The sequence below is a fragment of the Paenibacillus sp. J31P316 genome (assembly GCF_056269105.1).
Genome location: NZ_JBWDNI010000004.1, coordinates 287858 through 403200, shown reverse-complemented (window position 1 = coordinate 403200; position 115343 = coordinate 287858). Strand labels below are relative to the sequence as shown.

At 56.0% G+C, this 115343-nt stretch carries 103 protein-coding genes and 2 pseudogenes (1 of these 105 cut by a window edge); 18 read left to right on the top strand and 87 right to left on the bottom strand.

The genetic code is table 11. The features are described 5' to 3' along the window. Position 1: 1 nt before the first annotated feature. The 9 genes and pseudogenes from AC0YNU_RS17205 to AC0YNU_RS17165 all read right to left on the bottom strand — a co-directional run. Positions 2 to 391, bottom strand: coding sequence for a hypothetical protein (locus AC0YNU_RS17205; RefSeq protein ID WP_475758687.1), 390 nt, complete (start codon positions 389 to 391; stop codon positions 2 to 4). A gap of 554 nt (positions 392 to 945) precedes the next feature. Continuing rightward, positions 946 to 1437, bottom strand: coding sequence for an imm11 family protein (locus tag AC0YNU_RS17200; RefSeq protein WP_475758685.1), 492 nt, complete (start codon positions 1435 to 1437; stop codon positions 946 to 948). 181 nt (positions 1438 to 1618) lie between these two features. Further along, a pseudogene (locus AC0YNU_RS17195) lies at positions 1619 to 2152 on the bottom strand (suppressor of fused domain protein). Positions 2153 to 2441: 289 nt separating this feature from the next. Beyond that, a complete protein-coding gene (locus AC0YNU_RS17190) occupies positions 2442 to 2855 on the bottom strand; it encodes a hypothetical protein (protein ID WP_475758683.1) in 414 nt (137 codons plus the stop codon). A gap of 516 nt (positions 2856 to 3371) precedes the next feature. Beyond that, positions 3372 to 4238, bottom strand: a complete 867-nt coding sequence (locus AC0YNU_RS17185) for an SDR family oxidoreductase (protein WP_475758681.1) — start codon at positions 4236 to 4238, stop codon at positions 3372 to 3374. A gap of 30 nt (positions 4239 to 4268) precedes the next feature. Further along, positions 4269 to 5234, bottom strand: a complete 966-nt coding sequence (locus AC0YNU_RS17180; protein ID WP_475758679.1) for an oxidoreductase — start codon at positions 5232 to 5234, stop codon at positions 4269 to 4271. Positions 5235 to 5671: 437 nt separating this feature from the next. Beyond that, positions 5672 to 5839, bottom strand: coding sequence for an alpha/beta fold hydrolase (locus AC0YNU_RS17175; RefSeq protein WP_475758887.1), 168 nt, complete (start codon positions 5837 to 5839; stop codon positions 5672 to 5674). A 20-nt stretch (positions 5840 to 5859) separates the two neighbouring features. Continuing rightward, entirely contained in the window at positions 5860 to 6609 is a 750-nt protein-coding gene (locus tag AC0YNU_RS17170; RefSeq protein ID WP_475758878.1) for an alpha/beta fold hydrolase, read from the bottom strand. A 12-nt stretch (positions 6610 to 6621) separates the two neighbouring features. After that, positions 6622 to 6918 (bottom strand): annotated as a pseudogene (locus AC0YNU_RS17165) (transcriptional repressor); the annotation flags it as partial. A 654-nt stretch (positions 6919 to 7572) separates the two neighbouring features. Between AC0YNU_RS17165 and AC0YNU_RS17160 the strand changes: the two are divergent. Continuing rightward, the gene (locus AC0YNU_RS17160) at positions 7573 to 8565 is read left to right on the top strand and encodes a beta-ketoacyl-ACP synthase 3 (RefSeq protein WP_475758676.1); all 993 of its coding nucleotides are present in this window, start codon (positions 7573 to 7575) and stop codon (positions 8563 to 8565) included. A gap of 161 nt (positions 8566 to 8726) precedes the next feature. Here AC0YNU_RS17160 and AC0YNU_RS17155 read toward each other — a convergent pair whose 3' ends face one another. Continuing rightward, on the bottom strand, positions 8727 to 10856 hold the full coding sequence (locus AC0YNU_RS17155; protein ID WP_475758674.1) for an alpha-galactosidase: 2130 nt from the start codon (positions 10854 to 10856) through the stop codon (positions 8727 to 8729). Between the two features lie 237 nt (positions 10857 to 11093). Next, positions 11094 to 14264, bottom strand: coding sequence for a carbohydrate-binding protein (locus AC0YNU_RS17150; protein ID WP_475758672.1), 3171 nt, complete (start codon positions 14262 to 14264; stop codon positions 11094 to 11096). A gap of 404 nt (positions 14265 to 14668) precedes the next feature. On the opposite strand from AC0YNU_RS17150, the gene AC0YNU_RS17145 reads away from it, so the two are divergent. Next, entirely contained in the window at positions 14669 to 15583 is a 915-nt protein-coding gene (locus tag AC0YNU_RS17145; protein ID WP_475758670.1) for a J domain-containing protein, read from the top strand. 66 nt (positions 15584 to 15649) lie between these two features. Here AC0YNU_RS17145 and AC0YNU_RS17140 read toward each other — a convergent pair whose 3' ends face one another. Continuing rightward, on the bottom strand, positions 15650 to 16780 hold the full coding sequence (locus AC0YNU_RS17140; RefSeq protein ID WP_475758668.1) for a sn-glycerol-1-phosphate dehydrogenase: 1131 nt from the start codon (positions 16778 to 16780) through the stop codon (positions 15650 to 15652). Between the two features lie 150 nt (positions 16781 to 16930). Here AC0YNU_RS17140 and AC0YNU_RS17135 point away from each other — a divergent pair, with 150 nt between their 5' ends. Continuing rightward, complete coding sequence (locus AC0YNU_RS17135) at positions 16931 to 18013, top strand: glycosyltransferase family 4 protein (RefSeq protein WP_475758666.1); 1083 nt, start codon at positions 16931 to 16933, stop codon at positions 18011 to 18013. A 103-nt stretch (positions 18014 to 18116) separates the two neighbouring features. Further along, positions 18117 to 18833: a glycosyltransferase gene (locus AC0YNU_RS17130; protein WP_475758664.1), complete on the top strand. Its 717-nt coding sequence runs from the start codon at positions 18117 to 18119 to the stop codon at positions 18831 to 18833. Positions 18834 to 19057: 224 nt separating this feature from the next. Here AC0YNU_RS17130 and AC0YNU_RS17125 read toward each other — a convergent pair whose 3' ends face one another. The 15 genes from AC0YNU_RS17125 to AC0YNU_RS17055 form a co-directional block, all read right to left on the bottom strand. After that, positions 19058 to 19969 (bottom strand): hypothetical protein, encoded by a 912-nt coding sequence (locus AC0YNU_RS17125; RefSeq protein ID WP_475758662.1) that lies wholly within the window; start codon positions 19967 to 19969, stop codon positions 19058 to 19060. 132 nt (positions 19970 to 20101) lie between these two features. Next, positions 20102 to 20422 (bottom strand): hypothetical protein, encoded by a 321-nt coding sequence (locus tag AC0YNU_RS17120; RefSeq protein ID WP_475758660.1) that lies wholly within the window; start codon positions 20420 to 20422, stop codon positions 20102 to 20104. 363 nt (positions 20423 to 20785) lie between these two features. Continuing rightward, a complete protein-coding gene (locus AC0YNU_RS17115; protein WP_475758658.1) occupies positions 20786 to 21316 on the bottom strand; it encodes a GNAT family N-acetyltransferase in 531 nt (176 codons plus the stop codon). Between the two features lie 210 nt (positions 21317 to 21526). After that, positions 21527 to 21685, bottom strand: coding sequence for a hypothetical protein (locus AC0YNU_RS17110; protein WP_475758656.1), 159 nt, complete (start codon positions 21683 to 21685; stop codon positions 21527 to 21529). 195 nt (positions 21686 to 21880) lie between these two features. Next, positions 21881 to 22453: a DinB family protein gene (locus AC0YNU_RS17105; protein ID WP_475758654.1), complete on the bottom strand. Its 573-nt coding sequence runs from the start codon at positions 22451 to 22453 to the stop codon at positions 21881 to 21883. Between the two features lie 52 nt (positions 22454 to 22505). After that, a complete protein-coding gene (locus AC0YNU_RS17100; RefSeq protein WP_475758652.1) occupies positions 22506 to 22856 on the bottom strand; it encodes a VOC family protein in 351 nt (116 codons plus the stop codon). A gap of 30 nt (positions 22857 to 22886) precedes the next feature. Beyond that, the gene (locus AC0YNU_RS17095; protein ID WP_475758650.1) at positions 22887 to 23456 is read right to left on the bottom strand and encodes a histidine phosphatase family protein; all 570 of its coding nucleotides are present in this window, start codon (positions 23454 to 23456) and stop codon (positions 22887 to 22889) included. Positions 23457 to 23545: 89 nt separating this feature from the next. Beyond that, entirely contained in the window at positions 23546 to 24043 is a 498-nt protein-coding gene (locus AC0YNU_RS17090; protein WP_475758648.1) for a 2,4'-dihydroxyacetophenone dioxygenase family protein, read from the bottom strand. A 123-nt stretch (positions 24044 to 24166) separates the two neighbouring features. Beyond that, positions 24167 to 24958: a lipid II flippase Amj family protein gene (locus tag AC0YNU_RS17085; protein WP_475758645.1), complete on the bottom strand. Its 792-nt coding sequence runs from the start codon at positions 24956 to 24958 to the stop codon at positions 24167 to 24169. Between the two features lie 116 nt (positions 24959 to 25074). Beyond that, complete coding sequence (cysK, locus tag AC0YNU_RS17080) at positions 25075 to 26004, bottom strand: cysteine synthase A (protein WP_475758643.1); 930 nt, start codon at positions 26002 to 26004, stop codon at positions 25075 to 25077. Positions 26005 to 26138: 134 nt separating this feature from the next. Next, on the bottom strand, positions 26139 to 26723 hold the full coding sequence (locus AC0YNU_RS17075) for an HAD family hydrolase (protein WP_475758641.1): 585 nt from the start codon (positions 26721 to 26723) through the stop codon (positions 26139 to 26141). Continuing rightward, positions 26720 to 27262: a GNAT family N-acetyltransferase gene (locus tag AC0YNU_RS17070; RefSeq protein ID WP_475758639.1), complete on the bottom strand. Its 543-nt coding sequence runs from the start codon at positions 27260 to 27262 to the stop codon at positions 26720 to 26722. Before AC0YNU_RS17070 ends, AC0YNU_RS17075 begins: the two co-directional genes overlap by 4 nt. 18 nt (positions 27263 to 27280) lie before the next feature. Then, positions 27281 to 27841, bottom strand: coding sequence for a GNAT family N-acetyltransferase (locus tag AC0YNU_RS17065; protein WP_475758637.1), 561 nt, complete (start codon positions 27839 to 27841; stop codon positions 27281 to 27283). 42 nt (positions 27842 to 27883) lie between these two features. After that, entirely contained in the window at positions 27884 to 28903 is a 1020-nt protein-coding gene (locus AC0YNU_RS17060; RefSeq protein WP_475758635.1) for a serine hydrolase domain-containing protein, read from the bottom strand. Between the two features lie 79 nt (positions 28904 to 28982). Next, positions 28983 to 30146, bottom strand: coding sequence for a GIY-YIG nuclease family protein (locus tag AC0YNU_RS17055; RefSeq protein ID WP_475758877.1), 1164 nt, complete (start codon positions 30144 to 30146; stop codon positions 28983 to 28985). 178 nt (positions 30147 to 30324) lie between these two features. Between AC0YNU_RS17055 and AC0YNU_RS17050 the strand changes: the two genes are divergently transcribed. After that, on the top strand, positions 30325 to 30702 hold the full coding sequence (locus tag AC0YNU_RS17050) for a VOC family protein (RefSeq protein ID WP_475758632.1): 378 nt from the start codon (positions 30325 to 30327) through the stop codon (positions 30700 to 30702). A gap of 26 nt (positions 30703 to 30728) precedes the next feature. Continuing rightward, on the top strand, positions 30729 to 31193 hold the full coding sequence (locus tag AC0YNU_RS17045; protein WP_475758630.1) for a helix-hairpin-helix domain-containing protein: 465 nt from the start codon (positions 30729 to 30731) through the stop codon (positions 31191 to 31193). 136 nt (positions 31194 to 31329) lie between these two features. Here AC0YNU_RS17045 and AC0YNU_RS17040 read toward each other — a convergent pair whose 3' ends face one another. From AC0YNU_RS17040 to AC0YNU_RS17005, 8 genes are all read right to left on the bottom strand, one after another. Continuing rightward, positions 31330 to 32133, bottom strand: coding sequence for a glycosyltransferase (locus AC0YNU_RS17040; RefSeq protein ID WP_475758628.1), 804 nt, complete (start codon positions 32131 to 32133; stop codon positions 31330 to 31332). Positions 32134 to 32163: 30 nt separating this feature from the next. Continuing rightward, positions 32164 to 33105 (bottom strand): NAD-dependent epimerase/dehydratase family protein, encoded by a 942-nt coding sequence (locus AC0YNU_RS17035; protein ID WP_475758626.1) that lies wholly within the window; start codon positions 33103 to 33105, stop codon positions 32164 to 32166. Next, positions 33102 to 33935 carry a dTDP-4-dehydrorhamnose reductase family protein gene (locus AC0YNU_RS17030; RefSeq protein ID WP_475758623.1) on the bottom strand — a complete coding sequence of 278 codons (834 nt, stop codon included), beginning with the start codon at positions 33933 to 33935 and terminating at the stop codon, positions 33102 to 33104. The genes AC0YNU_RS17035 and AC0YNU_RS17030 overlap by 4 nt, the downstream gene beginning before the upstream one ends. Next, a complete protein-coding gene (locus AC0YNU_RS17025) occupies positions 33932 to 34915 on the bottom strand; it encodes a polysaccharide biosynthesis protein (RefSeq protein WP_475758621.1) in 984 nt (327 codons plus the stop codon). The genes AC0YNU_RS17030 and AC0YNU_RS17025 overlap by 4 nt, the downstream gene beginning before the upstream one ends. Continuing rightward, complete coding sequence (wecB, locus tag AC0YNU_RS17020) at positions 34905 to 36002, bottom strand: non-hydrolyzing UDP-N-acetylglucosamine 2-epimerase (protein WP_475758619.1); 1098 nt, start codon at positions 36000 to 36002, stop codon at positions 34905 to 34907. The genes AC0YNU_RS17025 and wecB overlap by 11 nt, the downstream gene beginning before the upstream one ends. 35 nt (positions 36003 to 36037) lie before the next feature. Further along, positions 36038 to 37573, bottom strand: coding sequence for a glycosyltransferase family 4 protein (locus AC0YNU_RS17015; RefSeq protein WP_475758617.1), 1536 nt, complete (start codon positions 37571 to 37573; stop codon positions 36038 to 36040). 186 nt (positions 37574 to 37759) lie between these two features. After that, complete coding sequence (locus tag AC0YNU_RS17010) at positions 37760 to 38911, bottom strand: CgeB family protein (RefSeq protein ID WP_475758615.1); 1152 nt, start codon at positions 38909 to 38911, stop codon at positions 37760 to 37762. 17 nt (positions 38912 to 38928) lie between these two features. Continuing rightward, complete coding sequence (locus AC0YNU_RS17005) at positions 38929 to 40233, bottom strand: CgeB family protein (RefSeq protein ID WP_475758613.1); 1305 nt, start codon at positions 40231 to 40233, stop codon at positions 38929 to 38931. A 585-nt stretch (positions 40234 to 40818) separates the two neighbouring features. On the opposite strand from AC0YNU_RS17005, the gene AC0YNU_RS17000 reads away from it, so the two are divergent. Next, positions 40819 to 41043 carry a cold-shock protein gene (locus tag AC0YNU_RS17000; protein WP_475758611.1) on the top strand — a complete coding sequence of 75 codons (225 nt, stop codon included), beginning with the start codon at positions 40819 to 40821 and terminating at the stop codon, positions 41041 to 41043. Positions 41044 to 41346: 303 nt separating this feature from the next. Here AC0YNU_RS17000 and AC0YNU_RS16995 read toward each other — a convergent pair whose 3' ends face one another. From AC0YNU_RS16995 to AC0YNU_RS16950, 10 genes are all read right to left on the bottom strand, one after another. Next, positions 41347 to 41619: a hypothetical protein gene (locus AC0YNU_RS16995; protein ID WP_475758609.1), complete on the bottom strand. Its 273-nt coding sequence runs from the start codon at positions 41617 to 41619 to the stop codon at positions 41347 to 41349. Beyond that, positions 41591 to 41938, bottom strand: coding sequence for a hypothetical protein (locus AC0YNU_RS16990; protein WP_475758607.1), 348 nt, complete (start codon positions 41936 to 41938; stop codon positions 41591 to 41593). Before AC0YNU_RS16990 ends, AC0YNU_RS16995 begins: the two co-directional genes overlap by 29 nt. Then, the gene (locus tag AC0YNU_RS16985) at positions 41938 to 42276 is read right to left on the bottom strand and encodes an alpha-helical endospore appendage domain-containing protein (protein WP_475758605.1); all 339 of its coding nucleotides are present in this window, start codon (positions 42274 to 42276) and stop codon (positions 41938 to 41940) included. The genes AC0YNU_RS16990 and AC0YNU_RS16985 overlap by 1 nt, the downstream gene beginning before the upstream one ends. A gap of 24 nt (positions 42277 to 42300) precedes the next feature. After that, positions 42301 to 42588, bottom strand: coding sequence for a nucleoside-diphosphate sugar epimerase (locus AC0YNU_RS16980; protein ID WP_475758603.1), 288 nt, complete (start codon positions 42586 to 42588; stop codon positions 42301 to 42303). Between the two features lie 237 nt (positions 42589 to 42825). Continuing rightward, on the bottom strand, positions 42826 to 44163 hold the full coding sequence (locus AC0YNU_RS16975; RefSeq protein WP_475758601.1) for a glycosyltransferase family 2 protein: 1338 nt from the start codon (positions 44161 to 44163) through the stop codon (positions 42826 to 42828). A 48-nt stretch (positions 44164 to 44211) separates the two neighbouring features. Continuing rightward, entirely contained in the window at positions 44212 to 45411 is a 1200-nt protein-coding gene (locus tag AC0YNU_RS16970; protein ID WP_475758599.1) for a GT-D fold domain-containing protein, read from the bottom strand. Further along, the gene (locus tag AC0YNU_RS16965) at positions 45408 to 46130 is read right to left on the bottom strand and encodes a sugar phosphate nucleotidyltransferase (protein WP_475758597.1); all 723 of its coding nucleotides are present in this window, start codon (positions 46128 to 46130) and stop codon (positions 45408 to 45410) included. The genes AC0YNU_RS16970 and AC0YNU_RS16965 overlap by 4 nt, the downstream gene beginning before the upstream one ends. 19 nt (positions 46131 to 46149) lie before the next feature. Further along, entirely contained in the window at positions 46150 to 46899 is a 750-nt protein-coding gene (locus AC0YNU_RS16960) for a glycosyltransferase family 2 protein (protein WP_475758595.1), read from the bottom strand. After that, positions 46896 to 47999, bottom strand: coding sequence for a hypothetical protein (locus AC0YNU_RS16955; RefSeq protein ID WP_475758593.1), 1104 nt, complete (start codon positions 47997 to 47999; stop codon positions 46896 to 46898). Before AC0YNU_RS16955 ends, AC0YNU_RS16960 begins: the two co-directional genes overlap by 4 nt. 4 nt (positions 48000 to 48003) lie before the next feature. Then, on the bottom strand, positions 48004 to 49344 hold the full coding sequence (locus AC0YNU_RS16950) for a glycosyltransferase family 2 protein (RefSeq protein ID WP_475758591.1): 1341 nt from the start codon (positions 49342 to 49344) through the stop codon (positions 48004 to 48006). Positions 49345 to 49517: 173 nt separating this feature from the next. Between AC0YNU_RS16950 and AC0YNU_RS16945 the strand changes: the two genes are divergently transcribed. Continuing rightward, complete coding sequence (locus AC0YNU_RS16945; protein WP_475758589.1) at positions 49518 to 49982, top strand: DL-endopeptidase inhibitor IseA family protein; 465 nt, start codon at positions 49518 to 49520, stop codon at positions 49980 to 49982. A gap of 340 nt (positions 49983 to 50322) precedes the next feature. Here the strand turns inward: AC0YNU_RS16945 and AC0YNU_RS16940 are convergent, their stop codons facing one another. From AC0YNU_RS16940 to AC0YNU_RS16920, 5 genes are all read right to left on the bottom strand, one after another. Beyond that, on the bottom strand, positions 50323 to 56457 hold the full coding sequence (locus tag AC0YNU_RS16940) for a WIAG-tail domain (RefSeq protein WP_475758587.1): 6135 nt from the start codon (positions 56455 to 56457) through the stop codon (positions 50323 to 50325). 173 nt (positions 56458 to 56630) lie between these two features. Continuing rightward, positions 56631 to 62894: a glycoside hydrolase family 78 protein gene (locus tag AC0YNU_RS16935; RefSeq protein ID WP_475758585.1), complete on the bottom strand. Its 6264-nt coding sequence runs from the start codon at positions 62892 to 62894 to the stop codon at positions 56631 to 56633. Between the two features lie 675 nt (positions 62895 to 63569). Further along, entirely contained in the window at positions 63570 to 64484 is a 915-nt protein-coding gene (locus AC0YNU_RS16930) for a copper amine oxidase N-terminal domain-containing protein (protein WP_475758583.1), read from the bottom strand. Between the two features lie 336 nt (positions 64485 to 64820). Further along, the gene (locus AC0YNU_RS16925; protein WP_475758581.1) at positions 64821 to 65972 is read right to left on the bottom strand and encodes a glycosyltransferase family 4 protein; all 1152 of its coding nucleotides are present in this window, start codon (positions 65970 to 65972) and stop codon (positions 64821 to 64823) included. Between the two features lie 108 nt (positions 65973 to 66080). Then, complete coding sequence (locus AC0YNU_RS16920) at positions 66081 to 66371, bottom strand: hypothetical protein (protein ID WP_475758579.1); 291 nt, start codon at positions 66369 to 66371, stop codon at positions 66081 to 66083. A 147-nt stretch (positions 66372 to 66518) separates the two neighbouring features. Here AC0YNU_RS16920 and asd point away from each other — a divergent pair, with 147 nt between their 5' ends. Beyond that, entirely contained in the window at positions 66519 to 67307 is a 789-nt protein-coding gene (gene asd / locus AC0YNU_RS16915; protein ID WP_475758577.1) for an archaetidylserine decarboxylase, read from the top strand. 143 nt (positions 67308 to 67450) lie between these two features. Here asd and AC0YNU_RS16910 read toward each other — a convergent pair whose 3' ends face one another. Together AC0YNU_RS16910 and pdxR are read right to left on the bottom strand one after the other, a co-directional pair. After that, positions 67451 to 67762, bottom strand: a complete 312-nt coding sequence (locus tag AC0YNU_RS16910; RefSeq protein WP_475758575.1) for a hypothetical protein — start codon at positions 67760 to 67762, stop codon at positions 67451 to 67453. Between the two features lie 249 nt (positions 67763 to 68011). Further along, positions 68012 to 69511, bottom strand: coding sequence for a MocR-like pyridoxine biosynthesis transcription factor PdxR (pdxR, locus tag AC0YNU_RS16905; protein ID WP_475758573.1), 1500 nt, complete (start codon positions 69509 to 69511; stop codon positions 68012 to 68014). Between the two features lie 131 nt (positions 69512 to 69642). On the opposite strand from pdxR, the gene AC0YNU_RS16900 reads away from it, so the two are divergent. Continuing rightward, positions 69643 to 70287, top strand: coding sequence for a pyridoxamine 5'-phosphate oxidase family protein (locus AC0YNU_RS16900; RefSeq protein WP_475758571.1), 645 nt, complete (start codon positions 69643 to 69645; stop codon positions 70285 to 70287). An 82-nt stretch (positions 70288 to 70369) separates the two neighbouring features. On the opposite strand, the gene AC0YNU_RS16895 is transcribed toward AC0YNU_RS16900, so the two are convergent. Together AC0YNU_RS16895 and AC0YNU_RS16890 are read right to left on the bottom strand one after the other, a co-directional pair. After that, positions 70370 to 71296: a glycoside hydrolase family 43 protein gene (locus AC0YNU_RS16895; RefSeq protein WP_475758569.1), complete on the bottom strand. Its 927-nt coding sequence runs from the start codon at positions 71294 to 71296 to the stop codon at positions 70370 to 70372. Positions 71297 to 71337: 41 nt separating this feature from the next. Continuing rightward, positions 71338 to 72123, bottom strand: a complete 786-nt coding sequence (locus tag AC0YNU_RS16890) for a helix-turn-helix domain-containing protein (protein ID WP_475758567.1) — start codon at positions 72121 to 72123, stop codon at positions 71338 to 71340. Between the two features lie 228 nt (positions 72124 to 72351). Between AC0YNU_RS16890 and AC0YNU_RS16885 the strand changes: the two genes are divergently transcribed. Then, the gene (locus tag AC0YNU_RS16885; protein ID WP_475758565.1) at positions 72352 to 73656 is read left to right on the top strand and encodes an aminotransferase class I/II-fold pyridoxal phosphate-dependent enzyme; all 1305 of its coding nucleotides are present in this window, start codon (positions 72352 to 72354) and stop codon (positions 73654 to 73656) included. A gap of 143 nt (positions 73657 to 73799) precedes the next feature. Here AC0YNU_RS16885 and AC0YNU_RS16880 read toward each other — a convergent pair whose 3' ends face one another. The 10 genes from AC0YNU_RS16880 to AC0YNU_RS16835 form a co-directional block, all read right to left on the bottom strand. Further along, complete coding sequence (locus tag AC0YNU_RS16880) at positions 73800 to 75023, bottom strand: acyltransferase (RefSeq protein ID WP_475758563.1); 1224 nt, start codon at positions 75021 to 75023, stop codon at positions 73800 to 73802. Between the two features lie 409 nt (positions 75024 to 75432). Beyond that, on the bottom strand, positions 75433 to 76764 hold the full coding sequence (locus AC0YNU_RS16875; protein WP_475758561.1) for an LLM class flavin-dependent oxidoreductase: 1332 nt from the start codon (positions 76762 to 76764) through the stop codon (positions 75433 to 75435). Between the two features lie 38 nt (positions 76765 to 76802). Next, on the bottom strand, positions 76803 to 77282 hold the full coding sequence (locus AC0YNU_RS16870; protein ID WP_475758559.1) for a DinB family protein: 480 nt from the start codon (positions 77280 to 77282) through the stop codon (positions 76803 to 76805). A gap of 62 nt (positions 77283 to 77344) precedes the next feature. Next, the gene (locus AC0YNU_RS16865; protein WP_475758557.1) at positions 77345 to 78511 is read right to left on the bottom strand and encodes an amidohydrolase; all 1167 of its coding nucleotides are present in this window, start codon (positions 78509 to 78511) and stop codon (positions 77345 to 77347) included. A gap of 18 nt (positions 78512 to 78529) precedes the next feature. Continuing rightward, entirely contained in the window at positions 78530 to 79645 is a 1116-nt protein-coding gene (locus tag AC0YNU_RS16860) for an LLM class flavin-dependent oxidoreductase (RefSeq protein WP_475758555.1), read from the bottom strand. 22 nt (positions 79646 to 79667) lie between these two features. Further along, positions 79668 to 80420: an amino acid ABC transporter ATP-binding protein gene (locus AC0YNU_RS16855; RefSeq protein WP_475758553.1), complete on the bottom strand. Its 753-nt coding sequence runs from the start codon at positions 80418 to 80420 to the stop codon at positions 79668 to 79670. Beyond that, positions 80417 to 81127, bottom strand: coding sequence for an amino acid ABC transporter permease (locus tag AC0YNU_RS16850; protein WP_475758551.1), 711 nt, complete (start codon positions 81125 to 81127; stop codon positions 80417 to 80419). The genes AC0YNU_RS16855 and AC0YNU_RS16850 overlap by 4 nt, the downstream gene beginning before the upstream one ends. A gap of 1 nt (position 81128) precedes the next feature. After that, the gene (locus tag AC0YNU_RS16845) at positions 81129 to 81917 is read right to left on the bottom strand and encodes an amino acid ABC transporter permease (protein ID WP_475758549.1); all 789 of its coding nucleotides are present in this window, start codon (positions 81915 to 81917) and stop codon (positions 81129 to 81131) included. Between the two features lie 21 nt (positions 81918 to 81938). Further along, positions 81939 to 82808, bottom strand: a complete 870-nt coding sequence (locus AC0YNU_RS16840) for a transporter substrate-binding domain-containing protein (RefSeq protein ID WP_475758547.1) — start codon at positions 82806 to 82808, stop codon at positions 81939 to 81941. 252 nt (positions 82809 to 83060) lie between these two features. Then, on the bottom strand, positions 83061 to 83939 hold the full coding sequence (locus AC0YNU_RS16835; RefSeq protein ID WP_475758545.1) for a LysR family transcriptional regulator: 879 nt from the start codon (positions 83937 to 83939) through the stop codon (positions 83061 to 83063). Between the two features lie 299 nt (positions 83940 to 84238). Here AC0YNU_RS16835 and AC0YNU_RS16830 point away from each other — a divergent pair, with 299 nt between their 5' ends. Continuing rightward, on the top strand, positions 84239 to 84760 hold the full coding sequence (locus tag AC0YNU_RS16830) for a GNAT family N-acetyltransferase (protein WP_475758543.1): 522 nt from the start codon (positions 84239 to 84241) through the stop codon (positions 84758 to 84760). 1317 nt (positions 84761 to 86077) lie between these two features. On the opposite strand, the gene AC0YNU_RS16825 is transcribed toward AC0YNU_RS16830, so the two are convergent. The 7 genes from AC0YNU_RS16825 to AC0YNU_RS16795 all read right to left on the bottom strand — a co-directional run bounded on the left by AC0YNU_RS16825 (position 86078) and on the right by AC0YNU_RS16795 (position 94169). Then, positions 86078 to 87322, bottom strand: a complete 1245-nt coding sequence (locus AC0YNU_RS16825; protein ID WP_475758541.1) for an ABC transporter permease — start codon at positions 87320 to 87322, stop codon at positions 86078 to 86080. After that, positions 87306 to 88076 carry an ABC transporter ATP-binding protein gene (locus tag AC0YNU_RS16820; RefSeq protein ID WP_475758539.1) on the bottom strand — a complete coding sequence of 257 codons (771 nt, stop codon included), beginning with the start codon at positions 88074 to 88076 and terminating at the stop codon, positions 87306 to 87308. The genes AC0YNU_RS16825 and AC0YNU_RS16820 overlap by 17 nt, the downstream gene beginning before the upstream one ends. 234 nt (positions 88077 to 88310) lie before the next feature. Continuing rightward, positions 88311 to 89561 carry an S-layer homology domain-containing protein gene (locus AC0YNU_RS16815; RefSeq protein WP_475758537.1) on the bottom strand — a complete coding sequence of 417 codons (1251 nt, stop codon included), beginning with the start codon at positions 89559 to 89561 and terminating at the stop codon, positions 88311 to 88313. 206 nt (positions 89562 to 89767) lie between these two features. After that, positions 89768 to 90835, bottom strand: coding sequence for a Gfo/Idh/MocA family protein (locus AC0YNU_RS16810; RefSeq protein ID WP_475758535.1), 1068 nt, complete (start codon positions 90833 to 90835; stop codon positions 89768 to 89770). Between the two features lie 455 nt (positions 90836 to 91290). Continuing rightward, the gene (locus AC0YNU_RS16805; RefSeq protein ID WP_475758533.1) at positions 91291 to 92811 is read right to left on the bottom strand and encodes a DEAD/DEAH box helicase; all 1521 of its coding nucleotides are present in this window, start codon (positions 92809 to 92811) and stop codon (positions 91291 to 91293) included. 15 nt (positions 92812 to 92826) lie between these two features. Next, positions 92827 to 93606, bottom strand: coding sequence for an SDR family NAD(P)-dependent oxidoreductase (locus AC0YNU_RS16800; RefSeq protein ID WP_475758531.1), 780 nt, complete (start codon positions 93604 to 93606; stop codon positions 92827 to 92829). Positions 93607 to 93707: 101 nt separating this feature from the next. Continuing rightward, positions 93708 to 94169 (bottom strand): chemotaxis protein CheX, encoded by a 462-nt coding sequence (locus tag AC0YNU_RS16795; protein ID WP_475758529.1) that lies wholly within the window; start codon positions 94167 to 94169, stop codon positions 93708 to 93710. A gap of 194 nt (positions 94170 to 94363) precedes the next feature. Here AC0YNU_RS16795 and AC0YNU_RS16790 point away from each other — a divergent pair, with 194 nt between their 5' ends. Then, complete coding sequence (locus AC0YNU_RS16790) at positions 94364 to 95383, top strand: zinc dependent phospholipase C family protein (RefSeq protein WP_475758527.1); 1020 nt, start codon at positions 94364 to 94366, stop codon at positions 95381 to 95383. 9 nt (positions 95384 to 95392) lie between these two features. Here AC0YNU_RS16790 and AC0YNU_RS16785 read toward each other — a convergent pair whose 3' ends face one another. Continuing rightward, positions 95393 to 96409 carry an HRDC domain-containing protein gene (locus tag AC0YNU_RS16785; RefSeq protein ID WP_475758525.1) on the bottom strand — a complete coding sequence of 339 codons (1017 nt, stop codon included), beginning with the start codon at positions 96407 to 96409 and terminating at the stop codon, positions 95393 to 95395. A 272-nt stretch (positions 96410 to 96681) separates the two neighbouring features. On the opposite strand from AC0YNU_RS16785, the gene AC0YNU_RS16780 reads away from it, so the two are divergent. Together AC0YNU_RS16780 and AC0YNU_RS16775 are read left to right on the top strand one after the other, a co-directional pair. After that, the gene (locus AC0YNU_RS16780; protein WP_475758523.1) at positions 96682 to 96978 is read left to right on the top strand and encodes a DUF3055 domain-containing protein; all 297 of its coding nucleotides are present in this window, start codon (positions 96682 to 96684) and stop codon (positions 96976 to 96978) included. Positions 96979 to 97043: 65 nt separating this feature from the next. Further along, positions 97044 to 97304, top strand: coding sequence for a hypothetical protein (locus tag AC0YNU_RS16775; protein ID WP_475758521.1), 261 nt, complete (start codon positions 97044 to 97046; stop codon positions 97302 to 97304). 142 nt (positions 97305 to 97446) lie between these two features. Here AC0YNU_RS16775 and AC0YNU_RS16770 read toward each other — a convergent pair whose 3' ends face one another. The 4 genes from AC0YNU_RS16770 to AC0YNU_RS16755 all read right to left on the bottom strand — a co-directional run bounded on the left by AC0YNU_RS16770 (position 97447) and on the right by AC0YNU_RS16755 (position 104116). Beyond that, positions 97447 to 98847 (bottom strand): phosphodiester glycosidase family protein, encoded by a 1401-nt coding sequence (locus tag AC0YNU_RS16770; protein ID WP_475758519.1) that lies wholly within the window; start codon positions 98845 to 98847, stop codon positions 97447 to 97449. Between the two features lie 127 nt (positions 98848 to 98974). Further along, on the bottom strand, positions 98975 to 101446 hold the full coding sequence (locus tag AC0YNU_RS16765; protein ID WP_475758517.1) for a glycoside hydrolase family 38 N-terminal domain-containing protein: 2472 nt from the start codon (positions 101444 to 101446) through the stop codon (positions 98975 to 98977). Positions 101447 to 101687: 241 nt separating this feature from the next. Beyond that, positions 101688 to 102548: a 5'-3' exonuclease gene (locus AC0YNU_RS16760; protein ID WP_475758515.1), complete on the bottom strand. Its 861-nt coding sequence runs from the start codon at positions 102546 to 102548 to the stop codon at positions 101688 to 101690. Between the two features lie 92 nt (positions 102549 to 102640). Then, positions 102641 to 104116: an alpha/beta fold hydrolase gene (locus tag AC0YNU_RS16755; RefSeq protein ID WP_475758513.1), complete on the bottom strand. Its 1476-nt coding sequence runs from the start codon at positions 104114 to 104116 to the stop codon at positions 102641 to 102643. Positions 104117 to 104366: 250 nt separating this feature from the next. Here AC0YNU_RS16755 and AC0YNU_RS16750 point away from each other — a divergent pair, with 250 nt between their 5' ends. From AC0YNU_RS16750 to AC0YNU_RS16740, 3 genes are all read left to right on the top strand, one after another. Then, entirely contained in the window at positions 104367 to 104639 is a 273-nt protein-coding gene (locus tag AC0YNU_RS16750; protein WP_475758511.1) for a hypothetical protein, read from the top strand. A 321-nt stretch (positions 104640 to 104960) separates the two neighbouring features. After that, positions 104961 to 105926 carry an aldo/keto reductase gene (locus AC0YNU_RS16745; RefSeq protein WP_475758509.1) on the top strand — a complete coding sequence of 322 codons (966 nt, stop codon included), beginning with the start codon at positions 104961 to 104963 and terminating at the stop codon, positions 105924 to 105926. Positions 105927 to 106020: 94 nt separating this feature from the next. Beyond that, complete coding sequence (locus tag AC0YNU_RS16740; RefSeq protein ID WP_475758507.1) at positions 106021 to 106758, top strand: creatininase family protein; 738 nt, start codon at positions 106021 to 106023, stop codon at positions 106756 to 106758. A gap of 130 nt (positions 106759 to 106888) precedes the next feature. On the opposite strand, the gene AC0YNU_RS16735 is transcribed toward AC0YNU_RS16740, so the two are convergent. The 11 genes from AC0YNU_RS16735 to AC0YNU_RS16685 all read right to left on the bottom strand — a co-directional run. Further along, complete coding sequence (locus tag AC0YNU_RS16735; RefSeq protein ID WP_475758504.1) at positions 106889 to 108094, bottom strand: aminotransferase class I/II-fold pyridoxal phosphate-dependent enzyme; 1206 nt, start codon at positions 108092 to 108094, stop codon at positions 106889 to 106891. 21 nt (positions 108095 to 108115) lie between these two features. Further along, the gene (locus AC0YNU_RS16730) at positions 108116 to 108475 is read right to left on the bottom strand and encodes a Spx/MgsR family RNA polymerase-binding regulatory protein (RefSeq protein WP_475758502.1); all 360 of its coding nucleotides are present in this window, start codon (positions 108473 to 108475) and stop codon (positions 108116 to 108118) included. 104 nt (positions 108476 to 108579) lie between these two features. Further along, a complete protein-coding gene (locus tag AC0YNU_RS16725; protein WP_475758500.1) occupies positions 108580 to 109638 on the bottom strand; it encodes an RluA family pseudouridine synthase in 1059 nt (352 codons plus the stop codon). Beyond that, the gene (locus AC0YNU_RS16720; protein WP_475758498.1) at positions 109635 to 110210 is read right to left on the bottom strand and encodes a cob(I)yrinic acid a,c-diamide adenosyltransferase; all 576 of its coding nucleotides are present in this window, start codon (positions 110208 to 110210) and stop codon (positions 109635 to 109637) included. Before AC0YNU_RS16720 ends, AC0YNU_RS16725 begins: the two co-directional genes overlap by 4 nt. A 148-nt stretch (positions 110211 to 110358) precedes the next feature. Next, positions 110359 to 111534: an MFS transporter gene (locus AC0YNU_RS16715; protein ID WP_475758496.1), complete on the bottom strand. Its 1176-nt coding sequence runs from the start codon at positions 111532 to 111534 to the stop codon at positions 110359 to 110361. Positions 111535 to 111628: 94 nt separating this feature from the next. Continuing rightward, a complete protein-coding gene (locus AC0YNU_RS16710) occupies positions 111629 to 111847 on the bottom strand; it encodes an aspartyl-phosphate phosphatase Spo0E family protein (RefSeq protein ID WP_475758494.1) in 219 nt (72 codons plus the stop codon). 119 nt (positions 111848 to 111966) lie between these two features. Further along, on the bottom strand, positions 111967 to 113181 hold the full coding sequence (locus AC0YNU_RS16705; protein WP_475758492.1) for an aminotransferase class I/II-fold pyridoxal phosphate-dependent enzyme: 1215 nt from the start codon (positions 113179 to 113181) through the stop codon (positions 111967 to 111969). 11 nt (positions 113182 to 113192) lie between these two features. After that, positions 113193 to 113684 (bottom strand): Lrp/AsnC family transcriptional regulator, encoded by a 492-nt coding sequence (locus tag AC0YNU_RS16700; protein WP_161701827.1) that lies wholly within the window; start codon positions 113682 to 113684, stop codon positions 113193 to 113195. Positions 113685 to 113874: 190 nt separating this feature from the next. Further along, complete coding sequence (locus AC0YNU_RS16695) at positions 113875 to 114309, bottom strand: spore coat protein (RefSeq protein ID WP_475758489.1); 435 nt, start codon at positions 114307 to 114309, stop codon at positions 113875 to 113877. A gap of 37 nt (positions 114310 to 114346) precedes the next feature. Continuing rightward, positions 114347 to 114571, bottom strand: coding sequence for a hypothetical protein (locus AC0YNU_RS16690; protein ID WP_475758487.1), 225 nt, complete (start codon positions 114569 to 114571; stop codon positions 114347 to 114349). 114 nt (positions 114572 to 114685) lie between these two features. Next, on the bottom strand, positions 114686 to 115343 hold the 3' portion of the coding sequence (locus AC0YNU_RS16685) for a DUF2642 domain-containing protein (protein ID WP_475758485.1). The gene runs 11 nt beyond the window's last position; 658 of the gene's 669 nt are visible here — the last part of the coding sequence; the start codon falls outside the window, past its right edge; the stop codon is at positions 114686 to 114688.

The following is a 115343-nucleotide window of genomic DNA, read 5'->3' as shown; positions in this document are numbered from 1 at the left end:
ATCAATTAGTAGTATGAGATATCATTTTCTGAAAAGTTTCATAATTTTCTTTGCGTATTATTTCATTGTAATTTCCAAAGGTAATATTAAAAAATCGACCGTTCTCGTACTCATATTTAAATATATATAACCCGGAACCAATGTCTTTGGTATTACCTAATGTATTTATCACCTCTTTATAAGTCATATCCTCTGATATTCGACTCAATTGAGCTGCTGTTACTCTTTTAATATCTTCTGACAATCCTAATTCGATTTTTTCATTACTGAATGTTTTCTCTTCTTTTACAGCTGCACCTTCTAACTGGTTGCCATAGTTGCTACAACCGAAAAGAAACGTCAAAGAAATTCCAGTTATTAAAAGAATCATGTTGCGAAAAAGTAATTTCATGGTACGCACCCCATTATTCGATACGATATATACGACCCAGTTGTTCTTCTGTCGCGCTTTCCTCAATATGAATACATTTAATTGAACTACCGTCTCCCGTTAGTTGAAACACCTTCGTTTGTTCAGGATTAATTGTTCATAAAGGACAGTATACTGATGGTCCAAACTATTAGTGCAAAAATTAAGCCACTCCAGAAGACCTCAGCAGTATAAGACTTTCCCTTCATAATCTTATTGACTGCTTTTAATAAGACAACTATGAATAAAAATCCCAAGATAGGCATCAAATACACCCCAATGAAGCTAAAAAACATAATTACACCACCTTATGTTCCATTATTAATTTCATGCTGTTTCTGAGTATTAGACAGTAACTTATTACATAATTATCTAAACTATCATATTTTAACACATACTGGAGCTATCTGCCTGTTACTTCAACGGACAACGGCAGCCGATCGCGCGGCCGGCTGCCGTTTTGTCTCCATTCAACTATAGTCTTCCGATAGTTTAACCATCTATTGTCAGCTGCACTTATTCAATGGACTGTAGCATCAATTTGCTTGAGAATTCCAAACCTCCGTAAACTCCAGGCCTTTTAGTTTAGAATTCAGTACTAAGTCCCTGAACTCATCCGAGACATAAATTCTTGATGATTTATTTACTTGAGCTTTGAATATAGGTGCACCCTTTATTTTTTCAGATGTAAACGACATTTTTGTGAACCCCGCAAATTCAATTACTTTTATTACATTGCATATATAAATTTTCGGATCATCGTTTTCAGTATTAAGGAATTCGACATAGTTCTCTATAAGCTTGCCAATTACCTGGATTGATTTGTCAGTAAGCAACAAAATGCCAGGGATTATATGAGGGAAATTTCTATGTTTACCCTTTCTATAAATCTTAAACTTAACCGGTGTCCAATTGCTTTTTAATGCTTCTCCCATAGAAGTTCGCAGTATTGCTTCACGATCTTTTTCATAATTATTAGGTATAACGACCATACTTTCCTCAGTCGAGTTAATCTGCCAAACCTTCATTCTATTTTCACACCTTCCAAAGTGCATTAAATACTCGGTTCTTTCAGGTGCCGGTGAAGTATTCGCTGAATTCTTCGCTATCCTGCCCGACTTCCCGTAACGAAAAAAGGAGCAGTTGCAATCGGCAAACTGCTCATGGTGCAATGAACTAACGTGTCCCGTTAGCTTAAGAATTTCCGATTTACAAATATGATTTAGTTCGATTCATATCAGTTATTAAAAACGGATTGTCCTTCTTCATATTCTCAAATAAAACCTCAAATTGATTTCTATCCTCTTTCAATAAATCTAATTCTCGTTGTGTAATTCCAACGAATTGAATAAAATCAACTTTTCCGTGGGGAGTATTTATTTCTTTCACTTCAGTATCACTTACTACTATTAACGCTGTAATCCGAGACTCAATACCAAAATGAAGAGATTTACCATTGCCAGGAACATACTGAGTAGGTTCAAATATTCTTTCTTTCGTGTAGGTATAACGAGCAAGATTAGAAAGCATATTTATTGCCCATAGACAGTTCTCAATTTATTCCTCTTTTAGTTTTATCGTCATTTCGTATCCCCAACGACTCCACTCACCACCAAACGATTCCTCTTCAATGTAAAGCTCGGTCATTCCATATGTCAGTAAATGCTTATATCCATTCGGAGATTGATAAATGCTACATCCATCTAGGTACTCATCCCCACCAAAAATAGCACGTTTATGCATCTCTGTCCCATAATGCACTGGATTCTGTTTTGGATAGAGCAGTTCAAATTCCTCATCGATGGCATCCCATCCTGGTGCCCAGTCTTCCTGTTCAGAAGCTCGATTTTTATACTCATCTAATGTCAATTCATTTGACCTCCTCTAACCCCTCTAATCTTCACCGCACAGGCAATATTTAAAGTAATTCGGAGCACAAGTCGAGTTACCTGCCCACTTAACGTAGCAAAGCTCCCGATGGTTTACCGGCAGCTTCATCTGTTGGGTTAATCAACTAACGTTTCCCGTTAGTTCAATGACTTTTATTCGTTTTTAAATATCTTTGAACTAGAAAGATTTCTGCAAATGGTAGTAATATTGTAATTCCAGTAATGGATAACGCTAATATAAAACCAATCAATATTTTTGTATGCCCTAGCTGGCCCCCATCTGCCATCATATAAACGGTGGTTGTAAGAAAAATTAAAAGTATTAGTATCTGTCTAACTAATCTGACCTTCCTCCATCTAATATCACTTATTCCAAACGTTGAAAAAAGAGATATTCCTAGAGGAAAAGGTTCTGTTAATAAAAAATGAAGATATTTCAATCCTTCGTCATGTGTTGACCAAGGAAAATTATAATCATCAGAATAGATATATAAAACAATAAAAAGAGATAACCACAAAGCTATGTAATATAGAAATGAAAGAATGATATTCTTCATTGCTTTTACTCATCCTCCATTTACATCATGTTTACCACGATTTTACTGGACCGGCTCCCCACTGGATAGTACCATTTTTCGTTAGTACCACTTGAAGTAATCTGCCCTTTAGCTTAATGAGAATTGGAGGAACTGCCACCGGCAAACTGCTCAATGATATGTTAGACTTTCATTCCCTGTTAGCTAAAGCGCTTTGATCGGTCTATCGCTCATGCCGCCGGAGGTATTACACTTGCTGCTATCATTCGTCTTCGCAACATCGAGCGCAAGGAACCAGTTCCTATGAAGGCGGAGTGGCATTTACAGCTTACTGCTTTAATTCTCCGATCCGAATTGTTTCCGTTATTAATCGGATTAGTTGCCATCATGATGCTATTGCTAACAATGATAAATTGTATGACAATGTTTGATGCCCTACATTCTCTAATGACAATTAACGCAAAACAAAAAGCTCATTCATTTTTGGAATGAGCTTTCGGATTACATTAGGTTTTATGACTTTGCTTTCTTCCAATATCAGTTCTTGCTTGTTAATGTTCTAATAATGAAGGATGAAAAATCATTCGGCTTCCGACCTAATATCCACGTTAAAACATTAGAATTTCCGATAGATCCATGTTCATTGTAATGTTGGAACATCTTTAATATTGTATTTACTTGATAGTCTCCTGCCCCACGCTTTTTTAATTGTGCTGCGAACATGTCATCTTGCGGCGTTTCAACTTTGATTTCATGCCCAATATGCTGTTCCATTGCTGCTATCATATCAGACAATGATAAATTTTCAGGTCCTGAAAGTTCATATGAAGCCCATGTATGTCCCGGACGAGTAAGAATGATTGCAACTGCCTCGGCTAAGTCTTCTAAGTCAATCATACATATGCGAGTTTCTTGAGTCGTAAAGTACTTTTGTTGAAAGATCCCTTTTTCACTAAGCAACTTCCAAGAATCGAGTATATTCTGCATAAATATGCCTGGCTGAATAATCGTATATGGGATACCTGAGTTCACCAGGAGCTCCTCAACCATGAGTTTTTTCTGATGATGCGGCATTTCTTGAATGACGGGATGTATGACGGAGTGGAATACAAAATGTTCAACTTTGGCTAAACGAGCTGCTTGTATGATTATTTGTCCGATTTGAACTTCATCGGGATTCATAGCTGAACAAATGTGGTATACAGCCCTAATTCCGACTAATGCCTCATTTACAGCCTTTTGATCCAGCATATCTCCCGCAACGACTTCCATCTCACCCAAGGATTTAATGTCCTCGATTTGTTCGGTTCTACGAACAAAAGCCCTTACCCGCTCTCCCTTAGAAAGCAAAGCTTTAATTACGGCACGACCAGTTTTTCCGTTTGCTCCAGTTATAAGAATCATTTTCATTTCTCCTTTTATAGTAAAGTACCTTCAACCTTCACTCTGGGTCATTTCCTCGCTCATTGTCCACAAACGCTCTGCCAAGTCCGGATCAATGGCCCAAGGAAGAACGCCGGTATATTGCTGTCCCATTTCTCCCATCTTAAAGTCAGCGTTTAATTCTGCAATGTTGCAGTCCATGCAGTAAACGCCGCCTTTTCCATCCAGTTGAGGACTTGTCGCACACCAAACGCTTGTCGCTGCACCTTGTCCCGTTGTTTTGTATATGCCGCCGACAGCAGCCTCTTGGGTAGATAAATACCGCGACAAATCCGTCTCGATTCGGCCTGGATGTACGGAGAACGCGCGGATGCCATCAGTGTACCCATGTTTGTCCAGTCCCACTGCAAACAAAGCGTTAGCTGATTTGGATTGCCCGTAAGCTTTCCATTTGTCGTATTCGCGCTTTTCAAAATTAGGATCTTCGAAGTCGACGCCGCTGAAACGAATTCCTGCCGAGGAAAGTGTTACAACCCGGGCGTCCCCTGCTTGCTTTAATGCCGGCCATAAGCGCAGCGTCAATTGGAAGTGGCCCAAATGATTCGTAGCGAACTGAGACTCATAGCCGCGGGTATCGCGAACTAGCGGGGGAGCCATAATCCCGGCGTTAGCAATTAAGATGTGGAGGGATCTGCCGGTAGCAAGGAACCTTTGAGCAAAAGTATCAACGGAAGCTGGATCGATTAAATCGAGCGCTTCTACTTCTACACCGTTAATTCCGGCAAGAGCGATGCCTGCCTGCTCGGGATTACGGGCGCCTACGATGACTGTAGCCCCTGCTACCGCGAGTGCACGAGTCGTTTCAAGTCCAATGCCGGAATGACCACCGGTCACGATTGCGATTTTACCTTGAAGATCGATGCCATTCACGACTTCCAGAGCATTCGTTTCTGCATTAAAGCCCGATGAGATAGGTGACTGTGGAGTAATTTTGTATTCATTATTTGTTGTTGTCATTATTTAATTCCTCCTGAGCAAATTTTTTGTAAACCAGTGAACTTGTCTAACCCAGCGTTCTTACTCGTGTAGATCGTAACGCATGGAGCTAGCTCCATGTCAATTCCCTCTATATGGACTCGGTTAACATCTCCAACTCATAGCGGGACCGCTTAGACCAGACTTAAGCGTTCGGATAACAAGCAGGTAGTCCGCCATTCGAAACCATTACGGCTTCTACGGGTTAGCTTATCATTGCCAACGCAAAACACCTCCAAGTTGTGCTCCATATCTTACGACATGGCTCATTCTACTCGAAGGTGTTTTAAATTTTCTCCCGTTACGGTCAGTCCCGACATCCTTGTTTAGAATGTTTTGTCGCCCTATTAGATGATTATAAGCGACTGCATGTCGTCACGCCGCAAGTGCTTCGGGGCTTATCGTGCAACGGGGACGATTTAACGAAAGAAGTCTCTGAACAGCTTAATGGCGGCTTGCGGATTCTCCTCCATGATCCAATGTCCGGTTTTCTCCAGCTTCACCGTCTTTGAATTCGGCGCATGCTCGCTCAAGAACTGCTCCAGCATGGGGTAACCGGATACACCGCCGATGCCGAGCGCGGGCACGGACAGCGGCTTGTACGTTTTCAGCGTTTCGATATCCTCCCTGAACGTCTTGTACCATTCGTTCCCTGCGCGAAGCGCATCGGGCTGGGAGTAGGCCGCGAGGTAAACTTCGCGTTCCTTCTTGCTGAGCGCATCCTTGGTGTAGCCCATGTAGTCGTAAATCCAATTATAGACGAGATCCAGCTGTTTGGGATCTGCTCCGACAAGCCCGGGATGGTATTGACGGCAAACCACCAGTAAAACTTCGCGCGTTCGGGGTTGCTCTCGTCGTACACGCCAGGAGGCGGCAAAATCGGGATTTTCAGAAAGTTATCGTTCGGATGGGAAGCATCCATCAGCAAGACTTTCTTCGTAGCTTGCGGATAATTGGCTGCATAAGCGTACGCGATCGTGGCTCCGATATCATGTCCGGCGATGTTGATGCTCTTGTAGCCGAGCGTTTTGGCCAATTCATAGATATCCTTTGCCATCGTCTTCTTGTCATAGCCCGACTGAGGCTTGTCCGAACTGCCCATGCCCCGGTATTCGACGACATAGACATGATAGTTCTTGGCCAGCTCCGGCATCATTTTGCGGAACGAATACCAGGTTACGGGCCAGCCCGGCAGCAGAAACAGCGGCTCGCCCTTCCCGCCTTCGACGTAGTGCAGCTTGACGCCGTTCGCTTCCCTGTAGCCGTTCTTGAAGCCCGGAAGCTCTCTGACGAGCTCCTCGTCGGAATAAGCCTTATCTGGCGTTGGCTTGCTTGCAGTTGTAAGTGCTACTGTCATTTCTTGCTCCATAGGGCAAAAATCAAACGAAAGCGTTTTCTCGCAATTTACGCAGATGAGATGATGGTGGTGATGGGATAGACAATTGGCTCTGAATTTCAATCCGCCGTCCATGAAATAAAACTGCTCCAGGACGCCCATTTCGTTCATAATGCGCAAATTTCGATAGACAGTATCAAAACTTATACTCGGGTAAGTCGGGACTAGACGATTGTAAAGGTCTTTCGGTGATAGATAACCTTTATGTTCCGCGATAATTAATACCATAGATCTGCGCTGTTCCGTGATTCGCCATCCGTTGCGTGACATCGTTTCGAGCATTTCTTTTATGTTTTCTTTCGGATTCAAGGTATTCTCATATTGATTCGTATGGATCGGTTCATGTTCTTCGCTCACGAAGCATCTCTCCTTGTAGTTAAAAGCCAATCTCAGTTGAATCTAATTTAACAAAATATATAAAGACAGCCAAGCAAATGGTCATGAATTGGGCTACAGCGTTAGACTTTCCCCCTATTGATTGCGCATAACGCAAATAAACTCCCCAAGGGACGGAGCTTAGTTAATTCTCGTAATTGTCGCAGCTTCAACTTATTCTTGAGCAAACAATTCAGACCAGTTTGCAAAGAAAAATTTCATTGATGCGTACCTCGATAAACACGTTAAAATTCGTTTCTTATGTTAACTAATAATCCCCTACTACGGGTTACGGAATTAATACCAATCATTAAAAAACGTCAGCATTTATTGCTAAACGTTTTTTAATGATTAAAGAAAAATGAAGGTGTTTATGAATTGCCACGATCACGTTCAGTTTTTCGAAATTTGCATAAATTTTCATCTAAAAGCTTAAAATACAACTTCTCATACCTTTATGAATTAAAATATAGACAACACTGCGAATAAGGTGTACTCTGAATATATAAGTACCAGGTACTAATACCTGATACCAAGGAGTGAACTAGCATGCTACAACATCCCTTACGCTCATTGGCAGCGATAACGGCCTTCGGCGCTTACGTCCCTGAACGGATATTGACGAACGCCGATTTGGAACAGATGGTGGAGACGACGGACGAGTGGATCTTCCAGCGGACGGGCATTAAGGAAAGGCGGATTGCCGCGAAAGATCAGTTCTGCAGCGACATGTGCTTCGGTGCGGTGCGAGACTTGCAGCTTCGCTACGGCGTCGTACTCGAGGACGTCGATTATGTGCTGGTCGCCACGACCACCCCGGATACGTTCTTCCCCAGCATGGCGGCACGCGTGCAGGCCGAGTTCGGCATTGTCTCCTGCGGGGCGGCCGATCTTCAGGCAGCCTGCGCCGGCTTCGTCTCGGCGCTGCAGATGGCGAACGGCCTCCTGCTCTCCGGAGCCTATCACAAAATTCTCGTCATTGGCGCGGAGACGCTCTCCAAGGCGACGGATTACACGGACCGTTCCACCTGCATCCTGTTCGGAGACGGCGCCGGGGCCATGCTCGTGGAACGCCGCGAGGACGGCGCCTTCCTGGCCTCGTACAACAACACGAAGGGTAACGACGGCCAGCACCTATATCGCTCGTCGCTCTCTCCGGCAATAGATGGCGTGCCGATCCAGACGAACGGCATGATCGTGCAGAATGGGCGCGAAGTGTATCGCTGGGCCGTGACGACGGTGCCGAAGGGCATTCAAACGATGATGGAGCAGAATGGATTGACGGTGGCGGACATCGGCTGGTTCGTGCCCCACAGCGCCAATATGCGCATCGTCGAATCCGTCTGCGAGCGAACCGGCATTCCGCTCGAGCGCACATTGACGAGCGTGCGCGAATACGGCAACACGTCGGCAGCCTCCATCCCGCTGGCGCTCGACCTGGCCCTCAAGGAAGACCGGATCAAGACCGGCGACACGCTGCTCTTGTACGGCTTCGGCGGCGGACTGACGGAGTCGGCGCTGCTGCTGCGCTGGACGCTGTAGGCCGTCGAACCATGCAAAAACAGACCCCAGCGAAGTGCTGCGGGTCTGTTTGTCATTTGCATTCAATTGTCATTTGCATTCAATTGTCATTTGCATTCAATTGTCATCTGCATACGATGGTCATCTGCATACGATGGTCATATACAAACAATGGCGAGAGACTACACGCCTGTGCTAGCGTCTCCATCCGGCTTGACGCCGAAATAGACGATCGCGGCATCCGCCTGCGTAAACTCCGCCTGGATCACCGCTCTGCCAGCGGAGTCAAACGTAACCTTCACCTGCTCGGTGCACCAATAATGGGTATCCACGGGGTTCTTCGTCACATACGTATACGCAACCGGACGCGGCGAATCCCAAGGGCTTCCGAACGGGTTGGCAAAGATCGCGACGGCGCCTCTTCCTGTCGCTTCATTCACTTTTTCGTAAATTTCGCGGCTGTCTCCCGCTGCTCCGTTCATAATCGGCGACGCAGCCGTCAGGTCGTCGCGTATTTCCTTATAGCGCTCCAACAAGCCGGACATATACGAGACGCCCGCTTCCGAGACGGCAAGCAAGTCGCCCCAGATGCCGTTATGACCAAGTATCAACGACGCAATGGCGGTTCGCTGGGATTCACGCGGATCGTCCGGATAATAGTGGGTCAGGAACAGCACGGATGGCAGCCACTTGTCGTAGCCGAGCGTCGATCTGCATAAGCGGCTCCGAGCGGCACCGGGATAGAAGAAGACGTTCACGTTATAATGCTCCCCGTCGCGCTCGTCCTTCGGCACGTCGAAGCTCGGATAATACGGACCGTTGTTGACCAGGAAATATTTGCCCGCTTCGAGAAAACTCAGTCCCACGCTCCGGTAGCCCTCGGTCACGTCGAAATCGACGATGGCATCCGGTACCGCCGATGTCACTTTGCGAATGATGTCCGCCATGCGCAGGCTCATCTGGAAGGCGTGGTTGTCCGCGCGCTCAGCGTGCGAATTGGCGATCGTGCCATGATCGTGGTTCGGGTCGTCGCAGCCATACTGGCCGATGCCGTCCCATTTGAAATACCGGACGCCGAGCTGCCGGGCGATTCGGATCATTTCGTCCGCGAACGCGTCTCCGTAACTGCTGACGAGGCACATGGCCGTGCTGTTCTCCGTCTCCCAGACGGGATGGGAGCCCGCTTTGCTGCCTTGCCACCCGTATCTGCTCGCTTCATGCAAGGCCATCTTGCGACTCGTCAAGGCCACCGCCTTCGGATCGAACCACAGCCCGAGCTTCATGCCGTAGTCATTCAGCTTCTCTTTCACCAGCTTCAGCCCGTCCGGGAATCGTGACAGGTCGACCTCCCAATCCCCGGTCTTCTCGAACCAGCCGACGTCGATGACATAGACCTCGATGCCGATCGTATGGGCGACCTCGATCTCGTCGAGCACGCGGTCGAGCGTCATGGAATCCAAGTATTTGCGCTTGTTCCAGTGCTTGTTGCGCTCTTGATAATTCCAGGTATTGTAGAACAGATAAGGCTTGCGGGACTCATTGTTCTCGCTGAAGTGCCGCAGCACGAAATCCCGGTAATGCCGTGCCAGCAGAGCCATATCCCCTTCGACGGCCGCGAATTGCAACCACAAGGATCTATAGCCGCGCTGAAGCTCATGGCCGCTGCAGTAATTTCCCTTCACCGCTCGCAGCGTCGCGGAACGATCCGGCTCCAGACGAAAATGCACGTATTCGTCCGGATCCATCGAACCGTGCTCGTAAGCGAGCAGCAGCGCGCGCCCATCGCTTTCTTCGACGAGCATCGGCCCTTTTACCGGCTGCCGATTATCGAACAACTCGGAACCGACGGCGCGCTCGGCCAGCGTGTACGAGTGCGAGAGCTCGTTGTAGTTCGCGAACGATACTTCCGTAACCGCGCCGTCGCTCGTCAAAGGCAACGCGGCGTAGCTAAGCGCGTCGCTCCCGTTCGATTTGGTCAGCCGCGCCGGCACGTCCGAACGCAGCTCGTAAGCGAATCGAACGACAGGACTGTTAGGCGCCAGACGGACATAGGTCCGCAGCTTGAGATGCGCATAGCCGGTAACATCGCCTTCCCAGACGTACTCTGCCGCCCCGTTACCGAGCTCGCGCGGCGGCGACACCTCGACAGCAGCGCCGATCACGATCGGAACCGCGCTGCCGTCCACCTCGAATACCGGCGCGCCGATCGCGACGCTTTTTCCATTTGAAAGCATTTCATATCGCCAGAACGAATGCTCCGTACCTTCCAAGGTCATTCGCAGCCACTCGTTCTTGATGCTAGGTCTGTCCATATCGTCCCTCCGCTATCGATGGTTTGTTCTTCAAGCTGTAACCGGCCAATGCCAGGCTGAACCGCTGCTCGCATCATCAAGCATAGCCCGCTCCACCCGCGACCGTATAGTTCAATTTCCCGCAATTTAACTCCAAATTCGCAGCATGGAACACCAAAAACGGGATATCGCACTGCGATATCCCGTTTTTTCAATCCTTGCTACTGCTTTTTCCTTCATGCGCCGTCATTCATGAACCTAATTGACCAACGTATTGCCCGATGTCACGACATTGTCGCTGCCCCGGTCATCCAAGAATTGCAACACCGAGTTATCGTACGTGTTGTCGACGAGCACCTGTCCGTAGTTGCTCTTCGTGAACGTCACGCCGACCTTCAGGTTGGACAGGTCGTTGTGCTCGACGATGGTATTCGTCGTATCTCCCGTCCCCGTACCATCGGACAACGTCGAGTGGCCGTAGGCCATCAGCCAAATGCCGCTCAGCGGCGACGTCATCTTGATCGGATCCGTTCCCATATCCAGCGTGTTGTCGCCGGTGATGGAATTGTCGCGGATCTCGAAGCCAAGCGCGAGCACGTCGCGCATTTTGCCATCCGAATAGAAGCGGCCCGTGTCGACGCCGATGCCGACCGTGTTGCCTCGGCGGGACACGCCATCAAGCGTGTTGCGGGCGATGCGCACGAAGTAGTCCGGCACGACGTCCGTGCCGCTTACGCCCCATGCCCAGATGCCGCGCGAGTCGTATATCGAATTGTTTGCCGTAACGGAGTCGTACGAATTACCGAACAGCACAATGCCGTTTGCCGAGTCGTGAATCTCGTTGTTGTATACCGTGAAGTTGTTGAGCGGGCTGATCAGCGTATACCGGCTTGTCGCGTCAGGAGCGATGTCGAACGCTTTGTCTACCGTGATCGTGCCCGCCGTGCCGTTAATCGAGGCCACCTTGCGCTGTTGGCCGACGCCGCGGCCGTTCGTGATCCGGATGGACAGGTCGCCGAATTGCTCCGTTGGCTGCACCAGCGTATGCTCGGCGGTAACGGTCAGCGTGGTACCGCTGGCGAGCGTCACTTTGCCGGCATTGAAGTTCGCGCCCGGTACCTCTGCGCAGATCGCCTCGCCGTCGTTGTTGACATTGGCCGCGTCGCCCGGGCCGATGATCACATTGTCTGCAACGTAGGCGTCGGAACGCGCGAACAAGCCGTGGGAGTCTTGGTTGTATTCATTGTGCACGATGAGATGATTGTTCTCGTAGAACGCATAGGAACCGACGCTGTGCACGTAGCCTTCGGAATATTCGTAGGTGTTGTTCTTCAACGTGATGTACTTGTTCAACGCCGTAATCGTGTTGGTGGCGTACCAGCCGCTGAAATGATTGTCCGCCAGCAGCACCCGCTCCTTCGCGACGAAGAACAGACCGATGCCGCGGCCGGTGCCGGATGCTCCTGCGTTGGTCCACGGATAGCTGATCGTGACGCTCTTCACGAAGATGCGGTTCGCCGTCCGCTTCGTCTTGTCCCCGAACGCTTGGCCGTCGCCCCACGGCTGGCCCAAGGACATGAACATGTCCGGACGCTGCTGCGAATCGGATAACAGCAGGCTTAGCCGGGCTACGCCTTGCAGCTGCGCAATGCCGCCGACGGAAGCCGTGTCCTTGGAATCGATGAAGTTCCGCCCGTCCGTGCTCGTGTAGTACAGTTTCGTGCCGCTCTCGCTTTGGCCTTCGAGCACGACGCCGGCGCCAAGCTGAATCGATTGCACATAGTAATTCCCGTTCGGGAAGTACACGACGCCTCCGCCGTTCGTCTCGGCTGCGTTCGCCGCTGCCTGAATGGCCGACGTATCGTCGGACGTATCGCTCGGATTCGCGCCGTACGAGGTTACGTTATACACTTGGCTCCACTGATAATCCTTTGCCCACGCCACGCCGAGGCCAAGCGGGTCGGAGCCGGATGCCACGATCTGCAGCTGTTGGCCGTTATCGAGCTTTGTCCAATGCGAGCCGTTATCGTTGGAGATCTCGACGTTATATTGGCCGAGGGGCACGGAAGCGCCGATTTGGAATTTCGCATTGTACGGGTTCAAGCTTTGGATCGCTTGCTCGTACACGCCGCCGCTGCCGTTATTCAATCTGACCTTCGCTGCAGTCGTGCCGCCGAATTCGCTCCGGTCGAAGTTACGGCCGACGAGTTCGATGTTGAGCCCTGCATAGGCTTGGTATTCCGACATGAACATCGGCCGAGCCGCGTTCATCTGCAGCGGGCTGCTCCACCCGTTGCCATTCTTGACCCATACATCGTAGATGCCTGCCGCCGCCGAAGACGGCATACGGGCCACCACGAACGTGCCGTCCTTGTCCGTCTGAACGACGGAAGCGTTCATCGCGGTTCCGGGAGGCGAGCTTGGCGAAACTCCGCCCGTATTCTGGGCGAGCTTCACTTCAACGGTCGCCGCATCGATCCCGCCGCCGTTCACGCTGAAGGTTTTGCCGGCCGCTACCGCATCCGACACCTTGAACACGATCGGAGCCGTCGTCCACGATCCGGCGGACGAGGTGTCGTTCTCGAATTGCAGCCAATCTACGATCGCGCCGTTCGTGAAGCAGAGATAGATCGTCTTGATGCCGCTCGCTCCGGCAAGCACGGCCGTCGTTTCCTTCGCCGAGCCCCAATCCGTTCCGGTGATCGGCACCGTACCCAGCAAAGTACCGGTCGGGCTGCCGTCCCGAATTTCGATCGTACCCGTGTAGGCCGTCTTGTAGGAGATTCGAATCTTGCCGAAGCTGCTGGCAAGGTTGACATTGGAATAGGACATCCAAGCATAGCCGCCGGAGACGAATGCCTCCGTGCCGTTATTCCACAATTGCGGATGGACAGCGTTTACGTCCATTACCCCTTCCGCGGAGTAGCTTTCCGCTTCGATCTTGAGCGGCGGGCTGTCGAATTCGAACCAATCGACGATGGCGCCGTTCGTGAACGACAGGTAGACATCTTGCACGCCGGTCGCGCCGCTCAGCACCGCTTCCGCTTGATGGACCGTGCTCCAGTCCGAACCGGAGATCGCGAGGGTCGCCAATACGGCACCCGTCGGACTTCCGCCACGAATCTCGACAGTTCCCGTATACGCCGACTTGTAACTGAACTTAATTCGATTGTATCCGCTTTCAAAATCAACATTGGCATATTTAAGCCAAGCGTATCCGCCGGAAACGAATACTTCCGTGTTGCCGTTCCATAGCTGAGGATGGACGGCGCTTGGGTTCGTGATGCCTTCCGCCGCATAGGTCTCGGCCTGAATGCGCATCGGATCTCCACCCGAAGCAGCTGCTTGCTTCCCGCCGGGGAGCGCTGCGCTTGCCAATACGAGCAGGAGTGCCAACACGACGAGCATGGCGTTCTGTAGATATTTCATTAGTTCAAGCCTCCATTTTAATAGAATGAATCTTTGCTGCCGTACATCGTTCTGAATAGGCAAACAAGCTTTGGGCCGCCATTGCGTGCCTTGTTGCTCAAGCATCCCTTCTTTCTTTAAACGTTTGCAGCCGCCGGATGATTCGATACGCGTCTCCGCTCAACTCGGCCCGGCTCCTTACAAGTGTACGGTCGTCCCCTTGAAGTGCCTACTGCAAAATAAGGCAAAATCACTTTAATATCGGGAGAAACCGGACAAAAACCGCCATATTGATGTCCGATATCCCGAATTCAAAGACGCTTCCCGTGATTATGGACAGCTATTTGATCGAAAGTTGTCCCTTCGTGGGCAAAGGCGGTATACTAGAACGTATACGAACCTAAAGAAAGCGAAGGTAGCCCGTCATGGATGAACTGAAGAAGGCTTACGAGCTGCTCGGCCTGCCTGAAGGCGCAGCGAAGGAAGATGTCGAGAAGCGCTATTTTCTACTGATTCGCCGGGAACGCTCCAGCCGGCAGCGCGAAGGGTCGGAGCAACCGAGCGAGCAGGCTCTCAGCCTGGAAGAGATCAACAAGGCGTACAAGCTAATTTTGGAGTACCACGAGAAGAAGACGATGGAGCAGTTCAACACGGATGCCTACGGCAAATACAAGGGAATGGCCGGTTCCGCGCAGAAGGTCGATCATTTCTTCAGCTATTATAAATTCCATGTGCTTGGCGCCATCGCCCTCGTCCTGATCATTATTTTCGGCACCAAAGCCTATGTCGACCATCGGCATAAGTTGGCCGAGTTGGCAAAACTTCCGCCGATTGATGTAAGCGTCTCCTTCTACGGCGAATATTTCAGCCAGGATGGCAGCTACCCCGTCAGCGACCTGAAGCCGTTGGAAGCGAAGTTCCTGTCGCAGTTCCCGGATTGGCAGCGCGTCGAGGCGTTCTTCACTTACGTGCCGTCGGAGCTCAAGAGCGAGCAGGATTCCGCGCTTATTCAGAAGAGCATGATCGACCTTATGATGAACAAGGCAGACGTGTACATTTTGGACAAAGCGAATTTCCTGAAGCTGGCGCAAAACGGTTCACTGCTTCCGCTTGACGGCGACAATGCAGCCAAGCTGGGCGAGAACCACAAGCCGGAGCAGGATCTGAAGGCTGCCACCGAGGACGTCCCCGAGGAGCATGTCTACGGCGTCGATATTTCCGGCAGCCCGCTCGTCAAGGATCTTCCCGTGATCGGCAAAGAATATATTGCCGGCATTCGCGTCAATGCCAAGCGGCCGGACAATGCGTTTACTTTCATCGACAAATACCTGGAACCATAAAGAGCAAAAAAGAAACCTTCAACGCCACATGGAATGTGCGGCATTGAAGGTTTTTTGTCGCGGCTGCTACCCGTTCAGCACCAAATGCTTCAGCCCCGTGTACCGGTCGCGCAGCTCATGCGCCTCACGCATCGACGCCTCGATCAAGGCATCCGTCAGGCCGATCTCGCTCGGCTCAGACGGTCCGCCGGCCCGCCGCAGCCAGGCTTGAAGCTGACTGCTCTCCGGCAGTTTGCCGAAAATGTCCGGGTACTTCTCGCCCAGCTTGTCGCGATACAGCTTCGCCAGCAGCACCGACGCGACGCCGACTTTGGCGCCGTGCAGCAGCTGCCTGCGGCCTTCCGCCAAATATGCCATTTCCCAATGATGCGACAGATGATGCTCGCCGCCCGATGCCGGCCGCGAATGGCCGACGAGCAGCATCGACCAGCCCGATAGCAGCAGCGCCTCCATCAGCACCTCCACGCCATGCATGGACCCCGTCGCAATCTCATCCACCGACTCGACGCAGCGCAGCAGCGCGCGTTCCGTCAGCTCGTACGCGAGCGGAGAGAAATGCTCCCCCGCCATCTCGTTCGAGAAGCGCCAGTCGGCCAGCGAAGTGAATTTGCCCAGCATGTCCGCGAAGCCTGCTGCCGTCATCCGCTGCGGCGCGGCCGCGAGCACGTTCAGATCGGCAAAGATCGCCTCCGGCGCGATCGCCGGAACCGTCTGCTTGAATCCGTCCACGATAATGGGCGCCCCGACGGACGTAAAGCCGTCCACGGACGCCGCGGTCGGAACCGACAGGAACGCACGGCCCGTCTGATGGCAGACGAAGCGAACCACGTCGTTGATCGTACCCGAGCCGACGGCCAGAATCGCCTGCGCTTGCTTCGGCGTTTGCAGCAGCACTTGCATGATCGTCCGCTCGTCGGCGATGACGTCGCCTTGCTCATTCGGCTTTAGACGGCAAACGGCGAATTCGATTCCCTGCTCCGCGAACAGCTCGGCCAGCCGATCTCCGGCGGCTTCCCACGTATTCTCGTCGACGACGAGCGTGACGGATGCAAAGCCCCGTTCTTGGATATACGGCCCGACCTTCGCAAGCGCTCCCGCCTCCAGCACGCCGTCCATCGCGATCGGCGCATAGACGACGCCTTCCGGCCGTTCCGCCGCAAGGGCATTGATCTCGTTTAATGTGGCTTTCAAGTCCATGGCGATTCAGTCCCCTTTCTTCATTTCTCCATTTTACCATATCCGGGCAATTGGGAGTCTTGTATCTGCTGGCTGACATGTACCCAATCGGGCCGCTCCGGTCGCACATAAACTAGCGGTAAGCGTGCGTTACTAGGGAGGAAGAAGGCCATGAAGCTGCTTTTCACGTATTACGTGCCAAGCGGAGGAATCGAGACGCTCAATCGGCTGCGTTACCATGCCTTGCGTGCCGCCGGCATCGAGATTCACGCCCTTTATCTGTGGCCGGGGGCCGGCGTGCAGAACATGTCGGGCATTCCTTATTTCATCACCAACAACGATTTTGAAATCATTCAGGTACTCCAAACCGGCCATTACGACGCCGTAGTCGTGATCTGCGATCATCTCATGCTCCAGCGCATCCACGGGCTCGGCTACCACGGCCCAATTCTCTATGAGGCCCAAGGACTCGGAACGCGAGATCAAGCGGCCTCGACGCTCGCCTTCGCTTCCATGTTCATTCGCATGTATGCCAGAGGCGTCATCAGTCCGCCGACCTCGCATCTGATGGAGCTGTTTCAGCAGCATCTGAGCGACTTCCCGCGGTTTTACGTCCAAAACATGATCGACACGCAGCAGTTTACCCATCAGAGCGCTCCTTGGCTGAACCCGACGGGAGCTCCGATTCTCGGCTGGATCGGGCGACTCGAGAACAACAAAAACTGGCAGCTTTACTTGCGCATCGCCGCCGCGCTGGCAGCGGAGCGCCCCGACATCCTCCTGTGGATGTTCGAGGATGCGACGATTTCCGAGCCCGGCGAACGGGAGAAATTTTACGCGCTCGTCCAGGAGCTGAACCTTGGTCCCCGGCTGGTCGTCCGCTCTAACATTCCGCACAATCACATGCCCTATTACTTATCGGCGATCGGCGATTCCGGCGGCATGCTGCTGTCGACCTCTTACGCCGAAGGCTTCGGCTACGCTATCGCGGAAGCGATGAGCTGCCGCTGTCCCGTGCTGTCCACGGATTCCGACGGCGTCCGGTGCTTCATCGACCACAACCGTACCGGCAAGTTTTTCTATAGCCGCAGCATCGACGAAGCCGTCAAGGAAGCGAAGGAGCTCTTGGACAACCGCCCGCTCGCCAGCCAAATCTGCCAGCAAGCGCAGCAGCATATTCAGACGCATTTCTCGCTTGCCCGCTATGCAGCCGATATTCGCAACGTGATGGCGGCCATCGGGGTCCATACCTAGAGTAGATCAAGAATGGTTCGATGACACGGAGCAAATGACCGTGCCGACTTCGCCCTGTCCCCATATAGTAACAAGAGAAATTCTTCCGAAGAGGTGTACGTTCATGCTGCCAAAAGTATCGATTATCATCCCGTTCTATAACGATCACTATGTCGATCAAGCGATCGTGAGCGCACTCTATCAGACGTACCCGAACATCGAAATCATCGTTGTCGACGACGGTTCGACGCTTCATCAGAACGTCATCGCCCCCTATCTCTCGCGGATCAATTATATCGGCAAAGCGAATGGAGGCACGGGCAGCGCGCTGAACCATGGCTTCAATCTGGCCACGGGCAAATACATCGCTTGGCTGAGCTCCGACGACCGCTTCCTCGCCGACAAGATTGCCAAACAGGTCGCCTTTATGGAAAGCACGGGCGCGCGAATCTGTCATACCGATTACCATATTATGAATGAGCATGGCGCGATAACGGAATATGCCGCAGGCGTCAAATATCCGTCCGCCAAGGCTTTCATTCAAGCGATGCGCCACGGCTGTCCAGTCAACGGGTGCACGATCATGATGACCAAGGAATTGTTCATGGCTTTGGGCGGCTTCAATTCCGGGCTACCGTACACCCATGACTACGACTTATGGCTGCGGGTGCTGCTGTCTCGCGTCGATTTTCATTACTTGAACGAGCCGCTTACGATTTACCGCCGCCACTCCCAAATGGGAACCGTTCGGCATTTCAACACCATCTTGGGCGAAGTGGGCATGGTGAATCAACGTTACGCTCATCTCATGGATGCGCTTCTTGCACAACTCCCGGGGTGAGCGGCCGGGCTTCCGAGGTGAGCAGTTGAACTCCCTTGGCGAGCAGCTTAGCGCTGCCCCGACTCGCTCTGCACGGTGCGCTTTTCGTACGTCTATCCATGCCCGCTGGCCGTATGGCAGCCGGGCTTTTACTGTGACTTGGCCGAAGCTGCGCTTGGAATAACATTGAATGTGCAGTGATGTGCAACAAGGCAACCGAATCGTCTTCGGCTGCCTTGGTTGATCTACATAGGTTCATTTCTTCGGGGACGATCCGATAACCCGTTTATTCCACCTGTAACGCCGCCGCGCAGCGCCCGGGCTAAGGCTACCGCCCCCGCCGCCAGCGAAATCAAGAAGCAGCAGCCTGCGACGATCGGAAGAATCGACCATTCCGTAAGGGCATGGCCGTTCAACGTCTGCCAGCCGATCGCGACAAGGCCAAGCAGATAGCCGAGGCCGGCAAAATGAATCAAAACTCTCTTCTCGGACGGTTTCGCCTTGCTTCGCTCCGCGAACCAAGCGACGAGCGGCACCGCCTGGAGCGCGTGAAAGCCCAGCCCGTGCAGCCAGATGATATTTCCCTCCGCGCCAATGAATCGGCCTTGGTTAGCCGATATCCAGATGCCGGCCGCGAACGAAACGATGACGGCGACCATGGCGTAGCGAACGCTTAACGCCATCTCCGGACGAAGCCTGTAAGCCTTCGCCCGAAAAAAATGCACGCCTAAGTACAAATAGAACAGAATGAGAAATAACGCCACGAACGTGAAGATATTGCCGACCGTCTGATCGAAGACCGCGTCGCTATCCACGAATCTCGGATTAACGCCGCGAAAATTCTGAATCGTCTCCGCGCCATAAGAATACAGGGCAAGACCGATATAGACCCTTCGGAACCACGTCCGACTTCGCTCACCCATGGCGGAGAACGGCGCGATCGCCGCGGTCGACAACAAGAATAGGCCCAATGCCGCGTCGAAGGAGAACGCCTTCGAGACGTCGCCGCCCGGCGCGACTTCTCCTCCGTTCATAAGCGTCCACACTCCGCACAGCCCAGCCAGAATAAAGCCGAGCAGCCCCGTCAGCACTAGCCCTCTTTCGCCCGCGAACAATCGCAGCTTGCGCTTCGCTTCTTGATCGATATGACTTTGCATAATCCCGCTTCCTCTCCACGTGAGTTCTACTCTCACTTTACTGGAAGGGAATGGAAGGAAGTAATGGTCCGCGGGCTAGTATTCAGCCGGACTTAAGCAGGTAATTTTGCTCCGTCGGAGGTCTTGCGAACCTCATTTTACATCTTCCGGTTTAGCCGCAAGCTGGATTGAATCTAACTTCACTTGTTTCTTAATGTCCTTATATTCATAGGAGGCAAGATAGATTTGACCAACCTCCAACAAATTCCATACATTTTCATCGTCTATTGTAATGTTGAATTCATCTGCTTTCTTATCGTAGGGATTTTTAGCAGTTATCAAATAACTGCTTTTTTTGATTTCCTTATTAAGTACGATAATGTAAGAACTAGTGCTTGAAATGGGACTATTACAACCTATAAGGATAACCCCAACCAGCATCGCAACGACGATTGTGCCATAGACTCTCTTCAAATAACCACCTCACGTATTTTTATGCTGGTTCCCGTACTCCCCTCATAAATCCTATTCATACTCCTCAATTCGGTCGGCTCTTATCCTGCTCTTCCAACTCACAAGAATCACCCTATTTGACGCTTAGATTTGCCACCATATCGTCTCTTCGCCTTTATTTCGTTGACCTATAAATAGTGCTTCTCCATTTTTCTGAGATCGGATATCGAAATGAACGCAATAGTTCCGCCTAAATAATTTCTTGTCCTCAATGCTGCTTTCAATCTGTTTAAAGAATTCGGTTACCAAATCTTTTGCCTGTTCATTAGTCAGTCTATCTTCTACTAACTTAAGCAACACCTGAAGCACCTCGCTTCAGTGCAGCTAATACAGCTCCTTAATCATATGGATATCATTTGGCTCTTTCTTAAATAATTCTTCATCCAGTTCTTCTGTTAACCGACTCCCGCTGCTTTTATAGAAGGAAACCGCAGATCTCGTTTCGGTCGAAGAAATATAGAGATACTTCGCTCCTCGTCCTCTTGCTTCCTCACTCAAATCGTTGATAATCCTTGTTCCAATGCCTTGTCTTCGATATCGCCTAGAAACAAACATGAGATCGATTTGAAGCTGATCGTTATGCTTGCCCCTGAATTTATGCGCCAGGACTCCAAACCCCACTAGCAGTTCTCCATCAAATGCCCCGATCGCTAAGCCATCGTTCTTCAATTCATAGATGAAGCGTCCTTGAATCTCTTTCGTTAGCTCTTCATCCCAAGCCGGACATTCATGAGCGACATCGGTTTCTTTCAAAACTCCGTGTTCCGTATGATAAATAATATCGATTGTTTCGGAACGATCAATCTCGGTAAGTTTTTGTACTTCATCTATCGTTAACGCTCGATAGGATATCATGTAAAACCTCCAGTATATTCAAGTCATTTCTTTACTAACCTTCATTGCTCTGTCAGCAGATATCCGAGCAAGCTCGTTATTCGAGCAAATAAAAACCGCCCTTGATCAGGCGGTGATTGTGAGTTGAAATATCGATTTCCATACCTCGGCTTCAGCTTTCATCCGGTTACGACAACCAGTATGGCACGAGCTGAGGGCCGGTAAGCTGCATTACTTCTTAATATTGTATACACCGAAACGATTGATATCTTCAATCGCTTTTTGCCCATAGGCTTCGATAATCGCGGCTTCGCCTAACACGTTTTTTTCTTTCGTTTGGCCGTCGAACTGAACGATTTTTCCGTCTTTCACGACATACAGAGTTTCCATTTGAATCGCTCCTTTTCTTAGATAGCTAGCTCAACCTTAATTTTCGAAGTTCTTCACTTCATTATTCGTTTTGTGGATGCTCTTTCCTGCTATTTAACCTAATATTTATAAAACTGAGACAGCGAAACGTTATCGAAATAGCTCTATACCCCGTTCGAGCTTTGTTAACCGTCGGATGTGCCAGCTTAATCTGAGTTACTCGGTACCTCTGAACCTATTAAACTCTTCCATCACACCATTCATTTGAGTAATATGACGCTTGGCATGCTGACATAAAAAATAAATATATTGATAAACATCTATCTTTCCTAGATCATTTACTGTCATGGTCGTCTTATGCAAGATTCCTTCACCGTTTGGTATTTCAGATAGTATTACTTTGCATTCCCTTATTTGATCCTCTAACAATGTTTTTACTTCATGTAAAGTCTTTTCGCCATTGGGCTCCATATGCTCTGGTCGTATCCACTTAAAAGAGTTGTGCACTGCAATCTTCTCTAAATCCCCTAATGTAGTTTGATACCTAGTTAGCTCTTGCATCAGATCGACTTTCAAAGAAAGTTCTTTAGCCTTTCGCTTGCCTTTACGAATCAGAATCAATAAAAACTGGTTGGTTAATGTAACGTGCTCTAGAATTTGCGCGATACTCCATCCTACAACAGGTCTGTAGCTAAGCAGTTCTTGATTAATATCAAACCATGCATCGTAATCATCTAATGTGCGCGAGAGTTCTTGGTCTATGAACGCAATGGTTTGCTTTATATGCATCGTTCTTCCCCCTTCAAAGTCGTGTTGGCTGATGTTCCGCCTTTGAAGCGTATTATTGGTGAGCGAGAATATTCACTAGTCTTCCGAACGGGTCTCTTACGAAAAATCTCCTTACACCCCAAGGTTCATTCGTAGGTCCGTATTCAATCCGGAATCCGCCCTCTCTAAATCTTGCATAGGCAGTATCCACATCATCCACTTCAATCGATATGTCTGGAGTCGGAGTCTCAGCCCCTCCCTGCGAAGCAATCGTAATTTGTACTTTCATGTCTTGATCTGATCCGTAAGTTGTAATCCAACCTTGGTCCATGAGCACATCGAGTCCTAAAACATCTTGATAAAAGGATTTAGCTTTTGAAATAGAATCCGAATGTATATTTGTTACGATCCGTTTGACTTTCATCAGTTACCTCCTTAATGGTGAATGAGTGGTTTATTTGCTCTCTAGTCTTGTAACTTCTTTTAATAGATCATCTTCGAATTGCAATTTATAAATATCCGGCTTCGTCGTTTGAATTGAAAAATCATATCCATATGCAGCGTCAAAATAATTCATCATCAATGTCATTACATTCCCATGTGTTCCGATAGCGATTTTCTTTCCCTCGTTCTCTTCCATAATCGATTTCAACGCTGCTATCGCTCGATTCTGACAAACAGTGTTTGACTCTCCTCCTGGCAATGCATAGTCGGGATCACTGAACATTCGTCTGTAAGCGAGCATAAACTCAGCGTCAGAAATAATATAATCTTCTCCTGCAAAGTGTCTCTCTCTTAGATCTTCAACGATCTTAATGTCCAGATTTAATCTTCGCGCAAATCCTTCAATCGTTAGAATTGCTCGGGCATACGGACTGGAAACAATTACGTTTATTCCTTCATCTATAAGTATCTCGGTTATTTCTTCCGCCTTCTTCTTTCCCTCAAGAGTCAGTCCCCTTGTTCTTTCATTGCCTTCTGAGTATGGTGATTCAGCATGTCTAACCATATATATAGTCGTCATTCTTTCCCTCCTTGAATTTCAAAAAAGCATTCATGTAATTTCCGATAACGTCATTAGAAGATAACGTCATCTTCGCTTTCCAAACTCCTCTAGTAAATCAAATCCTCCCTAACCGCAATCCCATGCAGCGCACAGAACTTCCGATACTTATTCAGCACCGTATAAATATCATCTTGTCCAATGATCTGATCGTTCTCGTCAAAATACTGAAGAGCCCCGCTTAAGATAAACAGCGTAATAACCTCTTCCTCTTCGGAAATCAGCGTATGAATGTCACCCGGCGGTTCGAACACGAACGTACCCGGCGCAGCTACCCAGCTGCGGCCTTCGTATCGCCACTTGCCCTGGAGGTTGTAGCCGATCACGACCCCGCCCGTATGTCGATGCTTGCCTAACACTTGGTTGGGCTTAATTCGGAACAGGTACGTCCACGTCCCTGTGCTCAGGTCGAAGCGCAGCGGCTTGAAGTAACAGGACTCGTTGTCCGTAAATGGAACCCAGGGCAGCTCTTCGCTGTGGACGGCTCTCTCCGGCAGCTGGAACGTTTCCGCCAGTCGGATGATCGATTCAGGAATAAGGTCTTTCATGACAAAGCTCCTCCATTTCTAATCAAATACTGGCTCTCTACTCTACTAATCTATCTATATATGTATCTATCTATCTATCTATCTATCTATCTTTCTATCTATGAAATGCTCCGAGAAATTCTATTAAATAATCGTCACGAAATAGCCGATGACATATGCCGCAGGAACAACGATCAGCTGCGCGAGCATCGTGCCGAAGAAGCGCGCCGTCATGAGCGCGACGTAGATTTTGCCAAGCTTGGTGCGGTATTCCGGGTTGCTGAGTGCCTTGTCCGTGATGAGTCCGAGCTGGGGGTCGATGAAGATGGTGAGCATAATCGTCGCGAGGCCGTTGATGATGCCTGAAGCCTGCGAAGCCGTCGTGCTGAGGTGAGGGTAAAGATGTGCAGCGTATAATGCGGACAACACGCCTACGGTATAGAAGGAAGTGACGAGCATGCTGAGCAGTATGAACGTCTTCGAGATGCCCAAGTAACGGAATCGCCGCCATTTGAACCGAGGCAGACGAATATAATGGCGCGTATTCTTAAGCTGGCCGATCGTTACGCTTGATATCATCTTCGGCACGGAGCCGGCGACCTCGAGCTTCGATATCATGCGGCCGAAGAGGTTCACGCAGGTTGGAAACAACATCATCGCGATCAACGTGCCGACTGAAGCGCCGAGCAAGGTCACGCGCAAATAATGAAGCATCGGGAACGACGCATGCGTCCGCCCGTAATCGACGAATTTGGCCGCAATCGGTCCTTGCACCATATTCGCCGTTCTCGATACGAGCACGATAATGCCGGTCAACGACAGCGCGACGGCGATTTTGTTGAGGCGGACGCCCGCAAGCCGAACGGCATACGACAGCGTCTCCGCCGTGTGGATGATCGTCGTCATCACGAAGACGACGATAAGATTGGTGAGCAAGCACATTTCTCCTCTCCCGGAAAAGCAAAGCCTGCATGATATAGCGAAGCGGTTCGTCAACCCCGATCAAAGGAAACCAGAGCTCTGGCTGACGAACCGCTTCGGTTTTGTACAACTCAATCAAACAGCGCAGTGGACAAATACCGCTCGCCGGTATCCGGCAGCAGCACGACGATGGTTTTCCCCCGGTTCTCCGGACGCTTGGCAAGCTTCACCGCCGCGAAGGCGGCAGCGCCTGAAGAAATGCCGACAAGCAGCCCTTCCGTCTTGGCGAGCAGCTTGGCCGCTTCGATCGCTTCCTCGTTATGGATGGGAATAATCTCGTCGACGACGGCACGGTTGAAATTACCCGGAACGAAGCCGGCGCCGATGCCTTGGATGGCGTGGCTGCCCTTCTTCCCGCCGGCCAGCACCTGCGAGTCGAACGGCTCCACCGCCACGATTTGGACGGAAGGCTTCTTCGCCTTCAGCGCCTCGCCGACGCCGGAGATCGTACCGCCCGTACCGACGCCCGCCACGAAAATATCGACGGAGCCTTCCGTGTCCAGCCATATTTCTTCCGCGGTCGTCCGCTTATGAACGTCCGGGTTGGCCGGATTCTCGAACTGCTGCGGAATGAACGAATGCGGAATTTCCGCCGCCAGGTCCTCGGCCTTCTTGATCGCTCCGGACATGCCTTCCATCGCCGGCGTCAGAATCAATTCCGCGCCGAGCGCCGTCAGCAGCTTCCGCCGTTCCAAGCTGAAGCTCTCCGGCAGCACGATGATCAGCCGATAACCAAGCGCCGCGGCCGCAAAAGCCAATCCTACGCCCGTATTGCCGCTCGTCGGCTCGATGATGACGGAATCCGGCTTCAGCAGCCCGCGCTCCTCCGCGTCCTTGATCATCGCATAGCCGATCCGATCCTTCACGCTGCCCGCAGGATTGAAGTACTCCAGCTTGGCGATGATTCCCGCTTCCGCTTGCAGCCTGCTCCCGAAATTCGAGAGCTCCAGCATCGGCGTATTGCCGATCAAATCCGTTAATTTCTTTGCGATTCCCGCCATTTCATACCCTCCTCGAATAGTGGCTTCCAGCCTACCTCAACTAGCCTAGCCTTCCGAGCGCTTCTCGAAACCTGCGCTGGACGCACACCCGATGAATTCGCCATCAGGCAATAATCCCATTTACGAATACTTATTTACTCCATATGGAGCCATTCATTTACTTGCTCGATCCATGCTCCTGCTTCGTCCGCCAGGAGGCTCTGCCAGCCGAACTGCTCCCCCACGGCAAGATTCTTCCGATGGTCGTCCACGTAAAGAATCGGTGCCGCAGGGTCAAGCAGTCTATGCAGCTGTTCGAAAATACCCGCGGCCGGCTTGCTCGCTCCCGCTTCGCTAGAAACGATGACATGTCCCAAATAAGCTCGGATGGGCGCCAAGCAAGGGACCAGCCATTCCGCTCGGTGATTGCTCAGAATGTGAACATCCGCCACCCGGCTCCACGCCGGAATGCGGTGAACCGCGGGCAGCGGCTGCATTTGGCCAAGGAGCAACTCGCGAGCTTCGTCCGCAGCCACGCTTGGATAACAGACCTGAAGCCAGCGCCAGAATTCGGCTTCCGGCAACGCGCCGCTCCATAAGCCTTCGCGAATGTCCGCCGCATACGCATTTCGAATCTCATCATAGGACTTGCCTGCAGCCTCGGCGATCCTCTCCCAGAAAGTATCCAAGTTGGAGAGAATGACGCCGCCGACATCCAGTATCAGCTGTCTTCTTCTCATAACCCACCACGCTCGATTCGCTTGCGCATCACGTACCACGAATCCGTTCGTTCCGGATATTCGAGGTGCTCGACGACTTCGTAGCCCTTGGCCCGGTAGAACGCAATATTGTGCGGCACGGATAATCGGACCTCCAGCCCGGTTTCCGGCATGCCTTTATCCAGCGCAAGCTGCTCCAGAAAAGCCAAGATACGCGAGCCAAGTCCATATCCCCTTGCTTCCGGCACGACGGACACGCGGCCGATGTACATATAATTCTCCTTGCAACTATATTGCGCAGAACCGATCGCCTCCGTCCCCCGCCATACTAGGATCGCCCCGCCGCCACGCTGAAACTTCGCTTCGATGTCGGCGATTTCTTCCCTGAGCGCGCCTGACTGGGGATGAAGCCGACCGCGGTATTCTTCGAAAGCCAGCCGCATCAAGCGATGAACGAGCGGAATTTCGATCCTCTCCGCTTCCCGAATGACGAAGGATGGCTCGCTATCCTCTCTTATGGAACCTGGTGCATGTTGTCGACCTTCTCGGCCTTCTCCCAAGCGGCCTCAATTCCTCTCTCATGGAATCATCGCAAAAATGTACGTATCCCGGACCCGCGTGCCGTCCGCCGACATGTCGTCGTTGCGCAGCGTGCCTTCGTGCCAGTAACCGAGCCGCAACGGAATGGCTTGGCTGCGCTCGTTCAGCACGTCGACGCGGATCTCCACCCTTCGCGCCAACAGCTCCGTGAACGCGAACGCGGTTATGCCTTCCACCGCTTCCGTCATATAGCCCTTGCCGCTATGCCGCGTATCGATCCAGTAGCCGATCTCGAATTTGCGTACGTCCCAGTTCGGATTGTGCAGTCCGGAGGAACCAATGAAGCTCCCGCTCGCCTTATCGAAGATCAGCAGCCGCATGTCTTCCCGTTGAATGAATTTCGCATACGCCGTACGAAGGTTCGATTCGACGTCCTCGACGGTCTGATCTTGCCGGGTAAAGGGCAGCCATGGCCGCAGCTCGTTTATGGAAGCTTGAATGGCCTCCCAGACGACGCGCCCGTCTCCCGGACGAGGCACGCGGATCAGCAGCCGTTCCGTCTCGAACTGCGTCGGAATATCCAATAGCAATGGATCCATCGCATTCCCTCCAATGTATTTGATTTATTTTGGAAATCTAAGTTATTTTATGATACTAGCATATTCGAGCGTCGCCTTCACTACGTCACCGAAGCCGCGGATGTCCGCCAAATAATCGTAGCCCGCCGGACTCTTCTCGCGCTGGTTAAGCATGCGAACCGCGACCGCATCATGCGATGGCAGGACGAGGACCGCGCAGCCATAGGCGCCCAGGGACTGATAGGATCCCGCGGGCAGCGACGGCCCCAATTCGGAACTGTCCAATGGACGATCCTGCACCCACCACAAGAAGCCGTTGCGCGGACGATCGGCCGGAAGCTCTTCGGGAGACGTCACGGTGGCCGCCCGTTCAAACACGCCCCGAGGCACGATCTGCCGACCGCCGACCAACCCTTTGTTCACATGCAAGAAGCCCCAATAAGCCAGCTCCCGCGTGCTCGCGAACATGTTGTTATCGGCACCCTGATGACCGTCGTACCTATCGTCGTTCATCCAAACGAGCTGCTCCGTCCGTTCCTTGCGCCAGCCCGTCCGACCGAAGCCAAGCGGCTCGAAGACGCGCTCGCGGAGCACTTCGGCCAGCGGTTTGCCGAACACGCTGCCAACGATCCGAAAGAGCAGGTGCACGCCGCTATTGTTGTAGCTCCAATCCGTTCCCGGCGGAAAAACGCGCGCCTGGACGCTCCTTGCCTGAAGCCCGTGCGTATGCGTCAACAGGTGGCGGATCGTCGTGCCTGCCAGCAACGTCCGGTCGGCATCATCCAGATAATCGGCTGCGAGGTCGTCGACGCTCGCGATCCGTCCCTCCTCAAGGGCAAGACTGACGGCAAAACCGAGGTACGTCTTGCGTACGGATGCCAGATGAAATTGTGAATCGGCATCGATCGGCCGGCTGCCCGGCGACAAATCATGCTGCCCCTCATACCATTCATGAACGATGACATCCCGGTGGATGATGCATAAGGAAGCCCCCGAGGAGAGCGACAATTCCCTTTGACGGCTCATATAGTCATTCAGTCGGAGGAAGGCCGGAGATGGGCCTGCTTCGATATTCAGCTGCATGGATAGGCTCCTTTGCGGAATAGTGGAAGATACATTCGTGTTCGCGCCAGTCAGAGGAAACCAGGACCTAGCAGACTCGTTATCCCAAATCGGTGCTTTCCCCGCCGCCCTTGCGATATTCATAATTCTCCCTGCACAGCTGCAGCAGGGCATGCTTCAGCCCGCGCTTCGGCTCCGTGATGCGCAGCGCCGGAGCTTGTCCCTCGCCGGGGCGGCGAAGCGCCCTTCGTACCGCGGCGGGATCGGCGATTCGGTTAACGATCAGCTCGTCGGGCTTCGTCTCCGCCCTGTAGCGTTGGATCAGAAACCGGTCGCATGCCGTTTCCGCATAGCCCCTCTCCAGTTCGTGCAGCTGGAAATCCCGCAGCATCCCCTGCTGCACCTTCGCGATCATGACGCCTTCGCTGCCGAAGTAGAGCACCTCTTGGTTGAGGTTCGTCTCCCGGTCGACGATCTGCTTCTCCGGCGTCTTCTCCAAATTGCGGATATGCTCCAGCATGTTCTGCGCCTTCTCGAATTTCAATTGCTCGGCGTACTCGGTCATCTGACCGTACATGCGGGCGATCAGCGCATCCTTGGTGCCGCCGAACAGCAGGTCGGACAGCTGCTTCACGTCCTTCGCGTAATCCGCCTCGGAGATATGCCCTTCGCAGATGCCGCTGCACCTATGGATGTGGTAAAGCAGGCAGGCGCGTTTGGGCAGCACCGTGCAGGAGCGCAGCTTGTAATGGTCGGCAAGAAACTCCAGCAGCTCCGTGCGGAATCTAGCATTCGCGAATGGACCGAACCGCTTCGGCTCGTATGCCGGCTCTTCTCCGGCGTCCTTGGCGCCTTTACGCACGGAGACAGACTCGGTCGCAGGAGCGGACTCGCGCCGGTCCCGATAATGAACCGTCAGCCGCGGGATGCGTTCCCCGGTCAACTCCAAATACGCATAGCCGCTGTTATCCTTCTTAAGGGCGCGATTATAGGGCGGCTTATGGATTTTGATCAAATTATTTTCGAGCAGCAGGCTCTCCGTCTCGTTGTTAACGAGAATAATCTCGATGCTGGCAATCTGCGCCACGAGTTCCTGCAGCCTTTTGCGCGTATGGCGGGTCGTAAAGTAGGACCGCAGGCGGCTTCGCAGGCTCTTGGACTTGCCGACATAGAGCAGCACGCCCGATGCATCGCGCATCAAGTAGCAGCCCGGCTTCTCCGGGTAATCGCTCGCCTTGAACGCGAACGGCGCCGTTGTCTCCATTTGCACGCGTCACCTCCGCTGAACCGCCGGCGCGTCGGCCGCGGCTCCAAACATTTGTTCCTGGACTTATATTGTACTGCCGACGATAGGTTTTGAAAAGAAGCCGGGTGCACGAAAAGGAAGGGTTGGAAACCTTTATGCTATACTGGATGGTGAAAATGAGAGGAGCTGGTTGCAGATGACAATTAAACTCGATATGGTCGGCATCGTCGTCAAAGACATGAAGAAGGCGCTTGATTTCTACCGGGTGCTCGGCTTCGACGTTCCAGCGGAACAGGACGGTCAGCCTCACGTGGAAATCCTGCAGGACGGCGTCCGCATCGCATTCGATACGGTCGAGGTGGCGAGAGATGTCTACGGCCGCTGGGAGGAACCGTCAGGTCATCGCATCGAGCTTGCTTTTGCCTGTGATGGCGCCAAGGCGGTGGACGAGCTGCACGGCAAAGTTACTTCGCATGGTTATGAAAGCATTCGTGAGCCGTGGGACGCGTTCTGGGGCCAACGTTATGCCGTTATCGCCGATCCGGACGGAAATCTGATCAGCTTGTTCGCGTAGCACACTCAGGTTGGGAGGAATCGATCATGAATAGGACGGCACCGAAGCTGCCGCTGACAGCAGGGGACAAGAAACGGTTGAAGGAGTGCTCCATCGCAATTGGAGATATTGCCCGAACGGATGCGGCCGAGCTGTCCCGGTGTTTGGATGTTTCGTTAGAACGCGCGGCGCAGCTTCGCGGACTGGCGCAGTTCCAGTCGGTTCCCTCCATCGGTCCGAAGGTGGCGCAGCGCGTGGTGGACATGGGGTTCCGCGAGCTTGAAGAGCTTGCGGGCAAAGACGGCGCCGAGCTGATCGATGCATGGGAGAAGCAGTGCGGCTATTGGGAAGACCCCTGCCTGGAGGATGCGTTTCGCTGTCTTGCGTTTCATGCCGCGCATCCGGAGAGCAGCAAGGTATGGCATGATTTCACGTTGGAGCGCAAAGCCTACCGTACCCTTCACGGCTACCCTGCCGATCGACCTGAAGAGTCGTGGCACGGGAAGCTTTAGATTCCGGCGGCTGCGGCGATGTCAGCGACGACTGCTTATGTACAGCCAAATGAAAGACCGAGTCTCCATTGAACGCTGTTTCCGCTCGCAGGGCGGGGCCAAGGTTCCTTGGGAACGCGGTCTTTTTGGGTTCTCGTTAACGCGACGAGCCGCGCGGCTTTCCACTGAGCCCTGCTTTTCTCGCTGGCGATTGGCTGCCTCCACGAGGGATAAGTCCGAGCTGTATGAGATACAACAGCCAGCGCGCTTCGTATTTGGCGAAGGTGTTCTTGACCTCGCGCGCGATGGCCTCGGCATGCTTGACCGTCCCCATCTGCTCGTGCCTCCTGTATGCGCAGAGCGGCTCCGGCAGCAGTTGAAACGGCGTGCCCGAGAGCAGCACGCGAAACCAATAATCCAGGTCATGCGTGTACCGCATCGTTTCGTTGAAAGGTCCGACGGTCCAATACAGCTCCTTGGTCATGACGACCGTGCAGCCGTTCACGGGGTTGCTGTTCTGGAACGCCCGATAGAAATCGCCGGTCGCCGTGCCTGGCGGAATGATATTGAAGTCCGTCATCATGCCGCGCCCGTCGATCATATCGAAGCCGGAGTGGCTGATTTGTGCGCCCGTACGCTCCATGACTTCGACCTGCCGCTTGATTTTGTCGGGGTAGAAACGGTCATCCGAGCTGAGCCATGCCACGTATTTCCCGCCCGCAAGCCGGAAGCCCGTGTTCAGCGCGCTCGCCGTGCCGCCGTTTGCCTTGCCGATGTAATGAATGCGGCCGGCGTAGCGGTGGAGCGGTTCCTGATGCATTGTCGAACCGTCATCGACGACGATGATCTCGATGTTGCCGTACGTCTGCGAGAGCGCGCTCTCGACCGCTTCGGCGACATAGGGATCGTTATAGAATGGGATGACAATGGTGACGAGTGGTTTAGATGGTTGAACGCCCATGCTGCTTCCCTCCTATCTCCAGCAAAATGATCATACGTGCAGACGAGCGGCTTCCAGCGTATCCTGCAGCGACTGCTTCAGCGAATAGCGAGGCGACCAGCCGAGCGCTGCCGTGCCGCCGATATCGGGCGGCAACGGCGATGCGGCATCCGAGTCGCCGAACTCCCACCGCAGCGGCTGCAGCGCGAGCGCGCTGAACGCGTCCGCAATTTCTTCCAGCGTCCGCATGATGCCGGACGCAATGGTGTAGACGCGGCCGCTCGTGCCCGCGTTGAACAGCAGCTCGTACGCGGCTATCGCATCGCGCACGTCAAGCAGATCGCGCCGCTCGCCGCGCGAAGAAAAGCGAAACGGCGCAGGCGCATCCGTGCCGCGATCGGCGGCGCGTTCCGCTGCCGCGGCATGACGCGCGAGCAGCCCGCACAACCCGCCCGACCGGCCGGGGCCGATCAAATTAGACGGCTCCGCGACGATGATGTCCATCGCGAACAGCGACGCCCAGCTCTGCGCGACGAGTACCTGCATCGTCTTGCTCAAGCTGTACGGATGCTGCGGCATCGGGCCATCCATTGCCGACGCCAGCGGAAACCGCAGCATCGACCCTGCCACCAGCACCCGGCTCGGCTTGCCGAGATGCCGGATGCCTTCCAGGAGATGGACCGTTCCCATGACGTTGCTCTGCAGCACGGCCGCGGGATCGTTCCACGATGCGCCGACGGCGTTGGCGCCTGCCAGATGCAACACATAATCCGGTGCTGCGCCTTGCGCCAGCGCTTCCGTCTCGCTTCGCGAGGACAGATCGCAGGCCAGGACGGCATCTACGCCGCCGAGCCATGCCCATTCAGCCGCGCCCGCTGCCGGAAGACGGCGGACGGCCGCCGTCACCTGCCAGCCGAGCGATGCAAAATGCCGGCAGGCATGCTCGCCGCAGAACCCGCCCGCGCCCGTCACGAGCAGGCGCGGCCGGCTCATGCCTGCTTCATCCACATGGCCAGCTCATCCAGCATCGGGATATAGCCAGACGTCCGATACGTCCAGTCTCGCCGCGTCGATACGAGCGTCCGGTCGATCGACACCCGGTCGTCGGACACGATGCGCACATCCTGCACTTCGAATGCCGCCTGGAACAAGAGCAGCAGCGTAAGCTTGTTCACCGGTTCGCTAGCCGTCAAATGAACCAAGCCGCCAATTTGCGGATGTTCGATAGCGAACGCCGCGGCCTTCGCCAGCTCCAGCGTCGTCACCCCGTTCCATAACACGTTGGCGTATCCCTTCACCTGACCGCTTTGCGCCATGAACCATTTCAGCAGGCCGATTCCAGCCGGACGGATTTCCGGTCCGACAATCGAGGTCCGGATCGTCAAATGCCGGCCGTAGCGCTGCTCTCCAAGCGCTTTGGATCGCGCGTAGACCGACGTTCCGTCCGGATGGTCCTGCTCCGTATACGACCCGCGAGCGCCGCTGAACACGCAGTCCGAGCTGATATGAATGACGCGCGCGCCGATCGTATCTGCGGCATAGCGCAGCCAGTGCGGCAGAAAGCCGTTCACCATGTACGCGGCGAGCGGGTGCGTCTCGGCGTCCTGATTCAAGACGCCGGCCGCGTTGATGATAATCTCCGGCCGCACCGACTGGACAAGGGCCGCGACCGATTCGGCATCCGTCGCATCAAGCGCCAGACTCCCTTCTCCGTCCGCCCTCCGCGTCGTATAGACGACCTCATGCTCGGGATGCGCTTCGCGGAAATAACGGATCAGCACATGCCCCGCCATGCCGTTGCCCCCGATGACGAGGAGCTTCATGATAGGAACCCGCCTCTGACGAGCATGGAGCGAATCTCATCCTTCGTCATCAGCGCGACGGCGGAGCTGTAGCTGTCGAAGTCGACCTTCGGATTCGCGGCATAGTGCTGGCGAAGCCCCGGAATATCGAGCGTAGGCAGGATGACGAGATACTCCTCGTCGTACGATACCGTAGTCAAGCTTTCATGCTCCGTGAGCAAAATCTCATGAATTTTCTCGCCCGGACGGATACCGGTCTCCACCATTTCCGCATCGATGCCCATGTCTTCCATCAGAACCTCGGCCAGATCGATAATCCGGCAGGTCGGCATCGTCATGACGAATATCTCGCCGCCGACGCTCTCCATCGACGCTTTGAACAGCAGCGTGATCGCATCCTGCAGCGTCAGGAAGAAGCGGGTCATGTTCATGTCCGTGATGCGTACCTGCTGCTTGTTCTTGATCTGGTTCGTGAACAGATGAACGACGCTGCCGTTCGTGCCGAGCACGTTGCCGCCGCGCACGCAGACGAAGGTCGTCTCGGAATGAAGCAGGTTCGCGTACACGATCAGCTTCTCGCCGATCGCTTTCGTCATGCCGTAGAAGTTGGACGGGTTCGCCGCCTTATCCGTCGAGATGTAGATGACGCGCTTCACGCCGTTCGCGATCGCCGCTTCGATGACGTTCTGCGTGCCGATCACGTTCGTCTTGAGCGCCTCGTAAGGCTGATCCTCGCATACGGGCACATGCTTCAAAGCCGCCAAATGAAAGACGTAATCCACCCGCTCGCAGGCGCGCATCAGCGCTTCCTTATCACGGATGTCCCCGATGCAGAAGCTGAGGCGCGGATCCTCGAACGAACGGTTCATCGCCACCTGGCTGGATTCGTTGCGGGAGAATACGATGATCTGTTTCGGCTGCTGAGGCAGCAGCTGGCGAATCAATTCATAGCCCCAGGAACCCGTACCCCCGGTGACCAGTATGCGCTGATTAGTAAACATTCCATTTCCCTCCAAGCACAAATTTAACCACTTTATCCGATACGTCCCCGGCCAGATACCCTTCCGGACATTCCCACTTCGCAGGCAGCGCCGTCATGACCGCCGCCGCTTCCTCGATCCGGACCGCGTTCAAGCCGCATACCACGTTGCTGCCGCAGTCAATCGTCTCCGGACGTTCCGTCGTCTGCCGAATCGTAACCGTCGGCACCTTGAACAGGCAGCATTCCTCCTGAACCGTTCCGCTGTCCGTTATCGCGAGCAGCGCATGCTGCTCGAGCCGCACGAAGTCGAAGAATCCCATCGGCTCGTGAAACTCCACCCTCGCATCCATGTCGACCTGTACGGCTCCGCTGTCGATGCGCGACCTCGTCCGCGGATGCACGCTGCAGATGACGCGCTTATCGAAGCGGCGCGCCACGCGGTTCAAGCCCTCCAGAATGCCGGTCAGACGCTCCGGCACGTCGACGTTCTCCGCGCGGTGCGCCGTGACGAGCACGTACCCGCCGGGTTCGAGCCCGAAGCGCTCCAGCACGTCGCTCGCGTCGATCTGCGGCTTGTAGTGGGTGATGACCTCGTGGATCGGGTTACCCGTCTGCACGATCCGGTTGCTCGGGAATCCCTCCCGCAGGAGGTTGCCCTTGCTGTAGGCCGTATAAGGCATGTTGATCGACGATACCGCGTCGATGATCCGGCGGTTCTTCTCTTCCGGAACCGACAGATCATAGCACCGGTTGCCGGCTTCCATATGCACGACCGGAATGCCCATCCGCTCGGCGATGATCGCGCACAGCGCGCTGTTCGTATCGCCGAGAAGCAGCACGACGTCCGGCTTATGCGCCGTCAGCACCCGCTCCGTCTCCGCGAACATGACGGACAGCTGACCGCCGAGCGTCTGCTTCGCGTCGGTGAGCAGCACATCCGGCTGCCGCAGTCCAAGCTCCCGAAAGAACACATCCGACAAGGAAGGAGAAAAGTTTTGTCCGGTATGCACGAGCACATGCTTCTCGGCCAGCGCATCCAGCTTCTGAATAATGAGACTAAGGCGAATGATTTCCGGACGAGTGCCCAAAATCGTTACAACGCGCATGAAAGGTTTCCTCCTTCTGGTGATCTGCGCTTCCGCTACGATGCTTTTCTGCGGCGTTTCTTCCTGCCGCCCGAGGCTTTGCCGCTGCCGGTCCGCGTTTTGCCGCGTCTCAGCTTGGTACCGCTCCGCCGCTTGCCGAGCCGCTTCCCGAATTGCCTGCCTCCATGCTTCCGGCGCTTCAGACGAGCCGGCTGCGCCGCCTGTTTCTCCTGGCCGATCGGTTCGCCGATCGGCCAAGAGGCAATGAAGGCATCCGGCACGATGCGCACATCCTCGGGCCGATAGCCGACGCCGAGAAGCGCCTCCATCGTGCGGAAAGGCCGAAGCTTGCCTTGGTCGAACAGGTAGATCGCAGGCCCGCTGCCCTTCAACACCCTTGGCGTCTGGCCTTCCAGCTTGAGCGAATCGATGAAGGCTTGCAGCCTTTCCCGATAAACGGCGATGCCGAATGCGGCATGCGCCTCCCGCGCGCTGCGTGCGCCGACTGCTTGCAGGGCAACATCGTCGCTCAGCAGCGAGGAAACCTTGCCCGCCAGTCCGTCGATGTCTCCTGTCTGGACGACATACGCGCCGTTGCCCGTCGCTCGGCCGATCTCGGCGAGACCGCCGGAGCCGTAGACCACGGTCGCTTTGCCGAACACCATGCCTTCGAGCGCCGTCATCCCGAAGCCCTCCGCCATCAAACTCGGAACGACGAGCAGATCCATCGCCGGGTAAACCGTGGATACCTGCTCCTCGAATCGCAGCCAGCGGAAGCGCTCCATCAGCCCGTGCCTGCGCGCGATGTCCAGACACTGGTCGAAGTACGGCTGGTCGACGGGATTGCCGACGATCAGAAACATCGCCTTCGGATGCAGCACGGCGTTGCGGACTGCCATTTGCATGAAATGCTCCAATCCTTTGGCATCGAAGATGGACGAGGAGATGTACCCGACCAGCCGATGTTGGTCTTCGATGCCGAGCTGCCTGCGCCGATTCACGCGATGCTCCTGCCAGCCCTCCGGCCGCAGCTCGTTCTGATGCCACGAGGGGTAAACGAGCTTCGTTCTCGGGATCATGCCCGGCGTGCGGAGCGGCCCGAGCGCCGCTTCCGAGATGCCGACGATAAAGTCGGCATGCTGCTCGAACACCGCGGCGGACGCTGCCGTGTAAGGCGTGTCGCGGATCGCTTCCATGACGGACCATACGACGGGAATGCCGAGCGCTTTGCCGGCAATGGCGGGAAGCGGGTGCACGCAGGTGTTGACAAGGATGACGTTCGGCTGCTCCCGGCTAAGCAGCGCGAGCAGTTCTTGCCAGGAAGGCTCCTGCTGCTGCTTCGCAATCTCTTCTTGCAAATGCGGGAGCGCCAAGTAGAGCGGGACGACAAGCGGGATATCCTGTACGATGACTGGGATGCCAAGGCTCCTGGCACCTGACGCAATGACGCCTTCGTTCGGAACGACCAGCGTGCATGCAAATACCGGCAGCAGTTCCCTGACCATAAACAACAACAGCTTCTCGGCACCCGTTACGTATTGGGGACTGCAGATATGCGAGAAGACCAGCATTTTCGGCTTCGTATGCTTCAATCGGCTGCCTCGCTCGTCAGCGGCAAAGCTCGAGCAGGCGTTCACCTCCGTCCCGTATTGCTCTACTCTTTGATCCTAGTTTCTATATAGTATTTGGAAGGCCGCTGACGCGGCACGTCATTTGAACCGCCAGCAAACGCACAAAATGTCGCCCTGCCCGGCCGTACACCCATCCCGCACCGTCACTCATACCGGGAACAACAGCCCCAGCATGCGCTGGATCCGCTTCGCGTACGTATGCTCCCGCATCGTCCGGATCATGCCGCGCATCGCGATGGCCCGACGCTCTTCCTCGTGGGTCAGATAATATTGGATTTTCTCTATCATCTCTTGCGGCGACGCATAGGTAACGATGTCCACGCCCGGCGTATAGAAGGATGCGAGATCGTCGCGGATGTCCGTCAGCTGGAGCGTCGCGCAGCCGGAGATCTCGAAGGTGCGGGGATTCGGCGAGATCGCTTGAATGCCCGCGCTGTTGTTGTTGAACGTGTCGTCGTCCGGGGAACGGTGCATGTTGATGACGATTTTGGCGCCGTTGTACATATTGGCGGTCTCCAAGGGATCCATCCAGCGGCCGAGCTCGATCTTGCTCGCGAGCAGGTTGAACTCCTTCAGCCGCTCCCACCAGATACCGGAGATATGCGTATCTTTGGAGGCCAGATAACGGGTCAGCTGATCGAAAAACGCCACCCGCTTCCAGTACGCCGATCCGATAAAGCAAATCTCATGGCGCTGCGAGCGCTCCGGATTGCGCGGCCGGAAGGAGGACGGATCCGCGCCTAAGGACAAATAATGGACATTCGGACAGCCGAGCCGCTTATAATACTCGACGCAGATCAGCTCGAGCGTGAAGATGACGTCGTAATGCGGAGCGATCTTCGAGGTGATGTCGGTGTAATAGGGATCATCCGTGAACCAGATGGCCGTGCGAATCCCCGCCGCCCGCATGCGGTCCACATGGGCGACATCGAATTCCAGGCCGTCCAGCACGATGACGAAATCCGGACGGATCCGCAAGGCCAGGTCGGCCACGGGCTGCTTCGTGTCGGTGATCGTCAGCTGCGCTACCTGGCCTCGGAACGCTTCGGCGATGGCGATGTCGAGCGGCGAATAGGGAAAGCCTTTCCCCGTGGCCACGAACAGGACATGCGCCTGAACGATGGGCGGGGGGGGTTCGGCGCCGGCTTGAAGCGCCGCTTCGCAGCGCCCGAACCAGTGACCGTGCTCCCATCCGAGCCGGAAGCCTTCCACGCGGCCTTGGTGCGCGTCGCGGCGGCCATGAAGCGCGTCGCGCCCGGTGCCTGCTCTAGCGCGCCGCCGCTTTCTCGTCGTTGTCATCGTCTTCCTCCCTCGTCTTACCATCCCAGCACCTCCCCGATCTGCTGCAGACGCCGCAGGTAGGAATGATCGTTCAGCGTCCGCTTCAAACCGCGAAGCGCCATCGTCCGCCGCTCATCCTCGTGCGTCAAGTAGTAGTCCAGCTTGTTCCGAAGCTCCACGGCATTGGCGAATGTGTCCAGCTCGAGACCGGGCACGTAATAATTCGGCAGATCCTCCCGCCGATCCGTCAGCTCCATCGTGCCGCAGGCCAATATCTCGTAGGTCCGGGGATTAATCGAGCGTCCCGGCAAATTAAGCACGTTCTTGTTGTCCTTGCCTACCTCGGTTGTCCGATGCAGGTTGATTACGACGCGCGCCCCGTTGTAATATTTGACCACTTCCTCTACCGGCAGCCATCCGATCCGGATGAATCGCTCCATCTCCTTGAACCGCTTCAACCGCTCCCAGAGCCCCCCGGCGATAAACACCTTGCGCGTCTTCAAATACGGGGCCAGCGCATCGAACATTTCCACCCGGTTCCAAAACGCTTGACCGATAAAGCACACATCGCTGCGGTACTTCTCCTCGACCACCATCGGCTTGAACCGGTTGTGATCGACGCCCAGCGGCATATAGATCACTTTTGCGCAGCCCCGGTCCCGATACATCTGCATCGTGCTCAGCTCATGCGTCAGCACGACGTCGTAACGCGGCGCGATGTACATCGTGTCCGCCGTAACGTACGGATCATCGGCAAACCAAATAACCGTCCGTATCCCAAGCGAACGAACGGTATCGACCTGCTGCAGATGGTTAGCCGGAAAAACATGAAGCCCGTTCAGCACCAGCACCCAGTCCGGCCGGATCAGCGCAGCCTGTTCCGCCATCCTCGTGGCATCCGCTACGTATACCTCGCGCACGGTTTGGCGCAGCGCCTCGATAATGCCTTGATCGATTCCCTCGAACCCCTGCGGAATGTACAGGACGCGGCTGTCCCTCTTCATCGGCGCCGCCGGCTGCAAATGCCGGAGCAAATATTCGCAGGCGCCGTCCCGCAGCCCGTTCTCATATCCAGACGCGAATCCCGCCGCTGCCGCCTGGGCGTTCATTTGTTCCTCAATTTGCACAGTCGCCACCTCTGAATGATCGTATCTTCTGTCACCATATATATGCGAATGACAGGCAAGGCTCTTGGTCACTTGTCCGCGCGGGATACAAAATTGGCTGATGACCCCTAAGGCGAACGTGCAGCGGCGGCTGTCGCGCTTCGCGCTGGAAATGCTGGGCAGCTGCGCTTCAGGGCCGGCAATGCCGATGAGCGCTCCCGTGGTGCTTCGCACCAAAGTCGGGCTCCGGTTTTGCGATGGATGCTCCCGTGGTGCTCCGCACCAAAGTCGCATCCATTCGCAAAACCTGCGCTTGCAGCTTTTTTAGGGCCAGGCTCCGATGCTGTGGGCTCCGAATCACCAAAGTCACTCTCAATTGACATGCCTGCACTTGGGCTTGGGCACTTCTTTAAGCAAAATGCACCCTCAAATCGTCTTGCGGCTGCCCCTACAAGGGAAACGCAAACGAGCTGCAAAGTGCATTTTTCTTTCTGAATGTTAGGTAGTGTACGGGGTGCACCTCTCGGGCTCTCTTTTTCCTTCCGCGCTTGAAAATATGCAACGAAGAAGCAAAGGCGGTGCTGTAATGAGGGCATTTGAGGGTAATAAGGGGTTGAGGATATTTTTGGAATAAAAATGGTCAATTTGACCAAAAATCGCATGATTCGTTGGCTCCCTGCGGGTGCAATCGGCGGATAACGCATGTCATATTTGCGGCTCGAGATCTTCAAACCAAAGGTTGTTAGACAGAATTACAAAAAGTAGTATATTTTTGGCAGTCCAATCACATATTATAAGAGGATAAAGGCATGCGTACGAGTGAAGGAGGGCTTGATCATTCATTTCTCAAAAAAGCAAGTGGAACCGATCCCGGAAGAAGAGACGTCTATTTGGACATGCACCAACGAAAGCTGCTCTTGCTGGATGAGGAACGATTTCTCGTTCGGAGAGTTTCCGACCTGCCCCATCTGTCATTCCACCATGACCAGCGAGATCAAAAACTTGCCGGTTCTGACGAACGGCACGAAACGCGGCTTCCAGTAAGACAGGCTATTTCGTTGTCAATCAAGCTCTTCCCGCCAATTTCAGTTTGGCGCGGAGAGCTTTCTTTTTTGTTGTTAGCAAATGCCTCCGTTTCCGGCTCCTGCAGTCGTTCTATTCATTCGCTTGACCGCCAACCCCCGCCTCAGAACTGAGCTGTAAACTGGATTGTTGGCATGCCAAGACCCCCCTCAGAACTGAGTTGTTAACGCGATTGTTGACATGCCAAGAACCCCGCCTCCGCCTGCGTGCGGAAAACGGGGTTCTTCTGCTCTAAGCCTGCTCCAAGCCCGCTCCAGCCTTTGCTTAACCGTTCTGCTGCTCGTAAGCGATCTGATGGCCGTCCTCGAAGCCTTTGGCGAAGCCTTGATTGTAGCCCTGATTATAGGCGGCGTCGAAGGCCTGATTATAGCCGGCTCCGGTTTGCGGCTGACGCGTCCGCTGCTTCCTGCGCGGCGTCGATTTTCTCCCGCGGGAGGACTTGCTCCGTTTGCCCTGGTACCGCGGCTTCGCGCTGCTCTTGCGCTTCTGCCCCGCTGCTTTGCGCCGTTTATTCGTCCTTACGGCTGCTGCGACCACTTCGGTTTCCTCCTTTGCGCTCCGACGGCTCCTTGCTGCCGCCCGGCAATGCCGCGCTGCGGTTCAGCCATGGCCGGCCGGCCGGCTTCCCCGTGCTTCGCCGCGACGGATGGCGCTCCATGGCGCGCACCATCTCGGAGAGCGTCTGCTGCATCGCCGCGAGCGAATTCATATTGCGCTTGATGGACATGGCCATGCCGGGGTCGTTCCGTGCCATATCCCCTACGCTTTCCAAGATCCGGGCGACGGCTGTTTGACTGCGGGAAAGCGCGCCGATCAGCGCGATGCGCGCCTCGCGCTCCAGCCGATTCCGATCCATTACTGCTTCTCCCCCAAATCGAACGAGCCGCCGAGCATACCTTCGAAACCGCCCTCCGATTCGCCGTCTTGATGACGCAGCGCGGCTTTCAGCACGTTCGTCATCCCCATGTTCAGCTTCGTCAGCCCGTCGATGACTTCGACCAGCTGATCATGCACGCTAATCGTCGCCTTCAGATGCGCCTGATGGTCGGCGAAAGCATCCGGCGTCACATGATTGAGCATCCACGACCGCACCTTCTCGGCCTCCAGCGCCTTTGCCTCCAAAATCATCGCCACGTTCCACTGCAGCTTGGCGGAGGCGTCCAGCATTTTAGCATATGCCGTTTCCCGACTCATGAATTGATGCTCCCTTCCTCCGCCTTATTCTTCGTCCTCGATTGCGAACTCTTTCATGACCGTGCTCAAGGTCACGGCAAGCGACTCCTGAAGCTCGGCGATGCTGTTCAAATAAGCGACGACGCTCCCCGTCACCGCCTTGGAATTGTCCATCAAATCATCAAAGCCGCCGAAACCGGGATGCTGGTCCGGAAGCGCATGAACGAGCTGCGCCATTCGGACGGCGACATGGCGTTTGCCCTCCAGGATGCGCGACAGCTGTTCCTGGGAATGGGATATATGCTCGATCATTTCCGTCACGATATGCTGCATGACACGTCCTCCTTTAACTGGAACTCCCGGGAATGATGATTGGTCAGCGCGACCAAACGCAAGATTGGACATGCGACGCTCATCGCGGTATTGGTCCTTATCAGCATATGCGCGGCAGTCCTTTCGCGGTACTGCCGATACGCGGCCGTAGACGCAGAAGCACCGAAGCGCCGAAGTGACGCTCCGGCTGCCTGCTGCCTCAACGATTCGTCAGGCGAGTCTGTTCAGCCTCTTCGGCTACAAATGCTCCGCAACGCGGACCGGCGCGATTACCGGGAAGCCTTCGGCAAGCTGCCCGAGCTGTTCGGCCGGCGGCGGCGTTCCCCGTCGCAGCTGCAAGCTCCAGGCTTCCGCTGCCTTCATGCTCGGCACGCGGCGCCGGACGCCGTTCTCCGCCATGTAGAGGATGCCGTTCGCTTCCCAGATTCCCCCATGGCCATGCCAGGCCGCTTCGACGACTTCCGCGGCGATGGAATCGCCGGCCGGCCAACGCCGGACATCGATTTGGGAGAGACGCACGACAGGTACACCCACCTCGCCGACGATCGGTCTTCGTATGCCGCCTTCGATCCAGTAGTGCGCATCCGTCACGCCGCGGACGACGACTCCCTGCGGGAAGAAGGCCGTTTCGCCCTGTGGCGGATAAGCGGTACCCAGCTGCCGGACCGCTTCAATCAAGTCGTGGGGATTGCCCCATTTGTCCATGTAAACATGCTCGTTGCGCGTGTTCACTTCCTCGAACTTGCTGCCGAGCGCCTTCATGCTCACGCTTCCGAAATGATGAATGAACGTATCGCGCGCGATCACGAGCGCATACCCCTGCAGGCGCACGCGAATATTGAGGTCGTCGTCCTCGAAGTTGCCGATCTCGAAGCCTTCGTCCAAGTACCCCGTCCGCTCCCACAGCTCGCGCCTGAACAATAGGCAAAACCCCGTCAGCCGATCCGTCCGCTCCCATTTGACGGGATTGCTGATATTGAATCGCCGGGCGAATGGCAGGATTCCGCTTTCGTCCGTGTACGGAACCTCGATTCGCTGATCGCCGCTAATGTAATTCGTCACGGGACCGACCATGCCGATGGCCGGATCGCTTCTTAAGCAGGCCACTAAATTGTCCAGCCAGTTGTTCGTCACGATCGTATCGTTGTTGAGCAGCAGCAGCATGCTTCCTTTGGCCATCATCAGGCCGACGTTGATCGCCCCGGCGAAGCCGCGATTGCGCTCCAGCACCCGGAAACGAACGACGCCGCCTACGGTTTGCAAGTATTCGGCCGTTCCGTCGGTGGAAGCGTTGTCGACAACGATGATTTCATAAGGCGAAGCCGTCATATCATGTATGCTCGCAATGCATTTCTTTAAGTAGTCGAGCTGATTGTAGCTCGGAATGATAATGCTCGTGCCGTCAAAATGCGTGCCGAAGCTGTGCTGGCCCGCGCGGATGCCTTCCTGGTATCCCGCTGCCAAGCCTGCTTCCAGCGAGGAAACGGGCTTGCTCGCCCGCTTTCTTAGGCGGGTACGGGAACGGACGCGCGAAGCCTGCTGCCGTTTGCGCCGGGAGCGCACTTGCTTTCTCATGGTCCTCACTCAACTCCTTCTCGAACAGCCCGCTCGCGGAGGCCGCGTTTACAGGATATATTTTCCTCTGACGATCCCGTCTGCCATATGGCCGAAGTCGAGCGCGGTCTTGCCGAGCTCTCGCGCGATCCGGGTACAGAGAATGACGGCCGCGATGCCCGCCGATACGAGTGCCAGGTTGAAATCGACGCCTCTGACCTCGCTCATGATCCGGTCGACGTCGTTTACGCCTTTGACGGGGCTGATGATGCCGTTCACCTGGAATCCGCACTTCAACAGCGTCTGGGACAGGGCCGGCGCCACGTTGCCGATGACCACGATCTTCTTGCCTGCAAGCAGCCGATACAGCAAGCCCGCTTGGTGGAAATTATAATTGACGGCCGAGCTCGTCAGCCTCAGGTTCGTCAGCTCCAGCTGGTGGCTGCGGAAAACCGGGTACAGCAAGGGTTGAAAATGCTTCCGCCGCGACGTGGGTACGCCGACGATATGCGCAAGGCGGACGGCCTGAACCAGCTGGTCCCTTGCTCTCAAATCCGGCGGATGCACCCCGGCGTAAGGCAGAAAGTCCCCTTCGCGCTGAATGGTGCCTTCATCATACATGACCCCTTGTGCGAGCGTCAGCAGTTCGCCGTCTCCAAGGCGCACGACAGCGCAGGGCCGCTGCTCGGCGATGGCCGTCTCCAACTCCATGAACACCTCTTGCACATCCATGAGCGGAATGCACAGCGGCCGGATCTGCTCCGCTCCCCGCGCGATGACTTCGCGCAGGCTGATTTCCGGCAGCAGCAAATTGGCCGGCGTCTCCTGTTCCAGCAGCAGCTCGCCGCCTTCATACAGGCCAAGCTCGTAGCTCACCGCCGCCGCATGCTCCTGACCCGGTTCCTTCGGGCGGACGCCGAGCTCCGTCACCTCCTGCGATTCGACTGCCGACTGCTGGAGGCCAGTTGTACCGTCCGCAGGCAGCGCACGCCATTTTCGGCCGCGGAATCTCCGCTTGGGCGCCTTGCCTTTGCGGGCTCTTGTCCTCTTCTTGCCGGTGACCGGCCGCGATTTGGCCGTACCGCCGGAAGAACGCGCGGGAGCGGCAACCGCTCCAGGCGCGGCGGCCGTTCCGGTGCCAGCGGAAGCAGCGCTGCGTTTTTGCACCGCTTTGGCCTTGTTTGCCGCCATGCTTCTTCCCGCTCCGGCGGCCACCGGCGCTGCCGCGAGAACGCGCGCGGAAACGGCCGCCTTGATTCGTTTGCTCATGTGATATCCCCCATCAGCTTCCGATTCGCTTCCAGCAGCGAGTCGAACGTACCCGCATCCGTCCACCAGCCGCTCAAATGCCGATACTCCAGCTTGCCTTTGCCGGCGAAGCCGTTGTTTACGTCCGTGATTTCCAGCTCGCCGCGCTGCGACGGCGACTGCTCGGCAATCAGGTCGAAGACCGTGCCGTCGTACATGTAAATGCCCGTGACGCAGCTATCCGTTTGCGGCGCCGCAGGCTTTTCGTCAATATGGATGATTCGTCCGCCGCCGTCGAATACGGGCACGCCGTAGCGCTCCGGATCCGGCACCTGCTTCAGCAGAACCATGGCCCCCGAGGGCTGGGAACGGAATGCATCCAAATGCGGCTTCAGCGGCTCCTCGAACAAATTGTCTCCGAGCAGCACGATGAACTTGTCGTCGCTGCCGATGAACGGCCGGGCCAGCTCCAGCGCCTGCGCGATGCCGCCCGCTTCTTCCTGAATCCGGTAGGTAAGCGAAACTCCGTAATCTTTGCCGCTGCCGAGAAACGAAGCGAAGTCCCCAAGCGCCTTAGGTGCCGTGACAAGCAGGATATCCGTGATTCCCGCGGCCTGCAGGCTGATCAAGCCGTAACAAATCATCGGCAGACGGCCAACCGGCAGCAGATGTTTGTTCAGCAATTTCGTCAGGGGCAGCAGCCGCGTTCCCGTCCCTCCGGCCAAGATAACAGCTTTCAAATTAATGACCTCCTAACGGTTACATGAAATTCGCAGGATCGACCTGCCATTTTGCTTTGAAAAGCTCTCGGTTGCGTTCGACCAGCTGCGCGACCTGAACGGCGTCGTTGCGCTTGAAGCTGGCGCTGCCCTCATGATGGACGAAGACGTTCCTGCACATCAGCAGGCCGAATCCGTGCATGCGCGAGCGGAAGCAGTAATCGTCATCCTCGTAATGACCGGGCGAGAAACGCTCATCCAGCTCGCCGATCCGTTCGTACAGCGTGCGCCGGAACAGCATGCAGAACCCGACCAGCCTTGAAATCGGCTCGTGGCCCTGCGTTTCGCGCACGAAGGCGTCGGCCGCGGCGCGGTGAAAATCCACCATCGAACTGAACGGATACTCGACCTGCTGCCTGCCGCTCGCATAGTTGGTGACCGGCCCGACGATGCCGACATCTGCCCGGCTGTTCAAGGCTTCCAGCAGCCCTTGCAGCCAGCCGAACGAGACCGTGACGTCGTTGTTCAGCAGCAGGAAGTACTCGCCGTTTGCGGCACGCATGCCTTGGTTACAGGCTTTCGGAAACCCCGCGTTGCGCGCGGCCGATACGCATGTCAGCCCTTCCCGGACGCACCAGCCCGGCGTGCCGTCGGATGAGCCGTTGTCTACGACGATGATTTCATACGGGGTCTGCTTCGGATCCGTATACTCCCGGATGGCCGCGACCGCAGCCTGAAGAAGCGACAGCCCGTTATACGTCGGAATGATGATGCTGGTCATGCCGTTCATGTGGCGCTCCTTCCTGCCGCTAACCGGCGCCGGACTCCGTCAGGCAGCGATAGCCGGGCACCCTTCGTTCGCATGGCGGCCCGCAATGCTTCGATATGATCGCCCGCCGACAGCTTCGCGGCGTCAACCGGCCCCAAGCCGCCGGTGCCCAGCGCTACTGGCTTGGATGCAGTGATTGGGCAGCAGCGTATGCGAAGCTGATGCTCGATCGCCGCCCGATGCGCCATCGGCGGCACGGCCAGGAGCGGCAGTCCGACGCGTTCCATGGCGGGACGCGACCAGGCATGGGGCAGCACGGCGACGGAATTGGCCTGCAGCTCCGGCTTGCCCAGCGACCAGTTCATGAAGGCCTGGATCCGCGCCGCGTCATTCCAACCGCGGAACGCGCCGAGCCGGCTGGTCACGTCGGCCAAGACCAGATCGCTGCCAGCCTGGGCTTCCGCCAGCAAGCCCGCCAGCTGCTCCGCCGCGGCCGGCGCTTCTCCGTCGACGAACAGCACGAGCTCCGCATTCGTCAGCCGCGCGCCGACTGTCCGCCCCACATCCGTTCCCAAGCTCTCGCGCGTATGGATGATCGTCACATCCGGCAATGCCCGGAACCGGTTGAAGGCGTCTCCTCCCGAGGCCTCCATCACGACGATGATTTCTTCCAGCGGCAGGCGCAGCAGCTGCTGGACCGATTCGATCCGGGCGTTAGGCCCTGCCATCACGACAGCGGCCGCCGATCTCGTCAGCGCGACCGGCACCCACATGCCCCCAGGCTGGCGAAGGCCTGCGGCAAACCCGTCCGCGAACGCCTTGCCGCGCTGCAGCACGCTGCCGGGCCGCAGTCCGCCTCTCATGCTGCGGCGCGTCCAGTGCTCGTTCATGCGCAGCTTGGCATCATAACCGGCAAGCGGCGCCGCGCCGTTCCGAAGAAGCGCCGCGGCTTCGGCGAAACCGGCCGCATAATCGGCCTTCTGCGAGCCGGAATGCCCGTTTCTGCCCGCCAGCCGCCGGGAAGCGGCATGCTTCGGCAAGGCTTTGCCGCTGCTGCTGCCGCCTCTGAGGCTGCGTTTGCTTCTGACTTTGCCTGGACGGCTTCTTCTCGACGATTGCATGTTATCACCTCGCAAATTCGCGTTTTCGCCCCGCATCTCCGAATCCGCCGCGCTCGTCGGTATACCGAGCCAGCCAGTCGATCGCTTCCAAATGATCGCCTACGATCAACCGCTCCAGCGGGTTCGTGCGTTCCCGCTTCCTGCGCAGCAGATTGAGCTTGCCGACATTAATATGTTTGACCGCGCTCACCTTGCAGCCGAGCCGGACGGCCATCGCATGCGCGAGCGGCGGGACGGCAAGCGCCTCCGCGCCGATCGTCTCGAGCGCCCGGCGGCTGATGGCATGCGGCACCGCCGTCATGGAAGTTCCCTTCAGATCCGGCCGCGCAAGCAGCGCATTCAGCGCATGCTTGGCAAGCACGACGCTGTGGACGGACGCTTTATCCGTCGGACCGGAATAATCGTTCAGCGCCACATCCGTCTCGCCCTGCAGAACGGAGGTCACGAAAGGCTTCAGCTGCGCGGCCGATATGACCATATCCCCGTCAATGAACAACAGCGCCTTCCCCCGAGCGGCATTCGCTCCTACGCCGCGGCCGACGTCATGGCCGAGCGGTTCGGCATACGAGATGACCCTGGCTCCGCTGGTTCTGGCGATCGCCGCGGACCCGTCCGTCGAGCCGTTGACGACGACGATCACTTCCGTGCTCGGATGGATCCGTTTCGCCTCCCGAATGACGCGTCCGAGCGTCCGGCGCTCGTTCATGACCGGAATGATCACCGAGACGAGCGGGTCTCCGGGCGCTTCCGCCAGCCGGGGAGGCTCCGCCAACATCGGCAGCGGCGGCAGCATATGCTGCTGTACCGGCTGTGCCGCTTGCGCAATAGGCGGGTTCGCCGGCTGCGTTTGCGGCGGCATTGTCGGCATCGTCGGCATCGTCGGTTCATGCCTTCGACGGCGCTTGAACGGCGACGTCGCGGCCGCCGATAGGATGACTTGCGGAATTGCAGCGGCCTGCGCTGTCCTCCGCGCAGATACCGTCGAAGCCGGCGGCTGCTTCGGCATCGGCGCGTGCTTTGCCGCTGTGTGACGCTTCGCCGCGCTATGTTTGCCCTCGAACGCAGTTCCGCTCGCAGCCGGCTTATGCGCTATCGATGCTTCGCTAGCCTGCGCGGTCCGTTTGACCGCTCGGGCGGAAGCCTTCCGCGCGCGAGCCTGCGGACGCTGCTTCTTCTTCCCGGAACGGGCGGCCGGCTTGCCTGCCGCCGTTTTCATCGGCGCAGGCGCGGCTAGCGCGGTCACGCGCTTGACGCGGGCCGGTTGAGCCGGGAGGGGCGACGGTGCGGTATATAGCAGCAACCCGTCCTTATGCCGGGCTTTCTTGGAGCCATATGGCTGCAGCATCCTTTTCTCACCTGCCTTGAATCTTCTTGTTACCAGTTAGTGTATGGACGATTGAGAGTAAGAGGAACGGCTGTTGTACGTTAAGGCGGTCGCCTTGCCTGACGTCCTCCCTATGCTCGTCAACACAATCTAGCAGACTGCATATGTTGTTGAAGTAAAGGAGGTGATGCAACATGATAGAGAACGTCGCCATCAGACTGACGCTCAAAAACTTCTTGAAACAAGCGGAATTCGCGTGGTTCCGCGTCTATGATTCCAGCTATGGGCGCAAGCGAATCGTTTACCAGGGAGACGAATATGCCCAGCTCCCGCTGCGATACAGCACCAAAGCAAAAATCCTCGCTTACTTCCGCAAATATTGGGGAATCCGTTTAAGCAATGCCCTGCTGTGCAGCATGCAGCCCATCGTCCATCAAGGACGTGTATACGTCATCTTGGGCGATCCCGGGCCGACTGCCTTCGTTGTGGAATCGGCGCAGATCATTAGATCGACGGGCACCTGCCTGCGCGTGAAAGCTATCCTTTCCGGGGACCCGGACGGTAATCTCGTCATCTATTACAATCTCATGAAGACGTCCAAAGGCTACCGGATCATCGGCCGTACCCGCAAGGATTACCGTTTCTACTGCCCGCGCTGAACAAGCCGCTTCCTGGGCGCCTTCCGTGCGGCACGGCCTTTGAAGGTACAAGCCATGCAAACCCAGTTCGCTCAACGTTTAGATAAGCTGTCTTTTTGTCAGCAAGGAATGAGATTACGTCGGCTCCCAACGAACAAAATCACCCTGCCGCGGACGGCAGGGTGATTCGTGTTTGCTGACTGGTTAGTGCGTCGTCATGCTGTGGCACCGCTCTTTCCTTAATAAGGCTAGACGCGAGTAATGGAAATAGGCCACATGCTTGCATGCCAGCCTGCCAAAAAAGCCTCCTAACCCGCATGGAACACGGGAAAGGAGGCCGATTGTACGGTAAGGCGATGATTTATTTGGAGCCGATCGCGATCCAGTTGACGAAGCCGATCGGTTCAGGAGTAATCCGCGTGCGAACGATGGTCAGTTGAACGGCCGCTGCCGTTTTCTGCTTGATGACCGCATAGCAGGAAGGCTGGTCGGTCGTAGCGACGAACACGTATGCGCCGTTCGCGAAGGCCTGCTCGAAACTGATCGTGACGTCGAGCTGCTCGCCTTGGCCTTGGAAATTGTACGGCGCAAGTCCGTATTGCTGCAGGACGACTGCCTCGGTCTTCAACGTCGTGACCGGCGTGAAGCTCAGCTTCGCCGCGCCGATGCTGCCATCCGTCAACGTTCCGCCGTCAGCGACGATCGGACTTTGCTGCTGCAGAGCCAGTTGAATCCCCGGGGCGAAATGTTCTTCCGTGATGCTGTGCAGTGCCAGCTTTGCGCTGGTGACCGATCCGTCCGCCAGTTTGCTAGCGTCGACTGAGCCTTCGGCCAGCTTCGCGCTCGTGACTGCTCCATCGGTCAGTTTGCTCGCTTCCACCGAGCCTTCGGCCAGCTTCGCGCTTGTGACCGCTCCGTCCGCCAGTTTGCTTGCTTCCACCGAGCCTTCGGCCAGCTTCGCGCTTGTGACCGCTCCGTCAGCCAGTTTGCTTGCTTCCACTGAGCCTTCGGCCAGCTTCGCGCTCGTGACTGCTCCGTCCGCCAGTTTGCTCGCTTCCACTGAGCCTCCGGCCAGCTTCGCGCTCGTGACTGCTCCGTCCGCCAGTTTGCTCGCTTCCACTGAGCCTTCGGCCAGCTTTGCGCTCGTGACTGCTCCGTCCGCCAGTTTGCTCGCTTCCACTGAGCCTTCGGCCAGCTTCGCGCTCGTGACTGCGTCGTCCGCCAAGCCATCCGTTGTCACGCTGCCCAATGCAACGACAATCTCGTTTGCGTTCAATACGCCGGGTGCCAATTTGTCTGCCGTAATGGCTCCTTCGGCAATCGACTCGGTCCTTACCGCGCCTTGAGCCAGCTTCTCTGCCGTCACCGAACCGTTACAGAGTGCAATACTTTCCACAGAGCCAGGAATCAGGTGCGTCGTCGTAATGGAACGGGCAGCGATTTTGCCCATCGTTACGGCACCCGGCTGCAGATGGCGCTCGCTCACCGCGCCTTCTGCCAGCTTCGCGCTGACGACTGCTCCGTCCACCAGTTTGCTCGCCTGCACCGCGCCTTCCGCCAGCTTCGCGCTCGTGACCGCTCCATCCGCCAGCTTGCTCGCCTGTACCGCGCCTTCCGCCAGCTTCGTGCTGCCGACTATTCCGTCCGCCAGTTTGCTCGCCTGCACCGCGCCTTCCGCCAGCTTCGCGCTGCCGACTGCTCCGTCCGCCAGCTTGCTCGCCTGCACCGCGCCTTCCGCCAGCTTGATGCTGACGACTGCTCCGTCCGCCAGCTTACCCGTTTGCACCGCGCCTTCAGCCAGCTTCGTGCTGTCGATCGCTCTATCAGCCAGCTTGCTCGTTTGCACCGAACCGTCGGCCAGCTTGGCGCTGACGACTGCTCCGTCCGCCAGCTTATCGGTTTGAACCGCGCCTTCCGCCAGTTTCGCATACGTGACCGATCCGTCTTCCAGCTTCGCGCTGACGACTGCTCCGTCCGCCAGGCTGCCCGTTTGTACCGCGCCTTCCGCCAGCTTGATGCTCGTGACCGATCCATCGGCGAGGCTGCTCGTTTGCACGGATCCATCCGCCAGCTTCGCGCTGACGACCGCTCCGTCCGCCAGGCTGCCCGTTTGTACCGCGCCTTCCGCCAGCTTATCGCTCGTGACCGATCCATCCGCCAGCTTGCTCGTTTGCACGGATCCATCCGCCAGCTTCACGCTGCCGATCGTTCCGTCGGCCAGCTTGCTTGCCTGCACCGCGCCTTCCGCCAGTTTCTCGGTCGTGACCGAACCGTCGGCCAGTTTGCTCACGAGTACCGAGCCTTCGGCCAGCTTGGCGCTCGTGACGGCGCCATCTGCCAGTTTGCCCGTTTGCACGGATGCATTCGCCAGCTTCTCGCTGCCGACCGCTCCGTCCACCAGCTTGCTCGCTTGCACCGAGTCATCTGCCAGCTTCTCGCTCGTAACCGATCCTTCGACCAAATTGCCCGTTTGCACCGAGCCTTCGGCCAGCTTCACGCTCGTGACCGCGCCGTCAACCAGCTTGCTCGTTTGCACCACGCCGTCAGCCAGCTTCGCACTCGTGACTGCTCCGTCCGCCAGCTTACTCGCGAGTACCGAGCCCTCAGCCAGTTTCTCGGTCGTGACCGCGCCGTCGGCCAGTTTGCTCACATGAACCGCGCCCTCGGCCAGCTTCACGCTCGTGACCGCACCGTTTGCCAGCTTATCGGTTTGAACCGATTCATCGGCCAACTGTGCGCTAGCCACTGCTCCATCCACCAGCTTCTCGCTCGTGACCGATCCCTCAACCAAGCAATTCGCGGACACGCTGCCGAATGGAACGATGATCTCGATGGCTTCCAATACGCCGGATGCCAGTTTATCTGCCGTAATGGCTCCTTCGGCGATCGCGTCGGTCCTTACCGCGCCTTGTGCCAGCTTCTCCGCGGTCACGGAGCCGTTGCAGATCGCCCCGCTTTCTACGGAACCCGGAATCAGATGCGCCATCGTAATGGAACGGGCAGCGATTTTGCCCATCGTTACTGCGCCAGGCTGCAGATGGCTCTCGCTCACCGCGCCTGCTGCAAGCTTCGGCCCCGTTACCGCGCCGTCTCCGAGATTCGAGGCCGCGATCGCTCCTTCACCGATTACCTGGCTGTTGACCGCCCCTTGAACCAAATGATTCGTGCCGATGGAATGCGGCGCGATTTTCTTCGCATCCACGGAACCGTCCGCCAATTGATTCTCGCCGACCGCGCCGAGCGCCAGCTTCTCGCTGCCGACTGAACCGTCCGCGATCGCGTCGCTGCCGACGCTGCTCGCGATAAGATGAGCGCCAGTGATGGAGCGCGGGGCGATTTTACCGAGCGTGACTGCGCCGGATTGCAGCTGCGCCTCGCCTACGGACGATGCTGCAAGCGCGTCGGTACCTACCGAGCCGCTCGCCAGATGCGCTTCGCCGACGGCTCCGTCCGCCAGCAGCTCGCTGCCGATCGTGCCCCGTTTGATTTTGCTGCCATGGATGATGCCGTCCGGCGCTTTATCGAAGGTGTAGAATTCCGCGGCCATATGCGCCTGCGAGATCGAGCCCTTGCGGATATGGTAGCCCTGGACGGCTTCGGCCTTGACGTGCTTGCCTGCGATCGTCTCCAGCTGGAGGTGCTCGCCGCTGACGGACAGCTGTGCCAGCTTCGAGCCGGTTACCGATTCGTCGCGCAGCTGCTCATTGCCGACCGAATCCCCGCCCAAGTGCTGTTTCAGCACGCTGTCGGCTTTCAGATGAATGCTGCCGACCGCGCCTTCCGCCAAATGATTGGCGTCGACCGCCGCAGCCGCGATATGCTGACCCTGTACGGCCGACGAGGCGATCGAACGCGAGCTGACGGCTTCGTTCTGCAGATGATCGCTTGCAATGCTGCCTTCGGCGATCTTTTCTTCCGTCACGGCATCCTTAACCAGATGAACGTCCCGGATGCTTTCTGCAGACAGATGCACGCCATAGATCGATTGTTCCGCCAAATGCTGGCTGCCGATCGATTCGTTGGCCACGTGGACGCCGTTCACGGCGCTCAGCGCAATTTTATCTCCGGTTACGGCTCCTTGGCCGATTGCGCCGCCTGTGACCGATCCCGCTGCCAAATGCCGCGCGGTCAAAGCGCCATCCGCCACATGCCGTCCTTCGACCGCTCCTTGGCCGAGATGCCGCGCCGCGACGGCGCCTTCCGCCAGTTGGTCGCCCGCGACGGAGCCGCCTGCCAGCTTCGAGGTCGTCACGCTGCCGTCGGCCAGCTTCTTGGAGGTAACCGACCAGTCGGTCAGCTTATCCGTCGATACGCTTTCCGGCGACAGCTTGAGCGAGTTGACCACATGATCCGCCAAATGATGCGAGTAGACCGCTCCGGCCGCCAAATGCCGCTCCGATACCGAGCCGCTGGCCAGCTTTGCCGCTTTGACCGCGCCATCCTGCAGCGCGCCTGTTTCGACTGCCCCTTTGCGAATATGGACCGCGTCGATCAAGTTCGGCTGCAAATGCTCCCCGGACACGGCTTCCGGCGAAATCGATTCTTCCGTTACCGCTCCCGCCGACAAGTGAAACGCGCGAATCGCTTCTGGCGCGACTTTATCGAACGTAATGGATTCATCGGCAAGATGCTTCGTCTGCACCGACTGCTCCGCAAGCTTCGCGCTGCTGACGCTGCCCTCGGCGAGCTTCTGCTCGATGACCGAGGCATCCTGAAGCTGCGATTGCCCGACCGCCGCGCTGCTGATATGGGCTTCCCCGACTGCTTTTGCCGCAATCTTCCCGCCAGTCACGGCGTTGTTGGCCACATGCTTCTCGAGCACGCTTCCCTCGATCAACTGCTTAGAGCCAACGGAGCGATCGGTCAAGTGGCGTTCTTCAATGCTTTCGTTCACCAGTTTATCGCCGCCGATGCTGAGGCGGCTCACGTGCTTGCCTTGCACGGCATCGTCGGTCAGCTTGGTCGCGGTAATGCTCTTGTCGGCGATTTTGGACGACGTCACGGAGTGGTCGACGAGCTTAATGGTCGATATCGACAAATCGGCAATTTTGGATGTCGAGACCGCCTGGTCCTGCAGATGGTCTGTCGTCACTTCGGCAGTTCCGATATGCTGCGCCTTGACGGCACCGTCCCGCAGCTCCCGGGAGCCGATTGCTTCAGGCGCGATGGCTTCAGAGGTGACGGCTTCGGCTTGCAGCTCCTTTGCGCCTACTGCGCCTTTTGCCAGGTGACTGGACGTGATTTCGCCCGGCGCGAGATGCTTTCCCAGCAGTGCGCCCGGTGCTACGTGCTCGGCCAGCAGCAACCCCGGCTGCAGATGGCCGGATTCGATGGCGCCGAGGCTGATTTTCTCGCTCGTGACCGCGGCATCGCGGATCTTGGAACGGGTAACCGATCCTTCGGCCAGCTTGGAGGTGCTGATCGCTTCATTGGCGATGCTCTCCGTGCGTACGGCGGCGCTTCTCAGCTTCGACGTCGTCACGGATTGATCGTCCAGCAGCTCTGTCGTTACGATTAGCTGCTTCAAATGCTTCGCTTCGATCGAGCCTTCCGCGAGCTTATCGGCGCTGATCGTGCGGTCAGCCAGCTTCTCCGAAGTAATGCTGCTGTCCCGCAGCTTGTCGCCGGTAACGGAGCGGTCGCGGATCTTGGCACCGGAGATCGCATTCTTAACCAAGTGCTCGCCTGTAATGGACTCCGGCGCGATCTTGGACGTGTTAATGGCATTCTCGGCAATATGGATGCTCTCCACGGCATAATCCGCAATCAGCTGCGACTTCACCGCGCCTAGCTTGATGCGGCTCGTATCGACCGATCCGAAGGCCAGCTTCTCCGTCGTGACCGCATCGTCGGCAAGATCGTCGGTATGAATGAACGGAAGCGGTGCATTCGGCATGCGGCGTTCTTCCACGAATGCCTCTTGCGTGATCGGTTCCTCAATCGGTTCTGCAATTGCTTCTGCAATCGGTTCCGCGATCGGTTCGACGATCGGTTCGGCGATCGCTTCCGCGATCAATGCTTCTTGCACTGCTTCTTCGGCCACTTCCAACGGAAGCTCTAGAACGGCATCCGCTTGATGAGCACCGGAAATCTCCTGCTCCTGCCTCTGAACCAGCTCCAGCACCTGCTCCGCGGAAAGCGCCGGCAACGCCGGCTGTCCCGATGCGTTGGCCGTGCTGACGAACTCGAAGAGCGGAAGTGCTTGCGTTTGAGACGGGAGTTGTTCCGTCTCGGGCTGCTTCCAGCCTTCCAGCTGGGCGGACTCTTGCTGGAGCTCCTGCTGGACGTCCGCCGGTATTATGGATTCCTGCGGCGGCGGTGCAAATACCTGCGAGGCGGCATTCACTTGAACGTTGCGTTTCTCGCCGTTCTTCGTTTCAAACGGTTTTGTCTTCTTCAGTTCCTCGAGCCATTTCAACTCCGAAGCATTCGGATTATCGACGTAAAATAACGGCTTTCGCCCTTTCGGGCTTTTTCCCTTGCTGCTCTTCGCCATAGCCCTCTCCTTCTTCCACCTCAATTGTCATAGGTATCATATGCATTCACCCATGGGCAGGTCACATGGCGGGCTTCAAATTCTATGTAAAAAACTGCTCCCTCGCGGGAGCAGTTCCAAATAACTGGGATTCTTTCACTTTTCAGCCGCGCAAATGGGAGGTATTCGGCCGCTTATTGCCTTCGATGCACGCCTACCGTTTGCTGCACATTGCCTGCGATAATGACCTTCACCGTTGTGAGCTTAACGGTGCCGTTGCTGTATAGCGCCTTGAACACGAAGCTCAACGGCCCATCCGGAAGCTGCTCGTACTCGGGATCCCACAGCTCTCCGCTCCAGCTTGTCCGCGATGGACCCGCAGGCGTCAAACTTACGGTCTTGCCGTTCAGCGTCACCTTCACTTCGACTGCATCCGTATCCGTTAACGTGTCGGTCGTCGATGCCGCGAGCAAGAATCTCTCCCCTGCCCAAAACACGCCGTACCCGCGCGGCTGTTCCGTATCGCCGCTCTCCTTTAGATTGCTTTCCCGGCGGCGTTCGTTCCACGGCTCCGTATGCTTGACTTGTCCGGCGACCGAGAGCGGAAGCACGACGATATTCTTCGTAATCTTCACCGGCGGCGCCTTGCCGTCAGATACCGTGAGTTGCACCGAATAGGTGCCGGGCTGCAGAGCCGCAAACGTCGGTCCGCCCGCCGCATACGGTTGATTAAAGGTGAACGAATACGGTTTCGGAGTCCCATCCGGATCCTTCACGATGTACTGCGCGCTAAGCGGATCCTTATCCGGATCGTCGATCGTCTGCGCGAGCCTTACCGTGTCGCCTTCATAAACAGGCTTTGGCGACCAATCAAAGTCTGCAGTCGGCGGCCGGTTCGTTTCGATATAGAAGTAGTGCGGATCGCTGTTGTCGCTCCAATCGTAACCGTCGAAGACGCGGACGATGACGTACATATTGACCTTCTCCGGAAGATCCGCTCCCGGAATCCAGTCTGCAGCGCTCGATGTCTTGACGCCGGAATCATACTGCAGCACGCCGCCATACTTATAAATCTTCACTTGGAACTGCGTTTGGGCGTCTCCGTCCGCGTCCCAATATTTCCACTGGAAGTCCGGCCGCAGAACGGTCAGCTTCGTCGGATTCGCCTGGTCGGTGCTTGCCGGAACCGTAATCGCCGCACTCGGCTTTTGATTCACGATATTGACCTGCAGGCTGAACTCCGCTGCTGCACCTTCCGCATCCGACACCGCTTGCCTGACCTTAAAGGTGCCCATACTGCCGAAGCTCTTCGTCCAGTTCGTCCGTGAATCACTCGCGAAAGTCTGCGAGCTGCCGGTGGTCACGTTCGAGAGATAATATTCATGCGGCAGCTTCGTGCGATCGCCATCTTCGACGTCATAGGCAGTCGAGTTGAACGTAATCGGAACGCCGCGGAACGTATTCACATGATCCGTCGTGAAGCCCGGAACCGGCGGATTGTTCGGCGGCGCAAGATCGGTGACGGGAAGCATGACCACGTACCACTCGCTCCAGGCATCGTACTCGTCTTTGACCGCAAGCCCGACTTCGTAGGTGCCGATTTCCTGCGGAGCGGTGAGTTTTGCTTCCTTATACGCGCCGCTTGGCGTGACGTAATAGAACCGCTTTTGTAGGATTCCCTTCGTCGCCTTGTAATCGATTCCCGTAGCTTCAGTCGAATAATCCGTGCTGCTGAAGTACCGATCCGGATCATAACTGCTGTCCGTCCACAAGACTTTATGCTGCGCATCGCTCGCTAATGTGAATGTTGCGATCGGCCTGCGGTGAACGGTGATCTTCTGCGTAAATTCGTTCGAGGCCTTCCGGTACTCATCAAACGTATTGCTTGGTGAGAGATAATCCGAATTCGGGTCGTCTTTCGCCTTCAAGGCGACCAGATAGTCTCCAACCTTATCGAATTTCAACTGCGCATTATGGAACGTCTTTCCATTCAGCGCGGAAGCACCTTGATTATGAATGAAGCGCATCGTATGCTGCACCGTCCAGTCATAAACGCCGCCTGCTGCCGGATCGTTCTCCGGATCGTTGAACGCGATGTTATTGTACTGCACGTCCGCCTCCGCGGATCCTTCGTCCCATATTGCATATTGGTCCGACCAACCATCATTCTTCACGATCGGCTTGTACGCCAAGCCGCTGAACGTCACGAAGGACTTATTGGCAAAGTAACCGAAGCGTCCCGTATCGTACGTTGCATCATCCGCTTCCATAATGGGCGTGTTGTCCAGGAAGACGGCGATATGCCCCTCGCTTGTCTGCAGCTTGAAGGCATAGGTTTTTTGGCTGATCAGCGTGTAGTTCTGCGCAGCCAGCACCGTTCGCGTGCCGGCGACATATTTGACGAGCTCTATCTTCTTTGCGTCCGTCTCCAGCGCATAGCCGTTCATACGGTCCTTCATTCGAAAAGAGAAACCAAGCCATTCGTCGTCGTAATCGACATCGTCCATCTTGAAGCTGAATTTGATCTCGGCATCGGACAGTGAGAACGGCGAGTAGAATTGGCCGCTCGTGAAGGAGCGCGTGACTGGCGTATTCGTCGTCGGCTTGCCGACGGACACCGTAAGCCGGAAATGATCCTGCCCTTTGTCGTTATAAAGCGGATAGGCCTGAGACAAGGACACATATACGCCGTCCATGTAATATTGACCGTACTCCGGCATCGCGTAATTGCATCCCATGCCGACGGTTCCGACAGGTATGCCATTCTTATCAAAGACTTTATTTTGCCCGTACTGATTGTACTGCCCGGCGAATCCGGAATTGCAGGCCATATCGCTCTCACTCATGCTCGTCTGATAGCCATCGATCGTCGTGGAGAGACGCGACTTATTTTTAATCGTTCCTGCAAAATCCGTCGAATACATGGGATCGCTTGAAAACCCATAATCGGAGTCGCCGTAATTATAGAGCGTCAAATCGTCTCCCGCCAGTGCATCGGCTTTGCGCTTGAGCGCACCGGTTCCGGTGTTGAGAACAGCAATTGCCGTCTGGGTGGAGGGATACATTTCAAACGGTTTATAGTAATCGTATACGTATTTTGCAAAGATCTCTTTCGTTGCCGGATTAAAGAAAAATCCCGTTTTCACCTCCGGATAGACATAGGCGCCGTTCCAAGAGTAGTTTCCCGTTGGTGCAACTTGAGCTATTTGAGCATTGATCACGCCGTCACCCAGATAATTGCGCCACGCCAAGGTAAAATCCGAGTTGTATTTGGCGACGCTTAAATCCGCAAAATAGTTCGTATTTCCGGATGAGGTCCACCCCTCGTAGCGATACATCGCCCCGGCGGCATCGGTCATCGTCCCCATGATCGTAAAGTAGAAACCGCTCTTGTTGTTTGAGTTCTCGTAATCGTTCATAAATTTATCGCTATGTGCCGTCGGTGCGTAAATGCTGTTGATTTTCGTGAAATGGAGGTCTCGCGTCAGCTTGTAGTACGTCTTGTACAGTTGACCAGGGGCTGGGAAAAAGTTTTCCGATCGCTCCAAAATCAAACTGCTTCCCTCCGTACCGTATATCGTCATGCCATCCAACATATCCGTATACGTATCCGTACCCAAGACGGCTTTGATATCTGCTGCCAAGGTAGGCGAGTTGAACGTACTGACAAGCGGCGCCCCCGTTCTGGCATCATAAATCCCGAATTCGCCGGTTGTCTTGTTTTTAGAAATGTTACCCGGCAAGTCCCACGTCCGTTGCACGTAGAGGTACTGATCCGCGATTTCATAATCGGTAATTTGTCTCGCGCTTGCGTAAATATTTTTGTACGTTGTGCCTCCATACGTAAAAGAATCAATCGTCTTGGAGCCTACGTCGTAGTTCGATAAAATATAGGCATACGGACTTCCGTTTTGAAACTTCTGCGTGACGCTGGAGCCGTATACGTCGACGATGGGCGACAACTTCGTCGGATCGAGCGCATAAATCTTTTCATTGTAGGAGTAGCTCCATGTACCGGTATTGTAGTTGTACGACTGCGAATCTTCGTTTTTATCGAAGAACAGCAGCTTCTTGGTAGAACGAATTTTGGGCAGCTTCTGCCCGTTGTAATAGCTCAGAATCGTATTGCTGCCGCTCAGCAGATTCGTAACGACATCCGACTTCAATGTCGATCTCCACGGCGATAACTCGTTATTCCCATAGCCATTGTTTGCAAGCGGAAACGCATCGTACTGGGAACGGGTATCGTTGTAACGCGTCATCCCGTACTGGTAAACACCTGAGTCCTGTTTGCCGAAATTCCGTCCTTCGCCGCTAATCAAGTTCCCTGCGCTAGACCGCCACAGCTTATTGATGTTATTGACCAAATTATTCGTGCCGGGCACATAAGCTGGCCATTTCAACATGTCGTCAGCGAGAATTCGCGTGTAAGGATCCAAGTTCGGCTGCGGATTCTTGCCCTCCATCTCGAAAGAGACTTCCGGCGCATTGTTCACGACGTTCAGCGTAAGCGATGCCGGCGGATCGGAATCCGTATCGTCCCACTGGCCGTATTCCTCGGTGACCTTCAAATAGAACAAATACTTCCCGACCTTCGTTGGCTTAAACTGCAGTCGAACCAGCGTGCCGCTCACGGATTTCCATGCGTCATCGGAAAACCCGTTGTTATTTGCGTCGTACTTGTATTTGTATTCTGCTGTAACAATTGCATCGCCGTCGGGGCTCGTCGATTTATTGAGCATGTCCAGCTCCGTGCCGCGCACCGAGAGCGGCGGAACGACGAGTTTGGCGACCGGCGGCAGATCCGGCTTGACGATGATCGTGCAAGTGGCTGGAGCCAGCGACTTCAGTCCGTTGGCATCGTAGACGGAAAGCGAAACCTGCACCGTAATATCCGTCGTCACTGGATTCGGATAGCTGCTCTTCTTGTTCGTCCATTCATCGCGGCTATGATCAATCGACAAGTACGAGGTCGGACTATAGCTCCGGTCGCCATTAATGGAGCCTGCCGGAATCGGATGATTCGCAATGACCGATGGCGGACAGTCGATGACCGGTACCGGATTCTTCGGAACGACTTCGATATACGTACAAGCGGTTGCTGTCGCTCCCCATTCATCGCGCATTTGGCCGCAGATGTTTTGGAATCCGAGCGTATCCATCGTAAGGTTGTGCTGACCATCGCCGTACTCGACGCTCTTAGATGGAATGGACTGCACGAAAGCTGAACCTGCCGAGTAATCGAAGCCCATAAAATACAACGTATCGCCGTCAGGATCGTTTGGCGTTGGCACGGTTGGATCGTTAATGTAGACGAGATTCAGCGTCGTGCCTTCAACGACTTGATGCAGCGGTTGGGTCGGCCGGCTTGGATCGACGAAGCCGATACTGAACGTCGGCGGATTATTAACGGTTGGCCCTGATACAGTAAGGGGCTTAGGTCCGATCCAGTCTGAAGTTCCGCAGCTGGTCACGATCTGCATATAGACATTATGAATGCCTACGCCGATGACCCAAGGATACGAGCTGTACGTATAGGTCGAGTCCATAGTCTGACTGGTGACTGGGCTGCCGGTCCATGTACCTCCGCGTTCGATCTTGAAAGCATGGGATTGATAGAGACAACCGTTTAATTGAAAGTTTTTGGGATGAAGCGTAAATGAAGCCTTATAGGGGAGGGTGTTCGGCAGGACATCGAAATCGCCGGTGAAGGAGATGGGTTTCTCGTAGAAGAAGGATACATAAGCTTTGGGAGTGGCCGCATTGACGGTCACCGACTGATTCGTCTTCGGCGTGACCGTGCCGGAATAAGAAACATAGGATAAGTTGCTGCCCATGAAGCTTCCGTATGCAGCGTCGTAACCGTAAGAGGCGCTGTGGGGCAGCGAAGCCATGGGAACCGTTTGCTGCTTGGCCAAGGTGTAGGCACCGGTCGGTCCCGCCCGCACCATATGGCGGATGTTGATCTCGCCAAGCGAAGCGGTCGAGTCCACGTCATAGTAATAATAGAGATAGACGGGATTCGGAAATGACGTGTTCGTGAACGTGCCGAGGTTGTATTCACCGGCAGTTACGGATCCGCCAGGGGCGCTGCCGGATGTAGACACCTTATACCCGGCGTAGGTATATCCGGCGCCAGTCGGAACGTCATGCGAGAACGGATAGGCTGTCCCTTGTTTCAACGCCTGTTCCTTGTCTTGCAAACCGGCAATGCCGTCCAGACTGTTTTCATTCCTGTCGAAATGCTTGATGACGACTTTGCCATCGGTAGAGTTTTTATCGTAATAATAGTTCACTTTGTAGGTATCGAAATCCCCATTGTAGGTAAAGGAAGGCGTCCCCGCAATAAATGAAGATCCCTGTGGATCATTGCCATCGACGGTTTTCTTATACTTCCCGGCATACGTGTATCCAGGAATGACAGGCGGGGCAGACGGGTAGGTTTGACCCGTAATCATATCTCCTGATTTGCTCGGTGACAAACTGTCTAATGACTCGCCGGTTGTCGTAAAACTATGCGTTTCGTAGTGGCCCTCAAGTTCGAATTTCAGTAGAACAGGAAAAAAATATCGGTACCCGTCGACGGCATCCGCGCACGTTGAACATGCGTGAGACTCGTCATCATCTCGTAAGCTATAATGAGGCTCTCCAGATGCATTCCCTAAATTACCACTAAAATTGATTGTGAAAGTGACATTACTATTTTTTTTATCAACATTTACTGCATTGGAAGTATTTTGATTCATGCTTAAGTATTTACTGTACAATTCATAACTGTCCAACGGTCGTGATTCTTGAAAATAAACACCACCTGGATCATTTGAGGAATTATACGGTAATGCCTGCACGCTCTTTACAGTTCGATCCGGAAATGAAAAGGAATAATCATATGGAAAAGTTACCGAATCCCCTGGTTTTTGTGTAGTCCATATACCAGACGAATCTTTCCATATATCGTAGTAACCAAACGCAACAGCATAACGGAGATTGCCAACAGCAAAAGGCTGAATGCTTGAATTTCCACCAAGTGAGGCTGCATTTGTTGTTGCAGCAGTAGGTAACATAGCAAGTAATAAAGATAAGATAATTGCAATTACAATGTATCTATTAGTATAATTTCGTTTCATATCATCCTACTCCAAAGGATTATTAATAATAACTGCGATATCTAATGATACATACATGCCTACATAATCAATATCTTTATAAGAGAACTTCTTCCATGAATCTCCAAGTGCATCCCAATCCCGATGCGAAGGGATCGGATAGCAATTAAAACGTACATTACCTTGAGAAATGCGATTATTTGCACTTCTATAGCGAACTGGTAGCTTCTTATTTTGCGTAAGATAGTAAAATAGTGTCAACATAGTACCCTTATCTGTTGATGTAGATTGCAATACCTGCTCCCCGTTAATATACCCCAAGTCCATCCTATAAAAAATTTCATTATTTATAGAGAAAGGAAAATCATTTTTACTTAAAACTGCGATGTGACTTGGATCAATTCGATCACTTGTGAAATCTTTTAACTGAGGATACTTTTTCAAATAAGGTGCCGCATCCACGATTTTCCCCTTTACAACTTCTTCGAGCGTAGGAACAATCTTACTCCCAATCCAAACAAACCGCAGATCAGCATCATACTCCACCGCCACGCCCAGCCCCTCACTCACCACGCGCAGCGGAACAAGCGTCCGACCAGAAACAACCTTTACTGGTACAGGCAGCTTAGTCGTCTTCCCGTTAATGCTAGCTGTCGACGCCCCGATCGTAAGCGCAAGAGTACTCTTCCCTTTTACGATATTGATGCCCCTTCCCGTCAGCGTCAGCTTGCCGCCAAGCTTGTCCGATACCACCCGCAATGGAACAAGCGTCGTCCCATTCAAGCTTTCAGGTTGTACGTCCGTAGGCAACTGGCGTGCATTATATAGTAACTTAATAGACAATTTAGTCGACGGCATCTTTTCCGCTGCAATGGCCGAAGCACCGCCAATTCCTACCATCATCGTCGCGGCAACTACAGCCGCGGTCAAAGTCTTCCTCATGTTCCATCCTCCAAGGTCATATTTCACGATATAGCGTTTAATTTAAGGCACCTATCTCATAAATCCCAGCTGTCACCAAAACACCTCAATTAACATATTCTACCACCCTTCGCTAGATTTCGACGAGACCTGCCTCTTAAAAAATCCCCAAAGTTTCTCCCAGGCTCCCCAACCCGTAAGAAACGAAAAAAAGCACCCGCTGCAAGCTGAATAAACCAGCCTGCAATCAGGTGCTTCCTGTGCATAGGATTCATAAGTTCTCGAATTACTCCCTATTTTACGCATGCCAACGACAATTATCAACCTTATTTTTACAATCCTGAGTCTCCCCTGCCATTACAGCCCTCTCAACAGCTCCAACCAGCGATTCGCCGAATGCTGCCACGTAAAATGCTGCTCCACCCGTTTGCGGCTTTGATGACCCATTTCCTGTCGCAGTCGTTCGTTGCATAACAGCTCGAGAAGACGCGTGCGCATCTCCGCCACGACATGCTCTGGATCCACCAGATAACCCGTCACGCCGTCATCGATAATTTCCTTCATGCCGCCCGCGCGAGTCGCGACGACAGGCAGTCCGCAGGCCATCGCCTCCACGTTGACGAGTCCGAACGCTTCCCGGTTGCCGGACGGAACGACCGCCACGTCGGCTCCGAGAAACCAGCTCGGCACCTCGGAATACGGCACGTACGGGACGAAGGTCACATGACCCTTCATCGTGCGCCCGAGCCGATGCAGCATGCGGACGTAGGCGGTTGTCCGATTCGAGCCGTAGAACGCGCCGCCGACGATCACGAGCAGCACGGATGGATGCTCTTTGATCAGCTGCGGCATCATCTTGAGCAGATGATGCACCCCTTTGATCTCCTGAAGCCGGCCCATGAACAGCACGACGCTGCGCCCGAGCCAATTACGCCTCCTGCGGAGCTCTGCTCTTCGCAGCGCTCCTGCCGCCGAATATTGCGATGGGAAACGCTCCACGTCCACGCCAGGATAGACGACACGGAGCTTATGCGCGCACCCCGGCACGCGTTTCGCCGCATCCTCCTTCAGAAACTCGCTGTTCACGATTATGCGGTCGGCCGCGTGAAAACAACGGGACAATGTCTGTGACGGAATGGCCCGTTCGCGTATGAACGTATTGGAATGCAGGTTCAGCCAAATCTGCTTCGCAGGCTGCGCCTGCTTCAGCTTGAGCACGTAACGCGGACGATTTTCCACCTGCAGGACGTCGGGCCTAAGCTTGCCGACCGCGCGTCTGACGCACTGGATATATCGCTGCTTACTTGCAGCCGGGAACCGTTCGATTGCCGCTCCGCCAACGTTTCCCCGCTTGCCGAGCGAACGGCTGAGGCGCCCGAAAATATGAGCATCGACATACGGAACGAGGAGCGGCACGGTTTTCTCGACGACTCGCTCGACGGAGCTGCTGATAGGGGAAGGCAGAGGAAACGTACCCGGCGTCACAAATGCGACTTTGGGTTTATCCATGGCGCGCAGACCGCCTCTCCGAATAGAAAATGTGCTGTTACAGCATACGCGGCGAAGCCAAGCCGGCAACCGCCATACGCCTGTTTCACCGCGCTGCAGCCGGCCCAACTATTTGTCCCTTCGCCATATTTGAGCCAGCAGAAGACTTAAACCGTACGGCCCGAAATAAGCGCCGCTAATCAGAAACAGCGGGCTCAGCAGCACCTCGTGCACCTGCGTCATGAACACCGTATCATCGAGAAGCGTCTTCATAACGGCATAGGCAGACTCCGAGAAAAACAACAGGTACGCCGCAATTGCGAGCACGTCCAACAGCCAACGGGCACTCTCGTAAGCAAGCCTTAACCAAACGAGCAGCACGCCGCCGACGACAGCGGCCAATATAACCAATCCTAGCATCGTAATCACCTCATCCCCATCATTCGCAGACGGGAGCCGGCTTAAACATATGGAAATGTCCTCTATTGATAATTGCCCCGCGATATGTCACACTAGTCCCAAACCATCAAGAACTGCCCCTATCAAGAGAGGACGTGAACTTCCGGCATGACCAAATGGCTGCTCCGATCCATGACCGAGCTAAGCTCGCGCAAATGGATTTCGCGCATAACCGGTCGATTCGCCCAGTCGCCGGCCAGCCGGCACTTTATTCCTAGATTCGCCCGGATGTACGGCATCGCCGTTCAGGAAGCGGAGAAACAGCTGCATGAATATGGCACGCTCAACGAGTTTTTCACGAGGCGCTTGAAGGCCGGCTCGCGGCCGATCGATATCGACCCGGATGCGCTCGTCAGTCCCGTCGATGCGCTCGTTACCGGCTGCGGAGCAATTAAGCAAGGGACGATCCTGAACGTCAAAGGCCAGGATTATACGATCGAGGAGCTGCTGAACCTCTCGCCGCGCATGGAGAATTACAAGAACGGCTACTATATGGTCCTCTACTTAAGCCCGACCGATTATCATCGCATACATACGCCGATTGCCGGCACGATCGTGGAACGCGAGCATGTCGATGGCAAGGTTTATCCCGTCAACGATTTCGGTCTCCGTCATATGCGCCGCGTTCTGAGCCGCAATGAACGGCTGATCACGTACATGCGTCATGCAAGCGCCGAGACGGCGATCGTCAAAGTCGGCGCCATGAACGTCAGCAGCATTCAATACGTACAGCCTCTTCGCGACAAAATGGAAAAAGGCGACGACCTCGCCTACTTCGAATTCGGCTCCACCGTCGTGCTCCTCACCGAGGACGACAGCTTCAAACCGCGAGCGGATATGCAAACCGGCCTCAAGGTGCGCATGGGCGAGAAGCTCGGCACGCTGGTAACGAGCTAGAGTCGAGACGAAAGCACGCAAGGGGCTATTCCAAGGACATATCGCACGGAAATCGCATACGCACAAACGAGCATACGCAAACGGCAGGCCAACTGGCCTGCCGTTTGTGCTTCGCTTTTGCTTATAGGAGCGTAAAACAACTCTCACTTTCTATGCTTCATCAAGAATACCTGCTCGCGCTTGACCATCGACTTCTCCCGGTCCTGTTCGATCTCGCCTTTAATCCGCTTCAAGCAAGTCCCGCACAGCTTCCCCTGCCGGGTCGGTTCCCCGCATAGGTCGCAGGCGTCGGCCAAATTGGGATACTCGTAAAGCTTGAGCCGGTTCCTGCGAATCAGGCTGCGAATGCGCTGAACGGGAATCGCCGCCGCTTCCCCTGCTTGTTCGTTCGTCATGAAACGATTGCGCTGCAGCGCCTTCTCGATCGCCTCGATCTCTCGATCCTCTCTAGCCATGCAGGTCGAGCACATATTACGCAGGTTTTTCTGAAAGATGTTCCCGCATTCGGGACAATGTGCAACATTTAGTTCTATAGACATATTATCCCCTCGCTATGACTAGTTCTATTTAACTAATAATAACTTAAAAAGGGATAATATTCATCTCCTTATTTTCCGATTCAGATTACTGCTTTCGCTGCCCACCAGCCGTTATACTGGATGTTCGGCGAACCGACCAGCCCTGCGATCACTTCGCCCCAGGCCTCATTCACGGTCCAGCTCCCTGCACGCCGCCTCGATGATCGCCCCGCCTTGTACGATCTGGTCTTCTTGCAAATGCGCGAACCCGAACAAAGCCGTGCACCTAGGCGCTCCGCCCTCCCACAACGAATCGCCAACAGACCAGTCGACGCCTAGCTCCGTGCAACATTCCCTTAGCCGGGCATACGGTTCGGCATCTCCTCGCCATTCGGCGAACATATGCAGCCCCGCATCCGCCGGGACGAAGCGGAACCAACGGGAGAGACGCGCGTCTACCTCTTCCCGAAATGTCCGCAACCTTCTCCCGATGATCCGCTTCATTCGCCGGACATGTTTGGCATAAGCGCCGCTTCCGATGAACCGCGCCATGGCCCGCTGCTCCACCAGCGCCGACGGGTGCGGCTCGAGCAGCGCCTTCGCCAATCTGAAAGGTTCGCGCAATGAATCCGGAAGAACGATATAGCCGAGGCGCAAATCCACGAACATCGTCTTCGAGAACGTCCCGATGTAGACGACGCGGTCTTCGCGGTCCAGCGCCTTCAGCGGCTCCACGGGCCGGCCGCCCCAGCGCAGCTCGCTGTCGTAATCGTCCTCGATAATGACGGCCCCTCGCCGCGATGCCCATGCCAGCAGCTGAGCCCGGCGCGAAGCCGACAGCACGGCACCGGTCGGGAACTGCCGGGTCGGCGTGACGAGCAGCAGGCTCGCATCCCAATCCGCCGGCACGATGCCGTGGTCGTCGACGTCGGCTGCCAGCAGCGTTCCTCCTTGCGCCGTTATGGCTCGCTTGATTCCGGAATAGCTTGGATTCTCCACCACAACGGGCATATCGGGTCTCACGAGCAGCATGGACAACAGTGCGATCGCCTGCATGGAACCGTTCGTAATCATAACGTTGGCGGCATCGGCACGAATGCCCCGTTCGCGACGGAGGTCGTGCGCAATCGCCTCGCGCAAAGGCAAGTAACCGTCCGGAGGCGCCGTTATGGCCGGGAATGCCTCCATCATATCCCTAATCTCCGAATACATGGCGGATTTCCAATCTTCGGCCGGAAACAACTGCGATTCCGTTTCCCGCAAACGAAAGCTGATCCCCGCCTGAAGGCCGTCGTTCGGATTCAGCGGATGATTCTCGATGAAGCTGAACCGTTCCTTCGCCGCCACCAAACGTTCGCCCCAAGCCGACAACGCAAGCGGCGCGGCGTCTTCAGGCTTCTCGGAGGCTCTTCCGTCTCCGTGCAGCGGATCACCGAATGCAACGAAGGTCCCGCTCCCGCTTTCCGCCCGCGCGAACCCTTCTGCGATGAGCATGTCGTAGGCCGTGTTCACGGATCCGCGCGACAGGCCGTACAAGTCGGCCAGCTTGCGGCTCGACGGCAGCCGGGTCCCGCCGGTCAACGTTCCGTTCACGATGCTTTCCCGCAGCGCTTGGTAGATAGCTTCGGTCTTGCGCCCCAGCTCCCCGTAATAGCGCTCATACGCAATCCGAAAATCGATATCCATATCCTCACATCCCTTCCTCAGCAGCTATTTCATTCATAGTGGTCCAATAAAATTAATCATAATTGGATCTTTTGGATTGTCAATACGCACGGTATGCTAGGAGCATTCAATGGGAGAACGGAGAAATCGCCATGCGCAGAGCGGAATTCGAAATCAACAAGGAACACGAACAGCAGGAAATCGCAAGCTTCTTGGAAGAAATGAGCTTTGGCTTCCTCGGTACCGTCACGCCTGAAGGGGAGCCCGCGATGACGCCGCTCAACTTCGTTTACGTGGGCGGGTGTATCTATTTCCACGGCAGCCGGGTCGGGGAGAAAATGACCCATCTCAAGAAGAACCAGCGCGTTACTTTCATGGTCGCGAAGGAGTATGCGGTCATCCCGTCGTACTTCAGCGACCCGTTAATGGCTTGCCCGGCAACGGCATATTTCAAATCGGTGCGCGTCGATGGACATGCCGTCATCGTCGACGATCCCGCAGAGAAAGCATCGGCGCTGGAAGCGCTCATGCGCAAGCTGCAGCCGGAAGGCGGCTACAAGAAAATCGACGCGGAGGATCCCGATTATATCCCGCGCTTGAAAGGCGTGGCCGTCGTCCGTATCGATGCGGACCAGATTAACGGAAAGTTCAAATTCGGCCAAAACCTTAAACAGCCTGCCCGCGAATCCATTACCGCGCAGCTGGCGGAGCGCGGCTTGCCGCAGGATGCCGAGACCATCGCGCTCATGAACCGCTATTGTCCGCATGCCAAAGGAATGACCGGTGAACAGACATGACAGAAAAAATCGGAGCCCCTGGCAATTCTCGCCCGGGGCTCCGATTTTACGTTTCTTGCTCATGCTGCTTATAAACTGCTGCTTATAATTGCTCTAGCTTGCGTGCGGCAACGCCTTGGAACGTCGGCTTGACCGGTTCGATCGTGCCGTCCTCGCCGAAACGCATGTCATCGATGCAGACGACGCGGTGATGGCGGTTCGTTTCCTCTAACGGACGACGATGGTACACGATGTAATAATCGTCCGTGCCGGGGATGTGCAGGAAGCCGTGATGCCCTGCGCTGGTCGCAACCTCCGGATCCTGCTGCAGCACCGTTTCCAGCCGCTCGAACGGTCCGATCGGCGAATCGGAGATCGCGTAGGCTACGCGATAATCCGGCGTGCCCCAGCCGCCCTCGGCCCACATGAACACGTATTGGCCGCCGCGCTTAATCATGCAAGGACCCTCGACGTAATCCTTCGGCGTCACGGATTTGAACAGCTCGCCGTCCTCGAACGGGCTGAAGCTGATCATATCCTCGTTCAGCTTCGCTACGTTGCAGTGCCCCCAGCCGCCGTAATAGAGATACGCTTGTCCATCGTCGTCGATGAACGCATGCGGATCGATCGGCTGCGCTCCCATATGGAAGCGGTCGATGAGCGGTTTGCCAAGCGCATCCAGGAACGGTCCTTCCGGACGGTCCGATACGCCGACGCCGATGCCGCCGAGCTCGTCGTTGCTTTGAATGTCGTTGCCGGAGAAATAAATATAATACTTTCCGTTCCGTTCGATCGGCGACGGCGCCCAGACGGCTTTATGTATCCACGCGAAATCCTCCATCCGAAGGATCCGCTCTACTTTTGTCCAATGGACCAGGTCGTCCGAATGAAATGCGTCCAGATACGTCTGCTCCTCGTAAGGCGCGGAATACGTGGGGTAAATCCAATAACGTCCCTCGAAAATACGCGCCTCCGGGTCTGCATACCAGCCTGGAAAAATAGGATTGCCAGAGTGTGTTTTGTTTGTCATGCGCTGCATGTCCTCCTTGACTGAATTCAGGTCGAGCCGCCCTATCGGATCTCCGACGGGCTCTTGCCCGTATACTGCTTGAACTGCCTGCTGAAGAAGAAAATATCCCGGTACCCGAGCGCGTCCGCAACCTCCGTCACGTTCATCCCGGCATGCATCAGCAGATGCTGCGCCCGTTCGATCCGAGTCCGAATCATATACGATTGGACCGAGGAACCGATCATCTCTTTGAATTTGATCGAGAAATACCGCGGCGACAGCTGCGCGCGCAGCGCCAAATCCTCGACGCGGTGCGCGATGCCCGGATTTTGGCGGATGAAGTTCGCGATCTCGTGAATCGCTTCCGTCAGCTGATTGCTCGACTTGCGTTCCACGGGGGCTTCCCGATCGGCCCGAAGCAGATGGATGATCAGCTGCTTCAGGATCAGCTGCGCCTCTTCCTCCGCCGCGTACGTCTTGACCAGGAACAGTCTGACATAGCGAACCAGCAAGTATTCAAAATCGACCGTTTCCTCCAGCCTCCGGTACGATTCCGGAATCATGTCGACCGGTTCCGTAACGTCGAAATGGATGTACGTCAATACGAGCGGCCGCTGCGGATCATGCGTCGCGCTCGTGAAGTCGCCCGGGCGGAATAGGAAGCAGCTGCCCTTGCTCACGGGAACCGGAACGCCGTTCAACATCACTTCCCCACTACCGCTCCAGACGTAGAATAGATCGTAATTCGACAAGGGCTTTTCGCGTTTCTGCCATTTCCATCCAGGCTCGCAAACGATTTTCGCGAAGGCGGGCTTTAATTGAAACGATGACGGCGAACAGTGCAGCATCCTCGGATTCCTCCCCATGCAAAAACAATGTCGAAGCCATCATACAATACTGCGAATCCTTTGCCAACGTGACATGGATCGGAGACGAACTTTTTCAATTATTGTTTGAAAAGTGAAGGGGCAGCCGTAGTCTTTCGCTCCTCTTAAGTGGTATAATATCGACTAATCGGTTTCCGATGGGAAATCAACAAATACGAGACTGAACCACTGAAGGGATGAACAAAGTCCATGAACCCACTTGCCCAGCAATTGAACGCGACGATTGAGCGCGAGAACGGCCACGTTTTCCAAATGTTATCCACACTCGGTAAAGCCATCTATTTCCCGAAGGAAGGCATTTTGAGCCAATCGGCCGAAGCAAAAGCGAAGGCGAAGAAATACAACGCAACGATCGGCATTGCAATCGAGAACGGTCAGCCGATGCACCTTAAGGTCATCCAGGACACGCTCTCCGCCTACAATCCGAAAGATCTGTACGAATATGCGCCTCCAGCCGGCAAGCCCGAGCTGCGTGCCGCATGGCGCACCAAAATGCTCAAGGAAAATCCGTCGCTCGCAAGCAAAGCGTACGGCAATCCGGTCGTGACCAATGCGCTTACGCATGGCCTCAGCATCGTGGCGGATCTGTTCGCCGATGCAGGTGACGCCGTCATCATTCCGAACAAAAACTGGGAAAATTACGAACTGACCTTCGGCGTGCGCCGCGGGGCGGAAATCGTTGAATATCCGCTGTACAACAGCGAAAACCGTTTTAACAGCCAAGGTCTTCGCGAAGCGCTGCTGGCACAGAAGAGCAAAGGCAAGGCAATCGTCGTCCTGAACTTCCCGAACAATCCGACAGGCTATACGCCTGCCGCGGATGAAGGTAGGGAGATTGTCGCGGCGCTCGTCGATGCGGCGGAAGCCGGCATCAATGTCGTAACCGTCACGGACGACGCGTATTTCGGCCTGTTCTTCGAAGGCTCCTTGCAGGAATCGCTGTTCGGCCAACTGGCCGGCCTGCACCCGCGCATTCTGCCGATCAAGGTCGACGGCGCGACGAAGGAAGAATACGTATGGGGCTTCCGCGTCGGCTTTATCACTTACGCAGCCGGTTCCGATGCCATCCTGAGCGCCCTGGAGCAGAAGACGCTCGGCATCATCCGCGCGACGATCTCCAGCGGTCCTCATCCGTCGCAGACCTTCGTCCTGAAGGCGCTCCAATCGCCGGACTTCGAGGCGCAGAAGGATGAGAAGTTCGCCATCATGAAAGGCCGCGCCAACAAAGTAAAGGACCTGCTCGACAGCGGCCGCTACGGCGACGTGTGGTCCTACTACCCGTTCAACTCCGGCTACTTCATGTGCCTGAAGCTGAACGCCGCGGACGCCGAATCGGTGCGGACGCGCCTGCTCGACGAATACGGCGTCGGCACGATCGCGCTCGGCTCGACCGATCTGCGCGTCGCGTTCTCCTGCATCGAGGAAGCGAACCTGGAAGAGCTGTTCGACACGATTTATAAAGCCGTGCAAGAAGTGGCCGTCGCTGCCAAATAGCACGCCTGCTCGCGTAACCATACCAAAGAGGCAACTCCGAACGTTTCGTTCGGGATTGCCTCTTTTTCATTTTCCGAACGCATTACTTCCTGTTCATAACCTTCTTATTGCCTTCCATTGCCTATCCACAGCCCTTTCACTGCCTATTCGCCCGCTTTGACGAACACCAGCTCAATGGCTGGCTTTGGCTCGCTTGCCGTATGTGCTTGGAATCTGGATGGCGTCGGCCCGAAAAAGATCCAAGCCCCGCGAATGTAGCGATGCGCCAAAATCAAGACGAGCAGCGATGCCGCAAGGGCGAACAGATAGCCGCCTGCCGTCCACAAGTGATAGATGACCGGCTGCGCGGAAGCCGGCGGATGGTGATGGTAGAGGAGCAGGAAGAACGGATGAATAAGATAGATGCCGAATGACAAAGCACCCAAATCCGAGAGCGTGGACGACGTCAACCGCGCCGCCTTCCGCCGTCTGAGCCATACGCAGGCTTTCAGCAGGAGCAGCGTAGTCAGCAGCGTAAACAGATTGTACCCGATTTCGAACCAATAACCCTCGGGAACGGCCTCGCCATTGCGATTCGCGATATGAATCCAGATGAAGCCGACGGTCACCGCCAACCATGCCGATAGAACAAGTCCTATTCGTACAGCGCGTCTCGAGGCCGTGGTGCTTCTATCCGACTTGTCCAATATCCATCTTCTAAATGTCTCGAATCTCATGCCTAGATAGGCGCCGAGCAGAAAAGCCGAGAAATACGTGAACGACCAGCTCCCTTTGTCCCCCATATGCCAAACATTCCGGTTCAGCAGGTAGAATGCCCATTGGATGACGAAGCCGAGCAGAATGGCGCATCCGACCGAGCCCCGCATCTTCTGAAACAACAGCAGCAGCAATGGGAACAGCAGATAAAGCTGGATCGTGATCAGAATATAATACAGATGCGGATACGCATTGCCGGCCAGCAGATGCTCTCCGAACAACCTTAGCATCGCCGCGGGCTCCCAGGCCCGGTGATTCAGCATATGCTTCGCCAGCTCGTAGCCGAGCGACACCAAGACATACGGAAGCACCAGCCCTTTGAGCCGTTTTCCGTAGAACGTCCGGAGACCGGATAACGTAAGCGGCCGATCGAAATAATTGTAGAACAGCACGAAGCCCGATAGAAAAATAAAAGCCGGCACGCAAAATAGCGAAAACGCATTGAGCACGACGTACGCGTCCCGTACCCATGAATTTTGCACCGCCACCACCGCCGACGACGTGGCATGCACCATCAGTACGCCGAGAATCGCGATACCGCGCAGCATTTCAAGCTCCGGCACCCGTTCTTTGCGCTTTGCGCTTGCAGGGGGAATCGTTGTCGTTTTCATTTGAAGCAAAGCCGCCTCCCTTTAAGCGTGTATACCCAGCTGCACTCGCAGCTTACCTATCTATGTTGTGCCATGCAGTGTACTTGGTGCAGCTCTTGCTGCAAATTCGCCGCTACTTCGCCAATGCAGTGTACTGGAAATTGTTTTCAACTTATCGGGTTATAATCCTTGATTACAAACATGCGGCTTGCAACTGCTTGTTATATTAATACTGTTTTCCAAATGATTTGAAACTATGAGTCGCGGCCGGATTCCCGTACCGTCACCGCAGTTTGTCGCTCCGAGTGGCAATCCGAGCCAAGATCGAACGCCGGATGAGCGCCGCTCAGCCAGCTGCTGAACGCAAAAAAAGCAGCTCCGGCAGGCCTTTCGGCCCTTTCGAAGCTGCTGCGTGCTTACCCGTTCCCGCTTAGATCGGCGCCTTCTCCAGCGTATACCGATTGGCAGGAATTTCTAATCCCAGATTGCCGCGGAGCGTGTCGCTCTCGTACTCCGTCCGGAACAAGCCGCGCTGCTGCAGAATCGGCACGACATGGTCAACGAAATCTTTAAGCCCGTTCGGTACCGCTTCCGCCAGCATGAAGCCGTCGGCTGCGCCGCGCACGAACCACTCCTCGATGGCGTCCGCGACCTTCTCCGGCGTGCCGATGAACCGGCCTCTCGGCGTCACCGCTTGGAGCGCGACTTGGCGGAGCGTCAGATTGCGCTCCTTCGCGTCCTTCTTGATTTTGTCCGTGCCGCTCTGGAAGCTGTTGCGTCCCAAGTCGCCAAGCTCCGGAAACGGCTCATCCAGCGGGTATTGCGCGAAATCGTGATGCTCGAAGAATCGGCCGAGATAGTTAAGCGCCGTCTCGATCGTGATCAGGTTGGCGACTTCTTGGTACTTGCGTTCCGCTTCTTCTTCCGTCGCCCCGATGATCGGTCCGATGCCAGGGAAGATGAGCACCTCGTCCGCCGAACGGCCGAACGATACTGCCCGCGCCTTCACGTCGTTGTAGAACGCAATCCCGTCTTCGACGTTCTCATGTCCCGTAAAGATTGCATCCGCTTCCTTCGCCGCATAATTCTTGCCTACCTCGGACATGCCCGCTTGGAAAATGACCGGTCGGCCTTGCTTGGAGCGCGCGATATTTAGCGGTCCTTTGACCGAGAAGAACTCGCCTTCGTGGTTCAGCGCATGCACTTTCTCCGGATCGAAGAAGACGCCGGATTCTTTGTCCCGCACGAACGCGTCATCCTCCCAGGAATCCCACAAACCGCGCGTCACTTCAAGGTATTCCGTCGCGATCCGGTACCGCAGGTCATGCTCCGGATGCTCCTTCTTGCCGTAGTTGAGCGCGGAGCCTTCCAGCGGAGACGTCACGATGTTCCAGCCCGCGCGGCCCCCGCTCAGCACGTCCAGCGAGCCGAATTGGCGCGCGACCGTGAACGGTTCGCTGTAGGACGTGGACAGCGTGCCGACCAGCCCGATGTTGCTGCTGACCGAAGCGAGCGCGCTGAGCAGCGAGATCGGCTCGAAGCGGTTTTGGAAATGCGGAATCGACTTCTCGTTGATATACAGGCCGTCCGCGATGAAGATCAAGTCCAGCTTGCCTTCTTCCGCCTTCTGCACCCATTGCTTATAGAGACCGAAGTTCACGCTGGCGTCCGGCTGCGTGTCGGGATGACGCCACATTGCGGGATTGCCCCCGACGCCGTGCAGCAGCGCCCCGAGTTTCAATTGTTTACGGGATTTGCTCATGTAGATCTCCTCCTTCAAGTTGTCGATCGAATCTCGTATTAAACGACGACGTACGCGGCCGTGATGCGTTCGATTTGCCCGATATGATGATTCACGTGCTTGATGAAGCCCCAGACGACATCGCGAAGCGTGACGGTCTCGTCTTTGAAATTCACGCCGGTCTTATCCCAATCCTCTGCTGCAATCCGCTTCAGAAGGTGCAGATTATACGTTAAGTAAGCGTCATAGAACGCCAGAATATCGTCGACCGAGCCTTTGCTCGCGGACGAGGACTCCACCCAAGCGTTCTGGTTGAATGCCGGAAGCTTCGCCGGCGATTCCGCCAGAATCTCGCGGATCCGGAAGCCGACCACGATCGCGTGGTCCGTCAGATGCGACAGCACCTCCGTCACGCTCCAGACGCCGGTCGCAGCCTTCCATGTTACTTGATCTTCGTTCAGGTTCGCGATCTTCTGTTTCAACTGCCGATGCAGCTCCGCATAATCGAATAATAGCGTAGCAATCTGGTTCGCGGTCATAGAGCAGTCCCTCCGTTTGCGTTTTTGGGCAGAGCTATATAGGGTCAAGCAGCGTTTTCATCTCAATTGGATGCCAGTTCCAGCAGCGCCGATTCGGCCAAGCTTGCGAAAAACTTCGCGCTCGGCAGCATCGCCCCCTCGTCGATATCGAAGCCGGGGTGATGCCATTCCCGGCTGCCGGAAGTACCCATGAAGACGAAGAGCCCCGGTACTTCCCGCTGGTAGAACGCGAAGTCTTCTCCCGCGGGCGAAGGCGTCGGCACGATTGCCTGCAGTCCGGCATCCGATGCGGCTTGCCGAGCCAGCGGAACGAGCGACGCGTCGTTCGTCACCGGCGGCGGTCCCTGTATCCAGCGAATCTCCGCCGTCGTGCCGCATGCCGCAGCAACGCCATCGACCACTTCCCGGAAACGCCGCAGCACATGCTGCCGAACCTCTTCGTCGAACGTGCGAATCGTGCCGTCGAGCACCGCTTTGTCCGGAATGACGTTCCAAGCCGTGCCGCTGTGCAGCTTCGTCACGCTGATGACTGCGCTTTGCAGCGACCCCACGTTCCGGCTCACGATCGTTTGCAGCGCCGTAATGATATGGGCGGATGCCACGATCGGGTCGATTCCCGCTTCAGGCACCGCGGCATGCGAGCCCAGTCCCGCGACTTCCACGACGAAGCCGTCCGCAGCCGCCATAAGCGGTCCTTCCTTGATGCCGACGGTACCGACGGGCAAGTCCGGCTTATTATGCATGCCGAACACCGCGTTCACGCCATCCAGTACGCCGGCGGCAATAAGCTGCTGGGCACCCTTCGCCTTCTCTTCCGCGGGTTGGAACAGCAGCCGCACCGTGCCGCGCAGCTCATGCTCGCGCGCCTTCAGCAGCAGCGCCGTGCCGATGACCGCGGCCGTATGAAAATCATGGCCGCACGCATGCATCCGCCCTGGCGTCCGCGACGCGAAGGGCAGCCCCGTCTCTTCCTGGATCGGAAGCGCGTCGATGTCCGCGCGTACCGCCACGATCGGGCCAGGCTGCAATCCGCCGATTTCCGCGATCACGCCGGTCCTCAGACCGTAATCCGCGATTCGGATGCCCGCTTCCTCAAGCCAGCGCCGGATTGCGGCCGTCGTCTCGAACTCTTCAAGCGACAGCTCCGGATTCCGGTGCAGCTCGCGGCGGATGTCGACCAGCTTCCCTTCCAGTCCGGACAAGCCGGCTTCCGCAATACGTTCAACCATGTCGATTCCCTCCTGCTATTAGACCGCCGCCGAAACCGACGGATTCGATGCTGTTTGATTGGACTCGGACGAACCTGTATCGCCGATCGCCGTATCCGACGTATTCGACACGGTCCAGTTCGGCGAGATCCATTCCTCGGCGAAAGCTTCCTTCAACAATTCGAACGAGCGCAGCCGTTTCTCGAAAACAGGCACGTTCGTCGTCACGATGAACTCTTCCACGCCGAACTTCTCCTGCAATTCCAGCAGCTTGACGCGAACCGTCTCTTTGGAGCCCTTCGTGACCTCGGGCGCTTTGACCTCGATCCGGTATTTCTCGTTGGACTGCCTGCCGTATTCCTCCGCTTGTTCGATCGTGCCGACGGTCAGCGTGCGGCCGCTCTCGAGATGAATCTTGACCAGCTGGTGGTTGCCGGCGAGTCCATCGGCTTCCTCGTCGCTGTCCGCCACGATGACGGCAAGCGCGAAGATCGCCTGCGGCTGCCGGCCGCTCTCGTAATTGAACTGCGCGCGGTATGCCGCGAAGGCAGCCAGCGCGACCGCCTCATCGCTGTTGATGAACTGCGAGAACACGTAAGGCAGGCCGAGCGAAGCCGCGATTTCAGCGCTGCCGACGCTCGTGCCGAGCACGTATAGCTCCGGTGCCCGCTCCGGCGACGGCGAAGCTTTCAGTCCCGCGAGCGGATGATCGTCCTCCAGCTTGCCGTGAATGAATTTCTCCAGTTCGACGATTTTGTCCGTCAAGGACGGAGGATCTTGAATGCCGCGCTGCAGCGCCTGCGTCGAGCGGGGCAGTCCGCCCGGCGCGCGTCCGATGCCGAGATCGACGCGACCCGGTGCCAGCGATGCCAGCACGTTGAAGTTCTCCGCGACTTTGTAAGGACTGTAATGCTGCAGCATGATGCCGCCCGAGCCGATCGTGATCCGTTCCGTCTTGGCGAGCAGATGCGAGATCAGCACCTCCGGGGACGATCCCCCGACATGCTCCGAATCGTGATGCTCCGACACCCACAGGCGTCTGTAGCCGAGCGCCTCGACCCGCTGCGCCAGCGTCACCGTATGGCGAAACGCCTCCGCCGCCGTCTCCCCCGGATAAATCGGCGTTTGGTCCAAAATGCTAAGAATAATTCCCATTGCTTTTCCCTCCTGATGGCAGTTAGATGGAATAGGCCGGCTCCGGCATGATCCGCTTGAAGAACTGCTTCGTCCGCTCTTCCTGCGGTTTGTTGAAAATATCCTTCGGCGCGCCTTCTTCGACGATGACGCCGCCGTCCATGAACACCACGTGATTCGCCACGTCGCGGGCAAAGCCCATCTCGTGCGTGACGACGATCATCGTGATGCCTTCCTTCGCGATCCGGCGAATGACCGCCAGCACCTCGCCTACGAGCTCGGGATCCAGCGCCGAGGTCGGTTCATCGAACAGGATGACCTCCGGATTCAGTGCCAGCGCCCGGGCGATGCCGACGCGCTGCTGCTGTCCGCCGGAGAGCATGCTCGGATAAGCGTCCAGCTTCTCGCCGAGACCGACTTTCTCCAGTACCTCGATGCTGCGTCGGCGCGCCGTTTCTTTGGGCATCTTCTGCACGATGACGAGGCCTTCCATGACGTTCTCCAGCACGGTTTTGTGCTTGAAGAGATTGTAATGCTGGAACACCATCGCCGTTTTGCCCCGCAGCGCGTAGATATCCTTCTTGCTTGCGCGGCTGCAGTCGACCTCGAAATCGCCGATCGCGATACGCCCGTCGTTCGGCCGTTCCAGGTAGTTGATGCAGCGCAGAAGCGTCGTTTTGCCGGAGCCGCTCGGTCCCAGAATGACGACGACCTCGCCCTTCTCGACTTTAAGATCGATGCCTTGCAGCACCTGTTGTCTGCCGAATGATTTGGTAATGCCCGTCAGCTTGATCATGCGACTCCACCCCGATTGTAAGAATTGACCCGTTTCTCCAAGAGAACGGCGACGCGCTCGATCAGGACCGTCAGTCCCCAGAAAATAATGGCGGCGGCCAAGTAAGCCTCGAAGAACTTCCAGTTGGTCGACGCGACGATCTGCGCTTTGGCGAACAGCTCCACGACCGATACGGTAAAAGCCAGCGTCGATGCGTGCAGCATGCCGATGACCGCATTGGACAAGTTCGGAATGCTCGCGGCCATCGCCTGCGGGAATACGATGCGGCGGATCGCCTGGGGCGTCGTCATGCCGACCGAGTAGGCGGCTTCGATCTGACCCCGGTTCACGGTAAGCAGACCCGAGCGAACGACCTCCGACATGTAACCGCCGGCCGTAAGCGAGAACGCGATGAAAGCGAAATCGATCATCGGAATGGACGCCGAACGAAATCCGAGTCCAAACTGCGAGCTTACGGCATCGATGATCAGCGGCAAGCCGAAATAGATGATCAACAGATGCGTCAGCATCGGCGTGCCCCGGATGAACGTGACGTAGGCGGAGGCAATCAGATGAAGAACAGGCACTTTGTAGATGCGGATGAACGCAACGACCGTTCCGATGACGAAACCGAAGAGCACGGACACCGCCGTGATGAGCAGCGAGGTCGGGATGACGGGAAGCAGTTTAATCAAAGCTTCCCAGATGAATGACGGATCCAGCTTCATACTACTGCGCCTCCTCTCTGAAACGAACGTTGCGTTCGCGGGTGAACCATTGGCGGATTCGGCGGAACCGCTCGCGGCGGAATACCGGGAACGAATCTGCAACGCGGCTCTCGTGCCGCAGCAGCCTGCGCTCCAGAATAATGAGCAGCCGTTCCAGTACCATGCTGATGACCAAATAGATCAGCGCGAGCGAGATATAGCTTTCGACAAAATGATTCGTCAGCGTCGCCAGCGTCTGCGACTTGCCCGTCATCTCCATGACGCCGAGCGAGAATGCGAGCGACGTATCCTTCAGCAGCGCCAGAATGACGTTGGAGAGCACCGGCACCGCGATCGCGAGCGCCTGCGGCATTACGATGCGCGTGAACGCTTGGTAACCGGACATCCCGACCGAATAGGCGGCTTCCACCTGCCCCCGGTCCACGGAGGCAACGGCCGATCGGATCGTTTCCGACACATAGGCGCCGGTGTGCAGGCCATAGGTCAGAATGACGAACACGAGCACGGGCGCCCGGCTGACGTCGATATTCACGAGCTTCAAGATCTCCGGCAGTCCGTAATAGAACAGGAAGAGCTGGATCAGAATCGGCGTGCCCCTGAAGAACGAAGCGTAGAGCTGAGACAGCCGCTGCAGGACAGGTACCTTATATAGGCGAGGAAGCGCTACGAGAAAGCCGACGATCAGGCTGGTCAGCAGCGCTCCGCCCACGATGATCAGCGTTGTCTGGAGCGTTCCTGCGAGCTTGGGGAAAAACGTGAAGACATAGCTGATGTCGAACTTTTCACCCATCTTCCTTTCCCTCCTTCAGCCTTATTCTTGCGTGTAGTCAGCGCCGAGCCATTGTACGCTCAGCTTGCTCAGCGTGCCGTCCGATTTGATTTCTTTGATGGCGCCGTCCACGGCGTCCGCCAGCTTCTGTCCGTCCGCATCGTCCTTGCGGAATACGAATTGCACGTCGGCTTCTTCAAGCGTATCGCCGACCGACGCCAGCTTCGCCTGCGGATCGATCAGCGAAAGCGTGAAGTCCGCGCCCAGCGTGGCATCTACCCGGCCCGATGTCAGTTGGCTGACGGTATCATTGGCCGCGCCGTTCGTATAGACGATCTTGATCGCGTCGTCATGCGATTTATTATAGGTTTCCAGCAGCGTCGCCTCGGCGCTCGTTGCGGTCGTCAGTACTTTCTTGCCCTTCAGGTCATCCAGGTTTTTGTACGTCGGCCCATCCTTCGGCACGATGATCTTCGTTTTCCAGTGCGCGTACGCCTCTTTGTTGAACAAATATTTAGCCGCGCGGTCCGGGTTCTGCTCCATCTCGTGCGCTACGAAATCGATCTTCTTCGTTTCGAGGCTGAGCAGCAGGTTGGAGAAATCGAGCGTCTGGAACTCGAACGCGTAGCCCGGAAGGCGCTTGTCGATTTCTTTCACGAGCTCGACGTCGAAGCCGGTCAGCTTGCCGTTCTCGTCCAAGAAGCATACTTGCGGGAATTGCGTTCCCGTTCCGACGATGATTTTCTTCACGTCCGCCGCGCTGTTCCCGCTTGCGGCCGCGTTATTCGCCTTCGCATTGCCGGAAGCGTTCGCGCTAGCATCGTTCGTTTCGTTCTTCGAACCGCATCCCGTCGAAATCACCGTTAATGCCACCAAAGCCAAACCTGCCGTGCCGATCATTGTCTTTTTCATAACCCCTCTACCTCCACTGTGTGATGTTCCTTAGCCATGCCGGCCAAAGCTGTGCCCTCGGACCTCCACAGGAATGGTAGATCGTCGCCAAATCTAAATTTTATAATTCCAATCGTTTTAATCGGAATTGGATTGAAACTAATTTATCATCCAAGGCAGCGATCGGTCAATCCACTTTTCAATAGAGATTTTCTATATGTCGATGGAGAGATTCGATCTTTCGCCTGGACACCTCATTTAGGGCGTGCAGCATTAGCCGAACAGCGATTCCCCGATCTCCAGCAACGATTCCGCGAACATGGCATGCTCGCCGTTCCGGGCAATCAGGTTCGTCTGCAGCGTGATGCCGTTCACTTCCTCGAACTCAATCGGAAAGAGACTTTTGTCCCGCACTTCATCCTCCACGCACAAACCTGGCAGGAAGCAGATGCCGGCGCGCTCCAGCACGAGCTTCTTGGCCGACTCGGAATTGTCGACGAGGTATTCGATGTTCGGCTGACGGTCCAGGCTGTCGAATACGCGGTGCACCCGCATCCAGTCAAGCGAGCCGCATTCGAAGAAGACGAGCGGCTGGAAGCTGATCTCTTCGATAGACACGTCGCTCTTCTGCGTGAAAGGATGCCCTTCGTACACGTATAGTTTGATCGGATCCTCGTAAAACTTATAAGAGATCAGGGACGGGTGAACCACCTTGCGCACGAATGCGAGATCGATCTCCTTGTTCAGCAGCTTATTCACCAGATCGTCCGTGCCCGCCGTCGTCAGCTTGATATGGATTTCCGGGTACCGCTGCTTGAGGCGGGGCAGCAGGCTCGGAATGAGATAATTCGAGACGGACACCGTCGCGCCGATCCGCAGCTCGTGAGGAACCGTTTTGCGCTGCTGCATTTGCAGCTTGCCTTTCTGGAACGTCTGCATGATCTGCTGCGCGTAGGGGAGGAATTGCTTGCCCTTCTCGGTCAGCGCGATTTGCTTGCCCAGCCGATCGAACAGCTTGCAGTCGAGCTCGCGCTCCAGCGTTTGGATACGGGCCGTAACCGACGGCTGGGAGAGGAACAGCACCTCGGCCGCTTTGTTGAAGCTTCCGTAATGATTCACATAGACAAAAGCCTCGATATTCTCGATGTTCATATCCGGCACCGCCTTATATTTTATTATTCGCATAAGCTAACTAGGAATTATATGTATTCTATAGCTATTGCCTGCGTGGCGTCAATGAGATCGCGTTTGCTAACCGACTGGAGGAAACGGTGGGTGACTAGAGAAGAATAGATGAGGGAGACTGGAGAAGAATGGAATGGAAACGATCGTAACTTTCTATCGATGTATTTATTTTTTATATACCCTATTTATTTAGTCGGAATTATGGCGTATAGTAAGTTTTACTTGAAGGCGCCCGGCGGGCGTCAGCTGACAGGGAGGAATATTCGATGACAATCATCATTCGGGATGCGACGGAATTAGACCGCGACGCGGTCACACAGGTCAGCATCGATGCCTATTCGCAGTACTCGCAGACATTGTCCGCGGACCGGTGGGAGCCTTACCGCGACTCCATTCTCGCCTCCTTCGACAACGAAGGGGTCGCGGCGAGAATCGTCGCGGAAGAGGACGGCCGCATCGTCGGCTCCGCCCAGCTTTTCCTCGACTCGACAGCCGCCTACGGAGCGCCGCAGCTCGGCATTACGAACCCCATCATTCGCTTGCTTGCCGTGCCGCCGGAGCATCGGGGCAAAGGCATCGCGACGGCGCTCATCCGCGAAGCCGTCTCCAGATCCGTCCTGCTGGGAGCGGAGTGGCTGAACCTGCATACGTCCGACATGATGGCGTCCGCGGTCAGCCTCTACGAGCGGCTGGGCTTCGAGCGCGCATTCAATACCGATATCATGAACGGCGATACGCTGGTCAAAGGCTATCGGCTGGACTTGAAGCAAAAAGCTGCCTTGATCTAGTAAGGCGTTGGCAGCCTGCCAATAAAAGAAGCACCGGCAAGCGCCAGCGTGAGGCGTTGTCGGTGCTTTTTGTATGAATGTGCAGATAGCAGGTTTATGTTTCATACGCTCGAATAGGATCTCGCGCTTAGCCCTCGCGAAAAATGATCAGTCGTTGGATGGATGCATTTTTAGCACGCTCGGGTCCTAGCCGGGGTCCGCTTCGCGGATACAGGCGCGGGCTGACTGGTTCCGCTTCGCGTCTTGCGAGCCCGGCTGTCCGGTTCCGCGTTGCATAAACTGGACGGAACGAGGCATGCTTGTGCGCCGTTTCGCTAACATCAGCCTGCTTCCGTTCACGGGATACGAGCATGTAATGCCAGGTTCCGAAGTCAAATTAACAAGAACTGAAGCTAACTTTTACGTGGCTAGTGCCACCCCCCGCAAAATAAGTGCAAATCTGCATTTATTTACTCCGATTGACCAACTTTATTTGAAATAAATGCAAATCTGCAGCTAATTAGCGTGACAGAGCAGCAAACCGATGAGATCACAATAAAATAAGTGCATATTTGCACTTATTCTGCTCAAAACCTCTGTTTTAGCCAAAAACAGATGCATATTTGCATTTATTTGCGTCCTGCTCCAATAGTTGATGATCTGCACTACACATTTATGCGGGCAGCGCAGCAGCGAAGGTTTTGGGCTGGAAGCAACTTTGGTGCGAAGCACCACGGGAGCAACTAGGAGCCCGCTTCGAGCTTCGAAGCCCTGCCCACAAGAACGCTGCAAGCGCAGGTTTAGGGCTGGGAGTGACTTTGGTGCGGAGCGCCACGAGCTTCGAAGCCCTGCCCACAAGAACGCTGCAAGCGCAGGTTTAGGGCTGGGAGTGACTTTGGTGCGGAGCACCACGAGCTTCGAAGCCCTGCCCACAAGAACGCTGCAAGCGAAGGTTTTGGGCTGGGAGCGAAGGTTTTGGGCTGGGAGCGACTTTGGTGCGGAGTACCACGAGCTTCGAAGCCCTGCCCACAAGAACGCTGCAAGCGCAGGTTTTGGGCTGGGAGCGACTTTGGTGCGAAGCACCACGGGAGCAACCAGACCAAAACCGAAGCACGCTTCGAGCTTCGAAGCTCCGGCCCTCAAAAAAACGCTGCAAGCGCAGGTTTTGAGCTGGGAGCGACTTTGGTGCGAAGCAGCGCCCTCAAAAAACGCTGCAAGCGAAGGTTTTGCGAATGGATGCGACTTTGGTGCGGAGCACCACGGGAGCATCCATCGCAAAACCGGAGCCCGACTTTGGTGCGCACCACCACGGGAGCATCCATTCGCGTAACCGGAGCCCTAGTCATCATCCGGATCAAACGTCAACAGCTTCTTCATCCGCGCCGGCCTTAGCGCCAGCACATAGAACACCGACAGCACGAGCGCAACCAGCGCAGGCACGATCATGCCCTGCCCAGGCAGCAGAATGCCTTGCGGCAGCCAGATCGCGACGGCGCAAATCAGCGCAGCGATCCGATCGACGCGCAGCACGGCGTCGCGGCGCGTCTGCTCCGGCAGCGGATAGACGAGCCGCCAGACGGAGTGCTTATGCGAGTGCGCGAGCGAGCCCAGCTGTATGCCGCCGAGCCACACGAACAGCAGGCAGACGCAAGCCGAGCCCCAGCCCTGGAGCAAGCCTGCGGAAGCGGACAGCATGCCGGAGACGATGCCAAGTCCCGTCAACCGCAGGATAATGCCGCCGAGCTCCGTCCGCACAAGCGTATACGCGTACAAATACGTAAATGCGCTTCGCTTGCCATACGGGACAAATCGCGCCATCCACGACATGTAGGGCCGCGAACGCACCGCAGCCGACTCCGTCGGCACATCGGCGAAGGCGCTGAAGAACGCCATATACCGCCGGCGCGTCACTTGTTCTTCGGCGATCAAGGTCAGCCATGGCAGCGGATAGCGAGGCAAGCGCGCATACAGCAGCCAGAACAGACCTGCAATGACGACAAGGTAAAGCAAGGTCTTCCACAGCTCCGTTTGAAGCAGCGCGCCCACCGCGACAGCGGTCGCCCCCCAGCGGAGCAGCCGGATCAAGCGCCGTGCGCCGCGTCCGGCAAGCTGCCGTTCACGCCAGGCGGCGGCAGTATTCATCAGCTTCAGCAGCAGCGCGAAAATAACGATGAGGACAGGCGGCGTCGTAGCCGGTCCTGCCAGATAAAGCGGTAAGTAGACCAAGCAAACGATAAGGACCGCAGCCGCGCACGCAAAGCTGTTATAACGGAACGAACGCCGGAGATAAGCGGGCATCTCCGCTTCGCGCGGCACGAGGAAGACGATATCCGCCTCCCGGAGCCATGTCCGCAGCGGGCTCCAGCATAGGAAGGGCGACAAGACGACGACGCCGACCAGCGTGAACGGGAAATTCGCCGGCATGTCCCGCAGCAGCAGACCATATCCGGCGATTCCGGCGAGCAGCAGCATGATCGTGACGCCGGGCAGCCCGCTCTGGGACATGTCGCGGAGGTAAGGGCTGCATCCACTCCAGAAATCCTTGGCGCGCTTGCGCCATAGCGCATCAACGGAACGATCCATGCGATCCCCCATTTGCCACCAAGCGGTAGAAAGCTTCCTCCAGCGAGCCAACGCCGGCGTCACGCGTCATGCCTGCCGTCTCGCAGACGTCGGCCAGCGTGCCCTGCGCGACAATGACACCCTGGTGCAGCACGATGAAGCGGCTGCAATACGACTCTACCGTGGACAGAATATGCGAGCTCATGAACACGGACGAGCCTTCCTTCGTCACCTCGACCAGCTTATCCAGCAGCGACCGGATGCCGAGCGGGTCCAAGCCCAGGAACGGTTCGTCAATGACGTATAACGCCGGCCGGGCGAGCAGCGCGTTCATAATCATGACCTTCTGCCGCATCCCCTTCGAGAGATGCGACGCGAACGCGCCCCGCTTCGGCGTCATGTAGAACTCATCCAACAGACTTTCGCTCCGCTTCTCATAGAGTGGCTCCTCTACGCCGTAGGCCATGCCCGTCAAACGCAGATGCTCCTCCACCGTCAGCTCGTCGAAGAGCAGCGGCGATTCCGGCACATAGGCAAGCGCCTGCCGGTACTTCTCCGGCTGCTCCGCGAGCGTATGGCCGTCGATGCGAATCTCCCCCGAATGCGCCTGCATCAGGCCGAGAATATGCTTAATAGCGGTACTCTTGCCGGCACCGTTCAAGCCGATCAAGCCTACCATTTCGCCCGCGGCGACTTCGAAATTCAAATCATGCAGCACGGGCCGCCTGGGACTGTAGCCCCCCGTTAGCCCTTTGACCTCCAATATTGGCTTCATCGCGTAAAATCACCTCGTGCTTCCATTATACCGAAAAAAGGTTTTTTGCGAAAAGCCGCTACTCCACCACTAGGAAAACCTCTACTCCACCTCTTCAGACCAGGTTAAAATCGAAGAGATGCAATCAGAGCCGCAGGATAAAAAAATAGCGCGCTTCCCTTCAACCGCGATGGAAGAAGGGAAACGCGTCTGTAGAACAAGTCCATAGAACCACTGATATTTCCGCCCTGCTAATTAAGAAACGACTTTGATCGAAACGACGATACCGTTCAGCACCGTCAGTTCTACGGCATGTCCGTATTCCAGCAGCGCCGCTTCGCCGATGACCGTAACGTCAGGGGAAACGTTCAATTCGGAAGCCTGAGTGCCGCCATTGACCGCCTTCAGAATCGTAATCGTCGCGATTCTGCCTTGCGCGTTCAGTTTCATCGAGCTGAATGCGCCGATTTGCGTCGTCGCTTGCGGAGCTTCCGGCGCCTTCTTCGTCACTTCGATGAAAACGACTTTGTTTTGGTACGTGCGCACGAGCACTTCGTCGCCCGCTTTCAGAGCGGATACGCCCGCTTTGACGTTATCGCGGAAGATGAACACGTTCGGGTCAAGCGCCAACGCGACTTCGCTGTTGTCCGCTTTTACGACCGTAATCGAACCGTTCGTCGAAGCTGCCTTCAGCTTGCCTGTAATGGCTGCCGCATCGTGATCGGGAAGCTGCGTGTCCGTGCGGTCGAGCAGGGCTGCCAGCTCGGCCCGCGTCACCGGCTGATTCGGGCGGAACGTGTTGTCCTGGTAACCGGTGATCAGGTTCTTCTCCAGCGCGACTTGCACGTAGCCGACGGAGCCGGCCGGAATTTTGCCGGCATCGCGGAAGTTCAGCTGCGAGTTCGCCTTTGCCTTCGCTTCGGCTTCAAGACCCAGCGCCTTCACGAGCAGCGTCGCCGCGAACAGGCGCGTCGCCGGCTTGTCCGCCTGGATCGCGTCTTCCGACTCGGAGAACAAATCCTTCTCCAGCGCCACGGCCACGTAACCGACGGCCCACGGATATTTCTTCTTCAGTTGATCCGCGTCTTTGAAATTCAGCTTCGTGCTCATTTCGGCCTGCGACTCCGCTTGGTCCTTCAAGCCCATCAGGCGGACGGCGGCCACGATGGATTCGATGCGCGTGATCTGCTGCTGCGGCTTGAACGTGCCGTCTTCATAGCCGTTGAACACGCCTTTGGATGCCAGGCGGACAATATATTCGAGCGCCCACTTCAGGTCCTGCTCGTCTTTGAAATGAAGGTTGATTCCGGATCCGTTGCCTTTGCCCTTGTCGTCCTTCTTGTCGTTGCTTGTGTAGGATTTATCGTCGTTTTTGCCTTTGCCTTGATTATTGTGATCGTTGTGTCCATTTCCTTTGCCGTCGGCAAATGCGCTTCCGGCGCCTCCTGCTAGGGTCAGTAACGCCATCGATGTAACTGCCGCCTTCTTGAACATGGCTTTTTTCATGGTGATGCCACTCTCCTCGCGATGCGGTCCAGGCCGCTTTTTTATATTCGCTCATACCGTTCGGGAGTGTGCAAACCCTTTCAGGGGGTAGCTGCAGAAAAATCTTGTCAAATCATACCTTTCCAAGCCGACTGCTGGCGAAGAAAGCCGCGAAAAAAAAGAGCCATCCGCCGCCTCGGATGAGATGGCAAATGGCGGAACGCCCGTTACAGCTTGACCTCCGACCCTGTACGGGCCGACTCGTAAATCGCGGACAACACCTTGATCATGTCGACGCCTTGATCGATGGTGAAAATCGGCTGCTCGCGGCCCTTCACGACGTCGATGAAATGCGCCAAATTCTCGCCGTGGCCGCCTGTATCCTTGCCGAGATGCGGTACCAGGTCGGTAACGACGCCGTTGTCCTCGCCGAAGATGCCCAGCTTGCCATTGCTGAATTTAAAGCCGCTTTTCGTGCCGCGGAGCTCGACGAAATTCTCTTCCTCTTCGATGTTCGATGCCCAGCTGAACTCGATTTGCAGCGAAGCGCCATTGTCGAAACGAATGAAGCCGATCGCCAGATCCTCGACGTCGAAGATGCCTTCGCCCTCCGCTTTCTCGCCGAATTTGCTGTGCTCCGAGCCCGCGATGTCGGGACCGTCCGCGAATTTGGTATACGTCGCGCCAGTGACCGATACAGGCTTCGGATTGCCCATGAACCACATCGCCAGATCGATAAAATGAACGCCAAGGTCGATCAGCGGACCGCCCCCGGATAGTTCCTTGGTCGTGAACCATCCGCCCTTGCCCGGTATTCCCCGGCGACGCGTCCAGCCGCAGCGGCCGGCATAGGCTTGGCCAAGATTCCCCTGCTCGATCCATTGCTTCAGGTAGCGCGATGCCGGGCGAAAACGGTTGTTGCGCATGACCATGAGCACCTTGCCGCTTCGCTCGGATGCTTCCTTCATGCGGATTACTTCATCCGGGTTGACCGCATCCGGCTTCTCGCAGAAGACATGCTTGCCCGCTTCCAACGCGGCTACGGCGATTTCCGAATGAAACAGGTTCGGCGTGCAAATGTCGATGATGTCGATATCCGGCAGCGCGATCACGTCGCGGTAGTCGCTGAACGCTTGCGGTATGCCGTGCTGCGCGGCCGCGGCCGTCGCTTTCTCCAAATCGATGTCGCAGATGGCGACGACCTCTACCTCCGGATGCGCTTTCAGCGGCGCGGAATGCGCCCATTGGAAAATGCCCCCCGCTCCGATTACGCCGACTTTCAATTTCTCTGACATGTCAACAACACCCTCTCCTCTTAGATTTCGTTCGAGCGGCACCAGGCCCCGGCTTGTCGGCAAGAGCCCGTCCGACCGCTGATTCGCGAAGGATTGCGATTAGTTCAACTTCTTCAAAAAGTTCTTGCGCAGGTTATTTCACATCCTAAGTTAAAGAGAAAGAAATCTTACTGAAAACGCTATCATACCGCTAATACCTCAAATTTGGCAACTATCGAATCCATCAGAATAAGGATGAATTTGACAGCTGCGGTCACAAAAACATTTGTTTCACCGACGATTTCACCAAGGAAGCGTATTAGGCAAAATTGCTCGAATAAGCGATAATCTTCTATTCGTTAACGGCCGCTCTAATCAGCTAGTCGCGGCAGATCCTGCGAGTTATCCGCCCATTCTCAGAATGCAAAAAAAGACCGGAATGAGCACATTGGCTCATTCCGGTCTTACATGTTCTGCTATTGCGGTTCGCCGTCGCGCTTGGCTTTCAGCCATTTCGGCGCCCCTTTGTTTTTCCGTTCCCGCTCTAGTTCTTTTTTGGATTTCCCGGGCTTCGCGGCCCGTTTCGGATCCGGCGTGCGGGCAACGCCCGCGCTTCCGTTTCCAGTCTGGCCGGCCGACGCGCGTGCCGTTCTTCCATCCGTTCCGTCCGATCCCCGCCGCACCAATATCGGCGCGGCTGCGCCTGTCGCGCCGGAGAGAACCTGCCGGTCGCCTGGCCGCTTTTCCGGCTGCCTGTCCGCCTGACGAGCGCCGTACCTCTCGGCACCGGCAACGGCCTCGGAGCCGCGACGCGCTGGATTGCCGCGCCGGAAGCTTTCATCCGCCCGTCCGCCCGGCTCTTCGCCTGGCGTCCACAGCTGCCCTTTGTACATCGTCTTCTCCTGAAGATTGATGCCGAGCTGCTTGCGGAACTTATCCATGATGAACAGCTGGTTGCGCGTCACGATGGATAGGACCGTGCCCGACTTGCCCATCCGTCCCGTACGGCCGGAACGGTGGACGTAATGGTCCGCATCCAGCGCCGGATCCAAGTGGACGACAAGCGGCAAATCCGCGATATCGAGTCCCCTAGCCGCCACGTCCGTCGCGAGCAAAATCTGCAGACGGCCTTCCCTGAATCGGGCCAAAGTGGCCGCGCGCCGCTGTTTGTCGGCATCGCCGTACAGCGTCTCCACGGAGAAGCCCTCATACTTCAGCTTCGCCTCGTAATTGGCGATTTCGTCCGTCTCGTTAATGAACATGAGCGCGGAAGCCGGCTTCAACAGATGGATGAGCCTTCTTGCGGTATCCGCTTTATCGCGCTTATCGCACACGACAAAATAATGCGCGACTCGGCTGCCCGCCTGCGCGTCGGGATTGATGTTCACCTGTTTCGGCTCCCGCATCCAACGCTCCTCTACTTCGGCCATCGCCTGCGGCCGCGTCGCCGAGAAGAACGCGATCTGCCGGTCGCGAAGCATCCCTTTGAGCAGCACTTCCACTTCGACCGTCGAGCCGAGATTGAACACTTGGTCGGCTTCGTCGATGATGAGGAAACGGATGCCTTGCAGCTTCAGCTTGCGAGACTTCACGAGCTCATGGATCCGTCCCGGCGTACCCACCACGACGTGCGGATGCTCGCGGAGCTTCTCCACCTGGCGCTGCATCGAAGCGCCGCCGATCAACTGCTGCGTTCGTACGCCGATTGCTTCACCGTACGTTTCCGCCACACGAAAAATTTGCATGCCGAGCTCCTGCGTTGGCGCGAGCACCATGACCTGCACGGCGCTGCTTGACGTATCGACAAGCTGCAGGGCCGGCAGCATATAAGCCAGCGTCTTGCCCGATCCTGTCTGCGATTTCGCCGTGATATCGTGTCCTGCCAGGAGCAGCGGAATCGTCTCCGTCTGCACGGGCGTCGGCGCCTCGATATTATGATTTCGTAATGTTTCTATCAGCTGCGGCTGCAGCTGCAGGGTTTCCCAAGACACATGCATCAAACTCCTCTTATCTTACTTACGGTTGAGCCATCTTCCCGCCAGCCGGTCGGCCAAGCGCGGAAACAGCCCGTATATTCGAATCCCGACGGATGCGGTCCATGGCAGATCCACTTCCGGCGTCCGCTTGCGAATCGCCTTCACGATCGCTGCCGAGACTTGCTCCGGCTTCAGCATGAAGCCCTTCAGACGGTTAAAATAATCGCCGGACGGATCCGCCGATTTCAGAAACGGCGTATCGATCGGACCCGGATTGATGGCCGTCACCGCGATGTTCATCCCGGCCAGCTCGGGACGGATCGCGTTCGTGAAACCAAGCACCGCATGCTTCGTGGCGGCATAGCCGGAAGCCTTGGCCGTGCTTAGTTTGCCCGCCATGGACGCAACGTTCACGATATGTCCGCCGCCCTGCGCCTTCATGATCGGAAGTGCCGCTTTGGTGCAGCGGACGATCCCCATATAATTCGTATCCATCATGGACGCAAACCGTTCAAGCGGCGTATCCTCGAACAGCTCGAACACCCCGAAGCCCGCATTGTTGAGCAGGACGTCGATCCGCCCGTAATCGTCCGCGATCGTACGGATGACGGACTGAACGGCCGCGTCATCGGTTACGTCCATTTCGTATAAGCCGTGCTTGCCGGCGATCGCATCCGAGACCTGCTGCAGCTTGGCCTTGCTCCGTCCGGTCAAGATCGGAACGGCCCCTTGAGCCGCCAGCTGCCTGGCCGTCTCGGCGCCAATGCCGCTCGCCGCGCCGGTTATGACTATGATTTTCCCTTGCAACACCTGCATCACCTGTCTCTCAGTTTATCGCAACCTGTACGAATAGGCAAAACGAACTGTTCCCAGGCTCCCGGGCATCAAAAAAAGCTCCCGCGGGAGCTTGAATCATGCTACGATGCAATTAGTACCTGAATGTCCAATTCGCCGATACCGTCCATGATCAGCGGAATCGTCAGCGCCTTCGTTGCCGAGAAGCCCGCGGCCTGCGCGGAATGAATGACTTTCGGCGGCGTAATGTCCACTCTGACGCCTTGATTGTACAGCATCGTGCTGGCGTTGCCGCTGATCATATTGCCGAGCTCCGAGATCGCGCTCTTGCCCATCTCGTCCATTTCGGCGATGGCATAGCCCCCCATCATGGCGGAAACCATCTTGAGCGCTACCTGCTCGCTTAAGCCGAATACGATATCCCCGTTCATTTGACCTTTGAGACCGATCTGAATCCATATGTAATTTTCCACGAACTTTATGTCTTTAATGCCGAGCTGCCCAGTAGAAGGTCTGATTTGAATCACTTGCTCGATCACGATTTTAGCGGACTCCAGGAAGGGATTAATATACTCAGCCTTCATCTTGAGGTAGCGCCCCTTTTCGACGTTGTCGTTGAAACTATTTCCAATTATACAAGATTACTTAGGCCAAGTATACCATGCCGTTATCGTCTTTTGTGGAAATATGTCGAACCATCGTCCTAAAGATCTGCTAAACTTTTTGCCTATAGACCGTTTCACGCTCTCGTTTTATACCATTTTTTAGGAGGTTATTCGTGCCAAACGTCTGGACTCATATGATTTTCGGACAACGATGCCTGGAAGCGCTAGGCGAAAAGACGCTGCTTGTGCTCCCAGAGCGCAAACGCATATTTAATATGGGCTGCCAAGGGCCCGATTTCTTATTCTATCATCAGTTCCTGCCCTGGCAGAGAAACAAGGCAATGAACCAGCTCGGGAGCGCCATGCACGAGCGGAGCTGCGGACCTGCGATGATGGACCTGCTGGACACGGTTGACCGACTGTCCGCAAACGACCCGTCCAAAGATTCGGCGACCGTGTATGCGCTCGGATTCCTGCTTCATCATCTCTTGGACCGCGTCATGCATCCCTATGTCTTCAGCCGATCGGGCTTTCGCAAATGGGACCATCAGCGCTTCGAAGTCATGATGGATACGTTGATCGTACGGAAGCTGCTCGGCACGGAAACCTGGAAGACGGCCGTCTGGCGCGAAATCGATACCGGCGACGACCTTCCGGAGCCGATCGTCGACGCCTTCGAGGGAATCGCTGCCGTTCATTATCCCGACCTGGCCGCTCGCATCCGGCGGGAAGACTGGCGGATCGCCATGCGCGATATGGTTCGCGCGCAGCGGCTGTTCCACGACCCTAGCGGATTAAAGCGGCTCCTGACGTTCAAGCAGATCGATCCGTTCGTGTACAAGAGCCGGCTGCCGATGCTGGATATTCTGAACGAAGCGCGCCGTCCATGGCTGGACCCGACAGACGGTCATACCATGCACGGCGACGATGTGTGGACGTTGTGGGACAAAGCGATGGAGGAAAGTCTATCCGTCGTAAAGGCCGTTCTGCTGTGGCTACGCTCTCATGAACCGGACACGGACGATTTGCAAGAGACGACCGTTCCCTCCAAGCAACAGCTTCGCGATGCCGCGGCGGAATCGATCGGCAACCGTTCCTACGAGACCGGCCGAAGCTGCGACAGCGGCTTGTCTATCCGGTACGAGGATCCGATCTGGCCGCCATCCATGAGTCCCCGCTCCAGCCATTCGTAAAGCTCGAATTTATGAAACCTGATCCTGTCCGCCGTTAGCCCTGCGATACCGCAGCCGAATGAGTCTCAGGCGATCATAGAGCACGTCGAGCGATTTCCCTTTCCCTTGGTCCGCGCGCTCTCCGTATACTTGATGCAGGACAGGCTTCAAATACCGGTCGCCCATCGATTGCATCACTTCCCAGACGAGCTGCTGCTCGAATTCCGGCATCTGCGCCAGCTCCCGCTCGATAAGCGGCTCCAGGTCATAGCCTTCCGTATCAAGCTTCTCGATTCGCTCCAGCAGATCCCGGCGCGGAAGCTCGGTCTGCGCCTGAAGCTCGTCGATCGACTTGCCTTCGGCGATCGCGCGGAGCAGCTCCCGCTTCTCGATCTGACGGTCCAGCTGCGCCTTGAACTTGTTTTCTTTCTGTTTGAATACCCACTTCGTATACGCCTTAGGATCCAGTGCGCCGGCTACCCAATCGAGCGGGAACTGCGTCTCCCGCCGGTAAGCGCCCGTAATCGCCAGCACTTCTTCGCCGTAGGCGGCCTGCTTCGATTCGCCCCAGCCCGGAATTTGCAGCAGTTCCTCCAATTGATGCGGCACGAATGCGCTGATCATCCACAGCATGCGGTTCGTCGCGACCAAATACGCCGACTTCTTGATCGCAACCGCCTTGGCGCGCCTCCAGTCGCGCAAGGCGTTATACAATTCCGAATCGCCATTCAGCTCGCCGTAGCACTGAATCAAAGAATACAGCGTGCCGGTTCCCTCCATGCTCCTGCGCTCCTCGAGCATGCCGTCGATCATCGGCGAGAAGCCATTCCCCATTTGAACGGCAACCCCATGCCTGAACGCGGTCATCATCTCTTCCCATGACCCGCCTTCGTACCAAGCCTGCTGTCCGTCTGCCTGTCCGATCGCGGCATCCGTCCAGATGACCGACCATACGCCGTTCTGCTCGCAAATCGACAGCTGCGCTTCGCCGGCTGCCCCGTCCTCTCCGCCCTGCTTCTCAAACGTGTTCAAAAATACGACCTGCATGCCGTTCAACCTCCGTCATTCGTAATGATCAAACCCCAGCCCCTCCGCGCGAAATCCCGCAGCCGGCCTTAGGCACGCAAAAAAAAGCACCTCCTGCCGCCATATAATGGCGATAAGAGGTGCTTCCTCACGTGCAACGATTCGATTGCTCACATCATAGCACAGCCTCAATATGGATGGCAATAGTAATGCTTCCTATTCCTTCCTGCATGCGTGTTGCCGGGTTTGCGATAGGGATGCTATGATAGACGCAACTAAAGGAGGAACGACCGATGCTGCTGCCTGATTATGATTTTATGTCGGATACGACCGAGCAAACGACGACCCGCTTCGTTACGTTCATCACGCCGAACCTGAAGCGTTTCGACCTGGCCATCATGACGACGAACCGCTTCTACGGCAAGAAGCTGATTACCGACCTGCAAAGCGGCCGTACTGCGATTGTGGGCCAGGACGATCTGGACGAAGAAGGTTACCTCGAATATACGTACAAAATTACGGAAGAGGAAGCCGCCGATTTGCGCCAATTTCTCGAATTGGTGGTCGGAACGGTGAATTTTACCGACTGATCGGGGCACACTGAAACGGTAATTAAGCCACACCAACTTAACTAACCGTTTCAGGAGGTGCCGACTTGTTCAAAGAAGAAGATCGTCAAGCGTATACCGATTTTAAATCGGTGGAGTCCCAGCGCAACGACCTCGCGGCGGAAGAGTTTCCGGAAGGCCCTTACGGCTCCGATATCGTGAAAGCGTCGCTTGGGAAAAGCACGCCATGGCGGGTCGACATGCGTTCGCCCAACCGGTTCGATTACGAGAACCGCGATCTGCATCAGGGAATTGACCGCGATTATCCCGGTGAAGACAGTTATCCGGACGCCATAGATGAGCCTTGACAATTAAGCACCGCCGGCAAGCGCCGATAACCGAATGGAAGCGAACGCCGAACGCAGGATCGGCCTCGCGGCCGTTCGGTTTTTTGTCGTATGGAACCCCGTTGCGTTCGGATCCTCATACATGCAGTCCCCCGATCTTGCGCTAATATCGCAGTTGCTGGCCGAATAGAAGGGCGTTGCTGAGCAGCCGGCCCGGCGCCGTGACGGTCTTGCCTTGGAACAAGAGTCCCGAGGACGCTCCGCCGTCCAAATTCATGGCTTGCCGGGCGCCAAGCCGGACCATGATTTCCGCCCACTGCTTCATCGTGGCGCCGGGTACGGTCGCGAGCAGGACGGAGCCGTCCCCCAGGATGGCGATCCCGCTGCGCGCGCCTCCGCCAGTGAGGATTTTCGGATCCTTGAACCCCTCGGCAGAGGGATTCAGCGTCACTTTGCCGTCCGTGACCAATCGAGGTCCCGCTCCGACGGCAGTATGCACGCCGCTCCAATCGACGCCTTCGCCCTTCATGTTCGTGGTGCGGACCTTGTACGCGACTTGGTCGCCGACATGAAAACGCCCCGTCTGGTCGCTCTCTCCGCCTTGGTACACAATCACGAAACCATCGGCCGGGATAACTACGTCGACGCCGTACCGGACGGACGTCACGGTTCCGTTCCGCACGACTATGGCGTTCTCGGCCTTGAAGCCGAGCGATTTGCCGCGCTGCGGCGTGAAGAGCGTCGCAGCCGATAGGCCGGACGGAAGCCGGTTCATGAAATAGGCGTACCATGATGCGCTTCTCCCGCCGCCGGGCGCGCCTACCGTGCCGGATATGCCGAGCCGAAGCGTATCCATTACGGCGCTGCCGTCCCATCGGAATCCGATGGTCGTGCCCGTGTTGCCGATATGCGCCGGCAAGCCGTTCCCGATCAGCGTGCCGTACGGATCGGGTATGCCGCTATAGGAATCGAAGAAGGCGCCATTGATCGCGATATCGGCATGATAGGCTTCCGCCATGGCGGCGAGCGATTGCGTCGTGCCGATCTTCCGGTTTGCGTAACCCGCCGTGACCGGCATGCCTTTCGGAATCGTGACGGTATGGACGGAGAAACTTCTGCCCGCGGCTTGGACCGAACGGGAAGCCAGCTTCGGCTCAGCCGCGGGCTTGGAAGAAGCCGGCGGCTTGGCGACGATGACGGGAATCCGAAGCGTCGCCGGGCCGCCTTCCGGGACCGGGGATGCGCGGACCGTAAGCGTCGTCCTGCCCAGCGCGACCGGCATCAGAACGCCTGCCGCGTTAACTTTGGCGATTAAGGGATTGCCTGTGGCATAGACGAGCTGCGCCGGCGAAGATGCTTGGATTCGGCTGCCTGCGGGGAATTGCTTGCCGAGCGTCAGCTGGATCTCGGCGCTTGGATAGGCCAGCGTAATGGGTTGAACGACACTCGGGACGCTTCCGGCCGCCGTCGCAGTCTCCTGCGCCGCCCAAGCGTTCGGCGAGAACGCCAGCATCGCCGCCAGCATGCCGGCGCAAGCGGCGGATTTGAAATTCGGTTTCTTCATGATGCAATCGGACTCCTCTGCTTTTTCTTGCTACTTACTTAATGTCGGCCGCGGGCAGACGAATTGTGATGGACGAAAAAAAGACAGCCCGAACGTCATCCAACTGATGACCTCGGGCTGACCTTCGTTACATGCCTTCCATCAAAGAAATCTCTTCCATCGTACGATCGGCCGCCGAGACGCGGTACGTCTTCACCTCGAACGGCTTCAGCCGCACGCGGCTCGCGATGCCGAGCGCCGGCAGGGAAACCTCCGTTTCGCGCGGGCTGCCCGTCGGCTCATACAGCCGGAGAATGTAGTCGTCCTCCTGCTCCATCGCCTTGAAGGCGCCGAGCTGGACGACATCATCCTTCAGCAGGGCGAGCGGCAGCGGTTTCTCGCCCCGGCCCGTCGGGAAGAAGGACAGCGCATACGGCGCTTCGCCGAGCTGGGCCGCTTCGCGGTCGACATGCGTCAAACGCTCCGCCGCCGTTCCCGCGTTCAGCCAAAACGTGAATTCGCGCTCGCCTTGGTCGATCCGAGGAGAGAAACGATCCTGCACGATCAGCGGCCGATCCATGATCGGATGCGTCGTGTAACCCGGGCTGCGGAGCAGCGTCGGACGGATGGCGCCACCTTGGAAATCGGAGCCGTACGTGCCGTTGTTGATCAGCGTGACTGCCGCGTCCGCCGCGCGCGAGTACGACGCCGTCCATTTCTGGGCGACGGCTTCCTGCCCGCCCGTGTCCAGCTCCTGCACGCCGTAGACTGTTTGCCCGCAATAGGCCGGATCTGCGATCGTGGTCGGGATGGACAGCTTCAGCAGCTTGTCTTTCTCGTTCCAGTAGACGCGCGCATGCACCTCGAGCTGGCTGCCCCGCTTCGGCAGCTTATAAGTCAGCACAAGCTTCGACTGGTTGTACGCGAGCATGGCCTCGACGACCGTCCGGACTTCGCCGTCCTCGACGATCCGCACCGAAGGCAGCAGCGCGTGTCGCAGACCCGAGAAGTCCGAGCCCGCACCGCGGTCCATCAGCTGGAACGAGCCGATGTCCGGCTCGAAGCGATTCGTGTCCATTCGCCATGGATCCTCGTTGTCCGCGACGACGATCGGCAGGAACGCGCCCGGCTTCAAATACGACACGCCGTTCACCTTATACTCGTCGAGCAGGCCGGTATTCGTATTGATAACTGCCTCCAGCGTCCCGTTATTGAAGACGATACGGCCGTTCTCGGCGATGGCCGACGGCTCCGGACGCGCCGGGAGCATCTCGATGCGACAGTCGAACCGGTTCATGGAGGAAGGCGCCAGCTCCGCCTCGAACACGACGCGCTTGCGCCAGTCGAGGTTGATGTTGCTATGCTCCTTCTCCGATTGGGACGGAATGCGCACGCCGCTCTGATATACGATCGGGTTCGAGAATTCCGGCTTCCAGTTCTGGTCGGCGAGCATGAATTCGCAGGCGAACACGCCCTTGACCGGGAACGGATGCGGGTTGTATACGAGGATCGGGTATTCTCCCTCGCCGGCTTTGCGTTCTCCTGCCGCCAGCGCGAAGAAGGCGCGCGCCTTCAAGCGGGATACGATCTCCAAACCGTGCCCGAGCAGGCGAAGCGATGCGTCTTCCGCAGGCTGAACGGACGAACCCGGCAGGATGTCATGGAACTGCGCCGTCATCAGGTCGTAAGCGGCCTCGCGCAGTTCCGCCTTCGGATAGGTAAGCTTGCCTGCAATCGCCGCGGCCGACAGCATTTTCTCGGTCAGGTACAATTCGTTCTCCAATAGGCGGTGCTTTTGCTTGATCCGGATCATCGACGTGTAACAGCCGATAAACCGCGGATTCAGATCGTTCTCGTGCGCCTTCAGCTCAGGACCCGCAGCCAGATCGGCAAAATACGCCTCCGGCGCGGAATGCACGATTTCGACCTCGCCATTCGACCGCATCAGCTCGCCGATATCGTCCAAATCCTGCCGCGAAGGACCGCCGCCATGGTTGCCGACGCCCCACAGGAAGACGCCCAGTTCTTTGCCTGCATTCTGGTCCAGCCAGTGTTGAATCGATTGGCGCGCCTTGCCCATCTGCGTATTGTAGAAATACGTCTGATGCGCCAGCACCTCCGAGCCGTCGAAACCGACCCAGCGGAAGTCCCTGTCGGGCCCGATCGTCCGGTCGTCCGGACGCATGAACAGGTACGAATCGAAACCGGCCTTCGTCATCAGCTGCACCAACCCGCGGGAATGGCCGAACGAATCGAAGTTGATCGCCGTCGTCGGTTTGGCCCCGAACTTCTCTAGAAAATAGGCGCGCCCATGCAGCATCTGCCTGACGATGGACTCGCCGGACGGCATGTTGCAATCGGGCTGCAGGTACCAACCGCCCATGATGTTCCATCGGCCAAGCGCGACAAGCTCTTGGATTTCCTTGAACAGCTCCGGTTCGTATTCCTCGATCCACCGGTACAGAATAACCTCGTTATGATTGAAAATATAGCCGTCGTATTCCCTGCAAAACTCGGCTGCCGCGCGAAACGTCGATACCGCCGCTGCCGCTCCTTCTTCCCATTCCCACTGCCAAACCGGATCCAAATGCGCGTTACTGAGCAGATGAAGCTTTGCCATCGGAACAGCCTCCCGAGCGAATGATGTTTGTTAGGAACAGGATAATGTTCCTTTTAAACATACAATACCGCATTCCATAGGTTCTGTCGATAACAAACGCATCGTCAATTGGGCATGCCTCCGAAACCAACCCTGCTCGAATCGCTCGCAGCCTTCCCTGAACGAAAAAACGGGCTGAGGCAGCGCTGCTGGCTGCTCCATCCCGTTTCTCATGCTATCCAATGATGAAATAAAAGTCCTGTTAACCGATCAGCTTCAGCAATGACGCCAACCGATACTGCTCGAACACCGGCTGCGCGGTTTCCAGCGGCACGGCCCACAGACAAGCGTCCAGCTCGCAATGGATCGGCACTTCGATATTGATGCGCGCGAGCGTGCGGGATAAATGCAGCATGTCGAGATCGGATTCGATCTTCGTCTTGACGCTCTTGGACAAGGAATCCAAGTTAGCCAAAATTCCGTCGATCGACTCGTATTCCTGCAGCAGCTTCAGCGCCGTCTTCTCGCCGATTCCTTTGACCCCGGGGTAATTGTCGCTCGTATCGCCCGTCAAACCTTTCATCTCGATGATTTGGAACGGGTGCACGCCTTTGTCCGTCCGCAGGAAATCCAGATCGTACACCGCGTAGTTGCCGCGTCCCTTCTTCATGATGACGACATGGATACGATCCGACACCAGCTGCAGCATATCTTGGTCGCCCGTCAGCACATACACATGGCCGAGCGAGCTGAGCTTCTGCGACAGCGTGCCGATGCAATCATCGGCCTCGTAGCCTTCCAGCCCGACGTTAGGGATGTCGAGCGCGGCGACGATGTCCTTCACGAGCGAGAATTGCGGAATGAGGTCTTCCGGCGCTTCCGGCCTGTTCGCCTTATAGTTCGCGTACATCTCTGTACGGAACGTCTTGCTCCCCATGTCCCAGCAGCATAGCACATGCGTCGGCGAGAATTGCTTGACCGCATCGAACAAATACTGCAAGAAACCGTAAACGGCGTTCGTCGGCGTACCGTCCGCCGTTCTGCGCGCATCGTACGACTGGGCGAAATACGCGCGGAAGAGCAGCGCCATGCCGTCGACGATCAAAATCTTGTTTTCGTTCATAAGTCGTTTCCATCCATTTCTCTCGGTTAATGTACGTCTATCATAGAATAGGACCGCCTATGACCGCAACGATATTGCTAGACTGGATGCATTTACATGGAGTCGTCCAGAATGCTGCCGGCGAATTTCTCGAAGTACAGCGCCGAATCCGGCCGGTTCAGCTGCGTTTCCCGCGATGCCGTCCATTTGGACAGCCCGGCAATCAATTCCTCGAGATCGGAGCGAAAATCAATGAACCACTGATCATAGATGCCCGTCATGAAAGGCGCCTCGCCGAGCAGCGGCAGGAACTGTTTGGCCGCCGCGTATTTGGCCTCCTCATCCTCCATGAACAGGATCCGCTTCATTGCGGCGGCATAGGTTTGGAGATCGCAATCGACGACGGCCTTCAAGCGAATATGCTTGCGGCCCGCGTCAAGCACGGACTCTCCGTCCGGCAGCTCGAGCAGCTTCTTCAGATGTCCTAAGTAGACTCGCAGATTATTAAGCGCAGCCGACCGGTGCACTTCCGGAAACAGCGCATCGCACAGCTCTTCCCGCGTGCATGACGGGTGTATCGCGACATAGGCCAATATATTGCGTGCATATCGTTTGTCCCAGCCGTCCGCGATAGGATGGCCATTCAATTCAACGTGAAACGGATGAAACAACGTGACGCTCAGCGTGGGTTCGAACTGCCTGCCCGCAGTAGAGCTCGAAGCCTGAGCAACCGTTTGCATAACCGAATGAAGAACCGACGGAATACGGCTGGCCATGGTCTCCCTTTCCACCTGCGGCAGCTCCCGTTCGGCAGATCTAGACATGAACTCGTCCATCCACTGGGCCGTCAATCGCGGTTGGTCGATGAAAACCGCATTCGCCGCATGCGGCACGATCAGGAACGACCCCCGCTCGAAGTAGCCTGCCGTGATCGACTGCAGCTGCGGAAGATACAGCTTGTCCCTCTCTCCGGCAAGCAGCAGCGTTGGACAGTTGATTTTGCGCCGCTCATGGATGGGCCGCTCCAGCATCTGCAGTTTAAACAATTGGACGTACAGGCGCTCGTTCATCCGATCATAGGCATCATATATTCTCTGAAGCGTCTCGTGACCCTCGGGCAGCAGCGTCAGGAACGGAATGAACTCGCGCCGGGCTACCGTCTGCAGGCCTTCCTTCTCTATGAGCTTCAGATAGGAATGAACGATATGCTCCCCTTCGACGGCGGGATAGAACATGGCGATCGATAATAGAACGAGCGATTTGACCCTGCTGGGATTCCGTTCCGCGAACGCGACGGCCAGCGAGCCGCCGAAGCTGTGCCCCGCGATATGAACTTCTCGGATCGCAAGCGCATCCAGTACGCCGCACAACGCACTGCATAGGAGGTCCCAGGTGATCTCCCCCTCAAAGCCTTCTCTCACATCGATAAAGAGCAGATTGTAGCGCTCATTTAAACGTTCGGCCATTTCGCCCCAAAACGAGCTGTTGAAGCCGTTTCCATGCAGGAGCATGATGGTCTCCGCTGCCGCTCGGCTTGAATGCCGGTAACGGTAGGTCACGATCGAATTCGGATCGTTATAGTCTGACATTTGAATGCCTCCACGCAAGACCTCTGCCCCGGTCGATTATTATATATGCTCGTTTACGAAACGCTACATGTAACGGATATGTAACGTAAAGTTTACTATAATTTTAGCATAGGAGTGAGCAATTTCTTTGCGTTATCCACTATTTGGATTTATTCCTAATCCAGCACCAGCATAAGAGTGATGAAAACCTTCTAGCACCCTTATACGAATGAAGAAAACCTATTGTTTCATTTTGGAGGAGACAGTCACGATGATTGATGCAGGGCAGAGAAAGAGCACTCGGTGGTTCGACGACCATCTGGATCTTTATAATTATGCGGCAGCAATCGGAGACGACGCATGGCAGGAGAACATCGTGAATCATTTGAGACAAAACGACGCAGACACCGAACCCCCGTCCGCCGTGCTAATGGACGAGCAATTCAACCAACTGCTCCTCGCCATCGCCGAGAAAATCGCGGAAGTGCACGCGCTCATGGAGCAGGAAAACGTCAAGCTTTACCGCTGCGATCCCCAGCTTTAACGGCAATATTTATTCAGGTCCGGTCATGACTACATGGCCGGGCCTTTCTTAATCTCCGTAAAGCCAGGCGAACCCCCGCGTCGCATCCACCTGAACGCCTTGTCTGCACAATCAAATAACAGCTCAGCCTTGTACGGAGAAACGCAGAGTCAAATTTGTCCGAATTGGACGCTGTTCTTCCAAACAGACACTGTAAGCCTCCGCATGAAAGCTTTAAAGTAAGGAGTGAAGCATGACCGCATAGTTGACGACCCTAGCGTCCGGTAACCTGAAGCCCTCGCGGAACATGTTGCCCAATTAAATAGGAAGAGGAGGGGTGTCGTGTCTACGAATGCGACTGCGGGAAAGCCGCTTCCGTTTAACGAGGAGGTCCGCCGGTTCCGGCTGCGAAACGGAGGAAGCGATTGGGCTTACGGCGCAGGCGCTGCTTGGCTCGGAAGAGACGGACTGAGCCCTGCCCATCTGAAACGGGACACAGCAGTATTGGAACGCGCCTATGAGCTCGGCGTTCGTTATTTCGATACCTCTGCCGCCTACGGCGAAAGCGAGTTCGTCGTCGGCTCGTTTATTGGCGGGCTGGGCAGGCTTCGTTCGTCGATCTTCGTGGCGACGAAGGCCCCCATCGCCGAGTCGTTGACGCCGCAGGAAGCAAAGATTTCGGTTGCGCGCAGCATTGACGAAAGCCTCCGCCGTTTCCAAACCGATTGTATTGATTTGCTGCAAATTCACGATGTTTATTCCTTCCGCCAAGTGATTGCCCCGGGCGGTGCGCTGGAAGCGCTGCGGGAAGCGAGAAGCGCCGGCAAAATCCGCTATATCGGCTTGGGGACGCGTCCGCTGAACCTATTGGAGGAAGCCATTGCGAACGGATATGTCGATTCCGTCTTGACCTATTCGGACTACACGCCGATCGATCAAAGCGCCTCATCGCTTATCCGGCTTTGCGCCGACCGGAATGCGGGTATCGTGAACGGCAGCCCGTTGTCCGCCGGCATGCTGGGAGGTGCCGATCCCCGTACGCTGCAGGTGAAGGAGTCGCACAAGGAATCGGTCGTCCGGCGGAAGCTTGCCGCGGAAGTCTACGACCTCTGTGCCGGGCACGGCGTCCCGATACTGGCCGCGGCGCTCCAATACCCGCTGCGCTGCACGGACATCGCGATGAATCTGACCGGACCGAAGGACGAAGGCGAGCTCCTCTCCACGCTGGAGGCGCTGCGGGATCCGATTCCCGATTCATTCTGGCAGGCACTTGCCGAATGGAATCGTCGTCGCACTGGCTGCCTATGAGTCGTCCGCAACAAGTCAGCATGTAAGAATCATCCGATAATCCGGATGTCAACCGGTAAAAACAGCCCCTAAAACAGAAGGGAATCGAATCTAAATGCTGCTCACCCACATGAGGCCTGATCAAATCAAGGCGGCCGTACGTGCCAATACTCCGGTCGTCATGGCCGCGGGCGTTATCGAATACCATGGCTATCACCTTCCGGTCGGTACCGACATTTTGCTGGCCAGCTACGTCTGCGACGAAGCGGCCAAGCGCAGCGGCGCCATCGTCGCTCCGCCGCTGTCTTACGGCGCCACGCTCAGCTGGGCTGCCGGCCCCGAAGAAGGCGAAATCGATTTCGACCCGATCGTCTTCCAGCGTTACGTGAAAGAGGCGTTGCGCGGTTTACTGGCAATCGGTTTTCACCGCATTTATGTACTGCAGCATCATCAAGGTCCGGAAGGGCTGCAGTCACTTGCCTGCCGAATGGCTGCAGCCGAGCTGATCCGCGAGATGACCGCCCGCTGGGGAGCAGGCTGGGGTCGTACCGACGGCGCCTTGTCGCCCGAGCCGAACATATTCGGCCTCATCAAGGTTGCCGGACTCGATACGTTCTCCGACTATGAAGGTCCAGGCAGCGAGCGCATGCCTGTCGGACATGCCGGCAAAGGAGAAACGCAGCTCATGATGGCCGCGCATCCCGAAACGGTGCGCGTGGAGCACTTGGACATGCACGATGGCCCGCTTCCGGAATGGCTGCTCGATACGAACGAAGCGTCCGAGACCGAAGGGCGCCGCTGGATCGATTTCTGCATTGAGGGCTGGGCTCGCGAGCTCTCTTCGTCCCGTTAGAGCATGGCTTGATATCAAAAAAAACCGGCAGCGTGCATCCATTTCATCCGATGCACGCTGCCGGTTTTCTATTAAAGTCACGTTAAATGATGCCGTCAATCATATATGAGGCCGATTAAGTGGCCAATTGCTAGCATTCACCGCGAATAAAAGCGCCGATGCGCATCGCGGCCTCTCTCAGGCGATCTTCGTGCTCGACCAATGCGATGCGGACGAACCCCTCGCCTTCATCGCCGAAGGCGTCGCCCGGAATGACCGCGACTCCCGCTCTTTCGAGCATTTCCCGGGAAATTCGACGCGCGTTCCACGGCTCGTTCAGCTGCCACTGCATGCTAGGCAATTTCGCCCAGAGGAACATCGTCGCTTTAGGTCTTTCGACCTCCCAGCCCTGCTCTCGCAATGCTTCCGTCAGCACGTCTCGGCGGCGCTCATATAGAGGGCCGACCTTCGGTCCGGTTCCTGCTATATCCCTATCAAGCGCGACGATTCCCGCCTCTTGTACGGGTAGAAAGACACCGTAATCGATGTTCGCCTTCAACTCACGCATCGCCGCGACGGCTTCTCGGTTGCCCGCAAGAAAGCCGATCCGGCAGCCGGCCATGTTGAAGCTTTTGGACAAGGAGTGAAATTCGACTACCGTGTCGATCGCGCCCTCGACCTGCAGCATACTTGGCGGACGGAAGCCGTCGAAGGCCATTTCCGAATAGGCCAAATCATGGACGATCAGAACGCCGTGCCGCTTGGCCGTCTCGACCGCATGCTCGAAGAAGGCGAGATCCGCCACGGCGGATACAGGATTGCCCGGATAATTAAGCAGCATGAATTTCGTGCGCTGCCAAACATCATCCGGAACAAGCGCGAAGTCGGGCAAGAAGCCGTTCTCCGCCCGCAGCGGTATCAAATAAGGCTCGATACCGGCCAAGGCAAGTGCCGCCGCGTAGACCGGATAGCCCGGATCCGGCAGCAGTACCACATCGCCGGGGTCGCATAGCGCCAGGGCCAAGTGGCCGAGGCCGTCCTGCGAACCCATCAGCGAGACGAGCTCCTGCGCGGGATCGACCGTAATGCCGAAGCGGAAGGCCAGCCATTCGGACGCCTTCGCGAGAAAGGCCGCCGTGCCCCGGGATCCCGGATAGCCGTAGGCATCGCCGCGCAGCGCAGCTTCGCTTAACGCCTCTCTGATCGGTTCGGACGGAGGAAGATCAGGACTTCCGATGCTGAGATCGATCACGTCCAGCCCCCGCAGGACCGCATTCCGCTTCCACTCCGCAACCTCCGCGAAGATCGAAGAGCCAAGACGCGACAGCCGTTCCGCGCGCCATAATTTCGTCGTCACTCGTTTATCCCCCTCGCTGCCTCAGCTCCAAATGCGGTTGAAATCTTCTTCCTTGAAGCCGACAGTCACCGTGGTGCCGTCCGTCACGACAGGCCGCTTGATCAATCTGCCATTGGAAGCCAGCAGGGCGATTTTCTCATTGTCCGACATGCCGGGCAGCTTGTCTTTCAGACCCATTTCCTTATAAACCTCGCCGGAAGTGTTGAAAAACTTCTTCGCTTCCAGGCCGCTTCGCTTCACGAGGTTTGCCAACACTTCGACAGGCGGCGCCGATTCAAACACGTTATGATGCTCCAGCTCGTAGTCCTTGCTCTTCAAATACTTGATCGCGCTGCGGGAGGTACCGCATTTGGGATATTCGTAGATCGTCAGCTTCTTCATCGTTGCTATATCTCCAATCGTTCGTGTTCTTAAGGTAGTTAGGCTTAACTAGCCGCATAAGACCGCTTGTCGACGAATCTTCGGTGCAATCCCCGTCTACTCGGCTACAGCTTCGCAAGCTCGTCCTCCAGCTGTCTCAAATCATCCGGCAGCGACGCTTCGAAAGTCATTCGCTCTCGCGTAATCGGGTGCGTGAACGACAGGATCGCGGCGTGAAGCGCCTGCCGGTCGACGGCTTTCTCAAGTGCCGCCGAGGCATCGGGGACGCCGTTCGCAGCAGGGACCGGATTTTCCAGATCATGCATGCCCTCGCCTATGGGCAATGAATCTTCTCCCGATCCACTGCCGTCTCCGAAGCTGCCGGTGCTGGCTGATCGGTCCGCATAGCCATACAGCTTGTCTCCGATCAACGGGCATCCGACATGCTTCATATGGACGCGAATCTGATGCGTACGTCCCGTCTCCAGCTTCAAATTCACCTTCGCGGCCGCGCCGTCTCCATACACGGCTTCCACCTCGTAATGCGTCACGGACGGATAACCGTCCGGCGTGACGACGCGCAGATGCGGGTTATCCTTGTCCCGGTCGATCGGCTCGTCGACGGTCGCCGACAGCTCCGGCGGCGAACCGTACACGTATGCCCGATAGCGTTTATCCACCTCGCCTCGCTGCAGCTGCTCCGACAGCTGCTGATGGATATAAGCCGTCTTCGCGATGGCGACAAGCCCCGACGTCTCTTCGTCAAGCCGGTGGATGGGCCTGAATCGCACGCGTTCCCCGCGGAGCTTCCAATAATGGACGACTCCGTTCGCCAGCGTCCCCGTGTAATGGCCGTGCGTCGGATGAACGATAATGCCGGGCGGCTTGTTCACGACGAGCAGATCCGCATCTTCGTACACGATGTCCAGCTCCATCGGCTCCGGCAAAATATCGTCCGATTCCTCCTGCTCCATCCGCAGCTCCAGCAGATCGCCCGCCGCTACCCGGTCGTTGGTATACGCCCGCTCGCCGTTGACCGTGATGCCGAGATCCGTCAGCTTCAGACGCGACAACAGCTTGCGGGAAACGCCTAGTCGCCGCTCCAGCACGCTGCGCACCATCTTGCCGTCGTCCTCTTCAGCCGCGCGCACCGTTAACGGAGGGTAATACGCCGTCTCGCTCATGATTCGCGTTTGCGGAACACTTCCGCGCTTCGGATATAGGCCGTATCTTCTACGCCTAATCTAGCGTTAGCCACGCGTGCGGCCGCGAAGAAATAATCCGACAGCCGGTTGAGATACGTCATGACCGGCACAGGCACCTCGACCTCGGCGCTCAGCGTCACGGCTCGGCGTTCCGCGCGTCGGCACACGGTCCGGCAGACATGAAGCACAGCGGATACTTCGCTTCCCCCTGGCAGGATAAAACGAGTGATCTCTGGCGCGGCATCCGTATGCGCGTCGATCCATCCCTCCAGCCGATCGGCCGCTTCCGGCGTCAGCTTAAGGTCGCGTCCCGCCGGATCGCGGAAAGCGAGATCGGACCCGCAGTCGAACAGCTCCTGCTGAATTTCCAGCAGCTCCGCGGCAAGCTCATCGAGCTGCCCCGTCGCCACCGCCAAGGCAGCCGCTTGACCGACGAAGCTGTTCAACTCGTCGATGGTGCCGTACGCTTCGACGCGGCTGTCATCCTTGCGGACGCGGCCGCCCTTCACGGAGGTTTCTCCGCCGTCTCCCGTTCGCGTATAGAGTTTCATCGTTAACGCTCCCTCCCATTATCCTTATCATCCAAAATGCGCTACTAGTAAATATAGCATAAATCCCCCTGCCGAGGCTTGCGCGGTGCCATATGCGACTACCGCGCTGAACCTGTCGATCGCATCGTCCGACACTTCAAGTTAAACATTAAGCCGTCTGCCTGTTCTTCGTCCCTTCCCTCGCTCCCCCGCTCCGATAAGCGGCAAGCAGCACCAAGCTGAACAGAAACGCCACGAAGGACATGCCCGACAGCAAGAGATAGAAGCCATGCCCCTCCAGATGCTCGTACAGCCAGCCGCCGGCATAAGAGGCCACGATGCCCGAGATGCCGAAGAACAGGAGCGCAAGCACGGTTTGCCCCGTCGCTTTCCACTCGTCCGGCACGATCCGGTACAAATATTGAATGGCCGCGGAATACAAAATCGGGAACGTAAACACCTGCAGCAGCTGCAAATACGTCATGGCATGCGGATCCGTGATCCACGCCGACAGGAAGAACCGCAAGAAATAGAAGAAGCTCGCGAAAGCGATAAGCGCCATTTCCCGTCCGCTGCGCATCCACCAGAAGCTGAGGGCAAAGACGAGAATCTCGCTGCCCGCGGCAAGAAACCACGCTTGTCCCACGAGCTCGGAACCTCCTCCCAATGTACGCAGATGGACCCCGAGATACGTATCGTTCATTCGGGAGGGAACGGCCGCCACGAAGATCAGCACAAGAAACATCAATGTCTCGCGATGACTCAAAAATCGGCCCAGGCTTCGCAGAGACACGGGCTTACCTGCCGCCGGCGCATCGCGTAACGTCAAACACACGACGAAGCTGACCGCGCCGAATGCGGCAAACAGAAGCCCAAGGCTCCCTTTGCCGAAATAAAGCATGACATAGCCTACCGTCAGCGACATGACCGCATAACCGAGCGCACCATACATTCGAATCGAACCGTAGCTGACGCTGGCTGCCTGCGACGTTTGGAAGTTCAAGCTTTCCGAGAGCGGATCCATCGGCAGCAGGAAGAAGTATAGCAGCATCGTGAAGATGACGAGCATCGCGAAGCTGTCCGACGTATAGAGGAAGTAGCCGACGACGGTCGAGCAAACGATCAGCGTCAGCAGGATACCCCGGATCGTGCGGAGCCTGTCGCTGATCATGCCCCAGAGCGGCGATGAGAAGATCGAGACGAAGCCGCCCGACCCGACGATAATGCCGATCCGTACGGCGGACAAACCCTGGGCGTCCAAATACACGGGGAGAAAGGATATAAAAATGGCAAGCAATGCAAAAAATAACACATTATACATACGTAAACCAACGACAGCATTCATGGATGTTCGATTCCCTTCTCTAGCGGCGCGCAAGCCAAAACAAAAGAAAAGAAGTCCCGTGAAGGACCTCTTCTCTCATGCCGTACGCCTATGGTCAGCTCAGCTGTGCTGTGCCTCTATGGTTCGTAAACCGCATGTATTCATTAATCTTCGTATCGAGCAGCCGGCTAAGTCCAATAACTTTCTCCGAGCTGAACGTCTCTTCTTCCACGTAGGATTGCTCCATTTTCATGCGCAGCGCATAGATTTCGTCTTCTAATCGACGTACGGACGACGAGGATACAAGCTTAAGACCCGTTCTTGCACAAGTCATTGCCATCCCTCCTGTCTTCAATCAACGCTACCTAACGACGCTTGTGCACGGCGAGGTTAAAGATTTTATAAAGTTAGTTTGAATTATAACAAAGAATGCCAAAAAAGAGTATCTCTTTTTCATTCTCCTTTAATTTTCCTGACGAACTGTCCCATCCGATCGATCGCTTCCGTCAGTTGGCTGACAGAGGTCGCGTAAGAGCAGCGAAGATGGCCTTCGCCGCCAAGTCCGAACACGTCCCCGGGCACGGCCGCGACCTTCTGTTCGTTAAGCAATCCCGTCGCGAATTCCTCCGAAGTTAATCCCAGTCCCGCAATAGAAGGAAACGCGTAGAACGCGCCTTGAGGTTCGTGGCACTCCAGACCGATGTCCCGGAATCCCTTCACGACGAGTCTGCGCCGCTGGTTGTACGATTCCACCATCCGGTCCTTCTCCTCCATGCCGTTGCGGAGCGCTTCAAGCGCTGCCACTTGTGCCATGTTGGAGGCGCACATGACCGTATACTGATGAATCTTGAGCATCGCGGCGATGAGCTCGGGATGTCCGCATGCATAGCCGATCCGCCAGCCGGTCATCGCAAACGATTTGGAAAAGCCGCTGACCAGTATCGTGCGATCCTTCATGCCCGGCATGGCCGCGAAGCTGACATGCTTCGTGCCGTAGGTAAGCTCCGCGTAAATCTCGTCGGAGATGACGATAAGATCATGCTCTTCGACCACCTTGGCGATCGGAAGCCAATCCTCGCGCGTCATGATGCCGCCGGTCGGATTGCTCGGATAGCAGAGAATGAGCACCTTCGACTTCGGCGTGATCGCCGCGCGCAGCGACTCCGCGGTCAGCTTGAACTGGTCCTTCGCGAACGTCTCCACGCCGACCGGCACGCCGCCCGTAAGCGACGTAATCGGGGAATACGAGATATAGCATGGCTCAGGTACGAGAATTTCGTCGCCCGGCGCGATCAACGCCCGCAGCGCAAGATCGATCGCTTCGCTGCCTCCGACCGTAACGAGCACTTCTTTGCCGGGATCGTACGCGACTTGGAATTCATGGTTCAAATAGTACGCGATCTCCTCGCGCAGCTCCGGTGTTCCGGCGTTCGACGTATATTGCGTCTTGCCCATCTCGAGCGCGTAAACGCAAGCTTCGCGCACATGCCAAGGCGTGACGAAATCCGGCTCGCCGACGCCGAGCGTAATAATATCTTTGCGGCCCGCCGCCAAATCGAAAAACCGCCGGATGCCGGACGGCTTGATGGCTCTTACCTGCGGCGACAAATAATCCGCCATGGATTCGCGCTTGGCTGGCACGCTCTGCTGTTTCTCATCGATTATCATAAGGACACCTCTTACGGCGAGACGAGAAGACGGTGGTCATCCTCATGCTCTTCGAATATAATGCCGTCTTGCTTGTATTTTTTCAGTATGAAGAAGGTTTTGGTTGAAAGCACGGCATCGATCGGCGACAGCTTGTTGGATACGAAGGACGCCACGTCCTTCAGCGTCTTGCCCTGCACCTCGACGAGCAGGTCGTAAGCGCCCGACATCAAGTAGACCGATTTCACTTCCGGGTATAAGTAGATCCGTTCCGCGATGCCTTCGAAGCCGCGGCCGCGTTCCGGCGTAATTTGAACTTCAATGAGCGCGGTTACCTTCTCGTCTTCAACCTTGCTCCAATTGACGACGGTCGCGTATTTGACGATGATATGATCCTGCTCCATCTCCGCAATCGCCTGTTTGACCTCGTCCGCGGGCGCGTCGATCATCGTCGCGATCAAGTCTGCCGAGCGTCTTGCATCTTCCTTCAGCAGTTCGAGTATTTGCATTTTCCGTCCATCCATCGTCAAACCCTCCTGATCTTAGCTATAACCCTTATATTACAACGAATCCAAGCTTCCTGCAAAGAAGAAAAGCGCTCCGGCTCGCCCCCATCCGGCGCGGCTTCAGGCATTTCCGCCCCAAAAACAAAAAGACCCCGAAGGGTCTTAAGCGGCGCGCGCTGAATTGCGGCAGCCGATTCTTGACTGCCGTTCACATAAACGTCGGGTTCTGGCCTTGCATTTGCTGCTGACCGTCCTGTTGAAAATGCATCGGCTGCTGCTGCTGCTGCTGGTATTGATACTGCGAGCTTCTGAACGCCGACTGGCCGAGTCCAAGCTGCTGCAAAAACTGCTCCGTCTTGTGCTCCGTCTGCTGGTTCGACTGAAGCTGCTTCTGAATCTCCTGGCGCAGCGCCGGCGATGCCGCGCTGTACATGTTGTTCTGCTCCATCGCCTTGTAGAGCTGACCTTGCAGCTGCAGGGTACTGTTGAGCAGATTCGTGAACAGCTGACGTACCTGCTGGCAGCTGGACTCGGTCGCCGCAGTCGCGTATTCGCCCACGACGCGCTTCAGGTCCGACAATACCGTATACGCCAAATCCTCGTCGGACAACATGGGCTTGGCATGTCCTTGTTGTTGTTGCATATCGTCTGATCCTCCATATCGATTCAAAATGGCTGGGCTAGTGCGCCTGCGGCTGGGTAGGGGCAAGCTGCTGGTGCTGGGTGATGGCGTGAAGCAGCATTTGCGTATGCTGTTGATGGGTTTGGATCATGTTCGCGCCTAATTGCTTGATTGCCGGATTACTGGCCGAAGCCGCCATCACGGCGTTTTGCTTGATCAGCAGATCCTCGTTCGACAAAGAATCCACTAAATATTCCAGCTCCTTGGCTGTCAATGCTTGCATCAAGGTAATCCCTCCTGTTTCCATGGATTATAATCCTTGCCTAGTATGTCCTCTAACTGGCTTAATATGTAGCGCTTCTTCCCCGAAGGGAAGAACCGGACTGTACGGCAATGCTTACGGAAGATGGACCGTCTTCACATGGTCGAAGTGCAGATAGACGGAGTTGCCTCCCGCGGTCGACAGCTCGATGATGTTTTGGTCGATGCTTTTGAGCACGCCGATTTTGTTCGGATTTTCACCCAAATCCAAGATCACGAATTCGCCGATCAGCTTACGCAGCTGCTGGTCTAAGGTACGCGCCAACGTAATGGGAGACGGTTTAAGCGGAAACTGCTCGGGTGTCAACGTATAAGGCGTGACGTTCGGATTATACGGAATCAAAAACTTCAGATGCTGGAGAGATACGATCACCGAATGGTACACGGGGGAATAGAAGACGAAGAAATCATTCATGACGCTCGTTAGATAGCCGTGAATGGATTGATTGCCGGTAATGTAAATTTCGGAAAACATTCCTTTCGCGTTCATCAGCACCTTGCGGTAGGAGATAGGATCATTTTGGGGTTCGAAGGGCAGTTCCGGCACTGAAATTTCCTGCGTATCAGCAGTTTTGGCCAAACGCAGCTGCTGCACATGAATGAGCGGAATGTAAAGGAATTGTGTACCGTTATGAACAACGAGTATGTCTTGGCCCATATCGATGAGCTTGCCTTGAATCGTGATACTCTTGCCGGATATATCAAGTTCGATAAAACGGTCTAATAAAGGGTGA

Excerpts from the sequence above, each read along its gene's own strand:
- AC0YNU_RS17205 (WP_475758687.1), bottom strand. The coding sequence starts at position 391 with ATGAAATTACTTTTTCGCAACATGATTCTTTTAATAACTGGAATTTCT.
- AC0YNU_RS17200 (WP_475758685.1), bottom strand. The coding sequence starts at position 1,437 with ATGAAGGTTTGGCAGATTAACTCGACTGAGGAAAGTATGGTCGTTATA.
- AC0YNU_RS17190 (WP_475758683.1), bottom strand. The coding sequence starts at position 2,855 with ATGAAGAATATCATTCTTTCATTTCTATATTACATAGCTTTGTGGTTA.
- AC0YNU_RS17185 (WP_475758681.1), bottom strand. The coding sequence starts at position 4,238 with ATGATTCTTATAACTGGAGCAAACGGAAAAACTGGTCGTGCCGTAATT.
- AC0YNU_RS17180 (WP_475758679.1), bottom strand. The coding sequence starts at position 5,234 with ATGACAACAACAAATAATGAATACAAAATTACTCCACAGTCACCTATC.
- AC0YNU_RS17170 (WP_475758878.1), bottom strand. The coding sequence starts at position 6,609 with ATGACAGTAGCACTTACAACTGCAAGCAAGCCAACGCCAGATAAGGCT.
- AC0YNU_RS17160 (WP_475758676.1), top strand. The coding sequence starts at position 7,573 with ATGCTACAACATCCCTTACGCTCATTGGCAGCGATAACGGCCTTCGGC.
- AC0YNU_RS17155 (WP_475758674.1), bottom strand. The coding sequence starts at position 10,856 with ATGGACAGACCTAGCATCAAGAACGAGTGGCTGCGAATGACCTTGGAA.
- AC0YNU_RS17150 (WP_475758672.1), bottom strand. The coding sequence starts at position 14,264 with ATGAAATATCTACAGAACGCCATGCTCGTCGTGTTGGCACTCCTGCTC.
- AC0YNU_RS17145 (WP_475758670.1), top strand. The coding sequence starts at position 14,669 with ATGGATGAACTGAAGAAGGCTTACGAGCTGCTCGGCCTGCCTGAAGGC.
- AC0YNU_RS17140 (WP_475758668.1), bottom strand. The coding sequence starts at position 16,780 with ATGGACTTGAAAGCCACATTAAACGAGATCAATGCCCTTGCGGCGGAA.
- AC0YNU_RS17135 (WP_475758666.1), top strand. The coding sequence starts at position 16,931 with ATGAAGCTGCTTTTCACGTATTACGTGCCAAGCGGAGGAATCGAGACG.
- AC0YNU_RS17130 (WP_475758664.1), top strand. The coding sequence starts at position 18,117 with ATGCTGCCAAAAGTATCGATTATCATCCCGTTCTATAACGATCACTAT.
- AC0YNU_RS17125 (WP_475758662.1), bottom strand. The coding sequence starts at position 19,969 with ATGCAAAGTCATATCGATCAAGAAGCGAAGCGCAAGCTGCGATTGTTC.
- AC0YNU_RS17115 (WP_475758658.1), bottom strand. The coding sequence starts at position 21,316 with ATGATATCCTATCGAGCGTTAACGATAGATGAAGTACAAAAACTTACC.
- AC0YNU_RS17110 (WP_475758656.1), bottom strand. The coding sequence starts at position 21,685 with ATGGAAACTCTGTATGTCGTGAAAGACGGAAAAATCGTTCAGTTCGAC.
- AC0YNU_RS17105 (WP_475758654.1), bottom strand. The coding sequence starts at position 22,453 with ATGCATATAAAGCAAACCATTGCGTTCATAGACCAAGAACTCTCGCGC.
- AC0YNU_RS17100 (WP_475758652.1), bottom strand. The coding sequence starts at position 22,856 with ATGAAAGTCAAACGGATCGTAACAAATATACATTCGGATTCTATTTCA.
- AC0YNU_RS17095 (WP_475758650.1), bottom strand. The coding sequence starts at position 23,456 with ATGACGACTATATATATGGTTAGACATGCTGAATCACCATACTCAGAA.
- AC0YNU_RS17090 (WP_475758648.1), bottom strand. The coding sequence starts at position 24,043 with ATGAAAGACCTTATTCCTGAATCGATCATCCGACTGGCGGAAACGTTC.
- cysK (WP_475758643.1), bottom strand. The coding sequence starts at position 26,004 with ATGGCGGGAATCGCAAAGAAATTAACGGATTTGATCGGCAATACGCCG.
- AC0YNU_RS17075 (WP_475758641.1), bottom strand. The coding sequence starts at position 26,723 with ATGAGAAGAAGACAGCTGATACTGGATGTCGGCGGCGTCATTCTCTCC.
- AC0YNU_RS17065 (WP_475758637.1), bottom strand. The coding sequence starts at position 27,841 with ATGGATCCATTGCTATTGGATATTCCGACGCAGTTCGAGACGGAACGG.
- AC0YNU_RS17060 (WP_475758635.1), bottom strand. The coding sequence starts at position 28,903 with ATGCAGCTGAATATCGAAGCAGGCCCATCTCCGGCCTTCCTCCGACTG.
- AC0YNU_RS17055 (WP_475758877.1), bottom strand. The coding sequence starts at position 30,146 with ATGGAGACAACGGCGCCGTTCGCGTTCAAGGCGAGCGATTACCCGGAG.
- AC0YNU_RS17050 (WP_475758632.1), top strand. The coding sequence starts at position 30,325 with ATGACAATTAAACTCGATATGGTCGGCATCGTCGTCAAAGACATGAAG.
- AC0YNU_RS17045 (WP_475758630.1), top strand. The coding sequence starts at position 30,729 with ATGAATAGGACGGCACCGAAGCTGCCGCTGACAGCAGGGGACAAGAAA.
- AC0YNU_RS17040 (WP_475758628.1), bottom strand. The coding sequence starts at position 32,133 with ATGGGCGTTCAACCATCTAAACCACTCGTCACCATTGTCATCCCATTC.
- AC0YNU_RS17035 (WP_475758626.1), bottom strand. The coding sequence starts at position 33,105 with ATGAGCCGGCCGCGCCTGCTCGTGACGGGCGCGGGCGGGTTCTGCGGC.
- AC0YNU_RS17030 (WP_475758623.1), bottom strand. The coding sequence starts at position 33,935 with ATGAAGCTCCTCGTCATCGGGGGCAACGGCATGGCGGGGCATGTGCTG.
- AC0YNU_RS17025 (WP_475758621.1), bottom strand. The coding sequence starts at position 34,915 with ATGTTTACTAATCAGCGCATACTGGTCACCGGGGGTACGGGTTCCTGG.
- wecB (WP_475758619.1), bottom strand. The coding sequence starts at position 36,002 with ATGCGCGTTGTAACGATTTTGGGCACTCGTCCGGAAATCATTCGCCTT.
- AC0YNU_RS17010 (WP_475758615.1), bottom strand. The coding sequence starts at position 38,911 with ATGACAACGACGAGAAAGCGGCGGCGCGCTAGAGCAGGCACCGGGCGC.
- AC0YNU_RS16990 (WP_475758607.1), bottom strand. The coding sequence starts at position 41,938 with ATGGATCGGAATCGGCTGGAGCGCGAGGCGCGCATCGCGCTGATCGGC.
- AC0YNU_RS16985 (WP_475758605.1), bottom strand. The coding sequence starts at position 42,276 with ATGAGTCGGGAAACGGCATATGCTAAAATGCTGGACGCCTCCGCCAAG.
- AC0YNU_RS16980 (WP_475758603.1), bottom strand. The coding sequence starts at position 42,588 with ATGCAGCATATCGTGACGGAAATGATCGAGCATATATCCCATTCCCAG.
- AC0YNU_RS16975 (WP_475758601.1), bottom strand. The coding sequence starts at position 44,163 with ATGAGAAAGCAAGTGCGCTCCCGGCGCAAACGGCAGCAGGCTTCGCGC.
- AC0YNU_RS16970 (WP_475758599.1), bottom strand. The coding sequence starts at position 45,411 with ATGAGCAAACGAATCAAGGCGGCCGTTTCCGCGCGCGTTCTCGCGGCA.
- AC0YNU_RS16960 (WP_475758595.1), bottom strand. The coding sequence starts at position 46,899 with ATGAACGGCATGACCAGCATCATCATTCCGACGTATAACGGGCTGTCG.
- AC0YNU_RS16955 (WP_475758593.1), bottom strand. The coding sequence starts at position 47,999 with ATGCAATCGTCGAGAAGAAGCCGTCCAGGCAAAGTCAGAAGCAAACGC.
- AC0YNU_RS16950 (WP_475758591.1), bottom strand. The coding sequence starts at position 49,344 with ATGCTGCAGCCATATGGCTCCAAGAAAGCCCGGCATAAGGACGGGTTG.
- AC0YNU_RS16945 (WP_475758589.1), top strand. The coding sequence starts at position 49,518 with ATGATAGAGAACGTCGCCATCAGACTGACGCTCAAAAACTTCTTGAAA.
- AC0YNU_RS16940 (WP_475758587.1), bottom strand. The coding sequence starts at position 56,457 with ATGGCGAAGAGCAGCAAGGGAAAAAGCCCGAAAGGGCGAAAGCCGTTA.
- AC0YNU_RS16935 (WP_475758585.1), bottom strand. The coding sequence starts at position 62,894 with ATGATTACGGGTCAAACCTACCCGTCTGCCCCGCCTGTCATTCCTGGA.
- AC0YNU_RS16930 (WP_475758583.1), bottom strand. The coding sequence starts at position 64,484 with ATGAGGAAGACTTTGACCGCGGCTGTAGTTGCCGCGACGATGATGGTA.
- AC0YNU_RS16925 (WP_475758581.1), bottom strand. The coding sequence starts at position 65,972 with ATGGATAAACCCAAAGTCGCATTTGTGACGCCGGGTACGTTTCCTCTG.
- AC0YNU_RS16920 (WP_475758579.1), bottom strand. The coding sequence starts at position 66,371 with ATGCTAGGATTGGTTATATTGGCCGCTGTCGTCGGCGGCGTGCTGCTC.
- asd (WP_475758577.1), top strand. The coding sequence starts at position 66,519 with ATGACCAAATGGCTGCTCCGATCCATGACCGAGCTAAGCTCGCGCAAA.
- AC0YNU_RS16910 (WP_475758575.1), bottom strand. The coding sequence starts at position 67,762 with ATGGCTAGAGAGGATCGAGAGATCGAGGCGATCGAGAAGGCGCTGCAG.
- pdxR (WP_475758573.1), bottom strand. The coding sequence starts at position 69,511 with ATGGATATCGATTTTCGGATTGCGTATGAGCGCTATTACGGGGAGCTG.
- AC0YNU_RS16900 (WP_475758571.1), top strand. The coding sequence starts at position 69,643 with ATGCGCAGAGCGGAATTCGAAATCAACAAGGAACACGAACAGCAGGAA.
- AC0YNU_RS16895 (WP_475758569.1), bottom strand. The coding sequence starts at position 71,296 with ATGACAAACAAAACACACTCTGGCAATCCTATTTTTCCAGGCTGGTAT.
- AC0YNU_RS16890 (WP_475758567.1), bottom strand. The coding sequence starts at position 72,123 with ATGCTGCACTGTTCGCCGTCATCGTTTCAATTAAAGCCCGCCTTCGCG.
- AC0YNU_RS16885 (WP_475758565.1), top strand. The coding sequence starts at position 72,352 with ATGAACCCACTTGCCCAGCAATTGAACGCGACGATTGAGCGCGAGAAC.
- AC0YNU_RS16880 (WP_475758563.1), bottom strand. The coding sequence starts at position 75,023 with ATGAAAACGACAACGATTCCCCCTGCAAGCGCAAAGCGCAAAGAACGG.
- AC0YNU_RS16875 (WP_475758561.1), bottom strand. The coding sequence starts at position 76,764 with ATGAGCAAATCCCGTAAACAATTGAAACTCGGGGCGCTGCTGCACGGC.
- AC0YNU_RS16870 (WP_475758559.1), bottom strand. The coding sequence starts at position 77,282 with ATGACCGCGAACCAGATTGCTACGCTATTATTCGATTATGCGGAGCTG.
- AC0YNU_RS16865 (WP_475758557.1), bottom strand. The coding sequence starts at position 78,511 with ATGGTTGAACGTATTGCGGAAGCCGGCTTGTCCGGACTGGAAGGGAAG.
- AC0YNU_RS16860 (WP_475758555.1), bottom strand. The coding sequence starts at position 79,645 with ATGGGAATTATTCTTAGCATTTTGGACCAAACGCCGATTTATCCGGGG.
- AC0YNU_RS16855 (WP_475758553.1), bottom strand. The coding sequence starts at position 80,420 with ATGATCAAGCTGACGGGCATTACCAAATCATTCGGCAGACAACAGGTG.
- AC0YNU_RS16850 (WP_475758551.1), bottom strand. The coding sequence starts at position 81,127 with ATGAAGCTGGATCCGTCATTCATCTGGGAAGCTTTGATTAAACTGCTT.
- AC0YNU_RS16845 (WP_475758549.1), bottom strand. The coding sequence starts at position 81,917 with ATGGGTGAAAAGTTCGACATCAGCTATGTCTTCACGTTTTTCCCCAAG.
- AC0YNU_RS16840 (WP_475758547.1), bottom strand. The coding sequence starts at position 82,808 with ATGAAAAAGACAATGATCGGCACGGCAGGTTTGGCTTTGGTGGCATTA.
- AC0YNU_RS16835 (WP_475758545.1), bottom strand. The coding sequence starts at position 83,939 with ATGAACATCGAGAATATCGAGGCTTTTGTCTATGTGAATCATTACGGA.
- AC0YNU_RS16830 (WP_475758543.1), top strand. The coding sequence starts at position 84,239 with ATGACAATCATCATTCGGGATGCGACGGAATTAGACCGCGACGCGGTC.
- AC0YNU_RS16825 (WP_475758541.1), bottom strand. The coding sequence starts at position 87,322 with ATGGATCGTTCCGTTGATGCGCTATGGCGCAAGCGCGCCAAGGATTTC.
- AC0YNU_RS16820 (WP_475758539.1), bottom strand. The coding sequence starts at position 88,076 with ATGAAGCCAATATTGGAGGTCAAAGGGCTAACGGGGGGCTACAGTCCC.
- AC0YNU_RS16815 (WP_475758537.1), bottom strand. The coding sequence starts at position 89,561 with ATGAAAAAAGCCATGTTCAAGAAGGCGGCAGTTACATCGATGGCGTTA.
- AC0YNU_RS16810 (WP_475758535.1), bottom strand. The coding sequence starts at position 90,835 with ATGTCAGAGAAATTGAAAGTCGGCGTAATCGGAGCGGGGGGCATTTTC.
- AC0YNU_RS16805 (WP_475758533.1), bottom strand. The coding sequence starts at position 92,811 with ATGCATGTGTCTTGGGAAACCCTGCAGCTGCAGCCGCAGCTGATAGAA.
- AC0YNU_RS16800 (WP_475758531.1), bottom strand. The coding sequence starts at position 93,606 with ATGCAGGTGTTGCAAGGGAAAATCATAGTCATAACCGGCGCGGCGAGC.
- AC0YNU_RS16795 (WP_475758529.1), bottom strand. The coding sequence starts at position 94,169 with ATGAAGGCTGAGTATATTAATCCCTTCCTGGAGTCCGCTAAAATCGTG.
- AC0YNU_RS16785 (WP_475758525.1), bottom strand. The coding sequence starts at position 96,409 with ATGCAGGTCGTATTTTTGAACACGTTTGAGAAGCAGGGCGGAGAGGAC.
- AC0YNU_RS16780 (WP_475758523.1), top strand. The coding sequence starts at position 96,682 with ATGCTGCTGCCTGATTATGATTTTATGTCGGATACGACCGAGCAAACG.
- AC0YNU_RS16770 (WP_475758519.1), bottom strand. The coding sequence starts at position 98,847 with ATGAAGAAACCGAATTTCAAATCCGCCGCTTGCGCCGGCATGCTGGCG.
- AC0YNU_RS16765 (WP_475758517.1), bottom strand. The coding sequence starts at position 101,446 with ATGGCAAAGCTTCATCTGCTCAGTAACGCGCATTTGGATCCGGTTTGG.
- AC0YNU_RS16760 (WP_475758515.1), bottom strand. The coding sequence starts at position 102,548 with ATGAACGAAAACAAGATTTTGATCGTCGACGGCATGGCGCTGCTCTTC.
- AC0YNU_RS16755 (WP_475758513.1), bottom strand. The coding sequence starts at position 104,116 with ATGTCAGACTATAACGATCCGAATTCGATCGTGACCTACCGTTACCGG.
- AC0YNU_RS16750 (WP_475758511.1), top strand. The coding sequence starts at position 104,367 with ATGATTGATGCAGGGCAGAGAAAGAGCACTCGGTGGTTCGACGACCAT.
- AC0YNU_RS16740 (WP_475758507.1), top strand. The coding sequence starts at position 106,021 with ATGCTGCTCACCCACATGAGGCCTGATCAAATCAAGGCGGCCGTACGT.
- AC0YNU_RS16730 (WP_475758502.1), bottom strand. The coding sequence starts at position 108,475 with ATGAAGAAGCTGACGATCTACGAATATCCCAAATGCGGTACCTCCCGC.
- AC0YNU_RS16725 (WP_475758500.1), bottom strand. The coding sequence starts at position 109,638 with ATGAGCGAGACGGCGTATTACCCTCCGTTAACGGTGCGCGCGGCTGAA.
- AC0YNU_RS16720 (WP_475758498.1), bottom strand. The coding sequence starts at position 110,210 with ATGAAACTCTATACGCGAACGGGAGACGGCGGAGAAACCTCCGTGAAG.
- AC0YNU_RS16715 (WP_475758496.1), bottom strand. The coding sequence starts at position 111,534 with ATGAATGCTGTCGTTGGTTTACGTATGTATAATGTGTTATTTTTTGCA.
- AC0YNU_RS16710 (WP_475758494.1), bottom strand. The coding sequence starts at position 111,847 with ATGACTTGTGCAAGAACGGGTCTTAAGCTTGTATCCTCGTCGTCCGTA.
- AC0YNU_RS16705 (WP_475758492.1), bottom strand. The coding sequence starts at position 113,181 with ATGATAATCGATGAGAAACAGCAGAGCGTGCCAGCCAAGCGCGAATCC.
- AC0YNU_RS16700 (WP_161701827.1), bottom strand. The coding sequence starts at position 113,684 with ATGGATGGACGGAAAATGCAAATACTCGAACTGCTGAAGGAAGATGCA.
- AC0YNU_RS16695 (WP_475758489.1), bottom strand. The coding sequence starts at position 114,309 with ATGCAACAACAACAAGGACATGCCAAGCCCATGTTGTCCGACGAGGAT.
- AC0YNU_RS16690 (WP_475758487.1), bottom strand. The coding sequence starts at position 114,571 with ATGCAAGCATTGACAGCCAAGGAGCTGGAATATTTAGTGGATTCTTTG.